Source organism: Rhodococcus sp. CH91 (genome assembly GCF_022554085.1).
Taxonomy (GTDB): domain Bacteria; phylum Actinomycetota; class Actinomycetes; order Mycobacteriales; family Mycobacteriaceae; genus Rhodococcus.
This window is the reverse complement of the sequence record NZ_JAKFYR010000001.1, coordinates 631,059-745,707: the sequence shown is the minus strand read 5'-3', so window position 1 is coordinate 745,707 and position 114,649 is coordinate 631,059. Positions and strand designations below refer to the sequence as shown.

Here is a 114,649-nt window from a genome sequence, read left to right as displayed (position 1 = left end):
CTATTCGGTGATCCTCTTCGACGAGGTCGAGAAGGCGCATGCGGACGTGTTCAACGTGCTGCTCCAGTTGCTCGACGACGGCCGTGTCACCGACGCCCAGGGCCGAACGGTGGATTTCAAGAACACCATCGTGATCCTCACCAGCAACATCGGATCCGATCTGATCCTCGCGCATACCGGTGACGACCTCGAATCCCTCACGCCGAGACTGATGGAGCGGTTGCATTCGCACTTCCGTCCCGAATTCCTCAACCGTATCGACGAGACCGTGATCTTCCACCGTCTCGACAAGGCGCAATTGCGCGAGGTCGTCGGACTCGTCCTCGACGGAACCCGGCGTTTGCTGCATGCCCAGGAGCTCTCCTTGGACGTGACGGATCGGGCCGTCGACTGGCTCGTCGAGGAGGGTTACGAACCGGAATACGGCGCTCGTCCGCTCCGGCGCACCGTACAACGGGAAATCGACAACCGGATCTCGAAACTGATTCTCGCCGGTGAACTTTCGCATGGCGACACCGTCCGGGTGGATGTCGGTTCCGGCGGCGGCATCGTCATCGAGGGCATCGCCGGGACGGGTGAGAGCGGCAGCACGGAATCCGGCGAGCGCGGAGATCCGGAATCCGACGGGAGCGAGAGTCCGAAGCCCGACGAGAGCGACGCATCGGCCACGGAGCAGACCACTGGCCCGTGAACATCGACCCGGACTCAGGGCCGGATGGTTCGGAGGGTGCGGCCCCCGTGGACGCGGTCGTGCAGCGCCTCCATCCGCACATCCAGATCACGTGCGGTCTCCGCTGCCGATCGGAGTTCCTCACGCAGGTCGTCCGGAACGACCCGATCGTGCTTGTAGTAGATCTTGTGCTCGAGACTCGCCCAGAAATCCATCGCGACCGTCCGGATCTGCAGTTCGACGTAGACCTGCTCGACACGGTCGGACATGTACACCGGGATCTCCACGATCACGTGCAGGCTGCTGTATCCGTTGGGTTTCGGACGGGCGATGTAGTCCTCGATCTCGATCACCTTCACATCGCGCTGGCCGGTGATCATGTCCATGATCCGGTACACGTCCGACGTGAAACTGCACGTGATGCGGATGCCTGCGATGTCACGAACGGTTTCGCGGATGCCGTCGAGTGAGGCCGGCGCACCCTTGCGTTCCGCCTTGGCGAGGATCGACTCGGGGCTCTTCAATCGCGACTTGACGTGCTCGATCGGGTTGTATTCGCGAGCGTAGGTGAACTCCTCGCGCAGGATGTTGATCTTCGTCATCATCTCGTCGATGCCGAATTTGTAGACCATGAGGACGCGCCGGAGATCCTGCGCCAGGTGTTCCACCGCGACCAGCGGTGCCTGCACGTCCGGTGCCGGCACTCCCGGCTCGGGTTCGCCCACCGTCGTCGTCACTCGATCCTCCTCGATGCTCTTCGCACTCGAGTCTGCCAGCCCGGCGCAGACAACCGGTTCCCGGATCCTCGAGCTGCGAGTTCGCAGTACACGATCAGCCGAACAGATCGGGCAGACCATCCGAGATCCGGTCGGGAAACGCCGGTGCACGCTTCTCGAGGAAGGACTCCACTCCTTCGCGGACATCGCCGGAGACTCCCCGCACGTGGATACCGATCGATTCGGCGCGGTGCGCGATCTCCGGGTCCGGGGCACCGAGCATCCGCCACATCAACCGGCGGGTCAGTGCCACCGAGACCGGCGCCGTTCCGGACACGAGTTCCCGGGCGATCTCGAGGGCTCGTTCCTGTATACGTTCGGCGGGTACAACTTCACGGACGAGGCCGCGTTCCGCTGCTTCCGCGACGGGCACCATGCGTCCACCGACTGTCCATTCCACAGCGGTCGAGATGCCCACGAGGCGAGGAAGGAACCAGGTGGAGCAGGCCTCCGGCACCAGACCTCGACGAGTGAACACGAAGCCGAATTTCGCTGTTTCCGAAGCTATCCGGATATCGGCAGGAAGAGTCATGGTGACGCCCACACCGGCGGCCGGACCGTTGATCGCGGCGATCACCGGCTTGAGCGATCGGTAGATGCGCAGAGTCACGCGACCCCCGAGGTCCGGTGGGGTTGTGCCGGAGCCGGGATCGTCACCGAGGACGAAGGTTTCGGCTCCGGCCGCGAGGTCGGCGCCTGCACAGAAGGCGCGCCCCGTTCCGGTGAGGACGACCGCCCGCACGTCGTCGTCCGCATCGGTCTCGTCGAAGAGAGCGATGAGCCGTTCACCGATCTCGTCGGTGAACGCGTTGAGACGCTCGGAGCGATTCAGTCGGATCACGGCAATGGAACCGTGACGCTCGAGCAGCACATCGTTCTCGGTACCTGCCTGTGACACATCGCCTCCGCGGGTTCACTGCCGACCACTCGGCGACCGACAGTCCTTAACGTTCGTTAAGCAGCACCATACCGTCCGGTGGTCAGCGCCCCTCGCGCCCGAAGCGCTCCAGCACGACCGCGCGCAGCGATCGTGCTTCGACTCCCGCGTCGCGACGGGCACGGCTCCGGGTCACGAGTATCCCCGCGAATGCGATGACCCAGATCGGGTACTGCGCGAACCATGCGACCCGGAACGCGTCGAAGGTGTAGCCACCGAGCCGATCGAGCACGATCCCCATCGTCTGCACGACGAGGAGCGTGGCGAGGAAACCGCCGATGTTCACGATGCCGTTGGCTGTTCCGAGAGCGGTCCCGGGGTTGAAGGTGCGGGCGTAGTCGAAGCCGATCATCGACCCCGGGCCACCCACCGAGATGACGATCACCAGCGCCACGAGCAGCCAGATCGGCGCGGGGCCGGGCAGAGCGAGCACCACCGACCATGTCACGGCGCTGCCCAGGATGATCGTCAGCACGAGCCACGATCGCCTGAGCGGAAAGCGCCCCGAGAGGACACCGAGAATCGGTCCTGCCGAGATGGCCGTGACCACGGAGACGGTCAGCATCGAGCCGGCTGCGGCGGGCGAGAGACCTTGCGCGGAGACCAGATACGGCACCCCCCACATCAAGGCGAAGGTGGTGACCGAGAACTGCGTCCCCATGTGGGTGAAGAAGCCGAGCTTGGTGCCGGGGCGGCGCCACACCGTGCCGAGACCGCCGATCACTTCCCGGAACCCCGTCGCAGTGGCCTCCCGCGCCTCGCCCGGCGGGGTGTCGCGCACGACCGCGAACACGAGAACGCACGCGAGCAGCCCCAGCGCCGCGGCGCTGCCGTATGCGGCCGTCCAGCCCGCACCCGTGAGCAGCAGGACGAACGGCACCGCGGACAGCACCTGACCGAGCTGACCGAAGATGCCCGTCAGCTGAGACACGACGGGCACCCGGCGCGGCGCGAACCAGACGGGCACGAGCCGGAGCACCGAGATGAAGGTGAGAGCGTCACCGGTTCCGACCAGCACGCGCGCGAGGTACGCGACCGGCAGTGATTCGGTGGTCGCGAGCAGCGCCTGACCGATCGCGAGGACTACCGCGCCGAGAGCGATCATCCGACGTGAGCCGAACCGGTCCAGCAGAACGCCGGCCGGAATCTGCATCCCCGCGTAGACGACGAGCTGGAGGACGACGAATCCGGAGAGGACCGACGGGGAGATGTCGAATCGTTCGGTCGCGGCCAGTCCGGACACACCGAACGCCGTCCGGTGGAGGACGGCGACGATGTAGGCGAATACTCCGACACCCCAGACCAGCCATGCCCTCATGGGGAGGAGACGATACTCCGAGGTCTTTTACCTGGCTAATCAATCGGTGTCACTCGCGTCCGAGTGACACCCACGTCGGGTCGGCTGCGCGAGGACCGGCGACCTTGTCCGCAAGACGGTCCAACCGCGCGAGCTGCTCGTCCGTGAGGACGACGTCGAGCGCACCGGCGTTCTCGGTGACACGGCTCGCGTACCGCGTGCCGGGGATGGACACCGAGGGCAGACCGAACTCGCGGCCCTTCGCATCCAGCCATGCGAGCGCGACCTGCGCAGTCGTCGCGTCCGCTTCCTGCGCGATCAGCCGCGCTTCCTCCCGCACGTCGAGGTTCGTCGGCAGGGTGTCCGCGCCGAAACGGGGGAACCGCCTGCGCAGGTCGTTCTCCCCGATCCGCCCGGGATCGAAGGCGTCGGTGAGCAGACCACGGCTCACCGGCGAGTACGGCACGAAGCCGATGCCGAGTTCCGCAGCGGTCGGCACCACGTTCCGCTCGACGTCCCGCGAGACGATGCTCCATTCCGACTGGATCGCCGCGATCGGATGCACGGCGTGCGCGCGGCGCAGTTCGTCTCCGGTGGCCTCCGACAGTCCGATGTGCCGTACCTTGCCGGCCTGCACGAGCTCCGCGAGCGCCCCCACCGTGTCCTCGACGGACACTTCCGGATCGACCCGGTGCAGGTAGTACAGATCCACATGATCCACACCGAGGCGGGCGAGCGACTTCTCGAGGGCCTGCTTCGCATAGTCGGGATGCCCGTCGGTGCGGCGGTTGGCGGTGCCCTTGCCCCCGACAGCGCCGACGAGACCGAACTTCGTCGCCAGCTGCACCTCGTCCCGCCGCTCGGCGAGCAGCGTGCCGACGATCCGCTCGCTGGTGCCCTCGCCGTAGACATCGGCAGTGTCGATGAAGGTGATGCCCAGGTCCACGGCGTGGTGCAGGGTCGCGAGTGCCTCCTCGAGGTCCACTTCGCCGTAGGCAGGGGCGATGGACATCGCTCCGTAACCCTGGGCACTGACGACCAGACCGGGTGCGAGTTCGACGGCGGGAACGGGCATGTACTTCTCCTCGACGGTGATGCGGTGCGGCCACCCATCGTCCCGCATGCCGGAGGTGACCGCAGGAGTTGAAATCGCCGTGATCGGAGCATCGCGCAACATACGCTGAAGCCCATGGCGACCGACTGGCTCTCCCTCCAACGAACCGCGCGCGACGGCTTCGACGAGCGTGTCGCGCAGATCCGCGACTGGCACGCGCCCACCCCCGACACCGAATGGGACGTCACCGATCTGGTGTGGCACATGGTCGACGAGCAGCGCTGGATACAACCGCTGCTGTCCGGCCGCTCCCTCGACGACGCGAAGGCCGCGCTCGAACCGATCGGAGACGACCTCGCGGCGGAATGGGCGCGGTTCGCCGAGCAGGCGACCGCCGCATGGGCGATGGCCTCACCCGCACAGGAGGTCCACTTGTCCTACGGTGAGGTGCCGTGCATCGAGTACCTCAAACAGCAGGTCGCGGACATCGCCGTGCACACCTGGGATCTGGCACGGGCGGTCGGCGCCGACGAGACCCTCGACGGCGACCTCGTCGACGCCGTGCTCGCCGAACTCGAACCGCAGCGCGACATGCTCGCGTCGAGCGGCCTGTTCGCCGATCCCGTCCCGGTACCCGACGACGCCTCTCCTCAGGACCGGCTCCTCGCGCTGACCGGACGCGACCCCCGGAAGACGTCGTGACGGACCGATCCGACGAGCGCCCCGACATCAAACCCCGCAGCCGCGACGTCACCGACGGCATGGAGAAGGCCGCCTCCCGCGGAATGCTGCGCGCGGTGGGGATGGGCGACGACGACTGGGAGAAGCCGCAGATCGGGGTGGCCTCGTCGTGGAACGAGATCACCCCGTGCAATCTTCCGCTGGACCGGCTCGCGAGAGCGGTCAAGGAGGGTGTGCACGCCGCGGGAGGTTATCCGCTCGAATTCGGCACCATCTCCGTATCGGACGGGATCTCGATGGGGCACGAAGGCATGCATTTCTCACTCGTGTCCCGTGAGGTCATCGCCGACAGTGTCGAGACTGTGATGCAGGCCGAGCGTCTCGACGGTTCGGTACTTCTCGCGGGATGCGACAAGTCCCTGCCCGGGATGCTCATGGCCGCGGCACGGCTCGACCTGGCGTCGGTGTTCCTGTACGCCGGTTCCATCCTTCCCGGCGTCGCGAAACTGTCGGACGGCACCGAACGCGACGTGACGATCATCGACGCCTTCGAAGCAGTCGGCGCGTGCGCGCGGGGCCTGATGCCCCGAAGCGATCTCGATGCGATCGAACGCGCCATCTGCCCCGGAGAAGGCGCCTGCGGCGGCATGTACACCGCGAACACGATGGCCGCCGCCGCCGAAGCGCTCGGCATGTCGCTGCCGGGAAGCGCCTCTCCTCCCGCGACCGACCGCCGTCGCGACGGTTTCGCCCGTCGCAGCGGACAGGCCGTGGTCGAGTTGTTGCGCCGCGGCATCACGGCGTCGGACATCCTGACGAAGGAAGCGTTCGAGAATGCCATCGCGGTGGTCATGGCGTTCGGTGGATCCACGAATGCCGTGCTTCATCTGCTCGCCATCGCCCACGAGGCCCGGGTGGATCTGACGCTCGACGACTTCGTGCGGGTGGGCGCGCGCGTCCCGCATCTCGCCGACGTCAAGCCGTTCGGCAGGCACGTGATGAAGGACGTCGACCACATCGGCGGGGTGCCCGTCATCATGAAAGCGCTGCTCGACGCGGGTCTGCTGCACGGCGACTGCCTCACCGTCACCGGCAGCACCGTGGCGGAGAACCTGGCCGGCATCGCACCCCCGGATCCCGACGGCAAGGTGCTGCGCGCCCTGAGCGATCCCATCCATCCGACCGGGGGCATCACGATCCTGCGGGGCAGCCTCGCTCCCGGCGGGGCGGTCGTGAAGTCGGCGGGCTTCGACGAGTCTGTCTTCGAGGGCACCGCGCGAGTCTTCGAACGTGAACGGGCCGCGATGGATGCACTCGAGGACGGCACGATCGCCCCGGGCGATGTGGTGGTCATCCGCTACGAGGGCCCCAAGGGCGGCCCGGGCATGCGCGAGATGCTCGCCATCACCGGTGCCATCAAAGGGGCCGGCCTCGGCAAGGACGTCCTGCTGCTCACCGACGGCCGGTTCTCCGGTGGCACCACCGGACTGTGTGTGGGGCACGTGGCCCCGGAAGCCGTCGACGGCGGCCCCATCGCGTTCGTGCGCGACGGCGACCGGATCCGGCTCGACGTCTCGGAGGGTCTGCTCGACGTGCTGGTCGACGACGAGGAGATGGCGGCGCGGCAGCAGGGATGGGAGCCACTACCGCCGCGCTACACCCGCGGTGTGCTGGCGAAGTACACGAAGCTGGTCGGTTCCGCATCGAACGGCGCGGTGTGCGGGTGAGGAACGGGTGACCTCTCTCGCCGCCGTGTCGTCGCAGGATCGGGCGGGGCCGCTAGATCGGGCGGAAGCCGGCGCCCGCCCCGCCACGGGCATCGATGTCGGCCATGATCACGTCGATATTCGTTCCGACCTCCGGCCCGACGCACGGCGCGAGCAGGTAGGCGTTGACCATCGCGACGAGTGTCGTGCCCACCACCAGCGGCGCACCCGAGTCGCCTTCGACGACACAGACCTGGGTCCACGTCTCCTGGGAACCGAGCACGTCGCCCCACACCACTCCGCAGGTATTACCCGTCGTGCGCCCTTCCTTGCAGGCGACGTTCGGGAATCCCGCCGGAGCACCGAGGTCCGTGATGGTCACATTGCCGACCCGTTCGACCGGAACCACCTTGCTCCTGTCGAACACGATGACGGCGTAGTCGAGCATCTGGTTGGCCGAGACGACCTGCCCCACCGGCCCGGCACCGAGATCGTATTCGGCCTTCACCGTCATACCGGGACCACCGCAGTGCGCCGCGGTGAGACCGACGAGCCGACCGGCCGAATCGTTACCGATCGTGGTGAGCGTGCAGTCGAAGATGTCCTGAGTGCCGTCGCCCAGAGTGATGCCCGAACCACCGCCGAGAGTCACAGGCGGGGCCGCGACGGCCACCCCCGAACCCGCGCCGGCCAGCGCCACCACGCTTGCGATTGCTACGACGAGTTTCTTGAACATGGTGCCCCTCCCGCACTGCCGCTTCCGGCCGCCGTCGAGCCGAGCGTACTAGAGGTTTCCGCCGGATTTACGGGTTGCGCCCAAGCTCTCGAGAGCCAGCCGGGCCTCCTCGAGCTCGCGGCTGAGTTGCGCGACCCGTTCCTCGGCCGCCCGGCGTGCTTCCTCGATGACCGATTCGACGGCTTCGCTCGCCGTCGGATCGCCGAGTTCCTTCACCGCCCGTTCGACGGCGTCGGGGGCGACCGGCGTGGGCTTGCCGACCTTGCGGGTGCCGTGTGCGACGCCGACCGTCCACTCGTTCTCGGGGTCGATCGTGACGGTGATGGTGATGGACGGAGCCTTCTTCGCCTTGCGGGCCGGGGCCTTCGGCTTCGCCGGCGCGGCCGAAGGCCGGCTGGAGGCATCGGACGAAGGGGAGGTGGTCTGGTTCACGGGCGTCTTCTCCTCGGCGCGGGGGGCGGGGGCAGCAGGCTTCGGTGCAGGCGTCTTCGGAGTTGCGGCCTTCGGGGGCGAAGACTCCGGGCGCACGGCCTTCGGGGGCGAAGACTCCGGGCGCACAGCCTTCGGGGGCGAAGGCTCCTGGCGCGCAGTCTTCACCGGCGGGGTCTTCGCGGGCCCGCGCGCGGTCTTCGAGGGCACGGTCTTCGCTCCTGCAGGATCGCGCGTCGCGCGCAATTCGTCCGCTTCGAAGGGCAACTCGTCGTCGACACCCTTCGGCCGCACCGTCACGGTGCTCCCGGTGATCGACACCACGCGCGCGGACGTTCCCGGGTCGATCCCCAGACTCGGTATGCCTTCGACGAGGTAGACGGTCGCGCGGCGCCCCTCGGCGAGAGCGGTACCGAGCTCTCCGAGTTGTTCCTCCGTCAGGTGGTCCGCGCGTCTGCGGGGCGGCATGCGACGTCCTTTCTCGGTTCGCCGACAGGTCGGCAGGGGTTCGACGGGGGCCACTGTCGCACATTCGTACGACACGCCTGCACACGTGCTCGGCGCGACCTGCCGCGCATGTGTGGGGCGGGCACGGTAAGGATGAGTGTGTGACCCCGTCCGACCCGGCACCCGCATCAGGAACCGACGTGCTGTCCGTGATCCAGTCAGAACTGGAGAACGCACTGCTCGGCGGGTCTCTCCGCTACACGCTCAACGAGGTGGCCGAGTCGTGCGGGCTCGAACCTGCGCGTGTGCGGCGGTTGTGGCAGGCCCTCGGTCTGACCGTCGACCCCGATCCGGACGTCGTGATGTTCACGGACGGGGACGTCGAAGCCCTGCGAGCCGCGGCGGCGATCATCGCGAGCGGCGCGATCGACGAACGTCTCGAGATACCGGCGGCCCGCTCGATCGGACAGTCGATGTCGCGGCTGACCGAGTGGCAGCTGAACCTCCTCAACACCCACGTGTTCACGCGGCTCGCGGCCGCCTTCGAAGAGTCGGCCGGTCCGCCGAAGGAGGAGGAGATCCGGGCACTCGTCGATCACATCATCGAGCGGACGACCGAACTCACGGTGAGTCTCCAGAGCCACATGTGGCGCCGGCATCTGGTGGCCACCACCGGCCGGACCGCGGCGCGGCCGCAGGATCCCGGGGAACTCCACGAACTCGTCGTCGGTTTCGCCGACATGGTCGGATACACGCGGCTGACCCGACAGATCGACGCCGCGGCGTTGAGCGAACTGCTCGACTATTTCGAATCGGAGGTCTCCGACGTCATCGCCCGGCACAACGGGTGGGTCATCAAGACGGTAGGCGACGAGGTGATGTTCGCGGCCGAACGACCGATCGACGCCGCGCGCATCGCTCTCGACCTGCAGGATTCCTTCGCGGCCCAGAAGGACTATCCCGATCTGCGGATCGGCCTGGCGTGGGGCCAGGCCCTGCCGCGCTTCGGTGATCTGTTCGGCTCGGTCGTCAACATCGCGGCACGTCTCACGGGCGCCGCGAGGCCGGGCACGATCCTCGTCGACGAGAACCTCGCCGACGCGCTCGCAGACTGCGAGGAGTTCCGCTTCCAGACGGTGCGCACCCTGCGGCTGCGGGATTTCCACCATTCCCGCCTGTACGTGTTGCGGCGGCCTCGGGCGGACAGGACGGCCGACAGCGGAGCCGACGGTGAGGGCCTCGGCGACGAGGACATGGGTCTCTGACCGGGCGCGCCGCACCCGGGATCGACGTGCTCGACTCCGTCGACGGTGGCAGCGCGCGAACCGTGTTGTGAGACCGATGATTCGGCTACGATACCGGCAGTCTCGCTCTCGGTTACCGGCATTTTCTCCGTTCCGGAAGGCTCCCGTGTCCGACACAGCCACATCCGCCACGAGCCCCGACTCGCCACCGCCCATGACACGCGCGCAGATCAGGCTGCTCGCCGTCGCATGTTCCGCGGTGGCCGTGGTCATCGCCGCGATGGCGTCACTGAACACGGCGTTGCCGGACATCGCGGTCGAGACCGGCGCGACGCAGGCCCAGCTGACGTGGATCGTCGACGGCTACACCCTGGCGCTGGCAGCACTGCTCCTCCCGGCCGGTGCGCTGGGCGACCGGATCGGCCGCCGCGGCGTCATGATCGTCGGGCTGATCATCTTCGCAGCCGGTTCCCTGCTGCCGCTGTTCGCCGACGAACCACTGTGGATCATCGGGTCGCGAGCCGTCGCGGGTGTGGGCGCGGCGCTCGTCATGCCCTCGACATTGTCCCTGATCACTGCGGGTTTCACCGAGGCGCACCGGGCGCGCGTCATCGGTATCTGGGCGGGGGTGGCCGGGTCGGGTGCCGTGCTCGGGATGATCCTGTCCGGACTCGTCCTCGAGTACGCGTCGTGGCGGGTGATCTTCGGTGGCTCCGCCGCCATCGCGATTCTGCTGGTCGCGGTGTCGCTCACCATCGGATCGTCGCGATCGGCGCGGCCGTTGCCGTTCGATTTCGGTGGAGCCGTTCTCGTCGTCCTCGCCGTCGGCCTGTTCGTGTTCGGTGTGATGGAGGGTCCACACCGTGGCTGGGCGGACGCGGTGACCCTCGGCGCGGTCGTCGCGGGGCTGGCGGCCGCAGCCGGATTCGTCGCCGCCGAACTCCGGTCGAGGGCGCCCTTGCTCGACGTCCGCCTGTTCACCGGCCGGGCGTTCGGGGCGGGCGCGGCCGGACTCGCCTTCCAGTATCTGGCGGGTTTCGGCCTCTTCTTCCTCATCGTGCAGTATCTGCAGTTGGTACTCGGCTATTCGCCCCTGCGCGCCTCGTTGGCGCTGACACCGATCTTCCTCGTGGTCATGGCCCTGTCCGTCGCCGTGCCGGCACTGTTGAATCGGGTGGGCATCCGCGTTCTGCTGAGCGCGGGCCTGGCGCTGATCGGTATCGCCCTGATTCTCATGGGTCTGCTCGACGCCGAGGCCTCCTATCTCGAAGTGGCGTGCACGCTGACGGTCGCCGGCGTCGGAGTGGGCATCTGTACGGCTCCTGCGACGCACGCGATCGTGACGAACACTCCCGAGGATCAACTCGGTGTGGCCTCGGCCGTCAACGACGCGACCCGCGAGATCGGGGCGGCGATCGGGGTCGCGATCACGGGCAGCGTCCTCGCCGCGGCCTACAGCCACGGCGTCGATCCGGTGACCCCCATGCTCCCCGAACCGGCCCGGAGCGCCGTGCAGGATTCGCTCGCGGCCGCGATACAGGTCGCGGAGCAGGCCGGCCCGCAGGGCGAGCAACTCGCCGAGCTCGCGCAGAACGCCTTTCTGGACGGGCTGCAGCAGGCGTCGTGGACCGTCGCCGCGATTCTGCTGGTCGGTGCGGTGATCTCGGCGTTCTGGGCACCCGGACGCCGGTAGCCGCCGCTCCCCTCGTTCGATCCCGATGCCCGCGACACGTGTCGCGGGCATTGTGTTGTGCGCGCTGTCACGCTAACCTGATTAACAGTTACCAGTCGTCACACTAAAAAGGTGGAGACATGACCGCATCGCTCACCCGCGAGACCAGCAAGGGGTTCGTACCCGGCGTCGCACTGTCCGATCGCGAGGAAACCGCCGGGCGACTGCTTGCCTCGTCCGCTCGCAAGTCGTACGACCCGGTCGTCGAGGTCGATTGGGAAGCCCCCGTCCCCGACGACAAGTTCGGGATGACACCCGAATGGAGCACGCTCTACGGCACCGCGCTGTGGGACGAGCTCACCGACGACCAGCGCATCGAACTGACCAAGCACGAGGCCGCGAGCGTCTCGAGCGTCGGCCTGTGGTTCGAGATCCTGCTCATGCAGATGCTCCTGCGCGACGTCTACGACCGCGACAAGCACTCACGCCACGTGCAGTTCGCCCTCACCGAGGTCGCCGACGAATGCCGCCACTCGGTGATGTTCGCGCGCGCCGGCGAGCGACTGAACATGCCGGGTTACGGACCGCCCCGCTACATTCATCAGCTCGGGCGTCTGTGGGGCCACTTCTTCAAGGGCGCCAACGCCTATGCCGCCGTCATGGCCGCCGAGGAGATCCTCGACATGATGCAGCGCGACTTCATGCGCGACGAGCGGGTCCAGCCCGTCACCCGCTCGGTGTCGAAGATCCACGTCCTCGAGGAGGCGCGTCACATCCGGTTCGCTCGCGAGGAGGTCGCACGCCGACTCGCCGGGGCGAGCCGCGCACGTCTCGCGTTCGAGCGCTTCAACACCGCCCTCGTGGTGTTCTTCGTCGTCAAGAGCATGATCCACCCGGACGTCTACGCCAATGCCGGCCTCGATCGCGAACGGGCACTGCGAGAGGCCAAGGGCAACAAGCACTATCACGACCGGGTCCGGAAGTCGGGCGCCAAGCTCATGACCTTCCTCGACAACGTCGGCCTCATCGGCGGACCGTCGAAGATCCTCTACAAGAAGGTCCACCTGCTCTGATCCGGCTCCGGCCGAACGACCGAGTGCGCAGTTCCTGTCGATTCCCCACGGGATTCCCGACACGAACCGCGCACTCGGTTCGTCGTTGCAGCGGTTGCCGCCGCAACGGAAGGGCCGTCAGCCCACCTTCTCCTCGGCCTGCGCCGGCGCATCCTCGCGTTCGTGCTCCGGGAACAGGGCGCGCGTGATCTTGCGGGCGGTGTCGGCGACGATCGGGGCCACCCATTCCAGACGCGTCGACCGAGCGTCCGCGGCGAGCGACAGGGCCGCGACCGGACCGTCCACTCCCCGCAACGCGACGCCCACGCATCCGATGCCCCGTGCCGCTTCCTCGCGCTCGAAAGCGACACCGCGGCGCTTGCGGATGCGGTTGAGTTCCTGGTGCAGCGCAACCTGATCGTGGATCGTGCGTTCGGTGCACGGCACGAGCTGCTTGCCGTACAGGGCGTCGATTCGTTCGGGTTCGAGCCACGCCAGGATGGCCTTGCCGGCCGCGGTCGCGTAGGCCGGGAACCGTCCACCGACGCGAGACGGAATGCTGGAGGCCAACTGTCCGCCGACCTTGTCGAGGTAGAGCACCTCGTTGCCTTCGAGCACCGTCAGGTGCACCACGGCTCCGGTCTGCATCGCCAGATCGTGCAGATGCGGTGCGGCGGCCTCCCTGATGCGGCGGTGTCCGGTGTCGCTGCCCCCGAGTCCGAGGGCACGCGGGCCGAGGCAGTAACCGAACGAGGCGTGCTCGATCCAGTCGCGGCGCACGAGATGGTCGAGGATGCGGTGCACGGTCGAGCGCGGCAGCCCCGAGCGGCAGGTCACCTCTTCCAGGGTGAGGGCGCCTCGACTGTCGAAGGCTTCCAGGATGAGTGTCATCCGGTCGACCATCGATGGGGGAAGTTCTCGTTTGGCCGAGGTTCCGACGGGCTCGAGCGAGGAGTCGACGGCGGTCAACTGCACCTCCATAAGTCCTGGCCACGACCCTGCGCGCCTCATGAAACTGGAATCTGTTCCAGTACGTTAGCAGTATCACAGCCGCCACCGGAAGAGGTGCACACAGACTGCAGGTTCCTCGCGGCGGAGACTCCGGCGAGGGTAGATCCCTACGAGTCTGGTCGGGATCGTCCCGACAGGATATTGTCGGGACCGTGAGCAAGACGTACGAGTGGTCGACGCAGCGACCGCGCCGTCGTGCGCACTTTTCGTGTATCTGCGGGTGCCCGGCCAGCTGACCGCCGCACCCGCTCATGCCCCCACGACACCTCCCCGCCGAGGTGCCGTCGTGTGCGAGGCTCGAAGGTCAGCACGTCGACGATCCGAACATCTCCCGAATCCGGAGCAGAGTCATGAGTGACACCACCCCCGAGACCATCGATCCCAGCGCGAACTGGAGCTTCGAGACCAAGCAGATCCACGTGGGCCAGCCCGCCGGCGGCGACACCAAGGCCCGGGCCCTGCCCATCTACCAGACCACCAGCTACACCTTCGACAGCACCGATCACGCCGCGGCGCTGTTCGGGCTGGCCGAGCCGGGCAACATCTACACCCGGATCATGAACCCGACCCAGGATGCGGTGGAGCAGCGCATCGCATCCCTCGAGGGCGGCGTCGCCGCACTCCTGCTCGCCTCCGGGCAGGCCGCCGAGACCTTCGCGATCCTCAATCTCGCGCAGGCGGGCGATCACATCGTCTCGAGCCCCTATCTCTACGGCGGCACCTACAACCTGTTCCACTACACGTTGCCCAAGCTCGGCATCGAGGTCACCTTCGTCGAGGATCCGGACAACCTCGACCACTGGCGCGAGGCGATCCGCGACAACACCCGCGCGTTCTTCGGCGAGACGATCGCCAATCCCAAGAACCACGTCCTCGATCTGCCCGGCATCTCCGGCGTGGCCCACGAGAACGGGCTGCCGCTGATCGTCGACAACACGGTCGCCACTCCCTACCTGCTGCGCCCGCTCGAGCACGGTGCCGACATCGTCGTGCACTCGGCCACCAAGTACCTCGGTGGTCACGGTACGGCGATCGCCGGTGTCATCGTCGACGGTGGGACGTTCGACTGGACGCAGGGCCGCCACCCGGGCTTCACGACCCCCGACCCCAGCTACCACGGCGTCGTCTTCGCCGACCTGGGCGCACCCGCTTTCGCGCTCAAGGCCCGCGTGCAGTTGCTGCGTGACATGGGCGCGGCGGTCTCCCCGTTCAACGCCTTCCTCATCTCGCAGGGACTCGAGACGCTGAGCCTGCGCATCGAGCGGCACGTGGAGAACGCGCAGAAGGTCGCGGAATTCCTCGAGGGGCGCCCCGAGGTCTCCTCCGTCGCCTATGCCGGCCTGAAGTCCTCGCCGTGGTACGACCGCGCCCGGGAGCTCACTCCCCGCGGTGCCGGCGCGATCGTGGTGTTCGAGCTCGCCGGTGGTATCGACGCCGGCAAGCGGTTCGTCAACGCACTGACCCTGCACAGCCACGTCGCCAACATCGGTGACGTCCGCTCGCTGGTCATCCACCCCGCCTCGACGACTCACTCGCAGCTCACCGGTGAAGAGCAGATCGCCGCGGGCGTCACCCCGGGTCTGGTCCGGCTCGCCGTGGGCATCGAGCACATCGACGACATCCTCGCGGACATCACCGCCGGGCTCGAGGCCGCCGGAAGCTGATCCGCCCGAATCCGAAAACAGCGACGGCCCATCCCTTTCGGGGTGGGTCGTCGCCGTCTCACAGGCTGCTTCCGTGGGGTCGGTGTCAGTCCTTCCGGACGAGCGCCTGCTCGATCCTGTCCGCCTGGGCGCTGCTCTCGAGCAACTGCCGGACCAGCCACAGCCGCAGGACACGAGTGACCGCCGCGGCGAGATAGACGGCCGCGCCGATCAGCGTGATCGCCACGAATCCCAGGGCGAGCAATTGGTAGGACAACAGGTCACGGGTGTCGGACAGCGTCAGCGAGCCGATGTAGACGACGAAGACCGCCACGGCACCGATCACCATCAACACCAGTCCGGCGATCCTGGCTTTCCCACCCGAATCCGAACGGGGAGTGTCGAAACCCAGTGCTGCAACATCCTTCTTGAACTGTTCACGCCGCTCGTCGACGAGTGCGGTCATGGTCGTCCTCCTAGATAGGTGGTGGAAAGTTCTTCTTCGATCTCGGCCGGATCACCCGTGCGCACCACCCGGCCCTGCAGCATCAGGGCGGCGCTGGTGGCGATGGGAAGGACTGCCCGGGCGAACTGCTCGGCGACGAGAATCGATACCCCCTCGGCGGCGAGCTCGCCGACGATGTCGTAGATCCGGGACACGATGCGGGGCGCCAGGCCCATCGACAACTCGTCGAGCAGCAGCACCGTGGGGTGGGTCCCGAGCGCCCGCGACAGCGCGAGCATCTGCTGTTCGCCGCCGGACATCGAACCGGCCAGCTGCGACCGGCGCTCGCCGAGAACCGGGAAGCGGGTGTAGGCCACCTCTTCGAGTTCGGCGAGCGGAACACCGGTTCCCGTTCCGATCCACAGGTTCTCACGGACCGTGAGGTTGGGGAAGATGCCCCTCCCCTCGGGAATCGAGCACACGCCCAGACGCGCGAGTTCCACTGCGGACACACCGTTGACGACGCGACCTGCGAGCCGGAACTCGCCCGAGGACACGGGATGGATTCCCGAACACACCCGCAGGGTCGTCGTCTTGCCACCGCCGTTGGGTCCGAGCAGGGCGACCACCGCCCCCGGTTCGAGTACGAGGTCCACACCGTGCAGCACCTCGATCGCACCGTATCCGGCCCGGACACCGGACAGTTCGAGCAACGGTTCGACGCTCATACCGCTTCCTCCTCGGTGCCGATGTAGGCGTTGATCACTGCCGGATCGTTCTTGATCTCGTCCGGGACGCCACTGGCCAGCACCGCGCCGTAGTCGAGCACGTGGATCCGGGAGCAGATCTTCATCACGAGCGGAATGTCGTGCTCGACGAGGCAGATCGCGAGACCCGAATCGGCCAGTTCGCGGAGCAGGGCGGCGAACGCCTCCGTTTCCTGTTCCGTCTGCCCGGAGGCGGGTTCGTCGAGCAGCAGTACCCGCGGCGAGGTCATCAACGCGCGGGCGACCTCCACGACGCGGGCGCGGCCGGTGGGCACATCCGAGACGTCGGTGCTCGCGATGTCGGCCAGTCCGGTGAGTTCGAGGAGCCGGTCGGTTTCCTCGTCCACATCGATCTTGGTGCGTCCGTTCGCATTGTGGATGTCACCGGCCACCCGGAGGTTGTCCCGCACGGACAGCGACACGAACAGTTCGAGCCGCTGGAAGGTGCGGGCCATGCCCATGCGGGCCCTCTTGTAGGGCGGTAACGACGTGACGTCGCGACCGTCGAGGAACACCGCGCCGGCCGTGGGCCGCTGCAGGCCGGTGATCGTGTTGAACAGTGTGGTCTTGCCGGCCCCGTTGGGGCCGATCAGTCCCGTGACGGTTCCCGGCTCGATTCCGATGCTCACGTCCTTGACGGCGACGTGTCCGCCGAATCGCACTGTGATGCCGCGTGTTTCCAGGATCGGTGCGTCAGCCATGGGGAATCAGTTCCTTCTCCGATCCGGTGGGACGTGCGACGAGACGGTCGTCGATGCCGAGTTCACGGTCGATCTCGTCCCGCGCCTGCGCGCTGTACGGTTCGTCGAGTCCGATCCGTTCGGGGACCAACGGTGCGCGGCGCTGCGCTTCCTCCGCGCCGAGCACCGCTTCGGGCATCAGCCACTGCCCCATCACCGGGAGCATGAACACCGTGGCGATGGTGATCGACGCGAACCACCAGTTGTCGAGTACCCCGACGAGCGCGAGCAGATACGACACGAGCACCACCGCGGCGCCGCCGGCCAGCACGGGCCGGGCGTTCTTCAGGTGGCGGTAACCCTCGACCATCTGGTGGACGCTGCCGCTCGGGTTGGCCGCGACACCGATGCCGATCAGAGCGGGACTCACCGCGGCGATGTGCCCGAACAACGTCCACATGCCGGCCAGTTCCGGTTGCTCCGCAGCCAGATCGGAGAACGACACCATGATGACGGCGAAGCCGATCCCCGACATCAGGCCGCCGAACAGCGCTCCGGAGACATATCCGATGCCGGCCACGACCGTGAGCATCAGCAGCGACAGACTCACCATGATCGAGAAACTGTCGCTCGAGACCGACCCCATCGCGCTCGACATGAGCAGTCCACCCAGCCCTGCGATGCCCGCCGACAACGTGAAGACCCCGAGTTTGAGACGCACGAGGCTCTGGCCGAGCATCGCGGCGGCCGCAGGACTGTCCTTCATCGCCGCGAGCCTGCGCCCGTAACCGCTGTTGCGCAGAGCGATGACACCCACCCCGAGTACGGCGAAGAGCACCGTCACCGTCATGAGGAAGGTCGTCTCGTTCCGCAGGTCCAGCGGCCCGACCTTCAACGGTGGGATCGCGATGTTGCCGTCGGTGAACAGCGAGAACTCGACCCCGAACACTTCGTGCCGGGTGGTATCGCGCAGCACCATGTTCGACAGGAACACTCCGAACGCCATGGTGGCCAGGGCGAGATAGAGACCGCGCAGCCTCAGCGCCGGCAGTGCGATGAGCCCGCCGATCACCGCGGTGACCGCGACACCGAGCGCCACGCCCCACAGGTTCAGGTGGGCGGCCAGCCCGGTTCCGGAGATACCGAAATGGAACGCCACGATGGTCGCGATGGCACCGAACGAGACCGGCGCCAGGTTCATCTCCCCCGCGTAACCGGTGAGCAGGGTCAGCGACAGCGCGATGATCGCGAAGGTCATCCCGATCGTCAGGGTCGTGATCGCCGACGTCACCATCAGCAGCCGGACGGCATAGACGATGACGACCAGCGCCACTGCCCACGCGACGGCCTTACGCACCGACGGCACGTGGTACCGCTCCCGGGTGCGGGTGACGGCGCCGCGCAGCCGGTCCTGCGGCAGCACGATGAGGACCACGAACAACGCGATCATCGGCAGGGACACGCGCAGGTTCGAGGTCCACGTCCACGCGGTCGGGAAGTAGGCGAGCACATAGGTCGCTGCCAGGCCCAGGAACAGCGCCCCGGCGAAGGTCCGCGGAATGCTGCGCAGCCGCCCGAACATCGCCGCCGCGAAGGCGTCGATCACGAGCAGGGTCAGCATGTTCGCCTCGAGGGTGCCGCCGTTGATCGGTGTGACCAGCACACCCGCGAGCACAGCGAGGGTCGAACCCATCATCCAGGACAGCGCCGCGAGCCGGTCGGGATCGTGCCCGTTCAGGCGCAGCAGGTCCGGATCGTCGACGACGCCGCGCATCGCGACACCGGCACGTGTCCGGACGAACATGACGCGCAGTCCCACGGCGATGAGGACGGCGGCGGCGATGCAGATCAGTTCGTGGTAGCGGATGGCGACGCCGAACACCTCGATCTTCGCCTGGTCGCCGAAGAACATCGACATCGTGCGTGCGGTCTCGGGATGCCAGAACCAGTGCGAGACCGAGAGCATGCCGAGCAGGATCGACACCGTGACGACGATCTTGGTGACCTCGGCGGTGTCACGCATTCCGCGCATGATCACGACGTAGAGCAGCAGGCCCATCATCGGACCGAGGACGCCCAGTACGAGTAGCAACGCCACGGGGGTGGGCAGACCCCAGCCGTAGCGCAGTTGCCAGTAGGCGAACGCCCCGAGCATCGCCTGCGCGCCGTGCGCGAAGTTGAAGATGCCGGACGTGTTGTAGGTGAGAACGAGGCCCGATGCCGCGATCGCGTAAACCGATCCGAGCACCAACCCCACGATCGTGAAAGTCAGAAAGGTGTCCATGCGAGTACCTCTGGTCGGGGTGCCGGCGAGGGTGTCACCTCCCGCCGGCACCGGCCCCTCGGATCAGACGGTCGGTCTGATGACGTTCGGGTTCAGGTATTTCGTCGCGATGCGGTCGGGGCCCAGTTCGGTGCCCCAGGTGCTCGGGTCGGTGGCGACGCGGTAGCGGTCGTCGCACTTGAAGGTCCCCGCCTCCGCAGGGAATGCCTGGCTGTACTCGGCGCCGGTGAGCGTCACGACCAGACCGCAGGTCGCGGGCATGTTGTTACCCGGGTCGGTGACCGCGTGCAGACCACCGCCGTCCCATTCGTGGACCCGGGACAGCTCATCGATGACGCACTGGCGCGTCAGGTCGGATCCGCACGCATCCGCGGCGGTGGCCCACAGCAGGAACGAGGAGGTCGCCTGCATACCGAGCAGCGCGGTCTTACCTCCCTGCTCGGTGACGAGTTCGACGTACTTCTTCACGGCCGGAACGGCGTCGGCGTTCTCGAGCATCTGGAAGGTCATGCCGGCGTGCAGGTTGTCGAGCAGGCCGTTCTCACCGTTCCAGATCTGCGCGGAGTTGCCGTACCAGGTGGCTTCACCGAGCAGGATGGGATCGATACCGACCTGGTCGAGTGCTTTCACGAAGTTGAATTCGGCCGGTACCGGAGAACGGGAGGTCCACAGGCCCTTCACACCGCACTGCTTGAACTTCTCGGCGAAGGGCGCGTAGCTGGACTCTCCTTCGTAGTTGAGCGTGACACCGCAGTTCTTCAGCGTGAACCCGGCAGCCTCGGCGATGGACCGGATCTTGGTGCTCGCCGAGATGATCGTCGGCATCGTGCTGTCGATGACGTCGAACTCGCCGAGCAGTTCCGGGTACATCTCGGCGATCTGGAACCACTGGGAGCCGTTCGCGTAGTCGACCGGGAACGGGACGCCCTGATAGGTCATCGGGCCGTTGGCCGCGTCGGGCGAGACGGTGAAGGCCGGGACGGCCGCGAGATTGCACGCGACCCGCGTCTGCTCCGAGGTCTGGTCCATGGCGAAGCCGTGGCCGACCATCATGAATTCGCTTGCGCACGCGTTCTGCATCACCGAGTTGGCCTGCATCATCGCCGCGTCGTAGTTGGTACCGACGATCGTGCGGCCGTTGATGCCACCCTGCGCGTTGCACCAGTCGATCATGGCGGTGACGGCGTCACCGATCTCCTTGTTGAGCCCGGGGCTCTTGGCGTATCCGCGGTCGTCGCCGTAACCGATGCGGATCTCGGTGTCGTTCACTCCTTGATCGGTGCTGCCCGCGGCGTCACCGGGTCCACACGGCGAGGCGAGAGTTCCGAACGAGGTCTCGGCCGGCTGGGCAGCCGCAGCGACTCCTGCTCCCGCAGCCGGAGCGAGCGCCCCGGCCGACGGGTCGGCGCCGCGGTCCGATGCACAGGCGGAGGTCACCACGACGACGGCGAACAGACCCGCCATCGATTTCGATGCAGCACTGAGTTTCACGACGATGGACTCCTTCGTCTCGGTCGGAGCCGAGGCGCGATGAGGGGGACCCGAAGGTAGGTCGGGTGTCGCGAAGGTAGCCATCGGACCGAATGAGACCTGGGCCACTCCCACTCACCGAGACCATTCTGTGACAGCCGACACAACCCGTAGGATCGGTGCCGTCCGTCACCCGAGGGGCGTCACGCGAGCCGCCCGTGGACGTCGTGCTGCGCGACGAAGACGTGCGGGACCCGAGAAAGGCGAATCCTTGACAGCACCATCAGATCTGCAGCAGATGATGCAGAAAGTCGTTCTGCATCTCACCGGCCCAGGGGGCAGGTTCGAGCTCGTGGAAGAGGAGGTGCGCGGCAATCGCATGCCGGTGATGCGCAACCGCGACCGGCGGATCGGAGACCTCGTCGCCGCGTCCCGTCAGTGGGGGGATCGCGACTATATGGTCACCGCCGACCGTCGCATCTCCTTCACCGAGCACGCCGACGCGGTGGCCGCTCTCGCCACCGCACTGCGCGACGACCACGGTGTGGGCAAGGGCGATCGTGTGGCCGTCCTGGCCGCCAATTCCCCCGAATGGATCATCACGTTCTGGGCCACTCAATGCCTCGGCGCGATCACGGTGGGCCTCAACTCGTGGTGGACTCCGGCCGAAATCGCCTACGGGGTGGAACTCGTCGAGCCGAAGGTGATCGTCACCGACGCCAAGCGTGCCGAACTGCTGGCCGCAGCCGACGTCTCGGGATTCGACCTGCTCACCATCGAGCGGGAGGTGCCTCGCATCATCGCCGAGCGTGCCGGCGCGGAACTGCCGCTCGCCGAGGTGGAAGAGGACGATCCGGCGGTCATCTTGTTCACCAGCGGAACGAGCGGCCGCCCCAAGGGCGCCCTGCACTCGCATCGCAATGTGCTCGCGGTGGTCGACTACCACCGCTATTCGGATGCGCTGGTCGCGGCGATGCGGCAGCGCCCCTACGACGACACCGTGCCGAGCGACAACCGGTACCTGCTGGTGTCGCCGCTCTTCCACATCGCGAGCCTGCACAATCTGGCGGTACCGAGACTGGCGACGGGCAGCGCGGTCGTCATGACCGAAGGTGCGTTCGACGTCGACAAGGTGTTCACTCTCATCGAGCGGGAGCGGGTGACCAACTGGGGCGCTGTCCCGACGATGGCCTCCCGGATGCTCGAGCACGAGAATCCCGGCAAGTACGATCTGTCCTCGCTCACGGCGTTCGCGCTCGCGTCGGCACCGTCCTCTCCCGCCTTGAAGCAGCGCCTGCGCGAGAAGTTCCCCTTCGCCGACCAAGCCCTGGTGGACAGTTACGGGCTGACCGAGTGCAGCACGGCCATCGCCGTGGCCACGGCTCCCGAACTGGAAGCGTTCCCGGGCACACTCGGCAGCCCCATCGTCGGTGTGAGCATGGAGATCCGGGATCCGTTCGGCGAACGGGTACCCGACGGCACCGAGGGCGAGGTGTGCGTTCGCAGTCCTTACGTGATGCTCGGTTACTGGGCGGATCCGGCCGCCACCGACGCCGCGATCACCGCCGACGGATGGTTGCGTACCGGCGACTACGGCACGGTCGAGAACGGTCGGCTGCGGTTGACCGGGCGACGATCGGACCTGATCCTGCGTGGCGGCGAGAACGTCTATCCGACGGAGATCGAACAGCGCCTCGACGAGCATCCCGACGTGGTCGAGAGCGCCGTGATCGGTGTCGACAACGACGATCTCGGGCAGGAGGTCGCGGCAGTGGTCGTGCTGCGGTCCACCAGCACCGCGACCGAGGACGATCTGCGGGCGTTCTGCGCCGAGCAGTTGGCCTACTACAAGATCCCCACCGTCTGGCGGATCACGCAGGATCTGCTCCCGCGCAACGCGACCGGCAAGATTCTGCGCAGGGCGGTCACCGTCTGACCGGCCGCGTCGCCGGCAGCTCCCAGCTGTCGAGACCGAACAACGATGCGGCGTTGTCGTGGCACACCGCTCGTATCCAGTCGGCGTCGGGTGCCACGCGTTCGAGCACCTCGAGCTGGTGGAGGTAGCCGTACGGGATGTTCGGGAAGTCGCTGCCCAGGAGGATCTTCCGCCGGAGCGCTCCGAGCCGGGGCAGCTGATCGGACGGGAACGGCATGTCCCTCTCGACGAAATCGGTGAACGCCATCGTGGTGTCGAGATACACCCGCTCGTACTGCTCTGCGAGGTCGAGGAATTCGCGGTACTCGGGCATACCCATGTGCGCGACGATCACCGTCAGCCTCGGGTACCGGCGCAGGAGTTCGGCCATGGGTTCGGGACCGGTGTGCCTTCCGGGCGCCGGTCCCGAGCCGCAGTGCACCACGACGGGCACGCCCGTCTCCTCGAGAACGCCCCACACGTCGTCGAGTAAGGGATCGAGTGGCGAGTAGTCACCGACCTGGATGTGCGATTTGAACACGCGCGCGCCCGCATCGATCGCGGCAGCGACGTAGGCCTTCACATCGGGTTCCGGGTAGAAGGTCGCGGTGTGGAGGCAGTCGGGGGTGCGTGAGGCGAAGTCGACCGCCCAGGCGTTGAGCCAGTCCGCCATCTCCGGGCGGTGCGGATACAACATCGCGGTGAAGCGCCGCACCCCGAACTCCCGCAGTCGCGCGACGCGTTCCTCCTCGTCGTGCCGGTAGGTGATGGGCCACGGGCGGCCGATCAACGGGCCGGCCGAGTCGAAGTACGCCCAGACCTTGTCGAGGACGTTGCGCGGCATGAAGTGGGTGTGGACGTCGACGAGGTGGTCGAGACCGTGGGCATTACGGAACCGGGCGATCTGCTCGACTTCGTTCATGACGTGACCGTACCCGGCGAATCCCTACCACCGGGGGCCTGATGATCGACGGTTTCAGCAGAGCGGTTCATGGCACGGATCCGGTTACGGGATCCGGTTGGGACACAGGATTGCCTAACCAATACTATGTGAGCGTTGCATTACCGACTGTCGCGCGTTTTGGCTTTCGTCACTACGCCGCCCTGCCCCTCGGAGTCGAAACGTGAAACTGAACTTCAAGCGAATGCTGCTCGCACCGGCCCTCGCCGGCGCGCTCGTCCTCACCGGTTGCGGGGACAGCGGCACCGACGAGACCGCCTCCGAGAACACCGCGAGCATCACCATCGACACCAACAACGGTGAGATGGACGTTCCGGTGAGCCCCGAGCGGGTCGTCGCCCTCGACAACAAGTCCTTCGAGATGCTGCGCGACTGGGGCATCACCCCGGTCGCACTGCCGAAGACCCTCCTGCCGAACACCGGCTTCGAGGAGTGGCGCGAGGACGACTCCATCCTCGACGTCGGTACGCACCGCGAGCCGAAGCTCGAACTCGTCAGCGAGGCCGAGCCGGACCTCATCATCGGCGGGTCGCGCTTCACCGAGTTCACCGGCGAACTGTCGAAGATCGCTCCGGTCGTGGACGTCTCCGCTCTGGACGAGTCCGAGGGTGGCTACATCCAGGGCCTGAAGGACCAGACCCTGGCGCTCGGCCAGATCTTCGAGAAGGAAGCCGAAGCCGAAGAGATCGTCGCCGAACTCGACGCCGCCACCGAGGCCGCCCGGGCCGCCACCAACGGTGAGACCGTCTTCCTCGCCGTCGTTGCCGGCGGAAAGATCGACAACGGCGCCGGCCGCATCGGCCGCCTGCTCGAAGGCGTGAACCTGAAGGACGTGTTCGCCGGTGACGCCGGCGACGTCCACGGCGATTCCGGCCTGGCTCCCGAGACCATCGCACAGGCCGATCCCGACTGGATGATCGTCATGGATCGCGACGCCGCCACCGCTGTCGCAGGTGAGGACGCACCGCAGCCCGCCGCCGCCGTCATCGACGCCCAGGAGGCGTTCGCCGGCACCACCTTCGCCACGAAGGACCAGATCATCTACCTGGACGGCGACTTCTACAAGCGTGAGGGCATCGAGTCCTACACCGAAGCGTTCCAGCAGATCGCCGACGCCTTCGACGCCGCAGACACGGCCACACAGTAATTCCCTTTGCTCAGCGCTCGACAGCAGCCTGCCCCGCCCCGGATCACGGGTCGGGGCAGGCTGCATGCGCGGGCACACCTTCTCGAGATCCGAGCCCCATGACGAAGAAGAAAGTGCTGCTGCCGCTGATCTCGGTGGTCGTTCTGGCACTGACCGTGGCCTCCCTGATGGTCGGCGGGTACGACATCACGATCGAGTCGCTGATCAACGACCCCGAGGCCCGCGAGATGTTCTTCATCTCCCGGGTGCCCCGCACCCTCGCCCTGATCTTCGCGGCCGTGGCGATGAGCGTCTCGGGCGTGATCATGCAGTTGATCACCCAGAACAAGTTCGTCGAACCCACCACCGCGGGCACCGCCCAGTGGGCAGGGCTCGGCCTGCTGGTCACCCTGATCTTCGCTCCGAACGCGCCGCCGATGGTGAAGATGGTGATCGCGGTGATCTTCGCGTTCGCCGGGACGATGGTGTTCATCGTCGTCCTGCGCCGGATCGCCCTGAAATCGTCGATCATCGTGCCTCTCGTCGGCATCATGCTCGGCGCCGTGATCGGTTCGATCACCACCTTCCTGGCCGGGAACTTCGACCTGCTGCAGTCCATGTCGGCCTGGCGCTCGGGTGGATTCAGCAGTGTGGTGCGCGGCTTCTACGAACCGCTCTGGGCAGTGCTCGTCGTCGCGGTCCTCGCCTATCTGCTCGCCAACCGGTTCACCATCGCCGGTCTCGGCAAGGACCTCGCCACCAACGTGGGGTTGAGATACGAGCAGGTCGTCTTCCTCGGCGTCACCCTGGTCGCCGTCGCCACCGGTGTCACCACCGTCGTGGTGGGATTCATCCCGTTCCTCGGCCTGATCGTCCCGAATCTCGTGTCGATGATGCTCGGTGACGACATGCACAAGAACCTGCCGTGGGTCGCCGTCATCGGCGCCGGCCTGCTGCTCGCGTGCGATCTCGTCGGCCGGACCGTCGTCGCGCCCATGGAGATTCCGGCGTCCGTCATCCTCGGCGTCGTCGGCGCCGTCGTCTTCATCGCTCTGGTTCTGAGGCAGCGTCGCTATGTCAGTGCTTGATTCCGTACCGTCCCGGCGCGTTCAGGACGGCGAGGGCACCCGCCGCCGCCTGTCGCCGGGCGTGCGTCTGGCCATCGTCGCGGTGATCGCCGCCGTGGCGGTCGCCTGCTATCTGTTCCTGTTCATCCGGGGGTCCTTCGACTTCACCTTCCCGCGCCGGCTCACCGTCCTGGGGGCGATGCTGGTGGCGGCGTTCGCGCACGGCATGGGAACCGTCGTGTTCCACACGGTCACGGACAACCGCATCCTCACCCCGTCCATCATCGGGTTCGACTCCCTGTACACGTTGATGCAGACGCTGACGATCTTCTTCTTCGGAGCCACCGCGATCGCGAGCTCCGAAGGGATTCCGAAGCTCGTCCTCCAGACCGCGCTGATGGTGGCACTGGCGACCCTGCTCTACCGCTGGCTGTTCTCCGGACGCTTCGGCAGTCTGTTCCTGATGCTGCTCGTGGGTGTCGTGCTCGGGATGGCCTTCGACAGTCTCTCGACGTTCATCCAGCGCGTGCTCTCCCCCTCCGAATACGACATGCTCTCGGTCGAACTGATGGGCCGGTTGTCGGCCGTACCCGGTGAGTACCTGCCACTCGCGTTCGGTATCTGCATCGTCGTCGGCGTGATCCTGTGGCGCCGCCGCCACCGTCTCGACGCACTGCTGCTCGGCCGCGACACCGCGACCAACATCGGTGTCGACTACAAGCGCGAGCTGACGCTGATGCTCGTTCTCATCGCACTGCTCGTGGCGTTCGCGACGGCGCTGGCCGGGCCGATGACCTTCTTCGGTTTCCTCGTCGCCACCCTGGCGTACCAGATCACCGGTTCGTACAAGCACCAGTACGTCATGCCCATGGCGTTCCTGCTCGGTGTGATCACCCTGGCCTTCGGCCAGTTCTTCATGCAGCACGTCTTCTATGCGGGCGGATTCCTCACCGTGATCATCGAGTTCGTCGGCGGCATCCTGTTCCTGTTCATGCTCCTGAGAAAGGGAACGCTGTGATCGAGTTCCGTGATGTCTCCATGTCGTACCAGGGCAAGCAGGTCCTCGGCCCGGTCTCGGGAACGATCCGCGAAGGCGGCATCACCTCGCTGATCGGCCCCAACGGCGCCGGCAAGTCGACCCTCATGACGATCATCGGCCGGCTGATGGAGCCCACCGGCGGCAGCGTGACCGTCGGCGGACTCGACGTACGCACGACCAAGTCGCAGGAACTCGCCAAGCACCTGTCCATCCTGCGGCAGGAGAACCACATCACCGCGCGCCTGACGGTCCGCGAACTGGTCGGTTTCGGCCGGTTCCCGCACTGCCAGGGCCGGCTCACGCCCGAAGACGTACGCCACGTCGACGAGGCGATGGAGTTCCTCAACCTGACCGACCTGGCCGACCGGTTCCTCGACCAGCTCTCCGGCGGGCAGCGGCAACGCACCTTCGTGGCCATGGTGCTCGCGCAGGACACCAAGTACGTCCTGCTCGACGAACCGCTCAACAATCTCGACATGAAACACGCCGTGCTGATGATGCGTCAGCTGCGACGCGCGGCGGACCAGCTCGGCAAGACGATCGTGCTCGTCATCCACGACGTGAACATCGCGGCGGCGTACTCCGATCACATCATCGCGCTGCGTGACGGCCTGATCGTCACCAGCGGCACGGCCGACGAGATCATGCGGGACGAGATCCTCACCGACGTCTTCGACACCCCGGTGACGGTGCACTCGATCAACGGGCAGCCCACCGCGGTCTACGCGCGCTGACCTGCCCGGCGGTCCGCGGAGCGGGAACCTCTCAGAACAGGGTCAATTCGGCGTCGTCGACGCGCTTCGGCGGCTTCGGTGCAACCAGCGGTGCGCTGGGCACCTCGATCGGGCCGGGGCGCGCCGCGATCTCGCGGGCGGCCTGCCCGGCGAGTGTGTCTGCCATCTCGTTGAAGTGGTTGCCGACGTGTCCGCGCACCCACCGGAACCGCACCGGCCCGGTGCGTTCGGTGAGCTCGGTGTCGATGGCGCGCACGAGTTCGAGATTCTTCACCGGGGCACCGGTGGCCGTCTTCCACCCCTTGCGCTTCCATCCGGGCAGCCATTCGGAGGCGCACTTGATGGCGTACTGCGAATCGGATTCGATGATCATCGGTTCGGAACCCGGGTGGGCACGCAGGGCTTCGAGTACCGCTCGGAGTTCGGCGATCTGATTCGTGCCCGAACGTTCACCGCCCGACGCGCTGGGCCCCTCGTGATTGACCCACGCCCACCCGATGGCGCCACCGGGATTGCGAAGGCAGGATCCGTCGGTGCTCACGATGATCATGCGCCCGACCATATCCCTCCCCTCCGACAGGAGGAAAGTCGCCCGTGTCGCGCGTCCGTGATCATGCTCCTGAGGTCGTCACGGGCGCGCCGACCTGCGCGATTTCGAGCATCTCGCGGATGTCGGTGATCTTCACACGTGGACGCCCCGTCTCTCGCCCACGTGCTCGCTCCGCGCCGTCGATGGCGAGCCATCCCTTTCTGTCGACCACCTCGGGACGGCGGTCACGGACGAGCTCGTCGAGAGCATCGCGCCCGTTGTCGCCGGACGGGTCCGGAAGTCGGCCGGCCAGGAAGTCGTCGATGAGCGCCGTCACCGTGTCGTGTGCGCACTGTTTGTTGGTGCCGATCACCCCGGACGGCCCCCGTTTGACCCAGCCTGTCGTGTAGACCCCGGGTAGGGAACTCCCGGTTCGCGGATCCACGACCCTGCCGTCGAGGTTGGGTATCACGCCCGCTCGGTCGTCGAACGGCACACCGGGAACCGATCTGCCGCGGAAGCCGATCGACCGCAGCACCAGTCCCGTCTCGATGACCTCGCGATGCTCGGTTGCGCGAGCGGTGACGGTTCCGTCGTCGCTTCTCACGAGCTCGTTGCGGGTGATCTCCACGCCCTCGACCCGGTCCTCCCCGAGGATGCGTGTCGGCGACGCCAGGTAACGGAGGACGACCCGTTTGTGGGCCGGGTCGGGAACCGCTGCGGCGTATTCGCGCGCGACGCGGGTCTTGAGATCCGTAGTGAAGGGCACCTCCGCATCGGGGACGTGCCCCGCTTCGAGTTCGTCCGGATCGACCACGACATCCACGCCGGGGAGGCGCCCAAGGGCGAGCAGTTCGGGGGTCGTGTAGGCGGCCTGCGCCGCTCCTCGTCTGCCCAGCACGACGACTTCACGGATCCGGCTGTCACGCAGCGCCTCCAGAGCGTGCTCGGCCATGTCGCTCCGGACGAGATCGTCCGGATCCGTCACCAGCATGCGGGCGATGTCGAGCGCGACGTTCCCGTTCCCGACGATCACCGCGCGCTCGCTGCGCAGATCGAACGTCCGGTGCGCGTGGTCCGGGTGGCCGTTGTACCAGGCGACGAAGTCCGTGGCGGCTTCGCTGCCGGGAAGTTCGGCTCCCGGAACATCGAGTCTGCGATCGTCGAGCGCACCGACCGCATAGACGACGGCATGGTGGTGCTCGAGCAGTTCGTCGTGTGTGAGGTGCCGGCCGATCTCGACGTTGAGATGGAAGCGGAGTCCCGACTTGCCGGTGATCCTCCGGAAGACATCGGTCACGGCCTTGGTCGCGAGATGATCGGGTGCGACGCCGGCACGTACGAGTCCCCACGGCGTCGGAAGCCGTTCGAACATCTCGACTTCCACGCTGCCGTTGGGCATCCGTCCCATCAACTCGGCCGCAGCGTAGATACCGGCCGGTCCCGAGCCCACCACCGCAACCCGCAGCGGTGTTTCCTGCTTCGGAATCCTGGCCGAAGTCGGCTTCTCGTACGAGATCCCGGAGGAGACGAGGGGGTGCCGTACGAAGTACTCCGCATTGATCTCACGGAAGCGCACCTGGTCTTCCGGCAGTTCGTCCTCGTGGTGGATCGCCTCGACCGGACATGCCTCCATGCACGCCCCGCAGTCGATGCAGGTCTTCGGATCGATGTAGAGCATCTCCGTGGACCGGAACTGCGGGTCGTCGGGGGTCGGCCGAATACAGTCGACAGGACACACCTGGACACAGGCGGCATCGTTACAGCAGGGCTGTGTCACGACGAAGGACAAGAGAACTCCTCGAACGAAGCGAGCGCGCCGAAAGTTCGGATCGCAGAACTCAGTGGGAATACACGGCCAGGTCGAACACCGACAGGAAGGTCAGTGCGTGGTCGGTTGCGAAGTCGATGCCCTCCTTCTCGGTCGCCATTCTCGTCGAATCGACGGGAGAGACCGGTTCGCACAGTGCGGCCATCGGGCGCACACCCGCGACCTTCATCAACTGCACGACGGATTCGGCGAATCCCGCACCGCCATTCCGTGCGATGACGGGGGCCACGTGGCCCGGCCGGGACAGCGCCGACGGACCGGTCCGCGGGTCCGCGATGGTCCTGATCGTGTGGGCCCGGTCGGCCGCGGAGATGCCGGTGGTCACACCTTCCACCGCATCCACGGTCACTGCCGGTACCGAACTGTTCGTATCACCGAACGGCCACATGCACGGAATATGAAGGCGTTCGCAATCCACCTGGGGTACCGCGACTTCTACGTAACCCGAGGTGTGACGGATCATGAATGCCAACGATTCGGTGGTCACATGTTCGGCTGCCACGACCAGCCTCGACTCCCCACGAGCGGGATCGAGCAGGACTATCGTTCTGCCCGCGGCGACGTCGGCGGCAGCACGCCGGACGCGGGCGCCGGCCGGGCAGCGCGCATCGACACGGAACGTGCGACGGATATCAGCGATCGACATGATTGCCCCTCTACTGCTCTGCGGATCTGGTCCGCTTGGTCATGAATGCCTCGACGGCACCGCGGAATTCGTCCGTCGTGGTCAGTCGGATCTGACCGTCGCGTTCCCGGGCGAACGCACGCTCGAGTTCGTCGAGAGTGGCACCGTTGATCGCGAACTTCGTCTCCGTGACCGCTTCGCGCGACACCGTGCTCAGTCGGGAGACCAGGGCACCGAGTTCCGACTCGAAGACGTCCGGTTCGTACACTGCGGCGACCAGTCCTGTACGGAACGCGTCGGATGCACTCACACGTTCTCCGAGCAGCGACATGCGCATGGACACTGCACGGCCGGCCGATGCAGCGACGAGAGCCGTGGCGCCGCCGTCGGGCATGAGACCGATCGACGTGAACGGCATGGAGAAATAACTGTCGGAGCGGACGACCGTGATGTCCGCAGCAAGGGCGATCGATACACCCACCCCGATCGCGGGTCCGCGAACTGCCGCGACGACCGTACGAGGTACACGGGTGATCGCAGCTATACAGCGGGCGGCAGCGTCCGAGGTGCCGGCAGTGTTCTCGACCGACAACGGATCCTCGACGTCGAGATCACCACCCGCGCAGAAGGCCCTGCCGGCGCCCGACACCACGATCACCCGCACCGCGGGATCCTCGCCGGCAACTTCGATCGCATCGGCCATCTGGTGCAGTGTGTCCTTGTCGACGGCGTTCATCCGCTCGGACCGGTCGATCAGGATGTGGCGAGCCGAAGCATCGTCGGTGACGCTGATGGTCATGGCAGGACCTTCCTGACGAAGTCGGCGATCTCGGCGACGCCGTCGCGTGCTCGGGGGAGAAAAGCGGTGAACAGCGTCCACGCGTGGCAGGTGTCCGCATAGACGGACAGTGTGCTGTTGCCACCGGCCGCGTGCACTCGCTGATGGATCCGCACCGCATCGTCGAGCAGGATCTCACTGTCGCTGGCCAGCAGCAGGATCGGTGGCAGCGCGGACAGATCGGCGAAGACGGGTGAAGCGAGGGGATGGTCTCGGTCGTGCCCGCGGAGATAGGTCGCGGCAAGCATGCCGAGGGAACGTTCTGTGATGACCGGGTCGGTGTCGCGGTTCGTGGCGACGCTCTGTCCCGACGCGGTGAAATCCGCCAGTGGCGACACCGCCACCGCAGCTGCGGGAAGCGCTGCTCCGCGGTCCCTGGCATGCACCAGCGTCGCTACCGTGAGCCCACCGCCGGCCGAGTCGCCGCCGACGACCGTGTGTTCCGGTCCGTACTCGGAGATGAGCGCATCGACTACCGCAGCGGCATCGTCGAGCGCGGCCGGAAACGGATGTTCCGGGGCGAGTCGATAATCGGGGAGGACAACCGCAGATCCGAGAGCGCGCGACAGTGCCGCGGCGGCGTGCCGGTATCCGTGTGGACTGCCCATGACGTATCCCCCGCCGTGGAACCAGACGAGAACCTTGTCGTCGACATCCGATCCGGCCGTCACACGAAGCGACTCGACTCCGCCGACGACGATCTCTTCGACGAAGACGTCCTCGGCGAGTTCGGATTCGAGCATCATGGTGTCGAGATTGCGCCGCAGTTCGTCCAGCGACAACCGACCGTTTCCGAACACGGCAGCGAAGGACTCCCGTGCCCTCTGCAGAGCGGAGTCGGAATCCGCTGCACCCTCGACCTGTTCCGCGTACGTCATCGTCGCGTACCGCCGATCGTTGTAGCCGTCTCGGGAAGTGCTGCATGGGTTCCGAACACCCGTGCGTGGTAGGTCAGAGGTGGAATTTCCGCGCTTACGACCTGCACCACCCGGCCGAACACGACGGTGTGGTCTGCGGCGTCGGCGGTGTCCATCACCTCCGCTGCGACCCAGTGCGGGACACCGGCCAGTCGCGGCACTCCCCCGTCGACACTCCAGGACACCCCGTCGAATTTGTCGGTGCCCTTGCGGGCGAACTGCGCGGCGAGCGCGGCCTGGGCGTTGCCCAGCACGTTCATTCCGAAGGTGCCCGAGCGGAGAACGAGGGACAGCAGGTCCGAACCGTGATCGAGGGAGACGAGGACCGACGGTGGCGACATCGACAACGAGGCGAAGGCACTGACCGTCGTGCCGTGGGGACGTTCACCGTCCATCGCCGTCACCACCGCGACGGGCGTGCACACGGCAGCCATGGCGTCGCGGAATCGCGTTGCCAGGTCGTCGAGTTGTCGTTCGGCCATGTCGGGCGCCTTTCGTACGTGCTGGTCGGGTCGGGCGAGAAGGGGATATCCGCTACGACGGAGTCTGTGGAACGCGGGTGCCGCACCGTCGGTACGGCACCCGCGGGTCTGGTGCCGTACCGTCAGAGTCCGAGGTTCTTCTTGATGAACGCTCCGGCTTCGTCTGCGGCCTGGATACCCTCGGGAAGAATCGAGGAGAACAACGGCCACACGTGGACCATGTCGTCGTAGGTGGACACGCTCGCCGAGCCACCGCGTTCGACGATCCCTGCAGCGGCCCGACGCGAATCGTCGAGAAGGACCTCGCGGGAACCCACCAGGAACAGGGCGGGCGGAAGGTCACGCAGGTCGGCGAAGAGCGGCGATGCCAGCGGATCTTTCGGATCGTGCCCTTGCAGATACGCCTCGCCGACGTTTCCGATGGACCCACGCGAGACCGCGACATCCTGGCCGTCGAACTCGTCCACGCTACTACCGCTTGCCGTGAGATCGAGCAGGGCCGAGATGAATACGGCTGCCGAAGGCAGCTTTTCACCCTTGTCGCGAACCGCGGTGAGAGCCGCGAGCGCGAGCCCGCCCCCGGCGGAATCGCCACCGGCAGCGACGTTGCCGGCACCGTACTGCGCGACCAGAGCCGACACGACCGCGACACCGTCGTCGAGCGCAGCCGGGAACGGATTCTCCGGCGCCCGCCGGTAGTCGGGCAGCACGACCGTCACTCCGGATGCCCGCGACAGGTTGTGTCCGAGTTCCTGGAAGCCACGTGCGCTGCCCATGATGTAACCGCCCCCGTGGAACCACACGAGAACCTTGTCCTGCACAGCACCTTCCGCGGTGACGAACAGGACGGGAACGCCACCGACCTCACCTTCGACCGGTTCGACCCCCTCGGGCAGGGGGAACTGCAAGAACAACCGGTCGTAGGCCTCACGCAGATCGTCGACCGTCGCCGTCGCCGGGTCGGGGAAGCCTTCCACCCACATCTTCTCGGCACGTACGAGCGCTTCGCTCCTGGCCATGGGTCCTCCGAAAGATCGAGTTCGAATCCCGACACCACATCACGTCGGGTTGTGAGCGATGTTACATAGTTACCATTAACTATGGAAGCCATTTCCCTGGACTTTTTTGCACAGAGAGCATGTCTAGCCATAACGAGTGTTCACGGTGTTAAATTTCGGGAGTAGCCGCCACCGCCTGTGCCGAGACCGGTTCCCAGTTCGCGAACCCGACGCCGGATACGGCACCGACATCAGCGTCCCCCCACCCGACTCACCGCACTCCCGGCATCCCGCCCAGACGATCCCCCTACATCGGAGGTCCTCGACCATGACTCTCATCTCGGACGACGAATCCTCGCGCACAGAGCATTTCGATGCTCGCACAACCTCGTCGCTGGAACGTGTACTCAATCCTTCGACTGTCGCGATCGTCGGATTGAGCGACAAATCCCCCGTCGCTCCGTTCATACGCCCGACGCTCGACAGCGCCGCACGGGTGTTCTTCGTCCATCCGACCGCACCCACCGTGTTCGGAGTGCCCACTCACCGCTCCGTCTCGGACATCGGTGAACCGGTCGACGCCGTGTTGTCGGTGATGTCCGCCGAGCGCACCGTGGCCCTGGCCGAGGAATGCGCCGAACTCGACTGCGGAGGACTCGTCATCTACGCGGCCGGTTTCGCAGAGGTCGGACAGGAGGGAGAGTCCCTGCAGCGCAGACTCGTCGCCGCCGCGGAGCGGGGTGGAATGGCACTAGTCGGCCCGAACAGTCTGGGGTACATCAGTGTTCCCCGCAGTCTCAACCTGACGGCCTCGGCCGACTATCATCCGCCCGCGGGCGGCATATCGATCGTCTCCCACAGCGGCGCCATGATCGGCGGTGTCGCGGTCACCGCGGGTCGCCGCACCGGCATCGGCATCTCACGCCTCATCTCCGCCGGCAACGAAGCGACCACCGACATCGCCGACTACGTCGATTTCCTGGCCTCCGACCCGGAGACCGCAGCCGTCGGTCTCATCGTGGAGGGCATCCGCCGGCCCGAGGCGTTCTTCCGTGCAGCCCGGCGCTGCATCGCTGCGGGCAAACCGATCGTGGCCCTCAAACTCGCACGCAGCAGCCGCACCCAGCAGATGGCGGCTTCCCACACCGGAGCGCTCGCCGGCAATGCCTGGGCGTACGACGTAGCGTTCCGCCGAGCCGGTATCCAGCTCGCACACGACCTCGAGGAACTCGTCGATCGCCTCTCGATCGTCGGGCAACTCGACCCCGGCAAGTGGAACACCGTCGAACGCGTGGGGGTCGTCGCAGGAACAGGAGGCTTCGCCTCCCTGGCATACGATCTCGCCGAGGCCGAAGGACTCTCCCTGCCACCTCTCGACGGCCTCGCCGAGTGGGTCCGCACCACCATCCCCGGCATCACCGTCCCCAATCCTCTCGACACCACCGGCTTCGGTGCGACCTTCTGGACGGACATCGTCGAACGCTACGTCGGCTCACCTGAACTGGACGCCGTCGTGTTCGTGAACATGTGGGGAGAGACCGACGACTCCCCCGTCTACCGCCGCCTCATCGATGACGTCGCGCAGGCCGCACGACGGTTCGGAAAGCCTGTTGCCATCGCAGCCGGCGCCGGTCCGGTCGGCTCGTTCGCCAGAGAAGTGATCGGTGACGACGGAAGTGTCGCCCTCGGGTACGGCCTTCGAGGCACGCTCCGTGGTCTCCGCACGATGGGCACCTTCGTGCGCGATCGCGCCACCCGTCGTCCGCCCGCCGAGCCCGTCGCACCGATCGCTCCTCCGCCCGTCCCCACCATCGACACCGGAGATGGACGACAGTTCCTCCCGTTCTCGCAGGCCATGGAACTACTGGACCGTTTCGGTATCCCGACCGCCCCGTACTGCACCGTCGACTCCGACGGGCACGCTGCGCCGGATTTCGCCGGTCCCTATGCGGTGAAGCTCGCCGATGTCCCACACCGCACCGAGCTCGGCGCCGTGGCCCTGAACATCGACACGGCGGACCTCGCGGACACGGTCAACCGGATGCGCGCGCTCGCGCGCCGGCACCACGTCCCCGATGTCGTCGCCATCCAGCCCATGACCGCCGCCCGGGGGGAGCTGCTGGTAGGCATCGAAGGTCGCAGCGAACTCGGCCCCATGGTGGTCCTGGGCATCGGCGGCATCCTGGTCGAGGTCCTCGAGCGGGTCGGTGGACGTCCGGCCCCACTGACCCGGACCGATGCCGAAGAACTGATCGAGGAGTTCCGTGATCTGAAGCTGATGCACGGCTACCGTGGATCGGCACCGTGGAATCTGGAGCGACTCGCCGAGCTGCTTGTCGGCTTCGGAAACCTCGCCGCAGCGTGCCACGAGTGGATCGAGTCGCTGGACATCAACCCGCTCCTCGTCACCGACGACGGGCTCGTCGCAGTCGATGCGTTGTGCATCGTGCGCGCCGAAGAGGAGGATCCGCGATGACCCACGAGGCAACGGTCCGGTGTAGCAACGACATCCGGACCCACGCACACATCCGTGAGCGGGCTTCGAGGCTCGCCGCGGCTCTGTCCGCCCTGGGAGTGGCACACGGCGACCGCTACGCCATCGTGATGCGCAACGAGATCGGGTTCGTCGAAGCGACGCTTGCCGGTGCCGCCATCGGCGCCGTGCCCGTTCCCGCGAACTGGCACGGCAACACCGACGACCTCGGCCACGTACTCACCGACAGCGGCGCGCGGATCGTGCTGACGCACACCGACCTGTTGCCGAAGGTCGAGTCGGTACTGCCTGTCGGCACGACGATCGTCGAGGTTCCGGTCCCGGCGGTACTAGCCGACGCCTACGGCACCGACATCCCGACGTTGTCCGGAAGGTATGCGAACGTCGAGGAGCTGATCGCCACGCACGAACCGCACCCGACCGGGATCACCGATCCTCCGATGAGCATCATCTACACGTCCGGAACCACAGGACGCCCCAAGGGCATTCTGCGGCAACCGACGCCGCCGGAGAAGCTCGCGGCACTGCACGAAGTCGTCATCGAGGCGTTCGCATTCGGAAAGGCTCGGTCGACCCTGGTCGCAGCACCGATGTACCACACGGCTCCGAACACCCAGTTCCAGTTCGCGTTCGCCCTGGGAATGAATGTGGAGATCATGCCGCGATTCGATCCGGAAGTCCTTCTCCGGACGGTCGAGGAACGCCGGATCGAACACCTGCAGGTCGTTCCCACCATGTTCGTCCGGTTGCTGAAACTCCCGGCAGACGTCCGCGCTCGGTACGATCTGTCGTCCCTGACCTCGGTCGTCCATGCCGCCGCGCCGTGCCCACCCGACGTCAAGCGTGCCGCAATCGACTGGCTCGGCCCCATCGTCCACGAGTACTACGGTGGATCCGAATCCGGTGCTGCCGTCTGTTGTACGAGCGAGGAGTGGCTCGCACATCCGGGCACCGTCGGCAGGCCGTTGTCCGACGCCGCAGTACGCATCGTCGGGGCCGACGGTCACGATGCGCCCGTCGGGGAGGACGGCGACATCTACCTCCGGCCGTTCTCGGCGTGGCCGGATTTCACCTATCTCGGTGACGACGCCAAGCGCCGCGCGATGGAGATCGAGGGTTACGTCACCGTCGGGGACATCGGGCATGTGGATGCCGACGGATATCTGTACTTGAGCGATCGCCGCAACGACATGATCATCTCCGGCGGCGTCAACATCTATCCCGCCGAGATCGAAGCGGTGCTCCTCGCCCTCGACGGGGTCGCCGATGCGGCAGTGTTCGGGATCCCCGATCCCGAATTCGGCGAAGCCCTCGCTGCGCACATCCAACCCGATCCCGGTGCGACCCTCACCGAGGACGAGGTTCGTCGCCACGTCGAGATGCGCCTTGCCCGGTTCAAGGTGCCGAAGGTCGTGGTGTTCGAGGAGAGCCTGCCCCGGGAGGACACCGGGAAGTTGTTCAAACGCCGGCTGAAAGCACCGTACTGGGAAGAAGAGGTAGCAGGGCCGGCCATCGGCCCGTCCTGACCTTCCCATCCCGCACGCACGATGATGCGCGCCCGATCGGATCGGGCGCGCATCATGTGTTCTCGGGGAAGATCCGTCAGAACGCCGCTTCGTCGAGGTCCATGACGGAGACGTCCACCTCGGAAGCGATCCGTGCTTCCGCGACCGTCAGGGGAAGGATGTTGCGGGTGAAGAAGCGGGCCGCCGCGATCTTGCCTTCGTAGAACGAACGGTCGGCTGCATCGACGTCACCGTCGAGAGCCCGCAGAGCGACCGCGGCGCTGCGCAGCAACAACCAGGAGACCACTACATCCCCGAGCGCGTACAGCAATCGGGTCGCGTTGAGGCCGACCTTGTAGATGTTGCGTTCGTCGCCGTCGGGGACGGTCGGATTCGATCGGGCAAGATCGGCCGTCATCGTCTCCACGATCGACCGGACCCCGTCGGCGGCCTCGAGCAGCAGGTCCCGTTCGGTCGCAAGATCGGCTTCGGCGCACGCATCGTCGGCAAACGATGTGATCTCACCCAGCAGATGGCCGAATGCCACACCCCTGTTCCGGGCGATCTTGCGGAAGAACAGGTCCTGCGCCTGGATCGCGGTGGTGCCTTCGTAGACGGTGTCGATCTTGGCGTCACGCACATACTGCTCGATCGGGTAGTCCTGGAGGTAACCGGATCCACCGAAGGTCTGAAGGCTTTCGGTGCCCAGGACGGTCCACGAACGTTCGGAGCCGTACCCCTTGACCACTGGGAGAAGCAGGTCGTTGACAGCTTCTGCGAGCGTCGTGTCCTCCCCCGCCGCGCTGCGCACCGCGATCTCGTCCTGCCAGGTCGCCGTATACAGGACGAGCGATCGCAATCCTTCGGCGTACGACTTCTGCGTGAGCAGCGATCGCCGGATGTCGGGGTGGGCCGTGATGGTCACCCGAGGGGCGGAGCGGTCGGACGAACGGGTGAGATCCGATCCCTGCACGCGCACCTTGGCGTATTCGAGGGCGTTGAGGTACCCGCTGGACAGTGTCGCGATCGCCTTGGACCCCACCATCATCCGGGCGTCTTCGATCACGTCGAACATCTGGTTGATACCGTCGTGGACCTCCCCCAGGAGCCAGCCCCGAGCCGGTTCGTCCGCACCGAGGGTCATCTCGCAGGTGGCCGAGACCTTGACACCCATCTTCTTCTCGACGTTGGTGACGTACACACCGTTGCGTTCGCCGGTGAGTTCACCGGTCTCGAGATCGAAATGGAACTTGGGCACGAGGAACAAGCTCAATCCCTTGGTGCCCGGGCCGCCCGCGCCGTCGACGCCGACCGGCCGTGCGAGGACGAGATGGATGATGTTGTCGGTCAGATCGTGCTCGCCCGCCGTGATGAACCGCTTGACACCGGCGATGTTCCAGCTTCCGTCATCGTTGCGGGTCGCTTTCGTGCGCCCGGCGCCGACGTCGGAACCCGCGTCCGGTTCGGTGAGCATCATCGTGGCACCCCAGTGTTTCTCGGCGGCCAGCCGGGCGATCTTCTTGTCGCGTTCGGTGCCGTGCTTCCACACCACGCGGGTCGCCGTCGGAAATCCCACATACGTCCACAGTGTCGGATTCGCACCGAGTACGAACTCGCCGAGGGCCCAGTTCAGCGAACTGGGCGCGTTTGTCCCACCGAGTTCGGGCAGCACACGCAGACGCCACCATTCGGCGTCCATCCAGGTCTTGTACGTCGCCGCATAGGAGGCCGGGACGGTGACCGTGTGGGTGGCGGGGTCGAAGACCGTGGGAGTGCGGTCTGAATCTTCGAACGATGCGGCGAGTTCCTCGCGCGCGAGACGATCGACCTCACGGAGGGCGATCCGCGCGGTGTCCGAATCCACTTCCTCGAACGGGCCGGTGCCGAGCACACGTTCGCGCTCGAACAGTTCGAACAGGTTGAACTCCACATCGCGGAGATTGCTCTTGTAGTGCCCCATCGTGGGTCCCTCTCACGCTCGTCGGCCCACCGGTCGGCAGGCCGGGACTGGTGTACACAGCACACCGACCCGGACACCGCTCGGCATGCCGGACCCAGAGCCTCTCCAGATCCGACGATCGCACGACATGTGGTGTCCGGGTTCGGAATGTGTTGTCGATCGGGTGTGTCGATCAGGCCTCTGCCTGTGCGTAGATCGGCAGCAGGACCGCAGCGGCGTCGACCAGCATCTTCTGATCCACGAGCAGATGCTGTGTCGCCACGTTCATGTCGCGGACGAAACGGCCCAGCGTGCTCGTCGAGGCGATGCTGGCGCTGCCGCCCCATCGGTGGGCGAACGTCACGACGTCGGCGCAGACTTCGTGCACCCACGCGAGCATCTGCTGGGCGCGGGCGATGTGCTCGGGCGTGATCGGTCGGCCGGAGTTCACGGCGTCCTCGGCCGACCGGACGACGTCGTAGCAGTACAGTCGCGCGGCCTGCAGTTCGGCTTCCTTACGACCGAAGTCGATCCGGAAGATTTCGGCCTCCCCCACCGGCACCGAGTAGGTGGGGCGGACCTTTCCGGCAGTCAGGGAGGCCACCAGTTCCAGCGCGCGCGAAGCGATTCCGAGCGCGATGGGGGCATGCGGAAGACCGCCGGCGAATTCGTTGGTCAGCCTGAACATCGTTTCCGAGCGGGTCGGCGTGCCCCCGAATGTCAGGGTGGTGTGCTCGGCGGGAACGAACTTCTTGGAGATCGTGTAGTCGTGGCTGCCCGTCCCGGCCAGGCCCCACACATCCCAGTTCTTCTCGAACTCCGCATCCTCCCGGGGCAGAAGAGCGATCCGCGCCTGGGGCTGCCCGTTCTCGCCGAGGATCGGGTTTCCCTGCTCGTCTGCGACGTAGAAGCCTGCACCGACCCACGTCGCGTGGTCCGAACCACTCGCAAACGAGTACCGGCCGTCGATGATGTAGCCGCCCTCGACCTGAATTCCGGGGTACCGAGGAAGAAGCTGGCCGGCGACGATGAACGGCTCGTCGCGGCTCAGAAGGTCTTTCGCAACATCCTCGGCCAGATAACCGACGACACCGGCGGTGCCCCACTCACTGGCCATCCACGCCCATCCGGTCGAGGCGTCGGACTTGGCGACCTCTTCGAAAACCCTCATGCCCTCGCTGGGCAACAGACCTCCGCCGCCGAGTTCCTCGGGGATCAGCATCCCGTGCAGGCCCTGTTCGACGAAGGCGTCGGCAACCGGCTTCGTGAGAGTGCGCTCGCGTTCGATGGCGGCAGCTTCCTGCCTGATGAGAGGTGCGATGGAACGCGCGCGCTGGAGGTAGTCGGCTTCTCGGGCGCTACCGGCGATCGTCTCCGGGCTCAGCGTCTCGGTCATGTTCGTGCCTTTCGTGCGGAGGTGATCCGGCTGCGTGCCCCACCATTCGAGTGTCTTCCACGCAACCGGCGTTCTTGGTCCCTACGGAGCCCCGAAGCAGATTCACGCAGCGCTCCGGTGTGATCAAGCTAACATAGTTACCGCTAATGTCAAGGGACTTATCAGCAGGTAGATGGTCTTTTGTCAAAGACAGATCCATAACAGTGACTCACATAGCGAGATCCTCGAAGCGGAGATTCATTACGGCCGGAACGGGCGAGCATGCGGAGCGGGAGATGCGCGCCGACCCGGGGATCCGTCCACGACACGGTTGTGAACCTTAACTCTACGTATTTTGCGCGTCAATATCGCTTTTTACTGGTATAGAAGACCGTACTGTTAGTACCGATTAAGGTGATAAGCACTCGAGCGGGTCTTTGCCACAAGCCGCTCAGTCACGGCACTACCGCGTCGCAGGACCACAACAGTGACTAACTAAAGACCTCAATATCCCTAGTCGGTGAGTCATTGACTCACCAATAGCACCATAGCTACCATTAACAGCACGTCAGGAGAGCGCGTCCGGAACCCGAGAGCACTCGCCGGTCCGCGACGACACGGGTCACCTTCGATGAAACCGCCTCCCCTCGAACACCTTTCATGAATCCTTCGAGATCCCTGACCGCCCGATCCACCACTTCGTTCCACAATCGGAAGGACGCGATATGAGCCTGGCAATCCCCCCGGATCCCGAACTCGACCGCGACACAGTGCGCACAGCCGTCGCAGCAGGCAACATCCCGTGCCTGCTCCCCGTCCTCTACCAATTGACCGGCGAGGAGAAATGGCTGTCGCCACCGTATGTCCCGACACCCACCAAGGGATACGAGGAACACAACGACGGCGGTTTCGACCCGCAGATCCAGGCGGAGATCCGTGACGCTGTCACCGACGCAGTACTGGACTGGTGCAACGGCAAACCGATCGCGCATCCGGCACCGGCCGGCGCGGAACTCGCCCGGTTGATGAGCACAGTCATGGGCGAGCCCGTCTCCGAACACTACTCGCCGATGATTGCCGAGCAGCTCGGCTTCACTCCCTACACGCCCACCGACGTCGGCTCGACGATCCGCTCCACCCGGCAGGATTTCGGTGTCGTCGTCGTGGGGGCCGGCATCTCCGGCATGACCTGCGCCATCAACCTCGAGAAGGCCGGCATCCCCTACACCGTGCTGGAACGGAACGACCGTCTCGGCGGCACCTGGTGGGAGAACCGCTATCCCGGGGCACGAGTGGATATCCCCAGCGACCTCTACTCGTTCTCCTTCCGGCCGAAGAACTGGTCCGAGCACTTCGCCCGCCGCGACGAGATCTTCGACTACGTCTCGGACGTGGCCGACGAATACGGCATCACCGATCGCATCCGGTTCGGACATTCGGTCGACACGGCCGCGTGGGACGAGAACGAGCAGCACTGGGTCCTGTCTGTCACGGGTCCCGACGGCGAGAAGCAGGAACTGCGCGCGAGCGCGCTGGTGACGGCAGCGGGGCTGCACAGCACTCCCAATGTTCCGGATTTCGAGGGGGCTACGGACTTCCACGGCCAGATCGTCCACTCTGCACAGTGGCCCGAGGACCTCGACGTCCGCGGTAAACGCGTCGCGGTGGTCGGCAGCGGTGCCAGTGCGATGCAGCTGGTGGTGGCGATCTCCGACCAGGTCGAGAGCATGGTCGTCCTGCAACGCCAACCGCAGTGGATCGCCCCGAACGAGAACTACTTCCGGCAGACCGACGACAGCAAGAACTGGTTGTTCGACCACATCCCGTTCTATCGAGGCTGGTACCGATTCCGTCTGTACTGGCTCTACACCGAGCGGACCTACGCCGCGCTGCCCGTCGATCCGAATCGTGAGGAGAAGGGCAAGCTCGTCAGCTCCCTCAACGACGCCTACCGCGCCTACCTCACTTCCTATCTCGACAGCCAGACCGCAGGCGACGAGAAACTACGCCGCAAGACCCTTCCCGACTATCCGCCCTTCGGCAAGCGTCTGCTCATCGACAACGGTTGGTTCACCACCCTGCGTAAGCCGCATGTCGAACTGCTCACGGACAACATCGCGCGGCTCACCCCGACCGGGCTCGTCACGGCGGACGGGGAGGAGCGCGATATCGATGTTCTCATCCTGTGCACAGGATTCCAGCAGCAGCGATTCCTGTTCCCCATGGATATCCGCGGACGCGAAGGCACCTCGCTACGTGAGACGTGGGACGACGACAACGGACGTGCTTACCTCGGAATCACCACTCCCGGATTCCCCAATCTGTTCTTCCTATACGGGCCGAACACCAACCCGCCCGGCGGCAGCTACATCACCATCGCAGAAGCACAGGTGCGGTACGTCGTCGAGGCGATCAGCCGACTCGTGACCGAAGACCTCTCGTCGATCGAATGCAAGCCCGAACCGTACGAGCGCTACAACGCCGAACTCGACGAGGCGAACTCGACGATGGTCTATGCGATGGACGGCGTGAACAGCTACTACCGCAATTCCAGCGGCCGAGTCGTCACCAACTCCCCGTGGCCGGTAGCCGACTACTGGGCCCGCACCGAGCGCCCCGATCCGGCGGACTTCACCGCGACGAAGCGTCGCATCGGCTGAACTGCTCCGACCACACGAACGGGCCGGATTCCCTCTGGGAATCCGGCCCGTTCCGTTCGAGCGACGGTAGGTGGTCTCAGCCGGCGGAGACGGTAGGTGGTCTCAGCCGGCGGAGACGGTAGGTGTTCTCAGCCGGCTGAGACGAACAGCTCCGATTGCAGATCGGTCTCGTCGAGGCAGACCGTCTCTCCCTCGTTGCGTGCCTTCAACTCCCCGTCACGGACTTCGCCGACGTAGTAGCAGGTCGGATAGGTCCGGGCGGTTCCCGAATAGGTCAGCGGCGGTGCCAGTCCGTCCAGGGTCTCCCCGTCCAGCTCGCTCAGGCCCCGTGCGACGTCGGCGCCGGTCGAGTCCGAGGTCAGCTGTGCCTGTTCGGCAGCCGCCTCGAACAGCTTGCCCGCGATCCACTGGTCGAAGGCCACGGCCGAGAACTGCTCGGATTCGGTGAGATCGTCGTAGTGGGAGTCCAGGATCTCGTGCGCCTCCCCCACGGCGGGAACCGACGGATCGAAGTACGGGGCGTTGGACTGGGTGAACAGCACACCGTCCGTCGCCGAGGACTGCACGAACTCGTTACCGAGTGCCCCTGCGGAGGTGTAGAACTGGGGCTTGTAGCCGATCTTGTGGCAGTCCTCCGCGATCCGCACGTCCACGCTGGCGATGTGGGCGAGGAAGATGCCGTCGACACCTTCGTTCTTCATGGTCTGGCACACGGCCGTGTAGTTCGGTGCGGTGGCCGCGGCCTTGACGGACAGGTATTCGAGATCGAGGTCCGCCGCGGACTTCGCCGCCAGCGCATCGGAGTCCGCGCACACCGGGGATTCCGAGCAGTACACGACACCGAACTTGGAGGTCCCTTCCTCCTTCGCCAGTTTCACCAGACCGTAGGTGATCACCGGATTCGGCGACCCGGCGATGTAGAAGTCGTCGCTGACGAGGAAGGTGCCGTCGGAGGGCACACCCCCGACCACCGGAATGCCCTTCTCCTCGACGTACTGGCGCCACGACCCGGTCGTTCCCGTGATGGGCCCGACGATCGCGACCGCGCCTTCCTCCTCGACGAGGCTCTTGACGGCAGCGAGCGCCTTCGACGGTTCCTGCCCGATGTCCTTGACGACGATCTTCACGGGATGACCGTTGATGCCGCCCGAGGCGTTGACGCTGTCGGCCCACGCCTGGGCGACGTCGTCCACGCGCCCGTGGGTCGGCGCGGACACACCGGAACAGCCGCACACCGTTCCCACGACGATCGGTGGTCCGGTGAGCTCGGGCGCCGCGGCGGGTTCGCTCTCCTGCGCGCCCGAACAGCCCGCCAGGACGAGCATGCTCAGGGCGGCCGCGCTCACGACGCACCTTCGGATCGTGTTCTTCACTAGGGCTCCTCTGCTGGAAAGAGTTGGTACGTTGTCGTCTTCCGCTCCGGTCGAGGCGGAAGGAAGATCCGGTCAGGCCGTTGCCACGTCGATGCCGAGATAGCGACTCGTGAGTTCGTCCTCGTCGAGGGCGGACGGCTCGAGCGCTTCCGACAGGCGTCCGCGATCGAGTAGGTGCACCACGTCGGCGCCGGCGAGTGCCCGTCCGACGTACTGCTCGACGAGCAGAACGGACTTCCCTGCCTTCCGGAGCACGGCCAGTGCCGCGAAGATCTGATCGACGACCAGAGGCGCCAATCCCATCGACACCTCGTCGAGCACGACGATCGACCTGCGCGGGACGAATGCGCGGGCCAGGGCGACCATCTGTTGCTGCCCACCGGACAGGCTTCCGGCCTTGGCGTTCATGCGGCGGGCGATCTCGGGGAACACCTCGAACGCCAGGTCGTAGTGGTCGCTCAGGGGCCCGTCGACGGCGAGGAGCAGGTTCTCCCGCACCGTCAGGCCGGGGAAGACCCCGCGACCTTCGGGGATCAGGCAGATCCCCGCCGTGGCGCGCTTCGTCGCTCCCTGGCCGGTGATGTCGACCCCGCCGAGCCGGATCGACCCGGACATCGGGGCCAACAGACCACCGATGGTTTTCAGCAGGGTCGTCTTACCGGCACCGTTCGGCCCGAGCAGGGCGACGACGGATCCGGGTGCGACCGTCAGGTTCACCTCGCGCAGCACGGTCGTGCGACCGTATCCCGCTGTCAGTGCGGATATCTCCAGCGCCGATGTCGTCACTTGACCTCCTCCAGTTCGGCCGCGGCGACTGCGCCGGCGGTGTCCTCCTCGGTGCCCAGATAGGCCGCCTGCACGACGCTCGACCGCCGGGCCTCGGCCGGAGTTCCCTCGAAGATGATCCGGCCGAATTCCAGGACGTAGACCTCGTCGCAGATGCCGAACACCAGGGAGACGTCGTGCTCGACGAGGATCACTCCGATGCCGCGTTCGTCGGCGACCTTCCGGATCAGTTCGCCGAGGCGGGCGGACTCGTTGTGGTCGAGCCCAGCCGACGGCTCGTCCAGGAGCAGCACGGGATATCCGCCGGCGAGGCAGCGGGCGACCTCGACGATGCGCCGGATACCGGTGGGCAGGCTCATGACGTGCCGGTCGGCCAGCTCCTCGAGTCCGCACGCCACGAGCGCGGCCTCGGTAGCGGCGTCGATCCGTTCACGTTCGGACGGCGACGAGTGCAGATGGGTGCGCGGATCGAGTCCGACGGTGCGTCCTTCCGCACCGGCCGCGACGTTCTCCCGGACCGTCATCGACTCGAACAGTTCGGCCGTCTGGAAGGTGCGGCCGATCCCGGCCCGTGCTCGGGCCGAGGGGCTCTTGCGTCCGAGATCCGCGCCGCCGAGGGTCACCGAACCCGCGGACGGATCGACCAGCCCGGTCACGGCATTGAACATCGTGGATTTGCCGGCACCGTTCGGGCCGATGAGCCCGGTGATCCGCCCTGGACGGCAGACGATGCGAGCACCGTCGAGTGCTTTGACCCCGCCGAAGACGACGTCGATGTCCTTCGCCTCCAGGATGACGCCGTCGGCGGCGACTTCCGGAAGCACAGGGCTCTCGGACGACTCGCTCCGCTCGGCGGCGCGCCCAGGCGACTCGCTCCGTTCGTCCGTCGGGCGGCGGAACCACCGGTCGATCGACTCCGTCACCACGCGGGGCAGGCCGATCGGGGGGAGCAGAACGAGGCCGATGGCGCTGAGGCCGAACAGCAGCTGGAGATAGGTGCCCACTTCGGTGCTCGGGAAGTAGCTGGGGACCAGCGTGTAGGCGGCGGCTGCGACGATGCCGTTCCACGGGGTCGCAGGGCCGTTGAGCACGATGATGACGAAGACCGTCAGCGACACGATGGGGGCGTAACTGTCCGCGGAGATCGTCTGCTGGGCCGCCCCGGCGAGAGCACCGCCGATCGCGGCGAGGAAGGCGGCCGCGCAGAAGACGAGGACGCGGGTCACCGCGGCCGGAACACCACTGGCCTCCACCGCTTTCGGCGACTGCTTGATGTAGGTCAGCAGGCGGCCGAGCCGACCTCGTTCGAGCACCGCCACCGCGAGCACGGCCACCGCGACGATCGCCAGGACGAGATAGAAGTATCCGGTGTCCGAGGTGAGGTCGACCAGCGGGGTGACCGGCCGACGGACCTCGAGTCCCGACGACGCGGCGCCGAACATGAAGTCCTGGGTGTAGAACATCTGCTGCAGGAAGATGCCGAACCCGAAGGTCGCGATGGCCAGGTACAGGCCCCCGAGCCGGATCGCCGGCACCGCCAGCACCAGGCCGATCGGTACCGCGACCACCCCGGCGAGGACGAGGGCGAGCGGCCAGCTGAGACCGGCACCCTGCAGCAGATGGGAGAACGTCACCGCACCGATGGCCATGAACGCGATCTGCGCGAGGGAGACCTGCCCGGAGGTGTGGACGAGCAGCGACAGCGACAGGAAGACCAGGACCATCGCCAGCGCCACGGTCCAGTCCACCAGGTGGATGCCCGCGAAGGCCGGCACGGTCGCCAGGAAGGCGAGCACGACGATGCCCGCGGTCACCTGGAGCCGGAGCGGGGCACGCCAGGCCGGACGCGGGTGCACCCGGACCGCGGTGCGGTCGGCCAGGTACTTCTTCGGGAAGAACAGCAGGACGACGAAGAGCACGGCGAACGGGAGCGCGGCCGGCAGGGAGGCGAGGATGCCGTCGGTCAGCCAGCGCGTCGCCAGGGATGCGAGGACGCCGACGACGAGTCCACCGGCGAACGTACCCGGAAGATTGCTGAATCCCCCGATTGCCGCGGCGGCGTAGGCCGCGACCACCAGCAACGTCAGCTGGACGGGGTCGAGCGGCATGATCGGGGCGAGCAGGACGCCGGACAGCGACGCCATCACGGTGCCGAGCATCCACGCCCAGCGGCGGACCCGGGTGGCGCTGCGCCCGACCAGCTCGAGCAGGTCGGGGTTCTGCACCACGGCCTTCATGGCGATGCCGGTGCGGGTCCAGCGCAGGAACGCCCACAGTCCCGCCGTCGCCAGCGCTGCGATGACGAAGGTGGCGATGTCCTCGAACTGCACGAAGGTGCCGCCGACCTCGATGCTGCCCTCGGGTAGGAAGGGCGGTACCCGCCGGACCTTCTGGGAGCCGAAGAGCAGCTCCACGCCGGCCTGGACGACGAGCAGGATGCCGACCACTCCGGCCACCTGCAGGGTCAGGGCTGCGCCCTGCAGTCGGCGGGCGAGGAACTCGAGGAGCACCCCGACGACGGGTCCGATGACGAACACGGTGATCGCCGCCGCGACGAGCCAGGGCAGTTCCCACAGCACCTCGAGCACGTAGAACGAATAGGCGGCGAGGGCGGCCAACGCGCCGTGGCCGATGTTGAACACGCCGGACGTCTTGTAGGTGAGGACGAGTCCGACCGCAGCGAGACCGTATACCGAACCCGCCACCAATCCGATGATGAGAAAAGGAAAAACGTCCACTCTTGCACTCCTCGAGCAAGGGACGCGTGCCGGCGAGCGAACGTCGAGCCCCGGGGGACTCGGATCGCGGATCGACTACACGCTGGGAAACGACGCGATATGCGCTACGTCACATATCTACCCGAATCAGCACGGAACCGCAACGACCACGGTCCGCAAGAGCATTTCGTCTTGCATTGTCGCCGAATAGTTTTGGGCTACCCATGCACCGATGGCCCGCCGCACTGACAATGCGACGGGCCACCGATATTCGAGTCGTGTGGATCAGTTCACGCTGCGCGCCAGCCCTTCCCAGTACGGCGCGCGAAGCTCACGCTTGAGAATCTTGCCGACCGCGCTGCGCGGCAAGGTTTCCGCGAAGACCACCGAGACAGGACACTTGAATCGCGCGAGATGCGCGCGGCAGTGCGCGAGCACGATCTTCTCGGACAGTTCGGCGCCGTCGGCGGCGACCACCACGGCCACCGGGCTCTCGCCCCATCGTTCGCTGGGGACACCGATGACGGCGACGTCGGCTACGCCCTTCAGCCCGAACAGGACCTCTTCGATCTCCCGGGGGTAGATGTTCTCTCCCCCCGAGATGATCATGTCCTTCACGCGGTCGGAGATGTACAGGAAGCCTTCGTCGTCGAGATATCCGGCGTCGCCGGTGCGGAGCCACCCGCCGTCGAGCACCGCGCGGGTGGCATCCTCGAGCTTCCAGTACCCGCTCATGAGTTGCGGCCCACGGACCACGACCTCCCCCACCGCTCCGGCCGGGCACTCGTGGCCGTCGCTCGAGAACACGCGCACCTCCGAGCCGATGACGGCGCGTCCCGCCGAAGCCAGGATTCCCGGCTCGGACCGCAGAGCACGATGATGATCCTCCGGCGCGAGGATGGTGGCCACAGCGCAACATTCGGTCATTCCGTAGGCCTGTGCGAAGTCGCACCCGAAGACGTCCATGGCCTTCTTCACCAACTCCGCCGCCATCGGTGCCGAGCCGTAGACCATCAGATCCAAAGCCGTGAAGTCGAGCTCCGCGACGACCGGATCGGTGATCATCTCCTGGATCATCGCGGGTGCCAGAGTCAGCAACCGGATGCGCAACTCGGACATCGCCCGCAGCACGCTCGTGCGGTCGTAGTCGCGCACGACGCGGATCGAGCACCCCCCTGCCGTGTACGCGAGCACCTGAAGCGCGGCACCCGCATGGAACAGCGGCATCACGCACAGCGTGCGCTTACGATTCGCGTCGAGCGCAAGCTGGATCTGCAGCGCGTTGATGCACGCAGCACGGTGAGACACCATGGCGCCTTTGGGTTTACCGGTGGTCCCGCTGGTGTACATCTGGTGGTACACAGCATCTTCGGAAACGTCCCGATCGACCTCACCCGTCCCGTACGAGAGTACGTCGCCGGCGAACGCCAACACGGCCTCGCCCCCGCCCTGGAGAACCGACACGGCGGTCCCCGCGGGGGCCACACCGGTGAAGGCCTCGGCATAATCCTCGTGGACGACAGCGAGTGCACATCCGGCGTCCTCGACGATGTACGTCCATTCGGCCGGCGCCAACCGGAAGTTGAGAGGGACCGGGACGACACCCGCCCGTGAGGCACCGAAGTAGAGCGCGATCATCTCGAGCGAATTGCGGTCGAGCACGGCGAATCGATCACCGGGTTCCAGGTTGCCCGCCAGCCAGTTCCCCACCCGCAGGGTCCAGTCCTGCATCTCACGCCAGGTCAGCGTGCGGGTTTCGTCGGTGACGTAGACCTCGTCCGGAAATCGTCGTGCCCAGTGGTCGAGCAGGTCGTGCACGCGCATGGATGTCGTCCTCGATCGTTGCGGTCGGAAGGTAGCGAGATGCCGGTGGCCCCGTCAGTCCGGGAGACCACCACGCAGAGCCACGGAGATCTGTTCTCGTACATCGTCATCGGTGAAGCGGCTCACCGCCGAGACGATCTCGTCTCCGTTCGCATCGGATCGGTAGGTTGCTGCGAGCATCTCGGCCACCTCGCTCCGGCGTCGCCGCAGAGTCGCCGCGTCACCTTCGCTGTCCTCGACGGGATTCAAGCCCAACGCGACGGCGAGTTCCTCGGTGCGGTCGAGGCTGCGCGCGAGCCCGTCCGGATCCCACGCCAGGCGTGCGATGAGATTGTCGAGTGCCTCGACCACCCCTGCCAGTTCCGATCGGGCGGTACCGCCGGTGACGTCCGGTGCGACCCGATCGACGAGTGTGTCCCTGATCGTGCGCAGCAGTTGCTGCGGATCGGTGGAGTAGACGGTCATGTCAGTGTCCCCATTCTCCGTCGCGCAGCATCTGCCCCAGCCAGCCGAGGCTGTAGTAGACGCTGTGCGCCATGTTCGCGTACCGCAATTCGTCGCGTTCCCCGCGCGAGTAGATGTCGACGGCCTGCAGACATCCGACGGCGGTCTTCACCAGTGACTGGACCGTCCACCACGTCAGGGCGTCCGGACCAGGACGCCAGCCGGCAGCCGCCTCGTACTCGTCGAGGAACGGTTCGAGCTCGATGAGCTTGCACAGCAACGGTGAACGTCCACGCGAGGTCCGTTGCGCGAACCATGCGATGTCGGCGGTCGGGTCGGAGAAGTGTGCGGTCTCCCAGTCGAGGACACCGGCGATCGTATCGTCCTCGATCACAAGATTTCCGATTCGGAAGTCGTTGTGCACGAGCGCTACCCGTCCGGATACCGCATCACGCCGATGATCCAACCACGCGAAGGCGAGGTCGAGGACCGGGATCGGGATGTCGACCACGTCCCGATAGACCTGTTGCCACTTGTCGTTCTCGTGCTTGCCGGTGTCGGTGGGCTCCGGGACCGGCCCGAGCGCGGTCAGGTTCAGGCTGTGTGGGTCGGCAGCGTGCAGGCGTGCCATCTCCCGCGCCACGTCCAATCCCAGTCGTCGCCGGGTATCCGGGTCGGGGACGACCCGCGAGACGGTGTTCGGCATCGGGATCCGTCCCTCGACCTTCTCCATCGCGAACCACCCGCGACCGGTCTCGGGCACCGAGTATGCGATCACCTTCGGAACGCGCATACCGATTCCCGCTGCGGCCTCGAGAAGCGCGACCTCACGGGTGACGTCGTAATCGCCGACGATGCCGCTGATCGGCTGGCGTTTGACCGCGTAGGTCGCGGTCGAATCGCCGGTGCCCGCCGTCCACGTGGCGGTGACGAGATAGGTCTCCCACGAGTTCCCCTCACCGCGAAGGTCGACGTCCGCGAGGGTCAGCGACCCGCCTGCACCGACAGCTCGGTCGAGTTCGGCAGTGAGTTCGTCGAGGAAATCGTTACGCATGCCCGTCACCCCGGTATCGATGTCCGTGACACTCATCAGAACACCGCCGCCGTCACACCGCCGCCGTCGACGACGAGGCGCTGACCCGTCACATATCCCGAATCGGCGGAGACGAGGAAGGCCACCGCACCGGCGACATCCTCCGGACGGCACACCCGACCGAACGGGGACGACGCATCGAGCTCGGCGATGTCCGTGCCGCGCGACGCGGAGACGAGCCGCCGGCCCATCTCCGTGGCGATGAGACCGGGCGCGACGATGTTCGCGTGGATGCCGTGCGGACGCTCTTCCTGGGCGAGGGTCCGGATGCAGGTCTCCATGGCCGCCTTCGCCATCGTGTACGGCGCCGAGTTCGGTGGCGTGGATGTGGTGGTGTTGCTCGAGATCATCACGATGTCCCCGCGGCCGCCCGGCTCGGACGCGACCTTCCGCATCCCCGGCAGGACGAGCTGGATCAAGCGAATCGGGCCGAGCGCGTGGACATTCAGAAGCGACTCGAACTCCTTCCGGGTCGTCGTGGCGACATCGAACCCCCGACTGGCCGAGCCGGCATTGTTGACCAGCAGGTCGACCGCACCCAGGTCGTGACCGATCGACTCGACCATTGCCTCCACGGCCACCTCGTCGTCGATCGAGGCCTGGTAGGCGCGGGCCGTGCCACCGGCAGCGACGATCTCACCGACCACCTCGTCCGCGGCAGCGGACTCACGACGATAGTTGACGGCGACGGCCGCACCGTCGCGGGCGAGCCGCAGGGCTACGGCTCGGCCGACACCCCGCGAACTCCCCGTGACGAGAGCGACACGCCCCTCGAGCAGCCCGGTCATCGTGCCACCACCGCTCGGCCGACCAGATCCTTCATCACTTCGTTCGCTCCTCCGTAGATCCGTTGGATACGCGCATCACGCCAGATCCGGGCGATCGGGTATTCCTCCATGTAGCCGTAGCCGCCGAACAGTTGCAGACACCGGTCGACGACCTCCCACTGCAGTTCGGTCGCCTTGTACTTCGCACCGGCAGCGTCGTCGGCCGTCAGCTCCCCACTGTCGAGGGCGAGCACACATCTGTCGACGTAGTGCTGCATGATCCGGACATCGGTATGCATGTCGGCGATCGTCATCCGTACGGACTGGAGCTCGGACAACGGGGCACCGAAGGCCACACGATCGCGAACATGGTCCAGGGCCAGACTCAGTGCGTGCGCGGCGGACGCCACCGCCGAGACGGCGATCGAGAGGCGTTCGCGCGGGAGATTGGCCACCGCCGAGCCGAATCCGCGCCCGGGCTCGCCGATGATGTTCGAAGCCGGTACCCGGCAGTCGGTGAAGACCAGTTCGGCGGTGTCCTGAGCCTTGCGCCCGATCTTGTGCATCGGGCGGCCACGTTCGAAGCCGGGGGTTCCGGCTTCGACGACGACGAACGACGTCCCTCGGCCCTCGCGTTCGCCGGTGCGCACCAGCACGATCGCCATGTCGCAGGTGGCGCCGCTGGTGATGAACGTCTTGGTTCCGTTGATGACGAGTTCGTCGCCGTCACGCCGCGCGGTGGTGCGGATGGATGCCAGATCCGAACCGGCGCCGGGTTCGGTCATGCCGAGGGCGGTGACGCAGTCGCCCCGGGTGAAGCGCGGCAGCCACCGTTCCTTCTGGGCGTCGTCGGTGAGATCGCGCAGGTACGGCACGATGATGTCGTTCTGCATGCTGAAGGTGTCGCCGGCCATGCCGGATGCGACGACCTCCTCCGTCATGACGGCGTTGTACCGGAAGTCGTCGATGCCCAGGCCACCGTAGGCGGCGTCGAATTCGAAACCGAGAAATCCCGACTTCGCAGCAGCACTGATGAAGGCGCGATCGACGGTTCCGGCGGCCTCCCACTCTTCGACGTTCGGCACCGCCTCGCGGTCGAGGAAGGCGCGGAAGGCGGACCGGAAGGCCTCGTGTTCGTCGGTGTAGATGTCCCTGCGCACCGGTCAGCCCTCCGTCAGCGACGCCGGCGGCGTGAATCGGGGACCGTACTTGTCGGCCAGTTCCTGCGCGCGCCGCACGAACGCCGCGGTGCCGCCGGGGTAACCCGCGATGAACTGGCTGGTACCACCGGTCCACGTGGGGAATCCGATGCCGAGCAACGATCCGACGTTGGCGTCGGCGGTCGAGCGCAGGACGCCGTCGTCGTGGCAGCGCACCGTCTCGAGGACCTCGGCGAACAGCAGCCGGTCCTTCAGCTCGTCGAGGTCGGCGCGTTCACCGTTCACCGGGAAGCGCTCGGCGAGACCGGACCACAGTGCTCCGCGCTTGCCGTCCTCGTACTCGTAGAAGCCGGCACCCGCGACACGGCTCGGACGACCGAGCTCCTCGACCATCGCGGTGAGCACCGCGTCGCCGGGATGCTCGGGCAAGGGTGTACCCGCGGCCTCCGCGACCTCACGGAACTGGCTGCGGATCTTCAGCGGGAGTGCGGAGGTGACCTCGTCGAGCAGCGCGAGCGTGCCGAGCGGGTAGCCCGCCTGCACCGACGCCTGCTCGATCGACTGCGGGTCGATGCCCTCGCCGACCATCGCGGCGGCCTCGGTGAGGCGCTGCAGGATCACACGGCTGGTGTAGAAGCCCCGACCGTCACCGACGACGATCGGCGTCTTACGCAGTTGCCGCGCGATGTCGAATGCCTTCGCGAGCGTGGCGTCGCTGGTCTTCTCACCCACGATGATCTCGAGCAGATCCATCCGCTCGACCGGCGAGAAGAAGTGCAGGCCGATGAAGTCCTCGGGCCGGTCCACCCCGGCGGCGAGGTCCGTGATCGGAAGCGTCGACGTGTTGGAACCGAGCACCGCGTCGGGCGCAACGACGTCCAGCACCTCACCGAAGACGGTCTTCTTGAGCGCCGGATCCTCGAACACGGCCTCGATCACCAGGTCGGCTCCGGCGAGGTCGGTGGCGTCGGCGACCGGCGTGATGAGCGCGAGGATCTCGTCGGCCGACTCCTGCGTGCGGCGACCGGCCTTGACCTGCTTGGTCAGGAAGCGGCGCGCGTAGTCCTTGCCCTTCTCGGCGGCGGCGAGGTCGACGTCCTTGAGACCCACCTTGATCCCGACGAGCGCACACGACAGTGCGATGCCCGCGCCCATCAGGCCGGCGCCGAGCACTGCTGCGTACGTGGCCTTGTGCGTCGGGTAGCCCTCGGGTCGGCTCGCACCGGACGCGATGGCCTGCTTGTCGAAGAAGGTGCCCTGGATGATGTTCTTGGAGATCTGCCCGGTCGCGAGCCCGACGAAGTAGCGGGTCTCGACTGCGGACGCGACGTCGAAGTCGACCTGCGTGCTCTCGACCGCAGTGGCGAGGATCGCCTCGCGTGCCGGATTGGGCGAGCCCTTCGCGGCCGCGCGCACTGCGGCGACACGAGCCGGGATCAGCGCCTCGACGGACGGCGAGTACGCGGTGCCACCCGGGATGGGTGCCTTACGATCCCACGGCTGGGTCGCGTCCGGGTTCGCGGCGATCCATGCACGCGCCGCGGGGATGAGGTCGTCGGCCGAGTCGACGACCTCGTCGATCAGGCCGATCTCGAGCGCCTTGTCTGCGGTGAACGACGCGCCCGTCAGCAGCACCTGATCGAGGGCGGGTCCGAGGCCGAGCAACCGCACGGTTCGGACGATGCCCCCACCACCCGGCAGCAGTCCGAGGTTGACCTCGGGCAGGCCCACTCGAACGGACTTCGCGCGCACCGAGATCCGGTGGTGGCACGCGAGGGCGATCTCGAGTCCGCCGCCGAGGGCGGCGCCGGCGATCGCCGCGACCACCGGGACACCCGCGGTCTCGATACGGCGCAGCATGGCCTTCGCGCCGTCTGCGAACGCAGCGAGCTCCCCGGCCTGTTCGGGGGTGGCAGCGTAGATGTCGTTGAGGTCGCCGCCCGCGAAGAACGTCTTCTTCGCCGACGTCACGACGACGCCGGTGACGCTGTCCTTGTTCTCGGCGAGGCGGGCGAGCACCCGGTTCAGCGAGTCCGACCATGCGGCATTCATCGTGTTGACGGACTGGTTCGGGTCGTCGAAGGTCAGGACGACAATGCCGTCGTCGCCCTGCTCCCACAGGATGGTGCCGATACGTTCCGTGTTGGTGGGTTCTGCAATCTGGGTCATCGTGTGCTCACAGCTTTCTGGAGGTCGCGGAGGAGAAGTATCGGGGCTCAGACGCGTTCGACGATCGTGGCGATACCCATGCCACCGCCGACACACAGCGTCACGAGCGCACGGCGCTGGTCGCGGCGCTCGAGCTCGTCGATGACGGTCGAGATGAGCATCGCACCGGTCGCTCCGAGCGGGTGCCCCATCGCGATCGCGCCACCGTTGACGTTGAGCTTCTCGTGCGGGATGTCGAGGTCCTTCATGAAGCGCAGCGCGACCGAGCTGAACGCCTCGTTGATCTCGAACAGATCGATGTCGTCGACGGTCAGCCCCGCGACCGCGAGTGCCTTGCGGGTAGCGGGCGTCGGTCCGGTGAGCATGATGGTCGCGTCCGAGCCGCTGACCGCGCCAGCGACGATCCGGGCCCGAGGGGTCAGGCCGAGGTCCTTGCCGACCTGCTCGTTGCCGAGTGCGACCAGCGCTGCACCGTCGACGATTCCGGACGAGTTGCCCCCGGTGTGCACGTGGTCGATGCGCTCGACCCAGTGGTACTTCTGCAGGGCCACCGCGTCGAAGCCGGCTGCGCCGATCCCGGCGAACGCGGGGGTGAGCCCGGCGAGCGTCTCGACCGTGGTGCCACGGCGCAGGTGCTCGTCGCGCTCGAGGATCGCGATGCCGCTCTTGTCGCGGACGGGGACGACCGAGCGGTCGAACCGACCCTCGTCCCACGCCTGTGCGGCGCGGCGCTGCGACTCGGCGGCGAAACTGTCGACGTCCTCACGAGTGAAGCCCTCGAGGGTCGCGATCAGGTCGGCGCCGATGCCCTGCGGGACGAAACCGGTCGTGAAGTTCGTCTCCGGGTCGTTGGCCCACGCGCCGCCGTCGCTGCCCATCGGTACGCGTGACATCGACTCGACGCCACCGGCGAGCATGAGCGACTCCCAACCCGATGCGACCTTCTGCGATGCGGTGTTGACCGCCTCGAGGCCGGATGCGCAGAAGCGGTTCATCTGAACGCCGGCGACGGTTTCGGGCAGGCCGGCATTGACCGCGGCGATTCGCGCGATGTCGGCGCCCTGGTCACGCAGTGGGCTCACGACGCCGAGCACGATGTCGTCGATGCGGGCGGGGTCGAGCGACGGGTTGCGCTCCTGGATCGCTTCGATCAGTCCGGTGATCAGGGTCATCGGCTTGACGCCGTTCAGCGCACCGTTGCGGCCCTTTCCGCGCGGGGTTCGGATCGCGTCGTACACGAAAACGTCGTGGGGCATGGAACTTCCTGTTCTGGTGAGGTGGTTCAGCGAGATGCGGCAGCGGGTTCGGTCCAGTACGCGGCACGCAGACCCTTCTTGTAGAGCTTGCCCGTGGGCAGCCGCGGCATCTCGTCGATGAAGTCGAACGACTTGGGGCACTTGAATTTCGCGATCTCGGATCGGCAGAACTCGGAAAGTTCGGACGCCAGTTCCGGGCGTGCCGACGTCGGATCCACGGGCTGGATAACGGCTTTCACTGCTTCCCCGAAGTCCTCGTCGGGTACACCGAAGACCGCAGCGTCGAGAACCTTCGGGTGAGTGATCAGCAGATTCTCGATCTCCTGCGGATAGATGTTCACTCCACCGGAGATGATGACGAAGGCCTGTCGATCGGTGAGATACAGGAATCCGTCCTCGTCGAGGAAGCCGATGTCGCCGATCTTCGACATCGTTCCGTCGGCGCTGCGCGCCTCGGCGGTCTTTCCCGGGTCGTTGAAGTATTCGAAGGTGCTTCCCGCTCCCCGGAACCAGATGGTTCCCGGAACGCCGGGCGGGCATTCGTTTCCGTCGTCGTCGAGGATCACCGGCTCACCCATGTAGGGCCGACCGACAGTTCCCTTGTGTTCGAGCCACTCCTGCGGGGTGCATCCGCACATACCGTTCGCTTCGGTGCCGCCGTAGTACTCGTAGATGACGGGACCGAACCAGTCGAGCACGGCTTCCTTGACGGCGACCGGACACGGTGCCGCACCGTGCACGACGACCTCGAGCGACGAGACGTCGTAGTCCCGCTCCTTCTCGGGGAGTTTGAGCATGCGGGAGAACATGGTCGGCACCACCATCGAGTGGGTGATGCGGTACTTCTCGACCAGTGCGAGATACTCGCGGGCGTCGAACTTCTCCATCACCACGATCGTCGCGCCGAGGCGGATACCGATCGCCACCGAGGACTGCGGTCCGGAATGGTAGAGCGGCGCCGGCGACAGGAATCGCATCCCTTCCCGTAGGTGGAAGAGTCTGCGCCCGAAATCCTCGATGTCGAGGATCTGCCCTGGGTGCGCGTCGGGCAGGGAACGCTTGATCGCCTTCGGCCGTCCGGTGGTGCCGGACGAGTAGAACATCGGCGTACCCAGCCGCTCGTCCTCGACCGGCGTTCCGTCGAATTCCGACACCGCGTCCGCATACGACTCGAAGGGCGCGGGAAGCTCGTCGGCCACAGCGTCGGCATCGACCAGCAACCACCTCTGTACCACCGGGCACAGACCCGGGAGTTTCTGCGCCACTGCGAACTTCGCTGCTGTGGTGATCACCAGCCGGGAGTGCGAGTCGCCGATGATGAATGCGGCTTCGTCCGCGGAGAGGAAGGAGTTCACCGGGGTGTAGAACAGTCCCGTGCGTTCGGCCGCCGACATCGCGACGATCATGTCGGGATGGTTCTCCATGAACAGGGCGATGTGGTCGCCAGGCACCAGTCCGTGTGCCCGGAACAACGCAGCAAGCCGGTTGGCGCGGGTGTCGAGATCCGCATAGGTCACGGTCTCGCCACTGGAGGCCATGATGATCGCCGGGCGGTCGGGATGGTCGACAGCGTGACGTCCTGGGTACATGACGATGCTCCTCGATGAGGATCGGATAGGGGTGGGCAGCGTCGCCCTACGGCCTGATCGGACGCAGGAATTCGGCGACGGCCCACCCGCCGTATCCCTCGGCGAGATCGACGGTCATCTGGGCCATGCGGACGGCACGGTCCTCGGTGCGCTGCGTGACCGGAACGAAGTGCCGGATCGATCCGTCGACGACGATCGTCGGCAGCCCTTCTGCGGTGATGATCCCGACATGCCTTCCGCTGTAGGTCGATTCACCAGCGTAGTCGGTCAGGACCTTGTAGTCGGTGATCGGATGGGCGACATGGTCGGTGGTCAGCACAGCACCCGCACTGACACGCACGCCCGAAGGTTCGTACTCGCCGTACGCGCTGAAGGCAGTACCGTCGGCGAGCCATCCGGCGAGCCATTCACCTGTATAGGAGGCCCATTCCCGGGGTCCCCACGAGTGATCCCGGAAGGACGTGACCTTGTCGAGAACCCAGGTTCTGCTGCCCACCCGGATGGTTCCGGACAGATGCCCGAACTGCTCGTAGTGATCACTGGCGATCGTCGAGCTGCCCGGCGTGCAGTCGCCGTCGCCGTCGCCGTTGATGACGAACATGGGGCTCGTCGCCTCGTAGGTGAGCGAGATCTCGCACTCCTCCGAGGGGGCGTTCTTCAGGGCGATACGGCCCTGCTCGGCCATCATCGACGGATGGGCGACACGTGCGACGGTGTTGCGGTAGGTGATCTCGGCGGTCCGTGTAGGTTCCTTGATCACGATTTCCAGTCCCTGACCGGCGAATTCGTCGTTGGTCTCGCAGGGTGTCCGGCCGGCCCGGAAGGCGATGGCGCCTCCCGGGAGGGTCAATTGCACCGAGGTCTCGCTGTAGCCGAGGTTCGGCCTGTTGCCGATGCGGACCAGCCCACCGAGTTGCGAAACCGGGTCGACGAAGTTGAAATAGACGCTTTCGTTGAAGTTGTGGATGCCGGCGAAGTCGTGGGTCCCCTCCGCGTCGGCCCCGTACTTGCATACGGTGAACGGGTCGGTGGTCATGGCGCTCCTGGGTGGTCCGTAGGGAGTTTCAGAATCGTTCGGCGGGAGTCGGGTCGAGCGGCGGGAACACTGCGGGCCGGCGTTCGAGGAACGACAGGATTCCCTCACGGGCGTCGACGGAGTCGACTCTTCCCGCGTACGTGCGCGATTCACCTGCGGCGGCCGGACCCGGATGTGAGTGCAACCATCCCGAGGCCAGAAGCCTCTTGGACAACGCGACCGAGGTCGGAGAGGTGTCACGGACGAACTGCTCCGCGTACGTCCTGGCCTCCGACATCACCCGGTCGGCGGGAACCACCCGGGTGAGGAATCCGGCCTCGTACGCCTCTGCAGCGTCGAACACCCGCCCGGACAGGATCCAGTCGGTGGCCCGCCCGATCCCGACGAGTCGGGGAAGGAACCACGACGAGGCGCCCTCGGGGACCACACCCCGCCGCGTGAAGACGAATCCGAATCGTGCGTCTTCGCTCGCGATCCGGATGTCCATCGCAGCGGCGATCGTCGCGCCTCCTCCGATCGCGTGGCCGTTGATCGCGGCGATCACCGGCTTCTGCATCTCGAAGATCCGCTCGCTGATCCGTCCTGCAGGCTCGCGGTAACCGGTTGGCGTGTGCCCGCCGACGTCCTCGACGAGGGCGCGCGTCAAGGTCTCGGGGCCGTCGAGCGCGGCACCCACCGAGAATGCCTCACCGGCACCGGTGACGATCACTGCACGTACCTCGGGGTCGCGGTCGGCACGGTCGAGGGCGCGGAACACGTCGACGAGCATGCGGACCCGCATACCGTTGCGACGTTCGGGCGCGTCCAGGGTCACCACGGCGACACCGCCCGAGACCTCGTAGGTCACGTCCTCGTAGTCGTCCACGGCGCACTCCTGCGTACTGGGTGCCTCGGTCACAGCCCGCCGCCACACACGAGGACCTGGCCCGTGATGTAGCTCGACTCGGGGCTGCACAACAGGTAGACAGCGCCGGCAGCTTCCTCGACGGTGCCGGCGCGCCCGAGCGCGATCTGCTTCGTCGCAGCGTCCATCACCGCGGGATCCACGCCGACCTTGATTTCCCTGCCCTCGACGTCGATCGTCTTCGCCTCCGTGGTCACCGACGTGAGGCGGGTGTTGATCACGCCGTAGGCGACCGCATTGGAGGTGACGTTGTACCGACCCCATTCCTTGGCGATCGTCTTCGTCAGACCGACCATGCCCGCCTTGGCGGAGGAGTAGTTCGCCTGTCCGGGATTACCGAGCAATCCCGAGGTGGACGAAATGTTCACGACCTTGCGGCACGGAACGAATCCTTCCTCGCGTTCACGCTTGACGGCAGCGCTGATGACCGGCTGGGCTGCGCGCAGGATGCGGAACGGCGCCGTCAGATGCACGTCGATGATGTCCGCCCACTGCTGGTCGGTCATCTTCTGGATGACGTTGTCCCAGGTGTATCCGGCGTTGTTGACGATGATGTCGACTCCACCGAAATTGTCCACCGCGGTGGCGACGAAGCGGTCGGCGAACGCAGGGTCGGTGACGCTGCCGACGCAGGCGACGGCCTGGCCGCCGAGCGCCTCGATCTCTGCAACCACTTCCTTCGCGGGCTCGGCATCGAGATCGTTGATCACGACCCGGGCACCCTCCGACGCCAACTTCACGGCAACGGCTCGACCGATGCCACGGCCCGAGCCGGAGACCAGCGCCACCTTGTCCTGCAGTTTCTGGCCGCTCACGTGTTTCCTCCTGAGTGTTCGCGTCGAGAGCCCGACCTCCGGATACAGCGAGGCCGACGCTTTGAAGATCATGTGACTCCAGTCACTGGGGTGAATACTAACTTCAGGTTTCAAGGGAGTCAACGACCATTTTTGCTGGTTTTTTCCCCTTCTTGTTAATGACGAATATGTATAGTCTGCTGAAGTCCGAACCATCGCACACCCGCTTCGATCGAAAGGCAGACCATGCGCAATGTCTGCATCAGCGGCGTCGGAATGATGCCGTTCACCAAACCCGGAAAGAGCGAGACCTACGACCGGATGGGAGCTGCTGCGGCAACCGCAGCCCTGAAGGATGCAGGACTCGAATATGCCGACGTACAACAGGCATTCGTGGGGTACGTCTACGGCGACTCGACCTCCGGGCAGAACGCTCTCTACGAGATCGGCATGACGGGCATTCCCATCGTCAATGTCAACAACAACTGCTCGACCGGCTCCAGCGCCCTGTGGCTGGCCCGCCAGGCCGTAGCATCCGGTGCCGCCGAGTGCGTGCTCGCCCTCGGCTTCGAGCAGATGCAGCCCGGAGCCCTCGTCAACGCCTACGGCGATCGCCCCAGTCCCACTGCGCGCGGCGAGAACATCGCCACCTCCATGCCCGGTGGTGACGAACAGGCACCGGCGGCCGCGAAGATGTTCGGCGGCGCAGGTGTGGCCTACATGGCCCGCTACGGCGTGTCCTCCGAGGTCTTCGGCCGCGTGTCGGTCAAGGCCCGCAGCCACGCCGCCCGCAACCCGCTCGCGGTCTTCCGCGACCCGATCGACCTCGACACGGTGATGTCCTCCAAGCTGATCTGGGGACCGCTCACCCTCCTGATGTGCTGCCCGCCGACGAACGGCGCTGCCGCTGCGGTGGTGTGCAGCGAGGAGTTCGCCCGCGCCCACGGACTCGACGCGAGCGTCCGCATCCGCGCGCAGTCGATGGTCACCGACCTTCCCGGCACCTTCGACACCACCGACATGATGCGGGTCGCCGGCTACGACATGACGGCCAAGGCCGCCGCGGAGGTCTACGAGCAGTCCGGCGTCGATCCCCTGGACATCCCGGTCGTCGAACTGCACGACTGCTTCAGCACCAACGAGGTGATCACCTACGAGGGCCTCGGCCTGACCCCGGAAGGGACCGCCGAGAAGTTCATCCTCGACGGCGACAACACCTACGGTGGCCGCGTGGTCACCAATCCGTCGGGAGGCCTTCTGTCCAAGGGACATCCGCTCGGCGCTACCGGCCTGGCCCAGTGCGCCGAACTGGTCTGGCAACTCCGTGGGCAGGCCGGCGACCGGCAGGTCGACGGTGCTCGAATCGCCCTGCAGCACAATCTGGGTCTCGGTGGCGCGTGCGTCGTCACCCTCTACGAGAAGGCGGTCTGATGTCTCTCGATCACGCAATCCTCGATGTCGAGGTTCCTCCGATCGTCGCCGACGTCGAACGGGGCCGCATCCGGCAGTTCGCCATCGCGATCGGTGAGGAGAATCCGGTCTACCGCGATCGCGATGCCGCAGTCGCGGCCGGCCACCCGGACGTACTCGCGCCTCCTACCTTCCTGTTCGGTCTCGAACTGGAGAACTCGAACGTCTTCGCCGATCTCGCGGCCCACGGAGTAGATCTCGGTAACGTCCTCCACGGTGAACAGCGGTTCCGTTATTTCGCCGACGTCCACGCCGGAGACACGGTGACCTTCGAATCCGAATACGTCGACGCCTACACCAAAGCGGGTGGCGCCCTCGACTTCCTCGTCCGCCGTAGCACTGTCACCCGCGACGGGGCGGTCGTGGCCGAACTCGAGAGTGTCAGCGTCATCAAGAATCCGGGAGGTAAGAAATGACCTCGCCCACACCCGCCGCACGAGAGGTCGTCGCCGAGCTGAAGCCCGGCGCCGTGACCCGCACGACCCTGGCGCTGTTCGCCGGCGCGTCCGGTGACCACAATCCGATCCACATCGACATCGATTCGGCGCGGGCGTCCGGAATGGACGACGTCTTCGCCCACGGCATGCTGTCGATGGCGTATCTCGGACGTCTGCTCACCGACCGGTTCCCCCAGAGCAGCATCCGCGAGTTGTCGACGCGGTTCACCGCCATCACACCTGTGCTCGCCGAACCGACGCTGACCGCGACGATCAAGGAGATCGTGACGGTCGACGGTGAACGAGGTGCCGTCCTGGACCTGAGCGCTGTACTGGCCGACGGAACCCGGACACTGGCCGGGACCGCCGTGGTGGCGTGGCCCGAGTCCGATCCGGCCGGGGATGCGAAACTGGTCCCATGATCGAACTCACCGGAAAGAACTGAGATGGCACGTTCGACGACTACCCGTGCCGCAACCGCTCCCGCTTCCACCCGCGGTGGCCATCGGGTCGAGCAGATCGTCCGGGCCGCGACCCATCTGTTCCAGGACCTCGGGTACCAGAACGTGAGCATCGACCAGATCGGTGCGGCGGTGGGGCTCACCGGACCTGCGGTCTACCGGCACTTCAAGGGCAAGCACGACATCCTCGTGCAGGCGTTGATGAGTCAGGTGGAGCTCGTCGAACAACTTGCGGATCGCGCCGACAACGACGGCTCGACGCCTCTCGAGCAACTCGATCTGTTCCTCGACGGACTCGGTGATCTGACGGCGAACGGTGACGAGGCCACACTGTGGCGGCGGGAACAACGGCATCTCCAAGAGGACGAACGTCTCCTCTTCCGGGACCACTTCTCCGCCACTCGCGACCGTATCGCCGCGAAAATCACCGCCGCTCATCCCGAGATCACTGCGAACCGTGCCGAACTGCTGGGCTTCGCAGTCCTTGCGATGTACTCGAACACGCCGACCATCCGGGGCACGCTCCCACCCGAGCGGCTGATCGAGCTCCAATCGGCAATCGCCCGGTCGATCATCGCCTGCGAACTACCCGAGGTCGACCCCGATGCGGCACCGGCCCGGACGCCGGTGCCGCATCGGCCCGCAGGACGCCGGGAACGGATTCTCGAAGCGTCCTCACAGCTGTTCGTCGAGCGTGGCTTCTACGACGTGCGCATCGACGACATCGCCAAGGCGTCGGAGATGTCCGTAGCCACGCTGTACCAGCATGTCACCGGGAAGACACAGGTACTGCGAGCGATCCTGGAGCGCGGCGCGGAAGGACTGCTGTACGTGACCGCCGACGCGCTCGCCCAGGCCACCTCGTCACAGCAGGTGCTCGACTCGTTGATCGGCACGTACATCCGGCAGGCGCTGGGTGTGCACGGCCGGATCATGCACATCCTCACCACCGACCTGCTGTATCTCTCCGAAGAGGAACAGGCCGCACTACGGGAGACCCAGCGCGAATACGTCGCCGAATGGGTCGAGGCCATCTGCGCCATTGCCGAGAACCTGTCGGCAGCGGATGCGCGGGCCCTCGCCCAGGCCGTCATCGGCGTGATCACCGACGTCTCGCAGAACACACAACTCCGTGAGCGGCCCGGCATCACCGAAAACCTGTCCGCTCTGGCACACGCCATGGTCCTCCCGGCCGGCCTGGTGTCCTCATGACCACTACATTCCATCTCCCTCCAGGAAGGGAACGAAGAATATGTCCCCGAACGATGCACGCTGTGCGGTCGTCGTAGGCGGTGCCTCGGGTATCGGAGCCGCGATAGCCCGGGCGCTGGCCGACGACGGCGCGACCGTAACCGTGGCCGACCGCAACATCACCGCGGCAAGAGAACTCGCGGCCGAACTCGGCGAACCACATGAGGCCGCAGAAGTGAACGTGACGGACGAAGCTTCCGTCCAGGAATTGTTCGAATCCGTACGCGCGCGACATGGCCGGCTCGACATCGCCGTGAACAGCGCCGGACTCAGTATCGCCGGGTCCGTGACCGATCTGCCTGCCGACAAGTTCCGGCTCGTCGTCGATGTCTGCCTCACCGGCGCCTTCCTGGTGGTCAAGCACGCGGCCCGCGCAATGGGTGAGGGCGGAGTGATCATCTCGCTCTCCTCGCTGAACGCGCGTCAGCCGGGCACCGGGATGAGCGCCTACTGTTCCGCCAAAGCCGGACTTGCGATGCTGACCGAAGTTGCAGCATTGGAACTGGCCCCACGAGGTATCCGGGTCAATGCCATCGCCCCCGGAATCGTCATGACCCCCTTGACCACACCGTCGATGTCCGTTCCCGGACTCCAGGACGATTATCTGGCCAATACTCCGCTCGGCCGGTCGGGTACTCCCGAGGAGATCGCCGACGCCGCGGTCTACATGACGCACGCGTCCTGGCTCACGGGTGAAAGTCTCGATCTCAACGGCGGTGCACACCTGGTGAAGTACCCCGATCTGCTGGCCCATTTCCAGCGGGCCACCGCCTGATCCCGCATCGCCAGGCACGGAATTCCGCCGTGCACGACGCCCGCCCGCTGTTCTGCAGTCGCAGGAAAACGCGGCACGTCGTGCACGGGCGGACCTGTCTTCGGCGCAGAAGAACGAGATCCGATCAGAGTGATTACTAACTATGCATGCGCATCGGTACACCTTTCCAGCTCGAGAAGCGCTTCATCACACTCCTTGATCCGAACCACGAAGACCCAGAATCCTCATTGAAACACCTTTATTTCCAGCACTTTTTTGCCCCATCTGGACGGCCCCCTCCGTCGACACCCGATGGCGACGCAGCACATCTTCGAACTTCTCATTGACGATCCATTGGCGACATGCCACGATATGATCGTTCACTGCTCATGTGCCCCCCGTCACATTCCACGGGCCGCCCTTCCGAATCGGTTGAACCCGCAGCACCACACGTGCATCGCTGTACGGAACCCGGACCGGAAGCCACGGCACACTCCCGCCGCTATCGAAGGAGCACACATGACGACCACACCGGCAGACGACGTCATCGGTCACGACACCACCGCGAACGCAGAGCATCCCACCTTCCCGTTCGGCCGTACCTGTCCGTTCGCGCCCCACGACAAGTACGCCTCGTTCAACGACGACGACCTGCAGAAGGTCGACTTCAAGGGCACCCCGGGCTGGTTGATCACCGGGTACAACAACATCCGCTCGGTGCTCGCCGACCCCCGGATGAGTGTGCGCGGCATCGAGGACTCCTCCCGCGGCGATGCCGGCGACGACGCAGTTCCCGGCTTCTTCGTGGCGATGGATCCGCCGCAACACGACGACCTGCGCCGAATCCTGGCCAAGGAGTTCACACCCCGCCGTATGGCGGCGATGCGCCCGAACATCGAGCGGATCGCGAACGAGCTCGTCGACGAGATGCTGAAGTCCGTCGGGCCCGTCGACTTCGTCGACGCACTCGCCCTTCCGCTCCCCTCGCTGGTCATCTGCGAGCTGCTCGGCGTCCCCTACGACAAGCACGACTTCTTCCAGGAACGCACCCGTGCCGTCCTCGCCGCCGACAGCACTCCCGAGCAGATCGCCGGCGCTATCGGCGATGTCATGACCTACCTGGCCGAGCTGGTGACCATCAAGCAGCAGACCCCCGGTGACGACCTGGTCAGTCTCCTCGTCAAGCACATCGAATCCGGCGATCTCAGCATCATCGACGTCGCCGGTATGTCGACCTTCCTGCTCATGGCCGGCCACGAGACCACCGGCAACATGCTCGGCCTGGGACTGTTCGCCCTGCTCGAGCACCCCGACCAGCTGGCCGAGCTGCGCGAGGACCCCGAACTCATGCCCCAGGCCGTCGAGGAACTGCTCCGCCATCTCGACATCATCGGCAGCCTGCCCCGCACCGCCACCGAGGACATGGAAGTCGCCGGGCAGCGAATCGCGAAGGGCGAACTGCTGATGTTCTCGACTGAAGCGGGCAACCGCGACCCGTCGGTGTTCGACGAGCCCGATCGCCTCGACTTCCAACGGGATGCCAGCCGCCACCTGACCTTCGGTCACGGAATTCATACCTGCCTGGGCGCTCCGCTGGCTCGCCTCGAACTGCAGGTGGTGTTCTCCATCGTGCTCGAGCGCATCCCGACGCTGCGACTCGCAGTGCCCGCCGACGACATCCGGCTCAAGAACGACGCTCGGATCTTCGGCGTCCACGAGCTCCCGATCACGTGGGACCGCGCGTAACAACGCATTTCGGCCTCGGCAGAAAGGAGGGCGTCAGGTGACGACCCACGACCCGAACGACGGTGACATCGACGTCGTCGTAGAGAAAGTCGACACCGTCGCCAGCGGCGTCAAGGCCCTCGTCCTGCGCCCGGTCACGGGCACATGCCTGCCGGCATGGACGCCGGGAGCACACATCGACGTCCTCCTTCCGTCGGGAGCGGTCCGCCAGTACTCGCTGTGCGGCGATCCCTCCGATTCGGACGTATGGCGGATCGGTGTCCTCCGCGAACCTGTCGGGAAAGGACGCGGAGGCTCGGAGTACATCCACACTTCCGTCGAAGCCGGAACAAAACTCCGAGTCGGCGCACCCCGCAACAATTTCGCATTCGTCGAATCGGATCGATATGTGTTCGTCGCCGGTGGGATCGGGATCACCCCGATCCTTCCGATGATCGCCCTGTCCCACGCTCGCGGCGCGGACTGGCACCTGGCCTACGGAGGCCGGACCGTCGATTCGATGGCCTTCCGGGACGAACTGACCTGCTACGGCGATCGCGTCGAGTTCTTCTCCGAAGACACCGTCGGCCCCATCGATCTGGACCGGGTTCTCGGAGAGCCTCGCGGCGATACCGCCGTCTACTGCTGTGGCCCGTCCGGTCTGCTCGACGCCGTCGAGCGGCGCTTCGAATCATGGCCCGCAGGAGCCCTTCACACGGAACGCTTCGTTCCCGCTGCGCCACCGGCGGCGAGCGGCGATACCGCCTTCGAAGTGGTACTCGCCAAACAGAACCGCAGCTTCACGGTGCCCGCCGATCGATCGATCCTCCACACGCTCGAATCCAACGGTGTCGACGTCCTGTCGTCCTGCCAGCAAGGCATGTGCGGACGGTGCGAGCAGACGGTTCTGGAGGGCGTGCCCGACCATCGGGACGAGATCCTCACTCCGGAAGAACAGGCTGCGGGCGAGTACATCCTGATCTGTGTATCCCGGTGTCGAGGCGAGCGCCTGGTACTGGACCTGTAAGTCCACAACATATGTCGACAAGGAGTGAACAAGATGGGTCGTGTAGAAGGAAAGGTCGCCATCGTCACCGGTGCAACCAGTGTCGAACCGGGCGGCCTCAACATCGGCGGTGCCACTGCCACGGAGCTGGCAGCCGAGGGCGCCCGAGTCGTCGTCGCCGACATCAACCTGGAGGGCGCCGAACGCCTTGCTGCGATTCTCAACGAACGCCACGGTGACAAGACCGCGTTGGCGGTCGAAATCGATCTCAGGCACGAGGACCAGATCGCGAACCTCGTGCAGCGGACCGTCGATTACTTCGGCGCTCCCGACATCGTCGTCAACAACGCCGGCATCTTCCCCGGTGATGACAGCGACGTGGCCAATATGGCGATCGAGGTCTGGGACAACGTCATGGCCGTCAACGTCCGGGCAGCCATGCTGCTCACCAAACACGCGCTGCCCTACCTCCGCAAGAACGGCGGGGCAATCGTCAACACCTCGTCCACGCACGCATTCGCAGGCGACAGCAGCCTCACCGGCTACGGCGCCACCAAGGCCGCGCTCATCGCCCTGACCAAGTTCACCGCGACGCAGTACGGGAAGGAAGGGGTGCGCTGCAACGCGATCTGCCCCGGAACCACCACCACTCCCCCCGCTCAGGCGTTGCCTCAGGAGATCAAGGACATCTACGTCGGGCACACGATGCGCCCGGGCCTCAACGGCCCCACCGAGCTGGGCAAAGTCTTCCTGTTCCTCGCTTCGGACGACTCCCGGGGTATCAACGGTGAGGTGATCAAGGTCGACGGCGGACTCCTCGCACACCAGCCGTTCGTCCCCGACATGAACCGGCTGGGTATGACGACGGTGTCCGACGAGTGACGTAGTCACCCGGCAACCGCTCCGAGCTCTTCGCGGGCCGGGTCGTCGCAGACTGCGGCGACCCGGCCCGTGCGCCCGGAGTACGGTAGGACGGTGACCGTGTCCGACGAGCGAGGCCGTCGCATCCCGACGGTCGCCGACGACGCGCCACTCGAGGCTCGGGTACGCGTGCCGTGGCCCGTCGATGTCGCCCGCACTCTGCGTCCTCTCCAGCGTGGCCCCTGGGATCCGTGTCACCGCTCCGACGGCCTCGCGGTCTGGCGGACCTCCCGGATGGATTCCGGACCGGTCACCTACCGGCTCACGCAGGACGGAACGCACGGCGCACGGTGCCTGGCCTGGGGGCCCGGAGCGGGGGAACTGGTCGAACGCGCACCGGCCCTGCTCGGCGCCGAGGACGATCCGTCCGGCTTTTCACCCGGGCATCCGGCGCTCGTCGAAGCGCACCGGCGCCTGCCCGCGCTGCGTATCCCCCGCACCGGGAGGGTGCTCGAGTCCCTCGTGCCCGCCGTTCTCGAACAACGGGTGCACAGTGTTGCGGCCTTCGCCTCGTGGCGGCGCCTCGTCACCCGGTTCGGCGACCGAGCGCCCGGACCGGCACCGGAAGGAATGCGGGTACCCCCGTCTGCGGCGACCTGGCGGACGGTGCCGTCCTGGGAATTCCATCGCGCGAACGTCGATCCGGGCCGCGCACGGACCGTCGTGCGGTGCGCGCAGGTCGCCGAGTCCCTCGAGCGTCTCGTCGGAGAGAAGCCGGCCGAGGCCCGCCGGAAGCTGCGGACGATTCCGGGAGTGGGTGTGTGGACGGCCGCCGAAGTGGCGCAGCGGGCGTTCGGCGACGCGGACGCGCTCTCCGTCGGTGATTACCATCTGGCCACGGTCGTCGGGTGGTCGCTGCTCGGACGTCCCCTCGACGATGCGGGCATGATCGAGTATCTCGAACCGCTTCGGCCGCACCGCTATCGCGCCGTCCGCCTGCTCACCGAGACGGGTGGGCACGCACGGGTCCCGAAACGGGGTCCGCGCACACCGATCACCGACCATCGGCATCGGTGACGGGGCCTCGATCCGGCGGATCCGTACTCGTAGACTCGACCTATGTCCGCTACCGACGACGCGGCCGGCCCCGACCGCCTCGGGCACCTTCCGAGCTATCTGATGACCCAGGCAGCGCGACACGTGCATCGTGTCGTGTTCGAACGACTCGACGCCGCCGACGCCCGCGGGCACCATTACCGCGTCCTGGCCGCGCTCGAGGAGTACGGCCCGTCCAGCCAGGTGGACCTCGCCCGGCGATGCGGGCTCGATCGCAGCGATGTCGCGGCCACCGTCAACGCCCTCGCCGACCGCCGTTTCGCCGAGCGGGCTCCGGATCCGGAGGATCGGCGACGCAACGTGGTGAGCCTGACCCGGCGCGGGCGGAACCGGTTGTTCGACCTCGACAGGAGACTCACCGAGGCGCAGGACGAAGCGTTCGCTCCCCTCGACCACGACGAGCGGGCACTGCTCACCTCGATGCTGGTCAGGCTTGTCGAGCATCACACCCGGCGGGCGCCGACTCCCGCTCGGCAGTCGTAGGCTGGACAGAGTGTGATTGCGCGGAGATCCCGCGCGCACAGCCTACGAAAGGACCACGCGTGCAGGCCAAACCTTGCCGAGAATCCCGGGTGATCAAGACCAGCAGGGTCTTTCCGAACGACGTCAACGATCACAACACGTTGTTCGGCGGAAAACTGATGAGCGACATCGACATGACCGCCTCGATCTCCGCGACGCGTCACAGTCGCGCTTCGGTGGTCACCGCATCGACGGATTCGGTGGACTTCCTCGAGCCTGTTCGCCCTTCGGATTCGGTGTGCCTGGAATCATTCGTGACGTGGACCGGACACAGTTCGATGGAGGTGTTCGTCAAGGTCACCGCCGAAGATCTGCGCAGCGGTGATCGACGCATCGCCGCGACCGCCTTCCTCACCTTCGTCGCGATCGACGACGGTGGCCGCCCGACGCAGATTCCTCCGGTGCTCCCCGAATCGGCGGAGGAACGCGCGCTCAACGAGTCCGGTGAGGAGCGGGCGCAGCACCGCCGGGCGCACCGCCGGCAGAGTCAGGAGATGGCGAAATACCTCACCACGAGTCGGCCGTGGTGACGCCTTCCGCCGTCGTCCTTCCTAGAGCGATCTGGCGATGATCTGCTTCATGACCTCGTTGGCGCCCGCGTAGATCCGTTGGACGCGGGCGTCCTCGTACATCCGCGCGATGAGATATTCACGCATGTAGCCGTAACCGCCGTGCAGCTGTACGCACCGGTCGATCACCTCGCACTGCTTGTCGGTCAGCCAGTACTTGATCATCGCCGCGTCGGACGCGTCGAGCTCGCCCTTCAGGTGCTGCTCGATGCAGTGGTCGAGGAAGACACGGCTGGTGCGGGCGATGGTCCGGCATTCGGCGAGTTCGAAGGCGGTGTTCTGGAACTCGAACAGACTGTGGCCGAAGGCTTGTCGCGCCTTGGTGTAGCGGACGGTCTCGTCGACCGCACGGTCCATCGCGCCGGCGGCCTGCGCGCCGATGATCAGGCGTTCCTGGACGAGCTGTGCCATGAGCTGCCCGAAGCCGAGACCCTCGGTGTCGCCGAGGAGGTTGGTGACCGGCACACGCACGTCCACGAACGACAGTTCGGAGGTGTCGGCTGCGTGCTGGCCCACCTTGTCGAGCACCCGCCCCACCGAGAAGCCCGGTGTGTCACGCAGATCCACGATGAGCAGCGATACCCCCTTGGCCCCGGCCTTCGGGTCGGTCTTGACGGCGAGGACGATGACGTCGGCCGACGAACCGTTGGTGATGAAGGTCTTGGAGCCGTTGACGACGTAGTGGTCGCCGTCGCGGATCGCTGTGGTCTTGATCGCCTTGAGGTCCGAGCCCGCGCCGGGTTCGGTCATGCCGATGGCTCCGAGGATCTCGCCGGTCGCCATTCCCGGCAGCCACGCCTTCTTCTGCTCCTCGTTGCCGTACTCGAGGATGTAGTGCGCGACGATGCCGCTGTGGACCGCATTGCCGAAGGCGAGATCGCCGGAATAACCCTGCGCGTCGAAGACCGCGAGGTCGTGTGCGAAGGTGCCGCCGCCACCGCCGTACTCCTCGGGGATCGAACAGCACAGCAGACCGAGCTTGCCGGCCTCGAGCCATACCTCACGGTCGATGCGGCGCTGCGAATCCCACTGTTCCGCCTTGGCCATGATCTCGCGCTCGAAGAATTCGCGTGCGAGATCGTAGACGGCGGAGACCTCGTCGTCGTACCAGGAAGGAGTGTGCTTGTTCGCCATGAGGATTCTTTCTGCCGTGTCCGGTGTCAGGGGTAGGGGAGTTCAGGAGTCGCGCAGCTCGCGCTTGAGGAGCTTGCCGCTCTGGTTGCGGGGCAGCGTGTCCACGAACCGCACCGCCTTCGGTACCTTGAACGGAGCGAGTCGCTGCTTGACGTGGTCGATCAACTCGCTCTCGGCGATCCCGTGCCCCTCCTTGAGGACGACCACAGCGGTGACCGCTTCGATCCACTTCTCGTCGGGGGTGCCGATCACGGCGACCTCGGCGACGGCCGGGTGCGTGTAGACGGCGTCCTCGACCTCCCGCGAGGCGACGAGGATGCCGCCGGTGTTGATGACGTCCTTGATGCGGTCGACGACGGTGATGAATCCTTCGGCGTCGCGGGTGACGAGGTCGCCGGAGTGGAACCAGCCGTCACGGAAGGCGTCCTCGGTCGCGTCCGGGTTCTCCCAGTAGCCGAGGCAGAGTTGCGGTGAGCGGTAGAGGATCTCGCCCGGTTCGCCGTCGGGGACGTCGTTGCCGTCGGCGTCGACGACACGAGTCTCGACGAACAGCACCGCCCGGCCGCACGAGGCGGGACGCGCGTCGTGTTCCTCGGGGCGGAGGACGGTGGCGAGGGGGCCGATCTCGGACTGACCGAAGCAGTTGTAGAAACCGAGTTCGGGATAGCGGCCGCGCAGTCGTTCGAGGACGGTGACCGGCATGATCGACGCACCGTACTGCGCCTTGCGCAGCGACGAGAGGTCGCGCGTGTCGAGGTCCGGGTGGTTGGTCAGCGGCACCCACACCGTCGGCGCGAGGAACAGTGATCCGATGCGTTCCTCCTCCACGATCCGGAGGATCTCGGCGACATCGGGGGCGGGCAGCAATCGCACGGTCGCGCCGACCGCGAGGTACGGAATCAGGAAGACGTGCATCGCGGCCGAGTGGTAGAGCGGCATGCACACGAGCGGGTCGTCGTCGGCCGACAGGTCGAGCGCGTCGATCGACGACATGTACTCGAAGGTGAGCGCCCGATGGGTCATCATGGCGCCCTTCGGCTTCGACGTCGTTCCCGAGGTGTAGAGCAACTGCACGAGATCGGTGTCGGACACCGCGACGTCGAGCACCGGCACGTCACCGGACCGCGCCACCGACAGCAGCGAATCGTCCGCGTCGCGGAGAGCTACCACGGTCTCGGCGGGTACATCGGCAAGGACCTGATCGAGGTTGCCCGACAGCGCCGGGTCCACCAGCACGGCCTTCGCGCCCGACTGGCCGAGGAGGTACGACAACTCCTCACCGCGCAGGGCGTAGTTGATCGGCACGTGCACCAGTCCGGCGCGCGCGGCCGCGAGATATCCGATGGCGTAGGCGTCGGAGTTCGTGCCGTAGGCCGCGACACGGTCGCCGCTGCTCAGCCCGAGGGACAGCAGGTGAGCGGCAGCGCGGGTGACGGCGTCGTCGAGTTCCCGATAGGTGAACTGCCGGTCGCCGAAGCGGAGTGCGACGCGACTCGGACGGCGTGCCGCGGTGCGGTGCAGGATTCCGTCGACGGTGCTCTGACGCGGGTCGGTGGTCATGCAGCGAACGTTATAGGACGTCCAAGCAAATAGTCCAGACCTAGCGATCGATAAGCTCAGCGACCTCGCCAGACCGGCGCGCGCTTCTCGACGAACGCCGACATCCCCTCCTGGGCGTCCTCGATCATCGCGTTCGATGCCATCGTCTCCGCCATCGCCGCGTACGCGGTCTCCTGAGGCAGATCGATCTGGCGGTAGAAGGCTTCCTTGCCGATGCGCAGCGTCGCAGGCGAGGCGCCCGCGATCGTCAGAGCGAGCTCGGTGGTCGCGGTCTCGAGCGCCTCCGGTTCGACGACGTAGTTCACCAGACCCCAGTCCGCGGCGGTCTGCGCGTCGATCGTCTCGCCGGTGAGCAGCATCTGCAGGGCACGTTTGCGTCCGATGGCGCGACTGACCGCCACCATCGGCGTCGAGCAGAACAGCCCGATGCGCACACCGGGCGTGCCGAACCTCGCGTCCGTGGCCGCGACGGCGAGATCGCACGATGCGACGAGCTGGCATCCCGCCGCGAGCGCCGTGCCCTGCACCGACGCGATCACCGGCTGCGGAATCGACTGCACCGTCCGCATCATCTCGTTGCAGGTCTCGAAGATCGCGCGCTCCTCGTCGAGGGTGCGTCCGATCATCTCGCGCAGATCGTGCCCGGCCGAGAACACCGGGCCCTCCGCGCGGACCACGATCACCTTCGTGTTCGCGGACAGTGCCGTCAGTCCGGCGATCACCTCCCGCATCGCGTGCACGGACAGCGGGTTCCGCTGCGCCGGGCGGTCGAGCGTGAGCACACCGATGCCACTGGCCTCGTCGACAGCGATGAGCACGGGCGGGGGCGTGGGTCCGACGGCGTCGGGGCCGTCCACAGAGCGATCCGTCACGCCCCCTTTCCTACACCACCGGCAAGCCCTCCGGGCAGCACTCACAGCACCAGCGGCTCCTGCGGGCTACGCTCCGCCCGAGTTCTGCGGCGCGAGTGCCCGGATCATGGGAAGGGGATCGCCGGCGGGTACGAGAGCGATCGCAGGGGTGGTCACACCTGCCTCCATGTAACGCTCCACGTGCTCACGGCACGCCTCGGGCGGGCCGTGGATCACGAGAGCGTCCACGACATGGTCCGGGATCGCATCGAGTGCGCCCTTGCGGTCGCCCTCCGCCCACAGCTTCCACATTCCCGCGAAATCCTCGGAGCGGCCGAGAAATTCGTGGAACGCCCGGTAGACGGGAACGTTCATGTACGCGGCGATCATGCGGCGTCCGATCGCGCGGGCGGTGTCGGTATCGAATCCGGGCAGTACGAACACCCGGGCGACGATCTCCTTGCCCTCGCCTCCCTCGTGCACGTACGGCGCGACGGTGCGGACGTCGTCTGCCGAGAGCCAGTTGATGATGGCACCGTCGGCTTCGCGGCCCGCGAGTCGCAACATGCCCGGGCGCAGGGCGGCCAGCAGCACCGGCGGCGCCGGTTCGGCCACGAGGCCCGGACGGAAACCGTCGACGGCGAAGGTGTCGTACTTCTCGGAAACCTTCTCACCGGCCAGGGCCGCGCGCAGGAAGCGCAGGGTGTCGCGAGCACGCTTGAACGGTTCGTCGAAGGGGATGCCGTTCCATTTCTCCACGATGACGTCGGACGACGTACCCACACCGAGGACGAAACGCCCGGGTGCCGCGGAGGCCAGGCTCGCCGCCGACATCGCCAGCGTGGCCGGCCCACGGGTGTAGACGGGGACGATGGCCGTGCCCAGCCGGAGCGAGGGCGCCCACACGCTCGCGAGGGCCAGCGGAGTGAACGCGTCGCCGGCGCCCGCCTCCGAGGACCACACGTCCGTGTACCCGAGATCGGGCAGTTCCTCGATGATGCGCCGCTGGTCGGGCAGGGGAATGCCGTCGAGAGGAACGGTCAGACCCCACCGTCGTGTCGTGTTCTCCGTCATATCGACACCCTAGCCACAGAGTGCGTCACGCCGTACCCGACAGGCCTCCCCGGGCGCTCCGTTTCGGGGCACGTCCACTCCACGGTCAGCGCCCGTATGCTGCATTCCGTGCGTATCGATCAGTTGTGGCGTTATCCGGTGAAGTCGTTCGGGGGCGAGCGCGTCCGGACCGCGACGATCGAGCCGGACGGACTGCTCGGCGATCACGTCTGGGCGGTTCTCGACGCCGACTCCGGGAATGTGGCGAGCGCGAAGCGCTTCCGTCGATACGGAGATCTGCTGTCCTGCAGCGCAAGACTTCTCGACGACAACGATCCCCGCGACCCGGCCGCACTCGAACTCGTCCTGCCCGACGGAACCGTGATCCGCGGTGACGACGCGGATGTGCACGGCATGCTGTCGCAGGTCGTGCACCGAGACGTCCGGCTCGAGGCGCGCCCCCGGACCTATGACGAGGCACCGGTGCATCTGGTGTCGGTTTCCGCCGTCGACGCTCTCGGAACCGGAGAGTCCGCCGAGATCGCGGTGCGCCGCTTCCGTCCGCAGATCGTCGTCGACACTCCCGGTTCACCGGGTTTCGTCGAGGACGAGTGGATCGGTGGGCACATCGCTGCGGGCTCGGCCGTGCTCGGCCCCGACAAGCCCACCGCGCGCTGCGTGATGGTGACGCTCACCCATCAGGAGGTTCCTGCCCGGCGCGAGATGCTGCGCGGCATCACCGCCGTCCACCAGGTGCCGAGCGGATCCGACGGCAAGCCGGCGCCCTGCATCGGGGTGTACGCGACGGTGCTGACTCCGGGGTGCATCTCCGTGGGCGACGACGTTCTGGTTCGCTAGATCGACACGAGGACCCTCGGTCACGATTCCTCTGGACATATCGCTTGTCGATGGGTATAACGATTATCGATAATATCGACAATCGTTATACCGCTGCCGGCGAGTTCGGAGACGACCGTGAATTCCACCCATGACACCGACCGCGCCCAGGGCCCGGGGGACGAACCCGACACGCTCTCCCCCACCGAGACGTCGAAGAAGGACCGCACAGACCTGTGGGCGTCCCTGTCGGTCTTCGCGCTGACCTCGCTGATCGTGCTCGTAACCTACATCGGCGGACTCGCCCGATCCCTCGGGGACGGCATGGTCTCCGCACGTGTCGAGTTCGACGAGGCTGCGCCGCCGATACTGACGACACCGAACGGCACGGGGCTCGGGACCGCCTCGACCACCCTCGTCGAGGTTCCCACCGAGGCCCTCTCGCCGGTCACCGTCGGATTCCTCCGCTCCGCCGAAGCGCTGCAGACCCTCGGCTACCTGGCCGCACTGGGCTTGCTGAGCTGGATCGTGGTGCGGTTCGTTCGAGGCCGCCTGTTCGATCGCGGCGTCATCCGGCTGGTGTGGATCGCATCGATCGTGGCGATCGCGACCATCATCGTCCCGACGATCCCTCGCACCCTGGGCACCAACATGTTGATCCGGGACGTGGGGATGAACTACGCGCTCGAGAATGCGCCGCTGGGACCGGAGTTCTGGTACGCCTACGTCTTCTGCATGGTGCTCTCGGCAGTGGGTGTGGTGCTGCGGATCGGCAACCGCATGGCACGAGACAACGAGGGCCTCGTCTGATGCCTCCGGAAACCGAACATGCCGTGCGGTGTCACCTCGACGAACTGCTCGCCGATCGGGGTATGACGCTGACGGAACTCGCCGACAGGGTCGGCGTGAGCGTCGTGAACCTGTCCGTGCTCAAGAACGGGCGTGCCCGCGCGATCCGGTTCTCCACCCTCACCGCCCTGTGCCGGGTGCTCGATTGCTCGGTGGGAGACATACTTTCGGTGGACTGAGCCGGACGACGCAGCGGTGCCCGGAACCTCGTGGGTTCCGGGCACCGGCCGACGGTCCGACGGTCGAGCCGATGGCGCTCCGGTTGTCGCGCGGACCTCTTTATTCCCCGGTTGCGGGAAGAATGCGGGTACGAACCTCACCGAACCCGATGCGGGTGCCGTTCGGACCCGGCGCGGTCGCCGAGATGGCGATCTCGTCGCCGTCCTCGAGGAAGGTCCGCGTCTCGTCACCGACCTGCACGGGTTCCTTACCGCCCCAGGTCAGTTCGATGAATGCACCGCGCTGGTCCTTCTCCGGACCCGAGATGGTGCCGGAGCCGAACAGATCGCCTGTGCGGGTCGCGGCCCCGTTGACCGAGGTGTGGGCCAGCATCTGTGCGGGTGACCAGTACATCTGCGCATACGGCGGACGCGAGACGACGTGCCCGTTCCACTCGACCTCGAGATCGATGTCCAGACCCCACTTCTCACTTCCCTGCAGGTAGGGCAGCGGCTCGGGATCCTGGACCGGCGTGTCGATACGTGCGGCCTCGAGTGCCGCGAGCGGCACGACCCACGGGGAGATCGACGTCGCGAAGGACTTTCCGAGGTTCGGTCCGAGCGGCACGTACTCCCACGCCTGGATGTCGCGAGCCGACCAGTCGTTGAGGATCACGGCACCGAAGCAGTGGTCGGCGAACTCGTCGGGACGGATCTGCGAGCCCATGGGGGAACCGACACCGACGATGAAGCCCATCTCGGCTTCGATGTCGAGGCGGATCGACGGCCCGAAGACCGGCGCCGGGTCGTTCGGTCCCTTGCGCTGACCGCAGGGACGCACGATGTCGACGCCCGAGGTCACCACCGTGCTCGAGCGGCCGTGGTAACCGACGGGCAGGTGCTTCCAGTTCGGCATCAGCGGGTCGGGGTTCTGCGGACGGAACAACCGGCCGAGATTGGAGGCGTGGTTCTCCGAGGCGTAGAAGTCGACGTAGTCGGCCACCTCGATCGGCAGGTGCATCGTCACGTCGGACACGGCGAAGACGGCGTCGTCGGCGACGTCACCGCTCACGATCTCCTTGATCGCAGCGCGCACCTCGTCCCACCGGGCACGGCCCTGCGCCATGAAGGCGTTGAGGGACGGTTCGGCGAACACGACGTCGTCCTCGAAGACACGGCTCAGGTCGAGAACCGAATCCCCTACCCGGACACCGACGCGCGGTTCGGTCCCGGAGGTGGAGAAGATGCCGTACGGGAGATTGTCGATGCCGAAGAGCGAGCCCTCCGGAATGGCGATGGTGGTCATGAATGCGTTCCTTCGGAGATCGGGAGAACGGTCGAGGACACCAGACCGAGCTCGCCGAGATCGGCGAGCGGTTCGGCGATGCTGCAGGTGCCGTACGACAGGAAACGACTCCGGACCTCGGTGGCCCGGTCGTCGGACAGTCCGCCGAGACGCGCGGAGAGCACGGTCCCGTCGCGTTCGGCCAGCACGGCGGCCACCTCACCGGCATCGGCTCCGTCCAGCACCGCGTCCACCGCGGCGAGCACGTTGACGAACCCGTGCTGCTCGAAACCGGTCTTCGGGTCGGTGTTGCGTACCGCGTGGTGCAGGCCGGCCGTCGCCTTGAACGGAACCCCGGTGGTGACGACCGTGGTGATGGCCGCAGCGAGTTCCGCCTCGTCCGGATAGGCGTCCGCTACGACACCGCCGGTGCGGAACTTGGCCGCGTAGCGCGTCCCGGCCAGCCGGGAGAGGATCTCGGCGCGACGTCCGTCACGTGGAACCTCCACGAAGACATCCACTTCCGGGTGCGCCGCTGCGATGTCTCCGAGCGCCGCGAAGAGCTCGTCGACGGACTGGTCCGCAGGAACGGCGATCTCGAGCGCCACCACGGACACCGACTCCAGCGCCGCCACCTTCTCCAGGGCGGGCGCGACCGCACCGGTACCGGTGGGGGCGGTCAGGCTCAGAGCCAGCTCACCGGGATAGGGATGGCCTGCGAGGTAGTCCTCGAGTTCACCGAGCCGGCCCACCGGGAAGACGAACGCTCCGACGAGTGGTGCGTGCGCGGACGAGCGATGCTCGGCGTGAGCGGGGACCGCGACCGGCAGCGGGGCGTTGCCGGGAGGGAACAGTGCGGCGTCGTCGCACAGTCCTGTCAGCAGGGGTCCGAAAGTCATTTTCCTGCTCCGGCGTTGCGGTTCCAGCTCGCGGCGTACGAGGCGTCCTCGCAGGCGAGCGCCCCTTCACCGAGTTCGAGCGGACGGAAGGTGTCGACCATGACGGCGAGTTCGTCGAAGAACTCCACACCGATGCTGCGCTCGTATGCGCCCGGTTGCGGGCCGTGCGCATGGCCGCCGGGGTGCACGGAGATCGAGCCCTGGCCGATGCCGGAACCCTTGCGGGCCTCGTAGTCTCCACCGCAGTAGAACATCACCTCGTCGGAGTCGACGTTCGAGTGGTAGTACGGCACCGGAACGGCGAGCGGGTGGTAGTCCACCTTGCGGGGCACGAAGTTGCAGATGACGAAGTTGTTGCCCTCGAACGCCTGATGCGACGGCGGCGGCTGGTGGACACGGCCGGTGATGGGCTCGTAGTCGTGGATCGAGAAGGTGTAGGGGTACAGGCAGCCGTCCCAGCCCACCACGTCGAAGGGGTGATGCGGCATCACGTAGCGGGTGCCGACGATGCCGTGCGAGGTGCGGTGCTTGACCAGCACCTCGACGTTCTCCTCCTCGACCTGCATCAGTTCTGTCGGACCGTGGAGGTCGCGCTCGCAGAACGGTGCGTGTTCGAGGAACTGCCCGAACTTCGACAGATACCGCTTCGGCGGAACGATGTGGCTGTTCGCTTCGATGGTGTAGGCACGCAGCGGTTCGTCGCCCTTCGGGACCCAGCGGTGGGTCGTCGCCATCGGCAGCAGGACGTAGTCGCCGGCCTTCGCCTCGAGCGGACCGAAGACGGTCTCGACGGTGGCGGCGCCCGACTCGACGTACACCATTTCGTCGCCGACGACGTTGCGGTACAGCGGAGACGGCTTCTTCGACACCACGTACGAGAGCCGGACGTCGGCGTTGCCGAGGATCAGACGGCGGCCGTTGACGACATCCGTTTCGTCCCAGATCGATTCGGGGAACAGGTCGTGCAGCTTCAGGTGCCGCGGCTTGAGCGGATGGTTCGGCGTGGTGGTCTGATCGGGCAGGTCCCACTCGGTCGCGTCGACGATCGCCGAGGGAATGTACCGGTGGTAGAGCAGCGCCGAGTCGGACGAGAAGCCCTCCTCGCCCATGAGCTCTTCGTAGTACAGGCCGCCGTTCTCGTCACGATGCTGGGTGTGACGCTTCGGTGGGATGGCACCGAGCTGTCGGTAGAACGCCATGATCGACTCCTCGCGGATCTCGGGCGTGCGGGTGGGTCGCCCGCCGGATTTAGTAAATACATTAACCAACTCGGCGGCGTGAGCGCAACCACAGCCGGTCGGGAGGATCCGTCAGTTGCGTCCGCGCACGTCGAACTGACTGCGGTTGGTGATCAGCTTGTTCAGAAGCATCACGAGAATCTGCTGCTCGGTGGGGGTGAGCACGTCCACCCAGGCCTCCTCGCGCTCGTTCTGGGCACGGAAGGTCTCCGCGATCTCCTTCTCCCCCGCCTCGGTGAGCGACAGTTGCACCGAACGCGCGTCGTGACTGACCGGCGTCTTCTCCAGGATTCCCGCTTCGACCAGCGGCTTCGCCAGATTCGACACGGCAGCGCGGCTCATCCCCGTCAGGCGCGCCGCCGCATTCGGCTCGATCGGCCCGGCCAGCCACACGACGAACATCAGCCGGTATGCCGACCACGACCTGCCGCGTGGGCGATGCACCGAGGATTCGAGGTCGTAGGTGACGATGTCCGAGGCCCGGTTGAGGGTGAGCAGAACTTCCGTCGCGCTGCGGTGATGTTCGCCGAACTTGCTGTTCAGACGCTTCTGCGCGAGTTCGACGAAGGACCAGTAGTCGAGGTCGCGGGGTCCGGACATGCGGTCACAGTACCGCAGGGCATTGTTAATTCATCCATTTACTATCTGATCGGTTCAGAAGACCGGGTACACGAAGTGCCCGACACCGCCGCCCGGTGCGCTCGACCCCGTCACGTTGGGCAGGTTCGCGGGCAGACGCTCGAGCTTGTGGGGCCGGCCTTCGAGGTCGGCCTGCCAGCAGGCAGTCGTCACACCGTGGAAGCCCTGGCACACGATGCGGGTGCTCGTGCCGAACGGCGAGGTCAGCCGGGGTTCGTTCACCAAGGGGTTCCAGTAGGCCGGGTTGTCCGGGGTCAGCCAGTGGTCGGCCTCGAAGACGTACACGGGACTGTCCGGACGTGGGACCGGCCATTCGTCCTGGGCCGCAGCCACGCCCGCGCCCCCGAGGACGGCTCCCCCCGCGAGCACGGCGATCACTCCTGCGCGCAGGCCCTTTCGAGATCGGGCAGAACCCATTGCCATCGCCCCCTCCGTCCGTGTGTTCGGGACATCGAATCACGGACCGTCGGAATCTGCCCCACGAACGCCGGAATTGCCGGTCCCCCGACGGGTACCGGCAATTCCGTGGGCACGGGTCGTCGTCAGTCCGTGCGCAGTTCGATGCCCTTCGTCTCCTCGATGAAGAAGACGGCTCCCAGAGTGAGCAGGGCGCAGAACACGAAGTATCCGGCCGGTGCCAGCGAGTTTCCGGTGACGTCGATCAGCCACGTCGCGATGAACGGGGCGGTACCACCGAGGCACATGTTCGTGACGTTGTTGCCGAGCGCGATACCGCTGTAGCGCACCGATGCCTTGAGCATTTCCACGTAGGTCACGAAGGACGCTCCGTTGACCACCGAGACGCAGATGAACAGCACCGACTGGCCGACGATCGCCTGCCAGACCGTCCCGCCCGACATCAGCATGAACATCGGGACACCCACCACTGCGGAGGCCGCGCTACCGGCGAACAGCACCGGCTTGCGCCCGTACTTGTCCGCGAGATAACCCGAGATCGGCAGCGTGATCACGCCGAGGATCAGCGCGAGGCATGTCGACAGGAAGGCGACGGACGACGACAGGCCGCCGGTGGTCTGCAGGTAGGTCGCGGCGTACACCGAGGCGATGTAGTAACCGCCGATGATGAGCGCACCGAGCAGGATGATCTTGACGACGCTTCCGCCGGACGTCTTCAGCAGTTCGGCGATGGGCAGCTTCTTCGTCTCGCCCTTGTCCGCGAGTTCCTCGAACTGCGGGGTGTCCTCGAGATGGTTACGGATCCAGATGCCGACGACACCGATGACGACGCTGAGCAGGAAGGGAATGCGCCACGCCCACTCGAGGATCTGCTCCTCGGTGAAGATCGTGGTGATACCGAGCGCGACCAGGGAGGCGACGAGCGAACCGAGATAGGTACCGGAGTTGACCAGCGACGTCTGCGTGGCGCGCCAGCGGGTGGGCGCGGACTCCGAGACGAATGCGTTCGCACCACCGAGCTCACCACCTGCGGCGAAGCCCTGCAGGCAGCGTGCGAGCACGAGCATGACGGTCGCCCACACGCCCAGGGTGGCGTAGGTGGGCATCAGGCCCATGGCCGCCGTCGCGACGACCATCAGCAGGATCGTCCACGACAGGGCGTTCTTCCGGCCGTATTTGTCACCGATGTGCCCGAAGAAGATGCCACCGGGCACCCGGAGGAAGAACGCCACCGCGAACGCCGCGAACGTGCCCAGCAGGGCCGCGGTCTCGTCTTCGGCGACGAAGAACAAGGTAGCGACCATCGTCGCCATGTAGCCGTAGATACCGAAGTCGTAGTACTCGACGATGGTGCCCACCACGGCAGCACGAATGACCTTCGTCGTCGACTGCTTCGGCTGGGGAGTGCCGGCCTGGGCTGGACTCTCCGCGGGTGATACCGCATCCGATCCGAGCATGTTCGTGTCCTTTTCGAGTGTGAGGGGAGACGGCGTCACACGCCGAGTTCGGCGCGTGGAGCGGCGCCGGATACAGCCGACCGCGCCGCATTGCGACCCGCGATACGGCCCATGGTCAGTGCATTGGCGACGGCATTGCCGCCACCGACATAACGGAGGCCGAGGATGCCGGCGCCCGCTTCCCCGGCCGCGTACAGCCCGGGTACGACGTTCCCGATCGTGTCGAGAACTTCTGCGTTTCGGTTGATCTCGAGTCCGGCGTGGGTGCAGACCAGTTCGGCGGGCAGCATACGTGCCGCGTAGAACGGTCCCTCCACGATGGGGTCGGGATTCGAGGTGGAGCCTTTGTTGGCGAGTGTGCGGTGCCGAAGGAAGTCGTCATCGATTCCGTTGGGCAACTGGTTGTTCCAGCGTTCGATCGTGGCGACCAGCGCGTCTGCCGGCACCCCGATGAGCTCGGCGAGTTCGGGGAGATTGCCGGCGCGCAGGGTGCGACCGGCGTCGGCCTCCTCGGCGATGCGGTCGGCGTCCCAGTCGGTGTATCCGGACGGCAGACCGGTGCGTGCCTTCTCGTCGAAGATCGCCCACACGGGACCGTCCTGAAGATCCATGAGGCCACCGGACACCGCGTAGGAGGCGTCCTCGTCCATGAATCGACGACCGGATGCGTTGACGTACACCCGCGACTTGGGCGGGAAACCGGCCTGCCAGTGGTGGTAGCGCTGGAAGTATGCGGTGGGCATGGTCAGCCCCCAGTCCTTGCCCGTGATCGCCGAACGGACCTGCTCTCCGAACCGGAAATGATCACCGCGACTGCCGGATGCGGCGACGACGAACAGCGACTCGCCCGCTCCGAGCGGATACGGATAGTACTGTTCGAGCAGGTCGCGGTTCTGCGCGAAGCCACCGGAGGCGACCACGACGGCATGGGCACGAACCTCGATGTCGTCGGCGACGACACCCACCACACGCCCGTCCTCGACGAGCAGCCGCTGGACGCGTGTGCCCAGCACCGCTTCCACGCCGTGCGCGCGACGGGCCCGGTCGAGCGTCTGCACGAGACCGTAGCCCTGGTCCTTCGGCACATGACCGCGCCACACGTCCTCGACGCCGGCCTGACACAGTCCGGGCATGTGCGCGTTCGACGATTCCCGTGCCGGGATCTCGACGCCCAGCCCGATCAGCCATTCGAGAGTCGGGCCCGCGTTCTCGCAGAATGCGCGGACCAGTCCGGGCGCGAGCACCCACTGGTTCAGATCCATGTAGTGCTGGAAGAACTTCTCGGCCGAGTCCTCGATACCGAGGCCGCGCTGCACGCTCGTCCCCGCTGCAGTGAACAGTCCTGCGGACAACTGGGTCGAGCCGCCGAGTTCGGTCTCTGATTCGAACAACAGCACGCTCGCACCGGCTTCGGCTGCCGAGACGGCAGCGGCCAGACCGGCGCCGCCGCCACCGATCACTACGACGTCGATGATGTCGTCGTTCATGAGAGTTCATCTCCCGTCTCCGCGATGATGCGGTGGTAGAGGCCGTTGGACGTCATTCCGCCGTCGACGGTCACTTCACTGCCCGTCATGTAGCTCGAGCGATCGGACAGCAGGAACAACACGGCGTCGGTGATCTCGTCGACCGTGGCCATCCGGCCGGCGGGCACGCTGTTCAGCGCTGCGTCGACGAAGGCGTCGGCGCCGCCGAGCAGGGGTGTGCCGACGAGTCCCGGATGCACCGAGTTGACCCGGATGCCCCAGCGCGCGAAGTTCCCCGCGGCCGATTTGGACAGCCCCCGCAGACCCCATTTGCTCGACGAATAGGCCGGAGAGAAGTACCCGATCTGTCCGGAGATCGACGAGATGTTGACGATGGAGCCGCCACCGCTCTCACGCATGAGCGGAGCGACGGCTTTCATGCCGTAGAACGGGCCGAACAGGTTGATACGCATGGTCAGTTCCCAGACGTCGTCCGGGGTGTCCATGAACTCGAGCCGCCGCGAGATTCCGGCGTTGTTCACCAGACCGCCGAGTTCTCCACGCTGCGTGCGGATTTCGTCGACCACGCGCTCCCAGGCCACCGGATCGGCGACATCCAGTTCGTGCGCCGATGCAGATCCGCCCGCGGAGACGATCTCGTCGGCCAGAGCGGACGCGTCGTGGAGGTCGGCCAGGCATACGTGCACGCCGCGGGCACCGAGCGCTCGGGAGTGGTTGGCTCCCATGCCCGAGGCCGCACCCGTGACGAGGACGACGGACGGGTAGTGCACAGCTTCCACGACGGAATCAGACATGACGCGATCCGCCGTCGACGGCGATCGAGTGTCCGGTGACGTAGCGGGCACTGTCGGAGAGCAGGAACAGCAGCGGACCGAAGACCTCTTCGGGGGAGCCGAGACGGTGCAGCGGCACGACGTCGAGCGCGTGCTTCAGGGCAGCCGGATCGTCCTGGACCCACCGGGTCATCTCCGTGTCGATGTATCCGGGTGCGATGGAGTTGACACGAATCCCCTTGTCACCGAATTCGACTGCGAGGGATTCGGTGAGGTGGGCAACCGCCGCCTTCGACGCGCAGTACGCGCCGCGACCCTTGCGCACCCGCAATGCCGACACCGACGACATGTTCACGATCGCTCCGCCGGGCTCCATGTGCCGGGCCGCGGCTTGAGCACCGAACAGCACACCCTCGACGTTGACGTCCAGCGTCGCCGAGATCTGTTCCCTGGAGATCTCCTCCGCGAGCGCGAACGGGAAGATGCCGGCGTTGTTGATCCAGAAGTCGATACGGCCGAACTCCCGCAGCGCGCGCTGGGCGAGCGCTTCGTGCTCGTCGGGGTCGGTGACGTCGATGCACGCCCCCACCACGAGCCCGGGCTTCTCCGAGAAGGATTCGGCCGCGAGTTCGGCATTGATCTGCTCCGCCGTCTCCTTCATCTGGACGTCGTTGATGTCACCGCCCACGACGTTCACTCCACGCGCGGCCAGCCCGTGCGCGAACTGGGCACCCATCCCGCGGGCCGCGCCGGTGATGACGGCGACCTTGTGCTCCAACTCCGGGTACACGGCGGTAACCGGCGTGGTGACGGTACGGCCGGGGTTCTGGGTGTCTTCGGTCATGGCTACTTCCTCCGGGAATGTGAAACGAATACGAGAAAAGGTGCGACGGTCAGCTGTCGTCGCGGGAGACGACACGGCGGGCGATGCGCCATTCGCCGTCGATCCGGACGACGCGGTCGTCGATGCTGGTGAACCGGACGAGTCGGGATTCCCCACCTCGCGCGGTGGCCACGATCTGCAGGTAGGCGCGGACTCGCAGGGTGTCGTCGTCGACGCGGTACACCGCGAGATCGGTGACGACGTGCCGGTGCACTTCCCCTGCCGCCTGCGCTCCCGCGTGGAAACGCTCGGCGAAATCCTCGAGCTCGCCGGCACCTGTCACGGGCGCCGGATAGCTGGGTGAGCAGAACTCACCGTCGGGGGTGAACGTCTCGGCCCATTCGCGAGCGGAACCGCCGTCGATGAGGTGGCTCTGCCGCCCGTAGAGCTGGTGGATACAGGCGAGCGTCGCCGCGTCCACGCTGTCGTCAGTCCGTGTCATGTCGTACGAGAACCGTTCGTCTTGTGTGCGATAATCGCACGAGCTGTGCGATTAACGAAAATGTTAGGTGTTACAGTTCACAGGCGTCAAGAGAGGTAACGGGAGTCATGACACAGAACCGGGAAATTCCTGCACAAACAGGGCACATCGAACTCCCCCGGATCGAGCCGGATGCGGGAATGTCGAAGACACTCCACAACGGTCTCGAGATCCTCGAACTGCTCGCACGCACCCCGAACGGCTTGTCGGTCAGCGAGATCGCCGAGAACCTGGGGGTGCATCGCACGGTCGCCCACAGACTCGTCCGGACCCTCGAAGCGCACCGCCTGTGCCGCAGGGACGACCACAAGCGGATCTCCCTGGACACCGGCCTGGTGGCACTGGCCGAATCCGTCGAGCAGGACCTGAGAACTCTCGCCCGGCCCATCCTCGAGGATCTCGCCGACAGCGTCGAGGCCACCGCCCACCTGGTCGTCCGCGAATCCGACACCACGGTCCGCGCGATGATGGTGATAGAGCCTCGACGATCCGATGTCCACATCGCCTTCCGTCCGGGACAGGTTCATCCTCTGGATCGCGGCTCGGCGGGCCTGGCCATTCTGGGGTCGCTGCCTCCACGTCCCGACGAACGCCCGGAAGTGACGCGTGCGCGCCGGATGGGTTACGCGATCTCCGCCGGAGAGGTCGTCTCCACCACCATCGGAATCTCGGCGGCAGTACCGAGCCGCGCCGGCGGCACCCAGGCCGCGATCGGCGTCTCGGTCTTCGAGGCCGACGACGAGACCCGGCTCGCGTCGGCCGTGATGTCGGCGGCCTCGGCCCTCGGTGAACTGTTGCGGTGACCGGGCATCACCGGCAGACGTGAGACGTCCCGCACGGACGCTCTCACGTGTGTTCGAGCACTGAATCCCCGAACGGCACACGAGTGTGTGCACAATCGACGGGTGAGTTCACTCCAGTCGTCGACCGACCCGCATCACGGCACACTGCGAAGCGCGCACTTCTGGTTCGCGCCCTTCGCCGTCGTGGCGGCGGTGATGAGCGCCCTGGCCTACTTCTATCTCGGTGCGCTCCTCGATCCGAGTGAGAACCTGAGACAGTTCCCCATGGCCATCGTCAATCAGGACGTCGGCGATGTACTGCCCGGATCGGACGAACGGAGCAACTTCGGAGACCGGATCACCGAGGGAATCCTCGACGGCGTCGACCCCGAGCAGATCGACCTGCGCCCGATGGGGATCGCGGCCGCCCAGGACGGACTCGACGACGGCAGTCTGTACGGGGCGATCGTCATCCCCAGCGACTTCACCAAGCGCATCTCGATCCTCGCGCAGGCCTCGGTCGTGCCCGGCGACATCGAGAAACCGATCATCACCCTGTACACGAACCCGCGAACGGGGGCGTTCGCCACGGGCATCGTGACGACCATCGGCGACCGCGCGCTCGGGACCGTCAACGACTCCGTCGGCGAGGAACTGATCGGAAGGGTCGACGCGACGCTCGCCGAGACCGCGCCCGACCTGCAACTCTCCGGGGCGAGCGGGCTGACACTCTCCCAACCGATCGACGCGCTCACCGTCGAACACAAACCACTGCCGGACGGGACCGGCGCGGGCCTGTCCGCCTTCTTCTACACCTTGCTGCTGATCCTGGCCGGGTTCACCGGTGCCACCATCATCAACGCGGTCGTGGACAGCAATCTCGGATTCGTACCCGCCGAATACGGTCCTCTCTACATCGCGAAGGAAACCACCCGGATGTCGCGAGTGCAGGTCCTGATGCTCAAGTGGGGCATCACGATCATCATGTCGATGATCGTCTCGGCGTTGTATCTGTGGATCGCCACCGGACTCGGTATGCCGGCACCACGCGCACTGCTCCTGTGGGAATACGGAGCACTCGCGATCTCGGCGGTGGGCATCACGTCGCTGGCGGTGATGTCGATCTTCGGTGCGGCGGGACTGCTGGTGAACCTGGTCGTGTTCATCGTGCTCGGGCTCCCCTCGTCCGGTGGGACGATCCCGATCGAGGCCACTCCGATCCTCTTCGAACGGCTGTCGACATTCGAGCCCATGCACCAGATCTACCTCGCGGTGCGCGCCATCCTCTACTTCGACGGACGCCTCGACGCCGGACTCGCTCACGGCGCGGCCATGACCTTGGCGGGACTCGCATTCGGCCTCGTGGCCGGCGCCGCGGTGACCTGGATCTACGATCGCACCGGATTCCACCGGAGTCCGGACGCATCCGTGCGCACCGTGGGGATGCTGCCCCGGAGGCGCCCGTCGATTCCTGCGGACGCGACCGGCGGGCCGCCCCGTGAAGACGACCACATCCTCACGGGCGAATCCTCGGAAGAAACCGGGGATCCCGCCGCGCGTCGGGGTAGCGGCGGGATCCCACATCCAGCACGCTAGTGCCGGTACCTATCGAGGTCCCCCTCGATTCGGGTGAATTCGAGGGTGATTAGCGGGGTTACGGCGCGTCGAGCCCTGTCGGAGTGATGGAGCACACTGTATGGGTGCGTACGGTCGTTGTTCCCCATCCTGCGGACGGTCACGACCGTCGCGGTGCAAGCGTCGTCGACGTGGACCCATCCGGCAAGCCACTCGGGCCGATACGCGAGTATCCCGACACGACTGCGGCAGTCGCCCGGCTCGAGGCCGAATCGGGTCCCCGCTGGGTGTGGACCTCGACGGCCACCGTGTACCCCGAACTGCTCCGCGCCGGCGTCCGGGTTCGGCGATGCCACGATCTGTCCACAACGGGCGCCATTCTGGCTGTGCGGAAGGGCCTGCCGCCGCCCGATACCGACGAGCCGGTCGACGAGCGTCCGGGTCTCTTCGACGCCGCGCCCGCGATCGACGTCGAGACGGTCCTCGCTCGGTTCGCAGCACAGCGACGCGCCATCACCGGCGACGCCCGCCTCGAGTTGCTCACCGCTGCCGAGTCGGCCGGCACTCTCGCCGCCGCCGAGATGAGTTTCGACGGCCTGCCGTTCTCGGCACAGGCTCATCGTCGTCTGCTCGAAGACACCCTCGGGCCGCGGCCCCTCGGTCACGAACTGCCGAGCCGAATCGCCGAGGTCGTCGAGGAGATCAGCGCTGCCTTCGGACGTGCGGTCAATCCCGCATCGCACACCGAGGTACTCGAAGCGTTTCGCAGAGAAGGCATCGCCGTCGAGTCCACCCGCAAGCACGTGCTCGAGCGGATCGACCATCCGGCGGTCCCGCTGCTACTGCGTCACCGCGACCTGTCGAAACTGTTCAGCACGAACGGTTGGCACTGGCTCGACAGCTGGGTGCACGACGATCGCTTCCGGCCCGTGTACGTTCCCGGCGCCGTCGTCTCGGGACGGTGGGCGAGCCGCGGTGGCGGTGCTCTGCAGATTCCGAAAGCGTTGCGTTCGAGTGTCGTGGCCGAACCGGGACGCTCCTTCGTCGTCGCCGACGCGGGCCAGCTCGAACCACGCATCCTGGCTGCGATCTCCGGCGATCGACGGATGGTGGCTGCGGCCGGCACCGATGATCTCTACGCCCCCATCGCAGCGACGTCGTTCGGCGGTGATCGCGCGAAGGCGAAGGTCGCGGTGCTCGGCGTGCTGTACGGAGCGACATCCGGCGATGCACGAGCTCTGCTGACGATACTTCGCCGGAGTTTCCCGACCGCAGTCGATTTCGTCGAACGTGCGGCTCGTGCGGGCGAGCGGGGTGAGGTGGTCCACTCGTGGCTGGGCCGGGCGTGCCCACCCGCGCCGGACGGATTCCATTCGCACGGCGACACGCACGCACGGGGCCGGTTCACCCGGAATTTCGTCGTGCAGGCCACTGCGGCGGAGTGGGCGTTGTGCCTGCTGGCAGAGTTGCGGCGCCGTCTCATCTCCGATCCGGAGGCCGGAGAGCTGGTGTTCTTTCAGCACGACGAGGTGGTGGTCCACACCGGCAACCCGGAACTCGCGTCGTCGCACATCACCGGGGCTGTCGAGGTGGCCACCCGATTGATGTTCGGCGACACACAGGTTCGCTTCCCGATGGACACCGCGGTGCGCACCGTCTACGCGGAGGACTCCGGCGACGAATAGGTGGCCTGTGTCCACAGGTGTGTGACCGCACAGGCCCGCCACGGCCGCCACCGCTCGGCGCGCTCGACGGCGTCCCGGGCGGTCGCCACATTCAGAGCCCGCCGGAGAACGAGATCGCCGGACGGATAGGCATCGCGATTGCCGGTGCGCAGTGCCAGATACTCGACGGTCCACGGTCCGATCCCGGGTAACCCGAGCAGATCGGAGGTGAACGACGAAGACGTCGGGGCCAGACCGTCGGCAGCAGCGCGCGCCAGTCCCCGGAGAGTGCGGGCACGAGACCGTGTCGTGCCGATCACGGCGCGCAGTTCGTCGGGATCGACCCGTGCGAGCCTTTGCGGAGTGGGGAAACACCGCAGACCGCCGGGCGCTTCGTCACCGTACGCCGAGACGAGACGGCCGCCGAATGTGCATGCCGCAGCGACACTCACCTGCTGCCCGAGCACCGTCGACACGGCGGTGGCGAACCACTCGGTGGTACCGACCACGCGCAATCCCGGGTGCACACGCACGAGAGGGCCGAGCACGGGATCGGAGGCGAATATCGAGTCCACGACGGCGGGGTCGGTCGCGAGATCGAGCCACTGCCGCACGGCCCCGCAGACTTCCTCGATCTCCCTGTGACCGGAGGTCTCGAGGAGAACTTCGAGATGCCGTACGCCTCCGTCTTCTCGGACGCGCGGCCTCATCAGGCTTCCGAACCGCACGGCGACGTGTGTGACACCTCCCGGCGTGCGGACCACCCGGCAGTGCGTGCCGGTCTCGGTGTCGTGGTGTTCGTAGCCCGGAACGGTGTGACTTCTCAGCGTCGCGAGCATCGGCCCCAGCGCAACGGGTTCCGTCACCGGGAGCCGGAGAGTGGTGATCATGCCGCCGACTCGAGTTGCAGCAAGATTCTCTTCGCGTCGGAACCGCCGACGTACTGGCCGATGCCGCCGTCGCTACGCACCACCCGGTGACACGGCACCACGACCGGGAGTGGGTTCTTCGCACACGCGGTACCGACCGCCCGTACCGCGCGGGGGCTTCCTGCAGCGGCCGCGATCTCCGCGTAACTCGCCGTGCGCCCGTACTCGATCTCGGGCAGCCGCGTGATCACCTCCCGGCGGAATCCGCCGGCGAGTCGCATATCGAGCGGGAGATCGAAATGCCTTCTCGTACCGGCGAAGTATTCGTCGAGTTGACGGACGACGGGGTCGAGTCGCCGGGGTGCGTCGAGAACGCGCGGACTGATCCTCCGGGTCAGTTCGTCGAGCACGGTGCCCGGCCCGTCGGCGACATAGGCAACCCGCACGAGTCCCTGGGTGGTCGTCGCGAGCAGCAGCGGCCCGACAGGTGTGTCCACGATGCGGAACGCGACGTCGAGCAGACCGGCCGCGTCGGCGTCGAGTACGAGTTTCTCCCGCAACCACGCCAGATCCGTCGGGCCGACAGAGGGTTGTGGAAAATTCATGAGCGACTTCCTGTTCCGGATCCGATACGGCGACGCAGGGCGGCCCGGCCGTCGGCAGCCGCACGACGGGCCGCGGCCGGGCTGTTGCCGAGGATCGCCCCGATCTCGGTGTAGGGCAGACCACCGACGTAGTGGTAGACCAGGGCTGCTCGCTGCGTGAAGGGAAGTGCTGCGACCGCCGTCCACAATTCGTCGTCGTCGGAGCCGGGAATTCCCGTGCTCGACGCATGCTCGGGCATGTGCTCGGTGGGCACCGGTGTGCGCCCACGCACCCGATGGATGTCGACGGCCTTCCGGTGCGCAATGGTCACGAGCCACGCTTCGAGATTGCTACCCGGTGTCAACGTCGGATACGCCCGCAGCGCCGCGAGAAAAGTATCCGACCACGCGTCGTCGGCGTCGACGGCCCCGAGCAGCGCCCGGCAGACCCGCAGGACCGTCGCGCCGTGCCGGGTGACCACCTCCTCGAACGGCGGCAGGCTCGGCTGCGACAACGGGTCAGGCAGGGACATCGGGGCCGTGGGAATCGTCGGAGCGCAGCGCCTGCGCCTCTCGATCGAGCAGGAATCGCTTCCGTTCGAGACCCCCTGCGTAACCGGTGAGCCTGCCCCCGCTGCCGACGACCCGATGACACGGGACGACGATGCACAGCGGATTACGGGCGTTGGCCGCAGCCACTGCCCGCACCGCGGCCGGCCGGCCGACGGCGAGCGCGATCTCCGCGTAGGTGCGGGTGGTGCCGTATTCGATCTTCGTCAGCGCATTCCACACTTCGTGCTGGAAGGGAGTGCCGACCGGTGCGAGCGGGAGGCCGAAGCCGGTACGCCGACCGGCGAAGTACTCTTCGAGCTGGGCGACGGCCTCGTCGAAGCCGTCGGGGGTCTGCTCACCGAAGCCCTCGGGATCGGGAGCGGGCCGATGACCGGACATGTACAGCCCCGACAGGACGCCGGCGGTGTTCACCAGCGTCAGCTCGCCGATCGGTGAGTCGATCACGGTGTGGGTGCGCAGTGCCGTCACAGCTTCGATCCTTCCATCCGGTAGGTGCCCTGTACCGGGTAGACGGGTGGCGCGACGAAAATGTGAGGTCTCCGATCGCCGCGCGCCGCCGTACTGCAGTATGACGACATGATCTCGCTGCCTGTGCCCGCGCTCGGACTCTCGGTCGCCGGCTCCATCGTCGACGTCGCCCGGACGGCGGTCCAGCGCACGCTCGCCACCGCCGAGTTCGCGCTGTCGGTCCCCGCACGCGTGGAGAACCTGCTGGACGAAGCCGAATCACTCGTCGACACCGTCGGATCGTTGATCCGACGGATCGACACGGTCGTCACCGACGCCACGGAGATCGTCGAGGGAGCTTCGGTGGCCGTCGCGCAGGCCACACAGGTGATCGCGTCGACCATCGGCGTGGTGGAGGAGGCCGCCGACGCGGTCATGCGTGCGACGGAGATCATCGACTCGACGGGCGGGGTCGTACGGGACGCGACCCTCGTCGCCTCGGATGCACGGGTCGTCGTCGAGTCCGCCGGTCGTAGTTCGGACGCCGCGGAGGAACTGCTCGGCATCTATCGTCCTCTCGCCGAGCAGGCAGCCCCATTGGCCACCCGATTCGTCGAGGAGTTCTCGCCGGCGGAGGTTCACGCCGCAGTCCAGCTCATCGACATGCTCCCCGTGATCACCGAGCGGGTCGACGCGGTCCTGCCGATCATGGCCACGCTGGACACCGTCGCACCGGAGATCCACGAGTTGCTGCTCGTCGCGAAGGATGTGCGACAGGCAATCGTCGGAGTGCCCGGCTTCAACTTCCTGCGCCGTCGCGGGGAGGAGAAGGAGATCAGCGGGGACGACTGACGGGGGCGAGCTCCACCGCGGCACAGGGGTCTACCGGTGGGCCGTGGAGAGGAATTGGTGGGTCGCCGCATCGACGATTTCGTCGGGTGTGAGTGCGATCTCGTCGTTCAGCCAGGCGGTCACCAGTTCGGCCAGCCCACCGACGAACAGCAATCCGTTGATCTCCCCGCGATCCGGGGGCCATGCACGATCGCCGTACATGCGCGTCGCTTCGTCGGCCACCATCTGGGCAAAGCCTCGCAACGCTGCGCGCCGATGCGTACGCAACGGCTCGAACCCGGCGGACTCGATCAGCGCCACCCGGCCCTTGCGGGGATCGTCGGTGAGGATCGCGACGAACGAGGCGATGGCATTGCGCACGAGTTGCTCGAGAGTTCCCGTGCCCTCCCGGAGCGCGACGAGCACGGCTTCGCGCACTTCGTCGGCGATTCCGTCCAGCACCTTCTGCAGTAGATCGTCTCTGCTGGTGAAACTCTCGTAGAAATATCGCTCCGTCAACTTGGCGTGTGCACAGATGGCGGTCATCGTCGCCCCACTCTTTCCCGAAGCCGCGAACAACTCCAGGCCCGCCTCGAGCAGGCCCTCACGACGCAGCGCGACGCGCTGCTCACCGCTCAGGCCGGCATAGCGACGGGACGTTGTGGAAGCCATGCACCGATCTTGACAGAGACAGTAGGTGTGACGCAGACTACACCCATATCTGACAGTGTCTCCTGTCAGATACCGCAGACGTGGAGGTCCGACGTGACGAAGATCCTGGCCGCTCCCCCCGCCCACTCGCAGCTGCGCCCCGTCCCGGGACGGTCGGGGCTGCCCGGCGTCGGACACGTACTCGAATACATCCGCGATCCCCTCGCGATGCTGCAGAGACACTGGGAGCTGTACGGCGAGATCTCCTGGTTCTCGGTGGCCGGAAAGCGATGGATCTCGGTCCTCGGACCCGACGCGTGCCAGGAGGTGCTGCAGAACAAGCAGCGAGCATTCGTCAACGGCGACGGCTGGTCGGCGCTGATCGGTCCCTTCTTCCACGGCGGCCTCATGCTCCTCGACTCGGAAGAGCATCTGCGCCACCGCCGAATCATGCAGCAGGCATTCACCCGCTCGCGCCTCGAGAAGACCGTCGACGCCCTGCATCCGGCGATCGCCGAGGCCCTCGAACGCTGGGAACCCGCCGAAGGATTCCGGGCCTACACGGCACTGAAGACCCTCACCCTCGATCTGGCCACCGACATCTTCATGGGCGGCGCCGAGGACTCCACGCCGAGCGAGATCGACGCGGTGAAGAAGGCCTTCGTCGACTGCGTGCAGGCCGCGACGTCGATCGTCCGCTATCCGGTTCCGGGCACCCGATGGAAACGCGGGCTCGACGGACGCCGGGTCCTGGAGAACTTCTTCCGGCACTACCTACCGGCGCGGCGAGCGAAGCAGACCGACGACCTGTTCTCCGTGCTCTGCCACATAGAATCCGAATCGGGACAACGATTCAGCGACGACGAGGTCGTCGATCACATGATCTTCCTGCTGATGGCGGCGCACGACACGTCCACGATCACCATCTCGACCATGATGCAGTATCTGGGTCAGCACCCGCAGTGGCAGGACAGGTGCCGGGCCGAGTCGCTCGCGACGGGCACCACCACCCCCAGCTATGCCGAACTCGACGAGCTCGGCAGTCTCGATCTGGTCATGAAGGAATGCCTCCGGCTCGTCTCTCCGGTGCCGGTCATGGCGCGCCGAGCCGTCCGCGACACCGAGATCCGAGGACATTTCGTGCCGGAAGGGACGTATGTCGCTGTCGCACCGCACTTCACACATCACATGGCGGAGTACTGGCCCGAACCCGAACGCTTCGACCCCGAACGCTTCGCGGAGCACCGACGTGAAGACAAGGTGCACCGCTACGCCTGGGAGCCCTTCGGAGGGGGCGTACACAAATGCCTCGGCATGCACTTCGCCGGCGTCGAGGTCAAGACGATCCTCCATCACCTTCTGCTGCGCTTCGAGTGGCGAGTCGACCCCGGCTACGTCGCCCCACTCGACTTCACGTCGTTGCCGTTCCCCTCCGACGGGCAGCCCGTCGACCTGCGACCGCGATCCACCGATGCGGATCGTCAGGCCGTGTAGAGGCCCGCACCCGCGCGGCTGAGCACGAGCTTCGGCACCACCGCACGCGACGACAGCTTGAGCAACGCATCGACGATCTCGACGACGTCGTTCACCTCGATCATGTCCTCGGCCGGGATCGTGTCCTTGATCCAGTCGGACATGTCGGTGTCGACGTAGGCCGGGGCGAGCGCGGACGCCGAGACCCCGTTGCCCGATTCCTCGGCGTTGAGCGTTTCGATCAGCGAGATCAATGCGGCCTTCGTCGCTCCGTAGGCTGCGAGGCCGGCTTCCGCGTAGACACCGGTGATCGACGAGAGGGCGACGATTTTCGAGCCATGCACGGGATCGTTCTTCGCCTCGGCGCGCAGCAGCGGCAGGGCCGTCTGGATCAACGCGAACGGTGCGTTGAGGTTCACTGCGACCGTCTTGTCGAACCGTCTGGCCGGGAACTCGGCGATCGGGCCGGCCGTACCGACACCCGCGTTGAGGATCAGTGCCTTCATCGTGCCGAAGGCTTCGCGATGGGTGTCGACGACGCGGGCCGCGGCATCGGGATCCGCGAGATCGGCGGCGACAGCGTGCACCTCCTTGGCACCGGCGTCCCGCAAGCGGTCGGCGACGCTCTCGAGGCGTTCGGCACCGCGCGCGCTGATCGTCAGCGCGTAGCCGCGTTCGGCGAGACGGGTCGCGATACCGAGGCCGATTCCTCTCGATGCTCCGGTCACGAGCGCGCTGGTCACGTACGAGCTCCCTTCACTGCTGCGAGTCCTGCCGCCACCAGATCCGGTACGGCTTCGCCGGCACGGTCGAAGCCGTCGCCGACGGTTGCTCCGGCACGCCACCGGTGATTGATGCCCTCGGCGATGACGGCGAGTTTGAGATAGGCCAGGCCCATGTAGAAGTCCCAGTGGGCGATCTCGCGGCCCGACGCGACGGCGTAGCGCTGCACCAGATCGTCGATCGCCGGCAACCGCTCACTCGACCATGCGGCGGGGAAGCCGAGCACGTCGTCCAGCGCCGGATGGCGGTAGACACACATCATCGCGAGGTCGGTGAGCGGGTCACCCAGCGTCGACAGCTCCCAGTCGACCACGGCGACAACATGCCCCGTGTCGCCCGTGTCCAGGATGGTGTTGTCGATCCGGTAGTCGCCGTGGACGATCGACGGGGCCGGCGACACGGGGATCGACTCCGCGAGCACGGCGTGCAACCGTTCGAGGTCGGGCAGTTCACGAGTCTTCACGCGGCCCCACTGACTCGCCCACAACTTCACCTGCCGGGTGACGTAGCCGTCGGGCCGGCCGAGTCCCCCAAGGCCGACCGCGTCGAAGTCGACCTTGTGGAGTTCGGCGAGTATCCGGACGAGTTCTCCGACGCAACTGTCGATCTCGTCGTCACGGAGCACATCGAGATCGGCCTTGCTGCGCACCACACGCCCGCCGACGAATTCGACGAGCGTGAACGGCGCGCCCATCACCGAATCGTCCTCGCACTGGACGACGGTCGGTGCCACCGGCACGCCACTGCCCTGCAGGGCCGAGGTGATGCGGAACTCGCGGGCGACGTCGTGCGCCGACGGCGTCAGACCTGCCGTGGGTGGGCGACGCAGTACCCAGTGGGAGACGTCGTCGAGAATGCCGTAGGTGAGATTGGATTTGCCACCCGAGATCAATTCGGCACGCAGTTCGCCGTGGACGGCGACACCGGAATCGGCCAGGAAGCGCTCGAGCGCAGCGAGATCCAGCCCCTCGTGGACCGCTGTCACTGCGCTGCCTCGCGGGCAGCCTTGCGCACAGCACCGACCGCGCGCTTGGCGATGGCCCAGCGGTGCACCTCGGAGGGGCCGTCGTACACGCGGAACGGCCGGACCTCGCGCGTCAGCCGCGCGATCGGAAGGTCCTCGGAGACACCGAGACCGCCGCACATCTGAGCGGAGCGGTCGACGATGCGGAAGATCGCCTCGGCGGCGAAGGTCTTCGCGATCGAGGTGGCGTTCGAGGCGTGCGATCCCTGGTCGAGTTCCCAGCATGCCCGCACGAGGAGCGCCCGCGTTGCGGCGATGTCGATCTCGTTGTCGGCGATCATCTTCTGGATCATCCCGAGATCACCCAGCCGCGAGCCGAATCCCTCACGTTCCGCGACGTAGCGCACGGCGGTGTCGTGGCCGCGGCGGGCAGCGCCGAGCCAGCGCATCACGTGCGTCATGCGGGCGGGGCCGAGACGCACCTGGGCGTAGGCGAATCCCTGGTCGACCTCGCCGAGCACGGCGGAATCGGGAACGAAGACGTCCTCGAAGTCGACCTCGCAGTGACCACCGATCATCGAGCGGTCCAGTGTGGTGATGTGCCGCCCGACCTTCAGCCCCTCGGTCTCGGCGGGCGCGAGGAACATCGTGGCGCCACCACGTTGCCCCGGCTCACCCGACGTACGGGCCATGATGATGAAGAAGCCCGCTCCGTCCGCGCCGGTGATGAAGTGCTTACGGCCGTTGATCCGCCATCCGCCGGAGACCTTCTCGGCGCGGGTCGCGAGGGCGTTGGGGTCGGCGCCCGCGCCCGGTGCGGGTTCGGTCATCGCGAAGGCGGAACGGACGTCGCCGGCAGCGAGTGGTGCGAGGAACTGCTGCTTCTGCTCGTCGCTCGCGATGTGGGCGAGCATGTGGACGTTGCCTTCGTCGGGGGCAGCGATGTTGAGCGCGGTCGGCCCGAAGAGCGAGTACCCGGCGGCTTCGAAGACCGGCGCGCGATCGGACATGCCGAGACCGTGTCCGCCGTACTCCACGGGCGCGTGCGGAGCGAAGACACCCGCAGCCTTGGCGGCCTTCTGCAGGTCCGCCCGGATCGCGTCGCCCCCGGCCGCGGTGATGTCGCCTCCGTGGGCATCTTCGACGGGGAGCACCTCGTCGCGGACGAACTGCTCGGTCCGCGCGATGAGGTCCCGGACGTGATCCGGATAGGACAGGTCGACCGTCATGCTGACTCCTTCCGTACCGACCGATCGATCGCTCGGTCGAATTCACCGTGACACATCCCCCGTGATCCGGTCAAGCCCCCGAGAGGCCGCTTCTGCTACGACGCTCCGACTGCACTCCGAGCGACCAGCAGGTATCGGTGCACGATCTCGTCGGGAGACAGCGCCCCGTCCGGGCGATACCAGCTCGCCACCGCGACGCACATCGTGGTCACCGCCCGGCTCGCATCCTTCGGGAAGGGAGTGCCGAAGGTGCCGCTCGCGACGCCCTCCTCGACGATCGCGTCGATCATCTGCTGCTGCTCGTCGCGCAGCGCGACGAAGGCCCGGCGGGCGTCGGGTTCCATGCTCCGCATCTCCGTCGACGCCACGAACGCCTGGTCGCGACGGAACATGTGGAAGCGCAGGAGCGACTCGACGACGGCGTCGAATCGCTCGGACGGTGTGGGACCGGCTTCGGCGAGCGCCTGCCGGCTCCGTGCGAGCAGATCGCGCAGCACGGTGGTCGTGAGCGAAACCAGCAACGCCTGCTTCGACGGGTAGTGGTGATAGAGCCCGGGCACCGACAAGCCGGCCCGGGACGCGATCTCCCGGATGGACGTGCCGTCGTAGCCGCGCTCGGCGAACGCCTCGAGCGCAGCGGTGAGCGGCTTGGGCAGGTCGCTCGGCCCGTAGTGCCGCCACGAGCCGACGTCGCCGGAAACCGAATCCTCACGCGTGTCCATGCTCAACACCGTAAGGGACGGCTCCGGCGACGTCGGTTACCGAAGGATCAGTAATCGTCTTCCCCGTAGAGGACGAGGCCGCGGAGGTTCTTGCCGGCGTGCATGTCGGCGTAGCCCTCGTTGATGTCCTCGAGCTTGTAGGTCTTGGTGACGAGATTATCGAGATCGAGCTGTCCGTTCCGGTAGAGATCGAGCAGCTTCGGGATCTGCGAGCGCGGGCCGGTGCCACCGAAGATGGCTCCCTGCAAGCGCTTCTGGAGCAAGGTCAGCTCGAACAGGCTCATCGTCACCTGAGTGTCGGTGGCGTGGCCCATGCCCACCACGACGACCTGCCCGCCCTTGGCCGTGATGCCGAGTGCGGGACCGATGATGTCGCCGGTGATCTCCCCGACCGTGATGACGGTGACGTCGGCCATCCGGCCCCACGAGATCTCGCCGATGACGGGTGCGGCTTCCTCGATCGACGCGAAGGCGTGCGTGGCACCGAATTCCTTGGCCTTCTGCCGCTTGAACTCGACGGGGTCGATCGCGACGACGAACCGCGCACCGGCATGCGCCGCACCCTGCACGGAGTTGATGCCGACACCGCCCACGCCGATGATCACGACGGTGTCGCCGAGCTTGGTGCCACCGATGGCGGTGGCCGATCCCCATCCGGTGGCGACACCGCACCCGAGCAGGGCCGCCTTCTCGAGCGGGATGTCCTTCTCGATCTTGATGACCGAGGCCTCGTTGACGGTGACGTACGGCGCGAACGTGCCGAGCAGGCACATCTGCAGCACCGGCTCGCCGTTCAGCGTGGTCCGGTAGGTCTTGTCGGAAATCGCCTGCCCGGTGAGCAGTCCGGCGCCCTCGTCGCAGATGTTCTGCAGGCCCTCCGCACAGGACCGGCACCGGCCGCACGCCGGGATGAACGCGAGGACGACGTGGTCGCCCTCCTCCAAGGTGGTCACCCCGGGTCCGACCTTGGTGACCACGCCGGCGCCTTCGTGGCCGCCCAGAACCGGGAAGGACGGAAGCGGTGTCGCACCCGAACGCAGATGCTCGTCCGAGTGACACAGACCCGAGGCGGCGAGACGGATCTGCACCTCACCTGCGACGGGATCGCCGAGATCGATCTCCTCGATCTCCCATGGCTGGTTGATTCCCTTGACGACTGCCGCTTTCGTCTTCACCGAGCCTCCTGAGCCGAATTGCAGTGTGACGTGCATCACGGATTCAAACACTTATCGAACGTCAGGGCAACGGGTCGTCACCCCCTTCCGCGCCGAGCAAGTACCCGATACAGTCGGTAACAGACAACTTCTCGTGAAGGGCTCCGCCATGATTCACGTCCGCCACCATGCAGTCGCGGAGGTCCCTCTCGACCTCGCGTTCGCCTACGTCGACGACTACCGGAACGTTCCCGACTGGATGTTCGGCGTCGCACGCTTCCAGCCCACCGGCGAACAACTCGCCGGTCTCGGCGCCGTCTACGACGTGACGATGCGGATCGGCCCGAAAGACCTCGATTCACGCGTCGAAGTCGTCGAATGGGAGCGTGACCGCACGATCGTCCTCGACTCGGTCGCCGGCTTCCGCGCCACGTCGTCGTGGACCTTCACCGACCTCGGACACGCGACACGGCTCGATGTCGACTTCGGCTACCGGCTGCCCGGCGGAATCGCCGGCCGCACCCTGGGCATGCTCATCGAACCCGTTGTGGGCACGGCGATCCGGCAGACCGAGCACGAACTGCGCACCCGGCTCGGGAATCTGGTCTGATCCGGCTCAGAAGTTGCCGCGTGCGGCCTGCTCCCGTTCGATCGCCTCGAACAATGCCTTGAAATTGCCCTTGCCGAAGCCGAGCGATCCGTGCCGTTCGATCAACTCGAAGAACACCGTCGGCCGGTCACCGATGGGCTTCGTGAAGATCTGCAACAGGTAGCCGTCCTCGTCGCGGTCGACCAGGATCCCGCGCTTCTTCAACTCCTCGATCGGCACCCGGACCTCACCGATACGGGCACGCAGTTCCGGATCGTCGTAGTACGCATCGGGAGTTGCCAGGAACTCGACACCCTCCTCGCGCAGCCGGTCGACCGCGGTGAGGATGTCGTTGGTGGCCAAGGCGAGATGCTGCGCGCCCGGTCCTCGATAGAAGTCGAGGTACTCGTCGATCTGTGAACGCTTCTTCGCGATCGCGGGCTCGTTGAGCGGGAACTTCACACGGTGGTTGCCGTTGCACACCACCTTGCTCATGAGTGCCGAGTAGTCGGTCGCGATGTCGTCGCCGATGAACTCCGCCATGTTCGTGAAACCCATGACACGGTTGTAGAAGTCGACCCACTCGTCCATGTGCCCGAGTTCGACGTTGCCGACGACGTGATCGAGTGCCTGGAAGATCCGCTTCGGCGCACCCTCGCGCTTGCGGTAGGTCGAGGTGCGCTCGACGTAGCCGGGCAGGTACGGGCCGGCGTAGCGGGACCGGTCGACGAGCGTGTGTCGCGTGTCTCCGTAAGTCGCGATGGCGGCGAGGCGGACGGTGCCGTTCTCGTCGCTCATCTCGTAGGGCTCCTCGAGCACGACCGCGCCCTGGCTCCGGGCGTGCTCGATGCACTTGTCGACATCCGGTACCTGCAAGGCGATGTCGACGACGCCGTCGCCGTGCCGGCGATGATGCTCGATCAGCGGGCTGTCCGGATCCACCGCGCCCTTGATCACGAATCGCACGGCACCGCTGCGAAGTACATAGGCGTGATGGTCACGGTTACCGGTGGTCGGGCCGGAATAGGCGACGAGTTCCATGCCGTAGGCCGACTGGAAGTAGTGCGCGGTCTGCGTGGCGTTGCCGACCACCCACACCACGGCATCCCAGCCACTGACCGGGAAGGGATCCCGCTCGCTGTCGTACTCCACGAGCCCGACGAGCCGCCGGAGTTCCTCGGCGTCGAGCTGGGCGAGGCGTTCACTGTCGGTCAAGGTGTATTCCAGAGTCATCGCTGCAACCTCCTGCCGCACGCCGCGGCACATCAGTGTGTGTCGTGTGTCACCAGGAGAAACCCACCGAGCGGTGCGATGCAAGGTCGACGCGGCCAACTGATCCGACTGACTCGAATTTGCCGGAATCATCACAGTCATCTATACAATCAGCCTAGTTTTCTGGCCTTGATGGGAAGGAACCGCAATGCGCGAACCCGTACAGCTGGACGAATTGGATTTCGCGCTCCTCGAGGCCCTCCATGCCGATCCGAAGGTCGGCGCACTCGAACTGTCCCGCCGCCTGAAGGTCGCGCGGGCGACCGTGTCCGCACGCCTGCGGCGCCTCGAGGACACCGGGGTGATCTCCGGCTACGAACCCCGGATCAACCTGGCCGCAGCTGGATTCGACGTGCAGGCATTCGTGACGATGGAGATCGTGCAGGGCGCCCTCGAGGACGTCACCGAAGTTCTCGAAGGCATCCCGGGCGTACTGGAAGCATTCGCCACCACCGGCGCGGGCGACGTCCTGTGCCGGATCGGGGCGGAATCGCATCTCGGCCTGCAACAGACCCTCATCGAGCTCAACCGCTCGTCCATCGTCGCCCGCTCGACGAGCGTCATGGTGCTGTCGGAAGTAGTGCACTACCGGGCGATGCCCCTGCTCCGCACACTCGAGCCCGAGCGGTCCGCGAAAGCGCCGGCCTACCGGCGCTGAACCGATCTCGCCCGCAATCACGTCTCTGCTAGCCGGATTGCACAGAAAAAGACGTCAGAGGCGACCGGTGCGTCGACCGCAGCGATCGCCGGTGCCTGCACGGTGGCGGCCCGGCGACGCGCTGCGTCCGAGCCGGATCAGGGGCGCCAACCGTAAGGGCGGGTGAGGATCTCCATGAAGTGCCCGGCGGGGTCGAGGAAGTAGGTGCCTCGGCCCCCGTCGTTGCGGTTGATGCCGTGCGCCGACTGCCGAGGATCGGCCCAGTGCTCGATCTTCTGTTCGAGGATGCGCGCGTAGATTCCGTCGAATTCCTCTTCCGACACCAGAAATGCATAGTGCTGCGGCGGGAACTCCACGCCCGGTGGCGTTTCGGCGAAGTCGAGGGTGACGCCGTTGGCGAGTTCGACGGCGAGGAAGTGCCCGGCCGGTACCGGCTCGGGCAGGCCGAAGAGAGTCGTGAGGAAGTATGCCGAATGCTGCTTGTCCGCGGCAGCGACGATCGTGTGGTTGAACGAGATGGCCACGAAAGACCCCTTGTGGTTCCACGCCTCCATGCCTGACGCAGTCCGTCATCGGCACGCGACGCTGTTTCCAGAAATACCGTCCGCAGCCGGATTCCACAAGAGGCGCCGCCGGGCGAAGTCGTTCCGCCGTCTCGTTTCACTCGCGGTCGACGCGGACGAAGACCCCTCTCGCCGTCACGGTGCGCTCACCGTTGCACGCGATCCACCCTTCCGCGATCGTCTTGCGCCCGTCGATCTCGACGATCCGCGAGTACAGATCGAGTGGCTCGTCCAGAGGAGTACGGCGACGGTAGGTCAGTTCGAGCGACGCGGTCAGAGACCGGGAACCCCGTGCCTGCATCAACGTGCCGAGCATGCAGTCGAGCAGATGTGCGCTGAACCCGCCGTGCACACAATCGGGTGGTCCCTCGTGCAGTGGGTTCGGCAGCAGTCGCGCCCACGCCTCGTCCTCACCGAACCGGATCTCCAAGGGGATACCGAGCGGGTTGTGGACGAACATCGGCCAGGACGTCTCCGGACCGGCATCACGAGCCGTGGCAGGACCGTGGAATTCCGGACGGAGCGGCCGCGTACGGGATCGAGCGCCCAATTCCTCGGTCGCGGCCAGGATCGACGCCTCGGCACGGCGGATCACCTCGACGTCCACCGAGGTCGCGGCCGCAGCCCGCATCAGTGCGCGGGTCGCGGCCACGAGGTCGCCGACCGCCTCACGCTGTTCCGGTGATCCGTCGAGGACACCCGCCCGCACACCGCCCTCGTTACGGACGACGCCGTCCGTGGCCTTCATCGCCACCGGATGCCCTCCTCGGCGTGAGTTGCCGGGGTGCCGGTGATCCGGTCGGTCATCTGTCTGCTCCTTCTACGAAGGTGGGCGAAGGTCCACGGCGGAGGTGAACGCACCTCGGTCGGGCAGGTGCTCGCCACGAAACGCTACGGGGGACGCGGTGCCCTTTCGTCGCCGTTCCCGCTCAGTCGGAGCGATGAGTTTCCGGCCCGGCGAGGGTCTGTTTTTCCGACAGGACCACAGGAGGGGATTCCCGTGAAGCTGACAGTGACGACCTTCGTCTCCGTCGACGGAGTAGCGCAGGGCCCGGGCGGACCGGACGAAGACGATCGGGGCGGGTTCACCCGAGGCGGGTGGACGGTACCGCTCTTCGACGAGGCGACCGGGCAGTTCATCGACGAGGTGTTCCGCGAAGCCGACGCATTCCTGCTCGGCCGGAAGACCTACGACATCTTCGCTGCCGCCTGGCCGAACTCGACCGATCCCGACGATCTGGTGGCGAAGGCGCTCAACACTCTCCCCAAGTACGTGGCTTCCACGACCCTCACCGACCCGTCGTGGGGACCGGCCACCGTTCTCGGCGACGACCTCCCGAGCGCGATCGCCGAACTGAAGAAGCAACCCGGACGCGAACTGCAGGTGCACGGAAGCATCCGCCTCGTCCACACACTCCACGAACACGATCTGGTGGACGAGTACCGGCTCATCACATTCCCGGTCGTCGTCGGGCAGGGGCTGCGGTTGTTCCCCTCCCCGGGTGTGGACACCGGGCTCGATCTGGTCGAATCCCGGATCACGCCGTCCGGCATCGTGATCGCCGTGTACCGCCCCACCGGTCGTCCCGAATACGGACTGATCGAGGTGGAATGACCCGCCGGCAGGGCCGGGTCATCGAACCGGCCCCGCCCCGCCCGGATGCACGGCCTCGTAGCCGGTGGTGAGCCAGTAGACCGCTCGATCGATGGTGGGCATGATGTCGCCGAGAGCGATCTGCCCTTCGATACAGCGACCGACGAGTCCGAAGACGACACTCGACAGGATCGACTTCATCTCGTCGACGAACACCGGGTCGACGTCCTGCAGAACAGCCATTCCGACTGGCACCACCGAATCGAACCCCCGCATGTGCAGTCCCTCCCAGCCGGGCACAGTTCTCACCCGGAAGTAAGCGAGGAGCATGGCGGGGTTCTTCTCCCAGGGTTCGAAGATCGCGCGGATGACGCGCATCATCGCCGGATGCAGGGGCTCGCCCGGCGACCGCGACTGTTCGACGATGCCGGCATGGTTGTCCCCCATCCAGCCTTCTATCGCAGCGAGTATCAACTCCTCGCGTGTCGCGTAGCGCTTGTAGATCGTGGACAGCGACATGCGGGTCCGCCGCGCGACTTCGCGCAGTTGCACAGCGTCGTAACCACCCTCTCCCAGCAGTTCGACGACGGTGTCGAGCAGGCGGGAACGGACTTCGTCCGTCCCACTCGTCGTAGTTGTCCCGACCATTGTGAAAACATCCTTGCCGTCAAGCGGTAACCGCGTTATCGTGATCCAGGTAACACGGTTACACCCTACCTCCGGTGCAGGCCCGCAGAATTCGGCCGCACCCCACCATTCGAGCCCACATCCAGTTCCGGGAGCACCCGATGACGGGATCACCGAAGCGTCTGCACATCGATCGGGATATGTGCGAGGCACACGCACTGTGCGTCGAGATCGCGCCCGAGATCTTCGATCTCCCCGACGACGACATCGCCACGTGCGATGAAAAACCTCCGGAATACCTCTGGCCCAAGGCGTATTCCGCAGCCAGCGCGTGCCCGCGGCAGGCGATCGGAATCGTCGAGGACCTCCCCGGCCGACCTTCCCCGAAAGGCCAGTGATCCGATGACCGATCTCGCATCAGCCGACTACTTCACCGACGGTGAGATCGCACAGAGTCCGTTCGCCTATTTCGACCGGCTCCGTGACGACAACCCTGTATATCGAGAACCGAATTACGGCGTGGTGATGGTCACCGGCTACCAGGAAGTCGTCGAAGGATTCAAGAACAGCGACGCCCTGTCGGCCGTGAACGCGATCGGTGGGCCGTTCCCCCCATTGCCGTTCGAGCCCGAAGGCGACGACATCACCGATCAGATCGAAGCCCATCGGCACCAGTTCCCGATCTTCGAGCACATGGTCACGATGGACCCACCCGGCCACACACGCGCACGATCATTGCTCGGCCGCCTCCTCACCCCGAAACGCCTGAAGGAGAACGAAGAATATCTCTGGGGCCTTGCGGACGAAGTACTCGACGAGTTCATCGACGAGGGGAGATGCGAGTTCCTGGGACAGTATGCCAAACCCTTTGCCACCCTGGCGATCACCGACCTGCTCGGCGTTCCGGCCGAGGATCGGGAGGAGTTCCGCTGGGCTCTGGGCGCCGGCGAGCGATCCGGCACCCGGGTCGGCGCACTCGACCACGAGCCGGTCGCCATCAATCCGCTCGAATATCTGGACGACCGCTTCGCGGCGTACCTCTCCGATCGACGCCGCAATCCCCGGAACGACATCCTCAGCGGACTCGCCACCGCCACATATCCGGACGGCTCGACACCGGAGCTTCTCGAAGTCGTGCGTCCCGCGACCTTCCTGTTCGCCGCCGGTCAGGAGACGGTGACGAAACTGCTCAGTTCGTCGCTGCGGGTTCTGTGCGAACGTCCCGAATATCAGAAACTCCTGCGCGACGACCGTAGCCTCATCAAGCCGTTCATGGAGGAATCGCTTCGTTTCGACAGTCCCACGAAGGTCGACTTCCGTCTCGCACGCAAGTCCACCACTCTCGGTGGCGTCGACATTCCGGCCGGCACGATCGTGATGCTGAGTCTTGCTGCCGCCAACCGCGATCCACGCAAGTTCGAAGACCCGAACGAGTTCCGGCTGGACCGGAGGAACGCTCACGATCACATCGCCTTCGGCCGCGGAGTGCACACGTGCGCGGGGGCACCGCTCGCGCGCATCGAAGGACAGGTGACCTTGAATCGGCTCCTCGACCGCATGGAGGAGATCCGGATCAGCGAGCGGGCGCACGGACCGGCCGACGACCGCGCGTTCGCCTACGAACCCACGTTCCTGTTGCGCGGCCTCGTCGATCTTCACATCGAGTTCTCCACCACGCGATAGACGACACACGAATTCGGCAGTTATCGCATCGATGACCAATTCGATGCCGACCTGAGAGGTGATTCATGGCAGGAAGAGTCGAAGGCAAGGTCGCGTTCGTCACCGGAGCCGCACGAGGGCAGGGACGCAGCCACGCGATCCGGCTGGCCCAGGAAGGCGCGGACATCATCGCGCTCGACATCTGCGGGCCGATCCGGGAGAACGCGCTCATCGAGCCGTCCACCCCGGAGGACATGGCCGAAACCGTCGAGGCCGTCAAAGGCCTGAACCGCCGGATCGTGTCGGCACAGGTGGACGTACGCGACTTCGATGCGGTCGCGGCCGCGGTCGCCGGCGGAGTCGAGCAACTCGGGCGTCTCGACATCGTCGTCGCCAATGCCGGAATCGGTACCGGAGGAGTGCCCCTCCACGAAACCGACGAGTTCGATTGGCAGGAGATGCTCGACATCAACCTGTCCGGTGTCTGGAAGTCGATCAAAGCTGCGGTGCCACACATGATCGCGGCCGGCAACGGAGGATCCATCGTCCTGACGAGCTCCGTCGGGGGCCTGAAGGCATACCCCACGATGGGTCCCTACATCGCCGCCAAGCACGGCGTGGTCGGCCTGATGCGCACCTTCGCCGTCGAACTCGGTCAGCATTTCATCCGGGTCAACACGGTGCATCCCACGAATGTGAACACGCCGATGTTCATGAACGAGGGCTCGATGAAGATGTTCCGTCCCGATCTGGAGAACCCGGGTCCGGAGGACATGAAGGTGGCCACGCAGTTCATGCACGTGCTGCCGATCGGGTGGGTGGAGCCGGAGGACATCAGCAACGCCGTGCTGTTCCTGGCGTCCGACGAGGCCCGCTATGTCACCGGGCTCACGCTCACGGTCGATGCGGGCAGCACGCTGAAGTAGGACGAGGACGGGGTTGCCGAGCGAGTTCCCCCTGCAAAACCGCTCGGCAACCCCTGCTTCTCTCAGCGGTAGGCTGGGTACGTCGTCGTCGGTGCCGAGCCGACGTTCGCCACCGCCACCGCGATGATCAGGCCGTACAAGACGATAAACAGAACAATGAGGACAGCGCAGATGATCAGTGCGAGTTTGCCCAGTTTCTTGGCCTGATCCGACTCGCGTTGTGCCCCTTCATAGTCGCCCATGCTCCACAAGGGGAATACCTTCGCCGAGTGACCGAAGGCGGAGAAGGCCAGCGGCCAGAAGAACACGATCGACGCGACCGCCCAGCCGGTGTTCTGAGGGGGCATCGGTGGACGCGGGATCATCCCCACGTCGCCGTTCCGGAATCCTGCCGTGTGGTACTGCTGGGTCATCCCATCCCCCTCCGATTCACACACCCCGCCGGTGGTCGTGTCGAGTCCACCGAAAGGTTGGATGCGCGGGGGAGGCGTTCGGTTCCCTTCGATCCGAAATTCGTTCCTGTTCGGGGCTGATGACTACCGCCACGATGCGTCCTGGTGAGGAGTGGGCTGCGGCGGCGTGGGTGTCATGATGGAGTGGAACGAGCAGATCGGTATGCCACGAGGCGAGGGGACTGCCATGGCCTTCTACAACGATCACGTCGTACCGCGCCTGGTGAATGTCGCATGCGGATCGTCGCTCACCGAGACCTCCCGCAGACGGGTGTGCTCCGGCCTGGGCGGCCGCGTACTGGAGATCGGTTTCGGATCCGGGCTCAACGTTCCCCACTATCCGGCGACGATCGAATCCGTCAGCGCCGTCGAACCCGCCGATCTCGGATGGAAACTCGCCCGCTCACGCATCTCCGAATCGCGGATACCGATCGAGAGGTCCGGACTCGACGGCCAAGCACTTCCGTTCGACGACCACACCTTCGACAGCGCCCTGTCCACGTGGACCCTGTGCACCATCCCCGATGCCGGCGCGGCCCTGCGCGAGGTCCGGCGAGTCCTCGCACCGGGGGGCACCCTGCACTTCGTCGAGCACGGCCTCGCCCCGGACGAGAACGTCCGGCGGTGGCAGCACCGGCTCGAACCGATCCAGAAGAGGATCGCCGGCGGGTGTCATCTCACACGACGGATTCCCGATCTCGTCCGGGACGCGGGTTTCGACATCCACGAACTCGACACCTTCTACGAGGACAACACCCCCAAGTTCATGGGAGCGCTGTCGCTCGGCGTGGCCGCACCGGCCCAGTAGAGCGGGTTCAGCCAACGGTCCCGGCGCTCTTCGCGGCCTTCAGCCAATCAGGGAACTCGCCGAGCATGCGCCGGTACAGCTCGGCGTCGTTCACCTGCGAGATATCGTCGACACTGAAGAAACCCGCGTTGTCGACCCGGCGACCCGACATCGTGTCGAGCCGCTCGAGCACACCGTAGTTGGCTTTACCCAGTCCGACGAACTGCCAGAATGCCGGCAGCGCCGAGGCGCTCTTCATCAGATCGGCGATCTTCTGTTTCTGGGTGAAGCCACCGTCGGTGAAGAACAGCACCAGGGTCGGCATCGCCGATCCGGGGACGAGCGAGTCGATGATCTCGTTCATCACCGGCAGTTCGTCGTTGACGCCACCGATCCGCGAGTAGTCGATGCCACCGTGCGTACCGTTCAGATGCAGATAGGTCGACGACCACGTGTCGACTTCGTGGACGACGATATCGGGCAGCCGCGCGAACGACTTCGCATACAGATACGGCTCGAGCTTTCCGTCGTCGTCGACCTGCACCGCGATCGGCACCATACGTTCGACGACCTCGTGGATGCGCCGGCTCGAGTACTCCCGATTCATGCTGCCGGTCTTGTCGATGACGAGAACCACGCGCGCCCGCACCCCGGGGGCACCCTTGTCGAGCAGCACCTTCGCGACTTCACGCTTACGCATGTCGAGCTTCTGCCGCTTCTCGAGGGAGAGCTTCTCCTCCCCCGCCACGGTGCGCACGCCGTGCGGGTCGGCGGCGGGTGCGGCAGGCTCGTCGTCGACCTGCACGCCGTGTTCGCGCACCAGTGCGGACAGTCCGGCATCCCAGCCCGCGGAGACGTTACGGACCTTCCACGAGTCGTTCCGGCGGTAGATCTCGAGCAACACCGCGGCGCGTTCCGTCGTCAGATCCAATGCCCTCGCAGAGGTCGTGCCGGCCGGATGCGCGACCTCCACACCCAGGCCGGTCACCATCGCAAGACTCCCGGTGACGCTGTCGTCGAGTGCGACGGCGACAGACAGTCGCTCGACCGTTTCCGGCACCGCCGTGAGGTCGATCGAGAGCCTATCCGCCGCAACCAGGCGAACCGCGCCTTCCGGGTGAGGACGGCTGGTTGAAGAACACGAAGTCGGCGTCGTTCCGAACGCGCGAGTCGGCGCCGAGCTGGAAAACCATCAGATCGACGGTTCCCTGCTTCGTACCCGACACCGACACGGTGACGCTTCCGGTTCCGATGGTGGTGTTCTCACCGCGAACGAGATCTGTCATGGAGTTCTTCGGCCGCGAGCGGCCTGACCCTTCCTCGGGATGTGATCGTGCGGCTGTCTCGCCGCACCCTACCCACCGATCTCTTCCCGAAGAAGAGTGGTGACCTACAGGGAACTGTTCGGGCGCACATGCACAACCCGCGCAGGAACCTGTTTGATCCGAGGACAACTGTGCTGAACCATGTGTCTATGACCTCGACCGACTCGTCGCCGGTTACGCGCACACTGCTGAAGCAACTCGATCTCGTCTGGCTCTTCGCCGACCAGCATGTCCTGCCTCGCATCGACGACGCTGCTCTGTATTGGGAGCCGTCCTCGAACTGCGTGAGTGTCCGACGGATCGACGGGCGCTTCGTCGCCGATCAGCCGGACGAGAACGCCGACGTCCTACCCGAGACCACGGTCGCGTGGTTGCTCTGGCACATCGAGTGGTGGTGGTCCGACACGATCAGCGTCTGCCGTGGAGAAGCTGCCGTCGGGCCCGACGCCTACGAGTGGTCAGGTTCGGTCGACCGCATCCGAGCGCTTCGCACGGAGTGGGTCGAGATCCTCGAGACGACAGATGTCGAGAAGACGATCGTCGGTCTCATGCCGGAGGAGACGCCGCTCCGGGACGTGGCAGGGTGGGTCAATTTCGAACTGACCAAGAATGTTTCGGAGATCAGCCAGCTGCTGACGCGAAAGGCGAATTCACAGATCTGATACCTCGCGGCCTCTTCATGCCGCGACGATTCCGGCGACCGGAATGCGGGCGTCGACGGCCTGACGGAAATTGATCATCGCGCGCGCGAGATGGTCGCGGTTGGTCACGAGCACAGCACCCGTTGCTCGACGTTGGAGCAACACGTCGTTCGTGTAGCGGGCATTCTCGACGGTGGAAGAGGACTGCGATTCCTCGGTGATGCGCTCGGGAGGTATCCCTCGGGCCACCAGCCACTCCTTCATGGCACGGGCTTCGGTGACACCCTTACGCGGCACACCACCGGTGACGACGATCGGCGATTCCGGGTAGCGATGCGCTGCACGAAGAGCCGCTTCGAGTCGTTCTTCGAGGACCGGACGGATCCTTCCGTCGTCAGTGAGCCCGGCCCCGAGTACGACGAGATGGGTGCCTCTCGGATTCAGGTCGAGCATCACCGGAAAGGCCGGTGTCAGCTTCTCCAATTCGGTGCACAAGATGATCAATTCATCGATCGTCCCCTGGCACAGCGGGGTGACGGACAGTATGCCGTTCACAACGGTATCCGCTGCAGGGACCGCCGTTGCGGGCCCTGTCGAGAGCCCCAAGACGGCTGTCGCCACGATCGCTGTCGTCACCACTGTTCGTCGTACAACCTTCATGCGTTCCCTTCCGGGGCGTGGTCGGATGTCGGCCGTGCCGCAGTGTGCCACCCGTTTCTCACGCTCGCAGGCCAGCGGTTCGAGTCCGGGGAAACGTCACGGATCCCGATCCGGACAGTAGGGACCACAAACAAGACGACCGATCCGGGAGTTCGCACGATCGGGTGTGGAACCTCGACCGAAGTGGAACAGAACGTCGCTGCAGCAGTCTGCTCAGCACGATATGGTGCCGGCCATGACTGCCAGGCAACTGAAGGTGGGGCTGCGAGTATCCGATGTGGATCGTTCCTGTGCGCTGTACCTTGCGCTGGGGTTCAAGCAGATTCCCCAGGAGAACCAGCCCGGAATGCGTTATCTGACATTCGGTCACACCTGGCTGATGTTGTCGAGCCGGTTCGCTCACGGCTATCACGACGAGCAGCGCGGTGAATTGTCTCGCAGCGGCCCACTCGGCTACGGGTTCGTCCTGGT

The 114,649-nt window shown here is 66.2% G+C and carries 109 protein-coding genes and 1 pseudogene (2 of these 110 only partly in view); 43 read left to right on the top strand and 67 right to left on the bottom strand.

Annotation, left to right across the window (positions count from 1 at the left end):
* Window positions 1–691: the final stretch of an ATP-dependent Clp protease ATP-binding subunit gene (locus MOM01_RS03525; protein WP_241384051.1), read on the top strand. 1,850 nt of this gene lie to the left of the window's left edge; only the last 691 of its 2,541 coding nucleotides appear in the window; its start codon lies beyond the left edge, outside the window; it ends in the stop codon at window positions 689–691.
* 14 nt (window positions 692–705) lie between these two features.
* Here the strand turns inward: MOM01_RS03525 and MOM01_RS03520 are convergent, their stop codons facing one another.
* The 4 genes from MOM01_RS03520 to MOM01_RS03505 form a co-directional block, all read right to left on the bottom strand.
* Window positions 706–1,407, bottom strand: coding sequence for a GTP pyrophosphokinase (locus MOM01_RS03520; RefSeq protein ID WP_308196957.1), 702 nt, complete (start codon window positions 1,405–1,407; stop codon window positions 706–708).
* Window positions 1,408–1,501: 94 nt separating this feature from the next.
* A complete protein-coding gene (locus MOM01_RS03515) occupies window positions 1,502–2,344 on the bottom strand; it encodes an enoyl-CoA hydratase-related protein (protein WP_241383987.1) in 843 nt (280 codons plus the stop codon).
* Window positions 2,345–2,426: 82 nt separating this feature from the next.
* Window positions 2,427–3,701, bottom strand: a complete 1,275-nt coding sequence (locus MOM01_RS03510) for an MFS transporter (protein ID WP_241383986.1) — start codon at window positions 3,699–3,701, stop codon at window positions 2,427–2,429.
* A 49-nt stretch (window positions 3,702–3,750) separates the two neighbouring features.
* Complete coding sequence (locus MOM01_RS03505; protein WP_241384049.1) at window positions 3,751–4,755, bottom strand: aldo/keto reductase; 1,005 nt, start codon at window positions 4,753–4,755, stop codon at window positions 3,751–3,753.
* Between the two features lie 114 nt (window positions 4,756–4,869).
* On the opposite strand from MOM01_RS03505, the gene MOM01_RS03500 reads away from it, so the two are divergent.
* A complete protein-coding gene (locus tag MOM01_RS03500) occupies window positions 4,870–5,436 on the top strand; it encodes a TIGR03086 family metal-binding protein (protein WP_241383985.1) in 567 nt (188 codons plus the stop codon).
* Complete coding sequence (gene ilvD, locus MOM01_RS03495) at window positions 5,433–7,142, top strand: dihydroxy-acid dehydratase (RefSeq protein ID WP_308196956.1); 1,710 nt, start codon at window positions 5,433–5,435, stop codon at window positions 7,140–7,142. The genes MOM01_RS03500 and ilvD overlap by 4 nt, the downstream gene beginning before the upstream one ends.
* A gap of 52 nt (window positions 7,143–7,194) precedes the next feature.
* Here the strand turns inward: ilvD and MOM01_RS03490 are convergent, their stop codons facing one another.
* Entirely contained in the window at window positions 7,195–7,857 is a 663-nt protein-coding gene (locus MOM01_RS03490; RefSeq protein WP_241383984.1) for a S1 family peptidase, read from the bottom strand.
* Between the two features lie 48 nt (window positions 7,858–7,905).
* Window positions 7,906–8,754 (bottom strand): DUF6319 family protein, encoded by an 849-nt coding sequence (locus tag MOM01_RS03485; protein ID WP_241383983.1) that lies wholly within the window; start codon window positions 8,752–8,754, stop codon window positions 7,906–7,908.
* A 140-nt stretch (window positions 8,755–8,894) separates the two neighbouring features.
* Between MOM01_RS03485 and MOM01_RS03480 the strand changes: the two genes are divergently transcribed.
* From MOM01_RS03480 to MOM01_RS03470, 3 genes are all read left to right on the top strand, one after another.
* Window positions 8,895–9,998, top strand: coding sequence for an adenylate/guanylate cyclase domain-containing protein (locus MOM01_RS03480; RefSeq protein WP_241383982.1), 1,104 nt, complete (start codon window positions 8,895–8,897; stop codon window positions 9,996–9,998).
* A gap of 193 nt (window positions 9,999–10,191) precedes the next feature.
* Window positions 10,192–11,670 (top strand): MFS transporter, encoded by a 1,479-nt coding sequence (locus MOM01_RS03475; protein WP_241383981.1) that lies wholly within the window; start codon window positions 10,192–10,194, stop codon window positions 11,668–11,670.
* A gap of 119 nt (window positions 11,671–11,789) precedes the next feature.
* Entirely contained in the window at window positions 11,790–12,722 is a 933-nt protein-coding gene (locus MOM01_RS03470; RefSeq protein WP_241383980.1) for an AurF N-oxygenase family protein, read from the top strand.
* 117 nt (window positions 12,723–12,839) lie between these two features.
* Here the strand turns inward: MOM01_RS03470 and MOM01_RS03465 are convergent, their stop codons facing one another.
* A complete protein-coding gene (locus MOM01_RS03465) occupies window positions 12,840–13,682 on the bottom strand; it encodes an IclR family transcriptional regulator (RefSeq protein ID WP_241383979.1) in 843 nt (280 codons plus the stop codon).
* A 380-nt stretch (window positions 13,683–14,062) separates the two neighbouring features.
* Here MOM01_RS03465 and MOM01_RS03460 point away from each other — a divergent pair, with 380 nt between their 5' ends.
* On the top strand, window positions 14,063–15,376 hold the full coding sequence (locus tag MOM01_RS03460; protein ID WP_241383978.1) for a bifunctional o-acetylhomoserine/o-acetylserine sulfhydrylase: 1,314 nt from the start codon (window positions 14,063–14,065) through the stop codon (window positions 15,374–15,376).
* 85 nt (window positions 15,377–15,461) lie between these two features.
* Here the strand turns inward: MOM01_RS03460 and MOM01_RS03455 are convergent, their stop codons facing one another.
* The 5 genes from MOM01_RS03455 to MOM01_RS03435 all read right to left on the bottom strand — a co-directional run bounded on the left by MOM01_RS03455 (window position 15,462) and on the right by MOM01_RS03435 (window position 20,995).
* The gene (locus MOM01_RS03455) at window positions 15,462–15,821 is read right to left on the bottom strand and encodes a hypothetical protein (protein ID WP_241383977.1); all 360 of its coding nucleotides are present in this window, start codon (window positions 15,819–15,821) and stop codon (window positions 15,462–15,464) included.
* A complete protein-coding gene (locus tag MOM01_RS03450; protein WP_241383976.1) occupies window positions 15,818–16,528 on the bottom strand; it encodes an ABC transporter ATP-binding protein in 711 nt (236 codons plus the stop codon). The genes MOM01_RS03455 and MOM01_RS03450 overlap by 4 nt, the downstream gene beginning before the upstream one ends.
* Window positions 16,525–17,268, bottom strand: coding sequence for an ABC transporter ATP-binding protein (locus tag MOM01_RS03445; RefSeq protein ID WP_241383975.1), 744 nt, complete (start codon window positions 17,266–17,268; stop codon window positions 16,525–16,527). The genes MOM01_RS03450 and MOM01_RS03445 overlap by 4 nt, the downstream gene beginning before the upstream one ends.
* Window positions 17,261–19,531 carry an ABC transporter permease gene (locus tag MOM01_RS03440; protein WP_241383974.1) on the bottom strand — a complete coding sequence of 757 codons (2,271 nt, stop codon included), beginning with the start codon at window positions 19,529–19,531 and terminating at the stop codon, window positions 17,261–17,263. Before MOM01_RS03440 ends, MOM01_RS03445 begins: the two co-directional genes overlap by 8 nt.
* Window positions 19,532–19,594: 63 nt before the next feature.
* The gene (locus tag MOM01_RS03435) at window positions 19,595–20,995 is read right to left on the bottom strand and encodes an ABC transporter substrate-binding protein (protein WP_241384047.1); all 1,401 of its coding nucleotides are present in this window, start codon (window positions 20,993–20,995) and stop codon (window positions 19,595–19,597) included.
* A 304-nt stretch (window positions 20,996–21,299) separates the two neighbouring features.
* On the opposite strand from MOM01_RS03435, the gene MOM01_RS03430 reads away from it, so the two are divergent.
* Window positions 21,300–22,937 carry a class I adenylate-forming enzyme family protein gene (locus MOM01_RS03430; protein ID WP_374112253.1) on the top strand — a complete coding sequence of 546 codons (1,638 nt, stop codon included), beginning with the start codon at window positions 21,300–21,302 and terminating at the stop codon, window positions 22,935–22,937.
* On the opposite strand, the gene MOM01_RS03425 is transcribed toward MOM01_RS03430, so the two are convergent.
* A complete protein-coding gene (locus MOM01_RS03425; RefSeq protein WP_241383972.1) occupies window positions 22,927–23,838 on the bottom strand; it encodes an amidohydrolase family protein in 912 nt (303 codons plus the stop codon). The genes MOM01_RS03430 and MOM01_RS03425 overlap by 11 nt on opposite strands.
* A gap of 202 nt (window positions 23,839–24,040) precedes the next feature.
* Between MOM01_RS03425 and MOM01_RS03420 the strand changes: the two genes are divergently transcribed.
* The 4 genes from MOM01_RS03420 to MOM01_RS03405 all read left to right on the top strand — a co-directional run bounded on the left by MOM01_RS03420 (window position 24,041) and on the right by MOM01_RS03405 (window position 27,843).
* Complete coding sequence (locus tag MOM01_RS03420) at window positions 24,041–25,024, top strand: ABC transporter substrate-binding protein (protein ID WP_241383971.1); 984 nt, start codon at window positions 24,041–24,043, stop codon at window positions 25,022–25,024.
* 98 nt (window positions 25,025–25,122) lie between these two features.
* On the top strand, window positions 25,123–26,091 hold the full coding sequence (locus MOM01_RS03415) for an ABC transporter permease (RefSeq protein WP_241383970.1): 969 nt from the start codon (window positions 25,123–25,125) through the stop codon (window positions 26,089–26,091).
* Window positions 26,078–27,088 carry an iron chelate uptake ABC transporter family permease subunit gene (locus MOM01_RS03410; RefSeq protein ID WP_241383969.1) on the top strand — a complete coding sequence of 337 codons (1,011 nt, stop codon included), beginning with the start codon at window positions 26,078–26,080 and terminating at the stop codon, window positions 27,086–27,088. The genes MOM01_RS03415 and MOM01_RS03410 overlap by 14 nt, the downstream gene beginning before the upstream one ends.
* The gene (locus tag MOM01_RS03405; protein ID WP_241383968.1) at window positions 27,085–27,843 is read left to right on the top strand and encodes an iron ABC transporter ATP-binding protein; all 759 of its coding nucleotides are present in this window, start codon (window positions 27,085–27,087) and stop codon (window positions 27,841–27,843) included. The genes MOM01_RS03410 and MOM01_RS03405 overlap by 4 nt, the downstream gene beginning before the upstream one ends.
* Before the next feature lie 31 nt (window positions 27,844–27,874).
* On the opposite strand, the gene MOM01_RS03400 is transcribed toward MOM01_RS03405, so the two are convergent.
* The 7 genes from MOM01_RS03400 to MOM01_RS03370 form a co-directional block, all read right to left on the bottom strand.
* On the bottom strand, window positions 27,875–28,393 hold the full coding sequence (locus MOM01_RS03400) for a ribonuclease H family protein (protein ID WP_241383967.1): 519 nt from the start codon (window positions 28,391–28,393) through the stop codon (window positions 27,875–27,877).
* A gap of 61 nt (window positions 28,394–28,454) precedes the next feature.
* Complete coding sequence (locus tag MOM01_RS03395) at window positions 28,455–30,164, bottom strand: FAD-dependent oxidoreductase (RefSeq protein WP_241383966.1); 1,710 nt, start codon at window positions 30,162–30,164, stop codon at window positions 28,455–28,457.
* Between the two features lie 49 nt (window positions 30,165–30,213).
* Window positions 30,214–30,849, bottom strand: coding sequence for a 3,4-dihydroxy-2-butanone-4-phosphate synthase (locus MOM01_RS03390; RefSeq protein ID WP_241383965.1), 636 nt, complete (start codon window positions 30,847–30,849; stop codon window positions 30,214–30,216).
* A 10-nt stretch (window positions 30,850–30,859) separates the two neighbouring features.
* Window positions 30,860–31,627 (bottom strand): enoyl-CoA hydratase-related protein, encoded by a 768-nt coding sequence (locus MOM01_RS03385; protein ID WP_241383964.1) that lies wholly within the window; start codon window positions 31,625–31,627, stop codon window positions 30,860–30,862.
* Window positions 31,624–32,544: an alpha/beta hydrolase fold domain-containing protein gene (locus tag MOM01_RS03380; RefSeq protein ID WP_241383963.1), complete on the bottom strand. Its 921-nt coding sequence runs from the start codon at window positions 32,542–32,544 to the stop codon at window positions 31,624–31,626. The genes MOM01_RS03385 and MOM01_RS03380 overlap by 4 nt, the downstream gene beginning before the upstream one ends.
* On the bottom strand, window positions 32,541–33,065 hold the full coding sequence (locus tag MOM01_RS03375) for a flavin reductase family protein (protein ID WP_241383962.1): 525 nt from the start codon (window positions 33,063–33,065) through the stop codon (window positions 32,541–32,543). Before MOM01_RS03375 ends, MOM01_RS03380 begins: the two co-directional genes overlap by 4 nt.
* A gap of 122 nt (window positions 33,066–33,187) precedes the next feature.
* Window positions 33,188–34,084 (bottom strand): alpha/beta hydrolase fold domain-containing protein, encoded by an 897-nt coding sequence (locus tag MOM01_RS03370; RefSeq protein ID WP_241383961.1) that lies wholly within the window; start codon window positions 34,082–34,084, stop codon window positions 33,188–33,190.
* 307 nt (window positions 34,085–34,391) lie between these two features.
* Here MOM01_RS03370 and MOM01_RS03365 point away from each other — a divergent pair, with 307 nt between their 5' ends.
* Complete coding sequence (locus tag MOM01_RS03365; RefSeq protein ID WP_241383960.1) at window positions 34,392–36,539, top strand: acetate--CoA ligase family protein; 2,148 nt, start codon at window positions 34,392–34,394, stop codon at window positions 36,537–36,539.
* Window positions 36,536–38,083 (top strand): AMP-binding protein, encoded by a 1,548-nt coding sequence (locus MOM01_RS03360; protein ID WP_241383959.1) that lies wholly within the window; start codon window positions 36,536–36,538, stop codon window positions 38,081–38,083. Before MOM01_RS03365 ends, MOM01_RS03360 begins: the two co-directional genes overlap by 4 nt.
* A gap of 76 nt (window positions 38,084–38,159) precedes the next feature.
* Here the strand turns inward: MOM01_RS03360 and MOM01_RS03355 are convergent, their stop codons facing one another.
* Together MOM01_RS03355 and MOM01_RS03350 are read right to left on the bottom strand one after the other, a co-directional pair.
* The gene (locus MOM01_RS03355) at window positions 38,160–40,022 is read right to left on the bottom strand and encodes an acyl-CoA dehydrogenase (RefSeq protein ID WP_241383958.1); all 1,863 of its coding nucleotides are present in this window, start codon (window positions 40,020–40,022) and stop codon (window positions 38,160–38,162) included.
* Between the two features lie 172 nt (window positions 40,023–40,194).
* A complete protein-coding gene (locus MOM01_RS03350; RefSeq protein WP_241383957.1) occupies window positions 40,195–41,397 on the bottom strand; it encodes an acyl-CoA dehydrogenase family protein in 1,203 nt (400 codons plus the stop codon).
* A gap of 704 nt (window positions 41,398–42,101) precedes the next feature.
* Here MOM01_RS03350 and MOM01_RS03345 point away from each other — a divergent pair.
* Window positions 42,102–44,036, top strand: a complete 1,935-nt coding sequence (locus MOM01_RS03345; protein ID WP_241383956.1) for a flavin-containing monooxygenase — start codon at window positions 42,102–42,104, stop codon at window positions 44,034–44,036.
* Window positions 44,037–44,164: 128 nt separating this feature from the next.
* Here MOM01_RS03345 and MOM01_RS03340 read toward each other — a convergent pair whose 3' ends face one another.
* The 14 genes from MOM01_RS03340 to MOM01_RS03275 all read right to left on the bottom strand — a co-directional run bounded on the left by MOM01_RS03340 (window position 44,165) and on the right by MOM01_RS03275 (window position 61,969).
* Window positions 44,165–45,382, bottom strand: a complete 1,218-nt coding sequence (locus tag MOM01_RS03340) for an ABC transporter substrate-binding protein (RefSeq protein ID WP_241383955.1) — start codon at window positions 45,380–45,382, stop codon at window positions 44,165–44,167.
* A 99-nt stretch (window positions 45,383–45,481) separates the two neighbouring features.
* Entirely contained in the window at window positions 45,482–46,195 is a 714-nt protein-coding gene (locus MOM01_RS03335) for an ABC transporter ATP-binding protein (protein WP_241383954.1), read from the bottom strand.
* Complete coding sequence (locus tag MOM01_RS03330) at window positions 46,192–48,933, bottom strand: ABC transporter permease subunit (RefSeq protein WP_241383953.1); 2,742 nt, start codon at window positions 48,931–48,933, stop codon at window positions 46,192–46,194. Before MOM01_RS03330 ends, MOM01_RS03335 begins: the two co-directional genes overlap by 4 nt.
* Window positions 48,934–49,197: 264 nt before the next feature.
* On the bottom strand, window positions 49,198–50,736 hold the full coding sequence (locus MOM01_RS03325; protein ID WP_241383952.1) for a long-chain-fatty-acid--CoA ligase: 1,539 nt from the start codon (window positions 50,734–50,736) through the stop codon (window positions 49,198–49,200).
* Between the two features lie 54 nt (window positions 50,737–50,790).
* Complete coding sequence (locus MOM01_RS03320) at window positions 50,791–51,201, bottom strand: hypothetical protein (RefSeq protein WP_241383951.1); 411 nt, start codon at window positions 51,199–51,201, stop codon at window positions 50,791–50,793.
* A gap of 1 nt (window position 51,202) precedes the next feature.
* Entirely contained in the window at window positions 51,203–52,270 is a 1,068-nt protein-coding gene (locus MOM01_RS03315; protein WP_241383950.1) for a phosphotransferase family protein, read from the bottom strand.
* Entirely contained in the window at window positions 52,270–53,061 is a 792-nt protein-coding gene (locus tag MOM01_RS03310; RefSeq protein WP_241383949.1) for an SDR family NAD(P)-dependent oxidoreductase, read from the bottom strand. The genes MOM01_RS03315 and MOM01_RS03310 overlap by 1 nt, the downstream gene beginning before the upstream one ends.
* Entirely contained in the window at window positions 53,058–54,200 is a 1,143-nt protein-coding gene (locus tag MOM01_RS03305; protein WP_241383948.1) for an acyl-CoA dehydrogenase family protein, read from the bottom strand. The genes MOM01_RS03310 and MOM01_RS03305 overlap by 4 nt, the downstream gene beginning before the upstream one ends.
* A 3-nt stretch (window positions 54,201–54,203) precedes the next feature.
* Window positions 54,204–56,369, bottom strand: a complete 2,166-nt coding sequence (locus MOM01_RS03300) for a 3-hydroxyacyl-CoA dehydrogenase NAD-binding domain-containing protein (RefSeq protein ID WP_241383947.1) — start codon at window positions 56,367–56,369, stop codon at window positions 54,204–54,206.
* A gap of 47 nt (window positions 56,370–56,416) precedes the next feature.
* Complete coding sequence (locus MOM01_RS03295) at window positions 56,417–57,625, bottom strand: acetyl-CoA C-acetyltransferase (RefSeq protein ID WP_241383946.1); 1,209 nt, start codon at window positions 57,623–57,625, stop codon at window positions 56,417–56,419.
* A gap of 26 nt (window positions 57,626–57,651) precedes the next feature.
* The gene (locus MOM01_RS03290; RefSeq protein WP_241383945.1) at window positions 57,652–59,214 is read right to left on the bottom strand and encodes an AMP-binding protein; all 1,563 of its coding nucleotides are present in this window, start codon (window positions 59,212–59,214) and stop codon (window positions 57,652–57,654) included.
* A gap of 46 nt (window positions 59,215–59,260) precedes the next feature.
* The gene (locus MOM01_RS03285; protein WP_241383944.1) at window positions 59,261–60,250 is read right to left on the bottom strand and encodes a DUF7065 domain-containing protein; all 990 of its coding nucleotides are present in this window, start codon (window positions 60,248–60,250) and stop codon (window positions 59,261–59,263) included.
* 28 nt (window positions 60,251–60,278) lie between these two features.
* Entirely contained in the window at window positions 60,279–61,115 is an 837-nt protein-coding gene (locus MOM01_RS03280; protein WP_241383943.1) for an enoyl-CoA hydratase-related protein, read from the bottom strand.
* Between the two features lie 29 nt (window positions 61,116–61,144).
* A complete protein-coding gene (locus tag MOM01_RS03275) occupies window positions 61,145–61,969 on the bottom strand; it encodes an SDR family NAD(P)-dependent oxidoreductase (RefSeq protein ID WP_241383942.1) in 825 nt (274 codons plus the stop codon).
* Window positions 61,970–62,194: 225 nt separating this feature from the next.
* On the opposite strand from MOM01_RS03275, the gene MOM01_RS03270 reads away from it, so the two are divergent.
* The 11 genes from MOM01_RS03270 to MOM01_RS03220 all read left to right on the top strand — a co-directional run bounded on the left by MOM01_RS03270 (window position 62,195) and on the right by MOM01_RS03220 (window position 72,081).
* A complete protein-coding gene (locus tag MOM01_RS03270) occupies window positions 62,195–63,379 on the top strand; it encodes a lipid-transfer protein (protein ID WP_241383941.1) in 1,185 nt (394 codons plus the stop codon).
* Window positions 63,379–63,834, top strand: a complete 456-nt coding sequence (locus MOM01_RS03265; protein WP_241383940.1) for a MaoC family dehydratase N-terminal domain-containing protein — start codon at window positions 63,379–63,381, stop codon at window positions 63,832–63,834. The genes MOM01_RS03270 and MOM01_RS03265 overlap by 1 nt, the downstream gene beginning before the upstream one ends.
* Window positions 63,831–64,277 carry a MaoC/PaaZ C-terminal domain-containing protein gene (locus MOM01_RS03260; RefSeq protein ID WP_241383939.1) on the top strand — a complete coding sequence of 149 codons (447 nt, stop codon included), beginning with the start codon at window positions 63,831–63,833 and terminating at the stop codon, window positions 64,275–64,277. The genes MOM01_RS03265 and MOM01_RS03260 overlap by 4 nt, the downstream gene beginning before the upstream one ends.
* A 24-nt stretch (window positions 64,278–64,301) precedes the next feature.
* On the top strand, window positions 64,302–65,528 hold the full coding sequence (locus tag MOM01_RS03255) for a TetR/AcrR family transcriptional regulator (RefSeq protein ID WP_241383938.1): 1,227 nt from the start codon (window positions 64,302–64,304) through the stop codon (window positions 65,526–65,528).
* Window positions 65,529–65,568: 40 nt separating this feature from the next.
* A complete protein-coding gene (locus MOM01_RS03250) occupies window positions 65,569–66,342 on the top strand; it encodes an SDR family NAD(P)-dependent oxidoreductase (protein ID WP_241383937.1) in 774 nt (257 codons plus the stop codon).
* A gap of 498 nt (window positions 66,343–66,840) precedes the next feature.
* Window positions 66,841–68,067 carry a cytochrome P450 gene (locus tag MOM01_RS03245; protein ID WP_241383936.1) on the top strand — a complete coding sequence of 409 codons (1,227 nt, stop codon included), beginning with the start codon at window positions 66,841–66,843 and terminating at the stop codon, window positions 68,065–68,067.
* A gap of 37 nt (window positions 68,068–68,104) precedes the next feature.
* Window positions 68,105–69,073, top strand: coding sequence for a PDR/VanB family oxidoreductase (locus MOM01_RS03240; protein ID WP_241383935.1), 969 nt, complete (start codon window positions 68,105–68,107; stop codon window positions 69,071–69,073).
* Window positions 69,074–69,106: 33 nt separating this feature from the next.
* Complete coding sequence (locus MOM01_RS03235) at window positions 69,107–69,934, top strand: SDR family NAD(P)-dependent oxidoreductase (RefSeq protein WP_241383934.1); 828 nt, start codon at window positions 69,107–69,109, stop codon at window positions 69,932–69,934.
* Window positions 69,935–70,027: 93 nt separating this feature from the next.
* Window positions 70,028–70,990, top strand: a complete 963-nt coding sequence (locus tag MOM01_RS03230) for a DNA-3-methyladenine glycosylase family protein (protein WP_374112247.1) — start codon at window positions 70,028–70,030, stop codon at window positions 70,988–70,990.
* 42 nt (window positions 70,991–71,032) lie between these two features.
* Complete coding sequence (locus tag MOM01_RS03225; RefSeq protein ID WP_241383933.1) at window positions 71,033–71,512, top strand: MarR family winged helix-turn-helix transcriptional regulator; 480 nt, start codon at window positions 71,033–71,035, stop codon at window positions 71,510–71,512.
* 59 nt (window positions 71,513–71,571) lie between these two features.
* Window positions 71,572–72,081, top strand: a complete 510-nt coding sequence (locus MOM01_RS03220; RefSeq protein WP_241383932.1) for an acyl-CoA thioesterase — start codon at window positions 71,572–71,574, stop codon at window positions 72,079–72,081.
* Between the two features lie 21 nt (window positions 72,082–72,102).
* Here the strand turns inward: MOM01_RS03220 and MOM01_RS03215 are convergent, their stop codons facing one another.
* From MOM01_RS03215 to MOM01_RS03200, 4 genes are all read right to left on the bottom strand, one after another.
* Window positions 72,103–73,254, bottom strand: a complete 1,152-nt coding sequence (locus tag MOM01_RS03215; RefSeq protein ID WP_241383931.1) for an acyl-CoA dehydrogenase family protein — start codon at window positions 73,252–73,254, stop codon at window positions 72,103–72,105.
* Window positions 73,255–73,296: 42 nt separating this feature from the next.
* Window positions 73,297–74,814 (bottom strand): acyl-CoA synthetase, encoded by a 1,518-nt coding sequence (locus MOM01_RS03210; protein WP_241383930.1) that lies wholly within the window; start codon window positions 74,812–74,814, stop codon window positions 73,297–73,299.
* 56 nt (window positions 74,815–74,870) lie between these two features.
* Window positions 74,871–75,686, bottom strand: coding sequence for an enoyl-CoA hydratase (locus tag MOM01_RS03205; RefSeq protein ID WP_374112246.1), 816 nt, complete (start codon window positions 75,684–75,686; stop codon window positions 74,871–74,873).
* Between the two features lie 66 nt (window positions 75,687–75,752).
* Window positions 75,753–76,739 (bottom strand): LLM class F420-dependent oxidoreductase, encoded by a 987-nt coding sequence (locus MOM01_RS03200; protein ID WP_241383929.1) that lies wholly within the window; start codon window positions 76,737–76,739, stop codon window positions 75,753–75,755.
* Window positions 76,740–76,847: 108 nt separating this feature from the next.
* Between MOM01_RS03200 and MOM01_RS03195 the strand changes: the two genes are divergently transcribed.
* The 3 genes from MOM01_RS03195 (at window position 76,848) to MOM01_RS03185 (ending at window position 78,583) form a co-directional block, all read left to right on the top strand.
* Window positions 76,848–77,576: an MOSC domain-containing protein gene (locus MOM01_RS03195; protein ID WP_241383928.1), complete on the top strand. Its 729-nt coding sequence runs from the start codon at window positions 76,848–76,850 to the stop codon at window positions 77,574–77,576.
* Window positions 77,577–77,693: 117 nt separating this feature from the next.
* Entirely contained in the window at window positions 77,694–78,365 is a 672-nt protein-coding gene (locus MOM01_RS03190) for a hypothetical protein (protein ID WP_241383927.1), read from the top strand.
* Window positions 78,365–78,583: a helix-turn-helix domain-containing protein gene (locus MOM01_RS03185; RefSeq protein WP_241383926.1), complete on the top strand. Its 219-nt coding sequence runs from the start codon at window positions 78,365–78,367 to the stop codon at window positions 78,581–78,583. The genes MOM01_RS03190 and MOM01_RS03185 overlap by 1 nt, the downstream gene beginning before the upstream one ends.
* Window positions 78,584–78,683: 100 nt before the next feature.
* Here the strand turns inward: MOM01_RS03185 and fahA are convergent, their stop codons facing one another.
* The 10 genes from fahA to MOM01_RS03135 all read right to left on the bottom strand — a co-directional run bounded on the left by fahA (window position 78,684) and on the right by MOM01_RS03135 (window position 88,082).
* The gene (gene fahA / locus MOM01_RS03180) at window positions 78,684–79,868 is read right to left on the bottom strand and encodes a fumarylacetoacetase (protein ID WP_241383925.1); all 1,185 of its coding nucleotides are present in this window, start codon (window positions 79,866–79,868) and stop codon (window positions 78,684–78,686) included.
* Complete coding sequence (locus tag MOM01_RS03175; RefSeq protein WP_241383924.1) at window positions 79,865–80,746, bottom strand: hypothetical protein; 882 nt, start codon at window positions 80,744–80,746, stop codon at window positions 79,865–79,867. The genes fahA and MOM01_RS03175 overlap by 4 nt, the downstream gene beginning before the upstream one ends.
* Window positions 80,743–81,945, bottom strand: coding sequence for a homogentisate 1,2-dioxygenase (locus MOM01_RS03170; RefSeq protein WP_241383923.1), 1,203 nt, complete (start codon window positions 81,943–81,945; stop codon window positions 80,743–80,745). The genes MOM01_RS03175 and MOM01_RS03170 overlap by 4 nt, the downstream gene beginning before the upstream one ends.
* A 111-nt stretch (window positions 81,946–82,056) precedes the next feature.
* Complete coding sequence (locus MOM01_RS03165) at window positions 82,057–82,584, bottom strand: MarR family winged helix-turn-helix transcriptional regulator (protein ID WP_241383922.1); 528 nt, start codon at window positions 82,582–82,584, stop codon at window positions 82,057–82,059.
* Window positions 82,585–82,638: 54 nt separating this feature from the next.
* Entirely contained in the window at window positions 82,639–83,040 is a 402-nt protein-coding gene (locus tag MOM01_RS03160) for a hypothetical protein (protein ID WP_241384044.1), read from the bottom strand.
* 125 nt (window positions 83,041–83,165) lie between these two features.
* Window positions 83,166–84,497 carry an MFS transporter gene (locus MOM01_RS03155; RefSeq protein ID WP_241383921.1) on the bottom strand — a complete coding sequence of 444 codons (1,332 nt, stop codon included), beginning with the start codon at window positions 84,495–84,497 and terminating at the stop codon, window positions 83,166–83,168.
* Window positions 84,498–84,532: 35 nt separating this feature from the next.
* On the bottom strand, window positions 84,533–85,984 hold the full coding sequence (locus MOM01_RS03150) for an FAD-dependent oxidoreductase (protein ID WP_241383920.1): 1,452 nt from the start codon (window positions 85,982–85,984) through the stop codon (window positions 84,533–84,535).
* Window positions 85,981–86,778, bottom strand: a complete 798-nt coding sequence (locus tag MOM01_RS03145; protein WP_241383919.1) for an SDR family NAD(P)-dependent oxidoreductase — start codon at window positions 86,776–86,778, stop codon at window positions 85,981–85,983. Before MOM01_RS03145 ends, MOM01_RS03150 begins: the two co-directional genes overlap by 4 nt.
* On the bottom strand, window positions 86,771–87,601 hold the full coding sequence (locus MOM01_RS03140; protein ID WP_241383918.1) for an SDR family NAD(P)-dependent oxidoreductase: 831 nt from the start codon (window positions 87,599–87,601) through the stop codon (window positions 86,771–86,773). The genes MOM01_RS03145 and MOM01_RS03140 overlap by 8 nt, the downstream gene beginning before the upstream one ends.
* Before the next feature lie 49 nt (window positions 87,602–87,650).
* Complete coding sequence (locus MOM01_RS03135; RefSeq protein ID WP_241383917.1) at window positions 87,651–88,082, bottom strand: nuclear transport factor 2 family protein; 432 nt, start codon at window positions 88,080–88,082, stop codon at window positions 87,651–87,653.
* A gap of 179 nt (window positions 88,083–88,261) precedes the next feature.
* On the opposite strand from MOM01_RS03135, the gene MOM01_RS03130 reads away from it, so the two are divergent.
* From MOM01_RS03130 to MOM01_RS03120, 3 genes are all read left to right on the top strand, one after another.
* On the top strand, window positions 88,262–88,924 hold the full coding sequence (locus MOM01_RS03130) for an IclR family transcriptional regulator (protein WP_241383916.1): 663 nt from the start codon (window positions 88,262–88,264) through the stop codon (window positions 88,922–88,924).
* A gap of 102 nt (window positions 88,925–89,026) precedes the next feature.
* Window positions 89,027–90,499 (top strand): YhgE/Pip domain-containing protein, encoded by a 1,473-nt coding sequence (locus MOM01_RS03125; protein ID WP_241383915.1) that lies wholly within the window; start codon window positions 89,027–89,029, stop codon window positions 90,497–90,499.
* Between the two features lie 104 nt (window positions 90,500–90,603).
* The gene (locus MOM01_RS03120; protein WP_241383914.1) at window positions 90,604–92,163 is read left to right on the top strand and encodes a bifunctional 3'-5' exonuclease/DNA polymerase; all 1,560 of its coding nucleotides are present in this window, start codon (window positions 90,604–90,606) and stop codon (window positions 92,161–92,163) included.
* On the opposite strand, the gene MOM01_RS03115 is transcribed toward MOM01_RS03120, so the two are convergent.
* Genes MOM01_RS03115 through MOM01_RS03100 form a run of 4 tightly spaced genes read right to left on the bottom strand, consistent with a single transcriptional unit; the run spans window position 92,136 to window position 94,636 of the window.
* Window positions 92,136–93,032, bottom strand: coding sequence for a DNA-3-methyladenine glycosylase family protein (locus tag MOM01_RS03115; protein WP_241383913.1), 897 nt, complete (start codon window positions 93,030–93,032; stop codon window positions 92,136–92,138). The two genes, MOM01_RS03120 and MOM01_RS03115, sit on opposite strands and share 28 nt — an antisense overlap.
* Window positions 93,029–93,616 (bottom strand): methylated-DNA--[protein]-cysteine S-methyltransferase, encoded by a 588-nt coding sequence (locus tag MOM01_RS03110; protein WP_241383912.1) that lies wholly within the window; start codon window positions 93,614–93,616, stop codon window positions 93,029–93,031. Before MOM01_RS03110 ends, MOM01_RS03115 begins: the two co-directional genes overlap by 4 nt.
* On the bottom strand, window positions 93,613–94,128 hold the full coding sequence (locus tag MOM01_RS03105; protein ID WP_241383911.1) for an RNA polymerase sigma factor: 516 nt from the start codon (window positions 94,126–94,128) through the stop codon (window positions 93,613–93,615). The genes MOM01_RS03110 and MOM01_RS03105 overlap by 4 nt, the downstream gene beginning before the upstream one ends.
* Window positions 94,115–94,636, bottom strand: coding sequence for a methylated-DNA--[protein]-cysteine S-methyltransferase (locus tag MOM01_RS03100; protein WP_241383910.1), 522 nt, complete (start codon window positions 94,634–94,636; stop codon window positions 94,115–94,117). The genes MOM01_RS03105 and MOM01_RS03100 overlap by 14 nt, the downstream gene beginning before the upstream one ends.
* A 108-nt stretch (window positions 94,637–94,744) precedes the next feature.
* Here MOM01_RS03100 and MOM01_RS03095 point away from each other — a divergent pair, with 108 nt between their 5' ends.
* Window positions 94,745–95,467, top strand: a complete 723-nt coding sequence (locus MOM01_RS03095; RefSeq protein ID WP_241383909.1) for a ribulose 1,5-bisphosphate carboxylase large subunit — start codon at window positions 94,745–94,747, stop codon at window positions 95,465–95,467.
* 30 nt (window positions 95,468–95,497) lie between these two features.
* Here the strand turns inward: MOM01_RS03095 and MOM01_RS03090 are convergent, their stop codons facing one another.
* On the bottom strand, window positions 95,498–96,118 hold the full coding sequence (locus MOM01_RS03090; RefSeq protein ID WP_241383908.1) for a TetR/AcrR family transcriptional regulator: 621 nt from the start codon (window positions 96,116–96,118) through the stop codon (window positions 95,498–95,500).
* A 93-nt stretch (window positions 96,119–96,211) separates the two neighbouring features.
* On the opposite strand from MOM01_RS03090, the gene MOM01_RS03085 reads away from it, so the two are divergent.
* Window positions 96,212–97,591 carry a cytochrome P450 gene (locus MOM01_RS03085; RefSeq protein ID WP_241383907.1) on the top strand — a complete coding sequence of 460 codons (1,380 nt, stop codon included), beginning with the start codon at window positions 96,212–96,214 and terminating at the stop codon, window positions 97,589–97,591.
* Here the strand turns inward: MOM01_RS03085 and MOM01_RS03080 are convergent.
* From MOM01_RS03080 to MOM01_RS03060, 5 genes are all read right to left on the bottom strand, one after another.
* A complete protein-coding gene (locus MOM01_RS03080) occupies window positions 97,579–98,313 on the bottom strand; it encodes an SDR family NAD(P)-dependent oxidoreductase (protein WP_241383906.1) in 735 nt (244 codons plus the stop codon). The two genes, MOM01_RS03085 and MOM01_RS03080, sit on opposite strands and share 13 nt — an antisense overlap.
* Entirely contained in the window at window positions 98,310–99,338 is a 1,029-nt protein-coding gene (locus MOM01_RS03075; protein ID WP_241383905.1) for a phosphotransferase family protein, read from the bottom strand. The genes MOM01_RS03080 and MOM01_RS03075 overlap by 4 nt, the downstream gene beginning before the upstream one ends.
* Window positions 99,335–100,546: an acyl-CoA dehydrogenase family protein gene (locus MOM01_RS03070; RefSeq protein WP_241383904.1), complete on the bottom strand. Its 1,212-nt coding sequence runs from the start codon at window positions 100,544–100,546 to the stop codon at window positions 99,335–99,337. The genes MOM01_RS03075 and MOM01_RS03070 overlap by 4 nt, the downstream gene beginning before the upstream one ends.
* A gap of 95 nt (window positions 100,547–100,641) precedes the next feature.
* Window positions 100,642–101,268, bottom strand: a complete 627-nt coding sequence (locus tag MOM01_RS03065) for a TetR/AcrR family transcriptional regulator (RefSeq protein ID WP_241383903.1) — start codon at window positions 101,266–101,268, stop codon at window positions 100,642–100,644.
* A 47-nt stretch (window positions 101,269–101,315) separates the two neighbouring features.
* A complete protein-coding gene (locus MOM01_RS03060; RefSeq protein ID WP_241383902.1) occupies window positions 101,316–102,443 on the bottom strand; it encodes an NDMA-dependent alcohol dehydrogenase in 1,128 nt (375 codons plus the stop codon).
* Window positions 102,444–102,591: 148 nt separating this feature from the next.
* Between MOM01_RS03060 and MOM01_RS03055 the strand changes: the two genes are divergently transcribed.
* On the top strand, window positions 102,592–103,032 hold the full coding sequence (locus MOM01_RS03055) for an SRPBCC family protein (RefSeq protein ID WP_241383901.1): 441 nt from the start codon (window positions 102,592–102,594) through the stop codon (window positions 103,030–103,032).
* Between the two features lie 6 nt (window positions 103,033–103,038).
* On the opposite strand, the gene hppD is transcribed toward MOM01_RS03055, so the two are convergent.
* Window positions 103,039–104,244, bottom strand: coding sequence for a 4-hydroxyphenylpyruvate dioxygenase (gene hppD / locus MOM01_RS03050; protein WP_241383900.1), 1,206 nt, complete (start codon window positions 104,242–104,244; stop codon window positions 103,039–103,041).
* Window positions 104,245–104,431: 187 nt separating this feature from the next.
* Here hppD and MOM01_RS03045 point away from each other — a divergent pair, with 187 nt between their 5' ends.
* Complete coding sequence (locus MOM01_RS03045; RefSeq protein ID WP_241383899.1) at window positions 104,432–104,941, top strand: Lrp/AsnC family transcriptional regulator; 510 nt, start codon at window positions 104,432–104,434, stop codon at window positions 104,939–104,941.
* Window positions 104,942–105,078: 137 nt separating this feature from the next.
* On the opposite strand, the gene MOM01_RS03040 is transcribed toward MOM01_RS03045, so the two are convergent.
* Window positions 105,079–105,495 (bottom strand): VOC family protein, encoded by a 417-nt coding sequence (locus tag MOM01_RS03040; protein ID WP_241383898.1) that lies wholly within the window; start codon window positions 105,493–105,495, stop codon window positions 105,079–105,081.
* Window positions 105,496–105,601: 106 nt separating this feature from the next.
* On the bottom strand, window positions 105,602–106,252 hold the full coding sequence (locus tag MOM01_RS03035; protein WP_241383897.1) for a PaaI family thioesterase: 651 nt from the start codon (window positions 106,250–106,252) through the stop codon (window positions 105,602–105,604).
* Window positions 106,253–106,504: 252 nt separating this feature from the next.
* Here MOM01_RS03035 and MOM01_RS03030 point away from each other — a divergent pair, with 252 nt between their 5' ends.
* Complete coding sequence (locus MOM01_RS03030; RefSeq protein WP_241383896.1) at window positions 106,505–107,119, top strand: dihydrofolate reductase family protein; 615 nt, start codon at window positions 106,505–106,507, stop codon at window positions 107,117–107,119.
* Window positions 107,120–107,137: 18 nt separating this feature from the next.
* Here the strand turns inward: MOM01_RS03030 and MOM01_RS03025 are convergent, their stop codons facing one another.
* The gene (locus MOM01_RS03025; RefSeq protein ID WP_241383895.1) at window positions 107,138–107,746 is read right to left on the bottom strand and encodes a TetR family transcriptional regulator; all 609 of its coding nucleotides are present in this window, start codon (window positions 107,744–107,746) and stop codon (window positions 107,138–107,140) included.
* A 140-nt stretch (window positions 107,747–107,886) separates the two neighbouring features.
* On the opposite strand from MOM01_RS03025, the gene MOM01_RS03020 reads away from it, so the two are divergent.
* The 3 genes from MOM01_RS03020 (at window position 107,887) to MOM01_RS03010 (ending at window position 110,313) form a co-directional block, all read left to right on the top strand.
* The gene (locus MOM01_RS03020; protein WP_241383894.1) at window positions 107,887–108,123 is read left to right on the top strand and encodes a ferredoxin; all 237 of its coding nucleotides are present in this window, start codon (window positions 107,887–107,889) and stop codon (window positions 108,121–108,123) included.
* Between the two features lie 4 nt (window positions 108,124–108,127).
* Entirely contained in the window at window positions 108,128–109,408 is a 1,281-nt protein-coding gene (locus MOM01_RS03015) for a cytochrome P450 (protein ID WP_241383893.1), read from the top strand.
* Window positions 109,409–109,473: 65 nt separating this feature from the next.
* Entirely contained in the window at window positions 109,474–110,313 is an 840-nt protein-coding gene (locus MOM01_RS03010) for a mycofactocin-coupled SDR family oxidoreductase (protein ID WP_241383892.1), read from the top strand.
* 62 nt (window positions 110,314–110,375) lie between these two features.
* Here MOM01_RS03010 and MOM01_RS03005 read toward each other — a convergent pair whose 3' ends face one another.
* On the bottom strand, window positions 110,376–110,726 hold the full coding sequence (locus MOM01_RS03005; protein WP_241383891.1) for a CD225/dispanin family protein: 351 nt from the start codon (window positions 110,724–110,726) through the stop codon (window positions 110,376–110,378).
* Between the two features lie 226 nt (window positions 110,727–110,952).
* On the opposite strand from MOM01_RS03005, the gene MOM01_RS03000 reads away from it, so the two are divergent.
* Window positions 110,953–111,573, top strand: a complete 621-nt coding sequence (locus MOM01_RS03000) for a class I SAM-dependent methyltransferase (RefSeq protein ID WP_241384043.1) — start codon at window positions 110,953–110,955, stop codon at window positions 111,571–111,573.
* Window positions 111,574–111,580: 7 nt separating this feature from the next.
* Here the strand turns inward: MOM01_RS03000 and MOM01_RS02995 are convergent.
* A pseudogene (locus MOM01_RS02995) lies at window positions 111,581–112,838 on the bottom strand (VWA domain-containing protein).
* A gap of 188 nt (window positions 112,839–113,026) precedes the next feature.
* On the opposite strand from MOM01_RS02995, the gene MOM01_RS02990 reads away from it, so the two are divergent.
* Window positions 113,027–113,539, top strand: a complete 513-nt coding sequence (locus MOM01_RS02990; RefSeq protein WP_241383890.1) for a DinB family protein — start codon at window positions 113,027–113,029, stop codon at window positions 113,537–113,539.
* 15 nt (window positions 113,540–113,554) lie between these two features.
* Here the strand turns inward: MOM01_RS02990 and MOM01_RS02985 are convergent, their stop codons facing one another.
* Window positions 113,555–114,073 carry a YdcF family protein gene (locus tag MOM01_RS02985; RefSeq protein ID WP_241383889.1) on the bottom strand — a complete coding sequence of 173 codons (519 nt, stop codon included), beginning with the start codon at window positions 114,071–114,073 and terminating at the stop codon, window positions 113,555–113,557.
* 340 nt (window positions 114,074–114,413) lie between these two features.
* Between MOM01_RS02985 and MOM01_RS02980 the strand changes: the two genes are divergently transcribed.
* On the top strand, window positions 114,414–114,649 hold the 5' portion of the coding sequence (locus tag MOM01_RS02980) for a VOC family protein (RefSeq protein WP_241383888.1). The gene runs 151 nt beyond the window's last position; only the first 236 of its 387 coding nucleotides appear in the window; its start codon is at window positions 114,414–114,416; its stop codon lies off the right edge, out of view.

Coding starts and splice junctions, on each gene's coding strand:
- MOM01_RS03510 (WP_241383986.1), bottom strand. CDS start 3,701: ATGAGGGCATGGCTGGTCTGGGGTGTCGGAGTATTCGCCTACATCGTC.
- MOM01_RS03505 (WP_241384049.1), bottom strand. CDS start 4,755: ATGCCCGTTCCCGCCGTCGAACTCGCACCCGGTCTGGTCGTCAGTGCC.
- MOM01_RS03500 (WP_241383985.1), top strand. CDS start 4,870: ATGGCGACCGACTGGCTCTCCCTCCAACGAACCGCGCGCGACGGCTTC.
- MOM01_RS03490 (WP_241383984.1), bottom strand. CDS start 7,857: ATGTTCAAGAAACTCGTCGTAGCAATCGCAAGCGTGGTGGCGCTGGCC.
- MOM01_RS03485 (WP_241383983.1), bottom strand. CDS start 8,754: ATGCCGCCCCGCAGACGCGCGGACCACCTGACGGAGGAACAACTCGGA.
- MOM01_RS03475 (WP_241383981.1), top strand. CDS start 10,192: ATGACACGCGCGCAGATCAGGCTGCTCGCCGTCGCATGTTCCGCGGTG.
- MOM01_RS03470 (WP_241383980.1), top strand. CDS start 11,790: ATGACCGCATCGCTCACCCGCGAGACCAGCAAGGGGTTCGTACCCGGC.
- MOM01_RS03465 (WP_241383979.1), bottom strand. CDS start 13,682: ATGGAGGTGCAGTTGACCGCCGTCGACTCCTCGCTCGAGCCCGTCGGA.
- MOM01_RS03460 (WP_241383978.1), top strand. CDS start 14,063: ATGAGTGACACCACCCCCGAGACCATCGATCCCAGCGCGAACTGGAGC.
- MOM01_RS03455 (WP_241383977.1), bottom strand. CDS start 15,821: ATGACCGCACTCGTCGACGAGCGGCGTGAACAGTTCAAGAAGGATGTT.
- MOM01_RS03450 (WP_241383976.1), bottom strand. CDS start 16,528: ATGAGCGTCGAACCGTTGCTCGAACTGTCCGGTGTCCGGGCCGGATAC.
- MOM01_RS03445 (WP_241383975.1), bottom strand. CDS start 17,268: ATGGCTGACGCACCGATCCTGGAAACACGCGGCATCACAGTGCGATTC.
- MOM01_RS03440 (WP_241383974.1), bottom strand. CDS start 19,531: ATGGACACCTTTCTGACTTTCACGATCGTGGGGTTGGTGCTCGGATCG.
- MOM01_RS03435 (WP_241384047.1), bottom strand. CDS start 20,995: ATGGCGGGTCTGTTCGCCGTCGTCGTGGTGACCTCCGCCTGTGCATCG.
- MOM01_RS03430 (WP_374112253.1), top strand. CDS start 21,300: ATGATGCAGAAAGTCGTTCTGCATCTCACCGGCCCAGGGGGCAGGTTC.
- MOM01_RS03425 (WP_241383972.1), bottom strand. CDS start 23,838: ATGAACGAAGTCGAGCAGATCGCCCGGTTCCGTAATGCCCACGGTCTC.
- MOM01_RS03415 (WP_241383970.1), top strand. CDS start 25,123: ATGACGAAGAAGAAAGTGCTGCTGCCGCTGATCTCGGTGGTCGTTCTG.
- MOM01_RS03410 (WP_241383969.1), top strand. CDS start 26,078: ATGTCAGTGCTTGATTCCGTACCGTCCCGGCGCGTTCAGGACGGCGAG.
- MOM01_RS03400 (WP_241383967.1), bottom strand. CDS start 28,393: ATGATCATCGTGAGCACCGACGGATCCTGCCTTCGCAATCCCGGTGGC.
- MOM01_RS03390 (WP_241383965.1), bottom strand. CDS start 30,849: ATGTCGATCGCTGATATCCGTCGCACGTTCCGTGTCGATGCGCGCTGC.
- MOM01_RS03385 (WP_241383964.1), bottom strand. CDS start 31,627: ATGACCATCAGCGTCACCGACGATGCTTCGGCTCGCCACATCCTGATC.
- MOM01_RS03380 (WP_241383963.1), bottom strand. CDS start 32,544: ATGACGTACGCGGAACAGGTCGAGGGTGCAGCGGATTCCGACTCCGCT.
- MOM01_RS03375 (WP_241383962.1), bottom strand. CDS start 33,065: ATGGCCGAACGACAACTCGACGACCTGGCAACGCGATTCCGCGACGCC.
- MOM01_RS03370 (WP_241383961.1), bottom strand. CDS start 34,084: ATGGCCAGGAGCGAAGCGCTCGTACGTGCCGAGAAGATGTGGGTGGAA.
- MOM01_RS03365 (WP_241383960.1), top strand. CDS start 34,392: ATGACTCTCATCTCGGACGACGAATCCTCGCGCACAGAGCATTTCGAT.
- MOM01_RS03360 (WP_241383959.1), top strand. CDS start 36,536: ATGACCCACGAGGCAACGGTCCGGTGTAGCAACGACATCCGGACCCAC.
- MOM01_RS03355 (WP_241383958.1), bottom strand. CDS start 40,022: ATGGGGCACTACAAGAGCAATCTCCGCGATGTGGAGTTCAACCTGTTC.
- MOM01_RS03350 (WP_241383957.1), bottom strand. CDS start 41,397: ATGACCGAGACGCTGAGCCCGGAGACGATCGCCGGTAGCGCCCGAGAA.
- MOM01_RS03345 (WP_241383956.1), top strand. CDS start 42,102: ATGAGCCTGGCAATCCCCCCGGATCCCGAACTCGACCGCGACACAGTG.
- MOM01_RS03325 (WP_241383952.1), bottom strand. CDS start 50,736: ATGCGCGTGCACGACCTGCTCGACCACTGGGCACGACGATTTCCGGAC.
- MOM01_RS03320 (WP_241383951.1), bottom strand. CDS start 51,201: ATGACCGTCTACTCCACCGATCCGCAGCAACTGCTGCGCACGATCAGG.
- MOM01_RS03315 (WP_241383950.1), bottom strand. CDS start 52,270: ATGAGTGTCACGGACATCGATACCGGGGTGACGGGCATGCGTAACGAT.
- MOM01_RS03310 (WP_241383949.1), bottom strand. CDS start 53,061: ATGACCGGGCTGCTCGAGGGGCGTGTCGCTCTCGTCACGGGGAGTTCG.
- MOM01_RS03300 (WP_241383947.1), bottom strand. CDS start 56,369: ATGACCCAGATTGCAGAACCCACCAACACGGAACGTATCGGCACCATC.
- MOM01_RS03295 (WP_241383946.1), bottom strand. CDS start 57,625: ATGCCCCACGACGTTTTCGTGTACGACGCGATCCGAACCCCGCGCGGA.
- MOM01_RS03290 (WP_241383945.1), bottom strand. CDS start 59,214: ATGTACCCAGGACGTCACGCTGTCGACCATCCCGACCGCCCGGCGATC.
- MOM01_RS03285 (WP_241383944.1), bottom strand. CDS start 60,250: ATGACCACCGACCCGTTCACCGTATGCAAGTACGGGGCCGACGCGGAG.
- MOM01_RS03270 (WP_241383941.1), top strand. CDS start 62,195: ATGCGCAATGTCTGCATCAGCGGCGTCGGAATGATGCCGTTCACCAAA.
- MOM01_RS03265 (WP_241383940.1), top strand. CDS start 63,379: ATGTCTCTCGATCACGCAATCCTCGATGTCGAGGTTCCTCCGATCGTC.
- MOM01_RS03260 (WP_241383939.1), top strand. CDS start 63,831: ATGACCTCGCCCACACCCGCCGCACGAGAGGTCGTCGCCGAGCTGAAG.
- MOM01_RS03255 (WP_241383938.1), top strand. CDS start 64,302: ATGGCACGTTCGACGACTACCCGTGCCGCAACCGCTCCCGCTTCCACC.
- MOM01_RS03250 (WP_241383937.1), top strand. CDS start 65,569: ATGTCCCCGAACGATGCACGCTGTGCGGTCGTCGTAGGCGGTGCCTCG.
- MOM01_RS03245 (WP_241383936.1), top strand. CDS start 66,841: ATGACGACCACACCGGCAGACGACGTCATCGGTCACGACACCACCGCG.
- MOM01_RS03235 (WP_241383934.1), top strand. CDS start 69,107: ATGGGTCGTGTAGAAGGAAAGGTCGCCATCGTCACCGGTGCAACCAGT.
- MOM01_RS03225 (WP_241383933.1), top strand. CDS start 71,033: ATGTCCGCTACCGACGACGCGGCCGGCCCCGACCGCCTCGGGCACCTT.
- MOM01_RS03215 (WP_241383931.1), bottom strand. CDS start 73,254: ATGGCGAACAAGCACACTCCTTCCTGGTACGACGACGAGGTCTCCGCC.
- MOM01_RS03210 (WP_241383930.1), bottom strand. CDS start 74,814: ATGACCACCGACCCGCGTCAGAGCACCGTCGACGGAATCCTGCACCGC.
- MOM01_RS03200 (WP_241383929.1), bottom strand. CDS start 76,739: ATGACGGAGAACACGACACGACGGTGGGGTCTGACCGTTCCTCTCGAC.
- MOM01_RS03185 (WP_241383926.1), top strand. CDS start 78,365: ATGCCTCCGGAAACCGAACATGCCGTGCGGTGTCACCTCGACGAACTG.
- fahA (WP_241383925.1), bottom strand. CDS start 79,868: ATGACCACCATCGCCATTCCGGAGGGCTCGCTCTTCGGCATCGACAAT.
- MOM01_RS03175 (WP_241383924.1), bottom strand. CDS start 80,746: ATGACTTTCGGACCCCTGCTGACAGGACTGTGCGACGACGCCGCACTG.
- MOM01_RS03170 (WP_241383923.1), bottom strand. CDS start 81,945: ATGGCGTTCTACCGACAGCTCGGTGCCATCCCACCGAAGCGTCACACC.
- MOM01_RS03165 (WP_241383922.1), bottom strand. CDS start 82,584: ATGTCCGGACCCCGCGACCTCGACTACTGGTCCTTCGTCGAACTCGCG.
- MOM01_RS03160 (WP_241384044.1), bottom strand. CDS start 83,040: ATGGGTTCTGCCCGATCTCGAAAGGGCCTGCGCGCAGGAGTGATCGCC.
- MOM01_RS03155 (WP_241383921.1), bottom strand. CDS start 84,497: ATGCTCGGATCGGATGCGGTATCACCCGCGGAGAGTCCAGCCCAGGCC.
- MOM01_RS03150 (WP_241383920.1), bottom strand. CDS start 85,984: ATGAACGACGACATCATCGACGTCGTAGTGATCGGTGGCGGCGGCGCC.
- MOM01_RS03145 (WP_241383919.1), bottom strand. CDS start 86,778: ATGTCTGATTCCGTCGTGGAAGCTGTGCACTACCCGTCCGTCGTCCTC.
- MOM01_RS03140 (WP_241383918.1), bottom strand. CDS start 87,601: ATGACCGAAGACACCCAGAACCCCGGCCGTACCGTCACCACGCCGGTT.
- MOM01_RS03135 (WP_241383917.1), bottom strand. CDS start 88,082: ATGACACGGACTGACGACAGCGTGGACGCGGCGACGCTCGCCTGTATC.
- MOM01_RS03130 (WP_241383916.1), top strand. CDS start 88,262: ATGTCGAAGACACTCCACAACGGTCTCGAGATCCTCGAACTGCTCGCA.
- MOM01_RS03115 (WP_241383913.1), bottom strand. CDS start 93,032: ATGATCACCACTCTCCGGCTCCCGGTGACGGAACCCGTTGCGCTGGGG.
- MOM01_RS03110 (WP_241383912.1), bottom strand. CDS start 93,616: ATGAATTTTCCACAACCCTCTGTCGGCCCGACGGATCTGGCGTGGTTG.
- MOM01_RS03105 (WP_241383911.1), bottom strand. CDS start 94,128: ATGTCCCTGCCTGACCCGTTGTCGCAGCCGAGCCTGCCGCCGTTCGAG.
- MOM01_RS03095 (WP_241383909.1), top strand. CDS start 94,745: ATGATCTCGCTGCCTGTGCCCGCGCTCGGACTCTCGGTCGCCGGCTCC.
- MOM01_RS03090 (WP_241383908.1), bottom strand. CDS start 96,118: ATGGCTTCCACAACGTCCCGTCGCTATGCCGGCCTGAGCGGTGAGCAG.
- MOM01_RS03070 (WP_241383904.1), bottom strand. CDS start 100,546: ATGACGGTCGACCTGTCCTATCCGGATCACGTCCGGGACCTCATCGCG.
- MOM01_RS03065 (WP_241383903.1), bottom strand. CDS start 101,268: ATGGACACGCGTGAGGATTCGGTTTCCGGCGACGTCGGCTCGTGGCGG.
- MOM01_RS03055 (WP_241383901.1), top strand. CDS start 102,592: ATGATTCACGTCCGCCACCATGCAGTCGCGGAGGTCCCTCTCGACCTC.
- hppD (WP_241383900.1), bottom strand. CDS start 104,244: ATGACTCTGGAATACACCTTGACCGACAGTGAACGCCTCGCCCAGCTC.
- MOM01_RS03045 (WP_241383899.1), top strand. CDS start 104,432: ATGCGCGAACCCGTACAGCTGGACGAATTGGATTTCGCGCTCCTCGAG.
- MOM01_RS03040 (WP_241383898.1), bottom strand. CDS start 105,495: ATGGAGGCGTGGAACCACAAGGGGTCTTTCGTGGCCATCTCGTTCAAC.
- MOM01_RS03035 (WP_241383897.1), bottom strand. CDS start 106,252: ATGAAGGCCACGGACGGCGTCGTCCGTAACGAGGGCGGTGTGCGGGCG.
- MOM01_RS03025 (WP_241383895.1), bottom strand. CDS start 107,746: ATGGTCGGGACAACTACGACGAGTGGGACGGACGAAGTCCGTTCCCGC.
- MOM01_RS03020 (WP_241383894.1), top strand. CDS start 107,887: ATGACGGGATCACCGAAGCGTCTGCACATCGATCGGGATATGTGCGAG.
- MOM01_RS03015 (WP_241383893.1), top strand. CDS start 108,128: ATGACCGATCTCGCATCAGCCGACTACTTCACCGACGGTGAGATCGCA.
- MOM01_RS03010 (WP_241383892.1), top strand. CDS start 109,474: ATGGCAGGAAGAGTCGAAGGCAAGGTCGCGTTCGTCACCGGAGCCGCA.
- MOM01_RS03005 (WP_241383891.1), bottom strand. CDS start 110,726: ATGACCCAGCAGTACCACACGGCAGGATTCCGGAACGGCGACGTGGGG.
- MOM01_RS03000 (WP_241384043.1), top strand. CDS start 110,953: ATGGCCTTCTACAACGATCACGTCGTACCGCGCCTGGTGAATGTCGCA.
- MOM01_RS02990 (WP_241383890.1), top strand. CDS start 113,027: ATGACCTCGACCGACTCGTCGCCGGTTACGCGCACACTGCTGAAGCAA.